The organism is Syntrophales bacterium, assembly GCA_026417625.1.
Classification (GTDB): domain Bacteria; phylum Desulfobacterota; class Syntrophia; order Syntrophales; family UBA8958; genus JAOACW01.
On sequence record JAOACW010000001.1, the window covers coordinates 173015 to 288357 of the forward strand.

111 protein-coding genes, 2 tRNA genes and 2 riboswitches (2 of these 115 running past the window's edge) are annotated in these 115343 nt (G+C 45.0%); of the genes, 68 read left to right on the forward strand and 45 right to left on the reverse strand.

The annotated features are described in order from the left end of the window. Positions 1-1075, reverse strand: the 5' portion of a protein-coding gene (locus N2317_00915) for a hypothetical protein (protein MCX7816057.1). 638 nt of this gene lie to the left of the window's left edge; the window shows 1075 of its 1713 coding nt (coding positions 1-1075); the start codon lies at positions 1073-1075; its stop codon lies off the left edge, out of view. A gap of 133 nt (positions 1076-1208) precedes the next feature. Continuing rightward, positions 1209-1299, forward strand: a riboswitch (TPP riboswitch). An 83-nt stretch (positions 1300-1382) separates the two neighbouring features. On the opposite strand from N2317_00915, the gene thiC reads away from it, so the two are divergent. After that, a complete protein-coding gene (gene thiC, locus N2317_00920) occupies positions 1383-2666 on the forward strand; it encodes a phosphomethylpyrimidine synthase ThiC (protein MCX7816058.1) in 1284 nt (427 codons plus the stop codon). 16 nt (positions 2667-2682) lie between these two features. On the opposite strand, the gene ubiE is transcribed toward thiC, so the two are convergent. The 8 genes from ubiE to N2317_00960 form a co-directional block, all read right to left on the reverse strand. Then, positions 2683-3420, reverse strand: coding sequence for a bifunctional demethylmenaquinone methyltransferase/2-methoxy-6-polyprenyl-1,4-benzoquinol methylase UbiE (ubiE, locus tag N2317_00925; GenBank protein ID MCX7816059.1), 738 nt, complete (start codon positions 3418-3420; stop codon positions 2683-2685). Positions 3421-3432: 12 nt separating this feature from the next. Then, positions 3433-5481 (reverse strand): transketolase, encoded by a 2049-nt coding sequence (gene tkt / locus N2317_00930; protein ID MCX7816060.1) that lies wholly within the window; start codon positions 5479-5481, stop codon positions 3433-3435. A gap of 65 nt (positions 5482-5546) precedes the next feature. Beyond that, positions 5547-5867, reverse strand: a complete 321-nt coding sequence (locus tag N2317_00935) for a divalent-cation tolerance protein CutA (protein ID MCX7816061.1) — start codon at positions 5865-5867, stop codon at positions 5547-5549. After that, complete coding sequence (locus N2317_00940) at positions 5864-6652, reverse strand: RNA methyltransferase (GenBank protein ID MCX7816062.1); 789 nt, start codon at positions 6650-6652, stop codon at positions 5864-5866. The genes N2317_00935 and N2317_00940 overlap by 4 nt, the downstream gene beginning before the upstream one ends. 19 nt (positions 6653-6671) lie before the next feature. Beyond that, positions 6672-7520, reverse strand: coding sequence for a prolipoprotein diacylglyceryl transferase (gene lgt, locus N2317_00945; GenBank protein MCX7816063.1), 849 nt, complete (start codon positions 7518-7520; stop codon positions 6672-6674). Continuing rightward, positions 7517-8470, reverse strand: a complete 954-nt coding sequence (gene trxB / locus N2317_00950) for a thioredoxin-disulfide reductase (protein ID MCX7816064.1) — start codon at positions 8468-8470, stop codon at positions 7517-7519. Before trxB ends, lgt begins: the two co-directional genes overlap by 4 nt. A gap of 38 nt (positions 8471-8508) precedes the next feature. Further along, positions 8509-9462: a glycosidase gene (locus N2317_00955; protein ID MCX7816065.1), complete on the reverse strand. Its 954-nt coding sequence runs from the start codon at positions 9460-9462 to the stop codon at positions 8509-8511. 85 nt (positions 9463-9547) lie between these two features. Continuing rightward, positions 9548-10861 (reverse strand): MFS transporter, encoded by a 1314-nt coding sequence (locus N2317_00960; protein ID MCX7816066.1) that lies wholly within the window; start codon positions 10859-10861, stop codon positions 9548-9550. A gap of 534 nt (positions 10862-11395) precedes the next feature. Here N2317_00960 and carB point away from each other — a divergent pair. Genes carB through ftsH form a run of 3 tightly spaced genes read left to right on the forward strand, consistent with a single transcriptional unit; the run spans position 11396 to position 17837 of the window. Further along, on the forward strand, positions 11396-14596 hold the full coding sequence (gene carB, locus N2317_00965; GenBank protein MCX7816067.1) for a carbamoyl-phosphate synthase large subunit: 3201 nt from the start codon (positions 11396-11398) through the stop codon (positions 14594-14596). After that, complete coding sequence (locus N2317_00970; protein MCX7816068.1) at positions 14589-15986, forward strand: amidophosphoribosyltransferase; 1398 nt, start codon at positions 14589-14591, stop codon at positions 15984-15986. Before carB ends, N2317_00970 begins: the two co-directional genes overlap by 8 nt. Positions 15987-16040: 54 nt before the next feature. Further along, complete coding sequence (gene ftsH / locus N2317_00975) at positions 16041-17837, forward strand: ATP-dependent zinc metalloprotease FtsH (protein ID MCX7816069.1); 1797 nt, start codon at positions 16041-16043, stop codon at positions 17835-17837. 4 nt (positions 17838-17841) lie between these two features. On the opposite strand, the gene N2317_00980 is transcribed toward ftsH, so the two are convergent. From N2317_00980 to tatB, 3 genes are read right to left on the reverse strand one after another with little or no spacing between them, the layout of a single operon-like run. Beyond that, complete coding sequence (locus N2317_00980) at positions 17842-19857, reverse strand: PBP1A family penicillin-binding protein (protein ID MCX7816070.1); 2016 nt, start codon at positions 19855-19857, stop codon at positions 17842-17844. A 2-nt stretch (positions 19858-19859) separates the two neighbouring features. Next, positions 19860-20624, reverse strand: coding sequence for a twin-arginine translocase subunit TatC (gene tatC, locus N2317_00985; GenBank protein ID MCX7816071.1), 765 nt, complete (start codon positions 20622-20624; stop codon positions 19860-19862). A gap of 30 nt (positions 20625-20654) precedes the next feature. Further along, positions 20655-20927 (reverse strand): Sec-independent protein translocase protein TatB, encoded by a 273-nt coding sequence (gene tatB / locus N2317_00990; protein MCX7816072.1) that lies wholly within the window; start codon positions 20925-20927, stop codon positions 20655-20657. Between the two features lie 125 nt (positions 20928-21052). Here tatB and N2317_00995 point away from each other — a divergent pair, with 125 nt between their 5' ends. Genes N2317_00995 through N2317_01030 form a run of 8 tightly spaced genes read left to right on the forward strand, consistent with a single transcriptional unit; the run spans position 21053 to position 27777 of the window. After that, positions 21053-22111 carry a histone deacetylase gene (locus N2317_00995; GenBank protein ID MCX7816073.1) on the forward strand — a complete coding sequence of 353 codons (1059 nt, stop codon included), beginning with the start codon at positions 21053-21055 and terminating at the stop codon, positions 22109-22111. 9 nt (positions 22112-22120) lie between these two features. After that, positions 22121-22408 carry an Asp-tRNA(Asn)/Glu-tRNA(Gln) amidotransferase subunit GatC gene (gene gatC / locus N2317_01000; protein MCX7816074.1) on the forward strand — a complete coding sequence of 96 codons (288 nt, stop codon included), beginning with the start codon at positions 22121-22123 and terminating at the stop codon, positions 22406-22408. Between the two features lie 5 nt (positions 22409-22413). Then, complete coding sequence (gene gatA / locus N2317_01005) at positions 22414-23871, forward strand: Asp-tRNA(Asn)/Glu-tRNA(Gln) amidotransferase subunit GatA (protein MCX7816075.1); 1458 nt, start codon at positions 22414-22416, stop codon at positions 23869-23871. Further along, entirely contained in the window at positions 23871-25301 is a 1431-nt protein-coding gene (gene gatB, locus N2317_01010) for an Asp-tRNA(Asn)/Glu-tRNA(Gln) amidotransferase subunit GatB (GenBank protein MCX7816076.1), read from the forward strand. Before gatA ends, gatB begins: the two co-directional genes overlap by 1 nt. A 1-nt stretch (position 25302) precedes the next feature. Next, complete coding sequence (gene mtnA, locus N2317_01015) at positions 25303-26361, forward strand: S-methyl-5-thioribose-1-phosphate isomerase (protein MCX7816077.1); 1059 nt, start codon at positions 25303-25305, stop codon at positions 26359-26361. Continuing rightward, the gene (locus N2317_01020; protein MCX7816078.1) at positions 26355-27017 is read left to right on the forward strand and encodes an HAD family hydrolase; all 663 of its coding nucleotides are present in this window, start codon (positions 26355-26357) and stop codon (positions 27015-27017) included. The genes mtnA and N2317_01020 overlap by 7 nt, the downstream gene beginning before the upstream one ends. Positions 27018-27058: 41 nt before the next feature. Then, positions 27059-27505 (forward strand): hypothetical protein, encoded by a 447-nt coding sequence (locus tag N2317_01025; GenBank protein ID MCX7816079.1) that lies wholly within the window; start codon positions 27059-27061, stop codon positions 27503-27505. A 59-nt stretch (positions 27506-27564) separates the two neighbouring features. Beyond that, positions 27565-27777, forward strand: coding sequence for a hypothetical protein (locus N2317_01030; GenBank protein MCX7816080.1), 213 nt, complete (start codon positions 27565-27567; stop codon positions 27775-27777). Here N2317_01030 and N2317_01035 read toward each other — a convergent pair. The 5 genes from N2317_01035 to N2317_01055 form a co-directional block, all read right to left on the reverse strand. Next, positions 27767-28804: a s-methyl-5-thioribose-1-phosphate isomerase gene (locus tag N2317_01035; protein ID MCX7816081.1), complete on the reverse strand. Its 1038-nt coding sequence runs from the start codon at positions 28802-28804 to the stop codon at positions 27767-27769. The genes N2317_01030 and N2317_01035 overlap by 11 nt on opposite strands. A 62-nt stretch (positions 28805-28866) precedes the next feature. Continuing rightward, complete coding sequence (locus N2317_01040) at positions 28867-30315, reverse strand: aromatic ring hydroxylase (GenBank protein MCX7816082.1); 1449 nt, start codon at positions 30313-30315, stop codon at positions 28867-28869. 29 nt (positions 30316-30344) lie between these two features. Then, positions 30345-30638, reverse strand: coding sequence for a hypothetical protein (locus tag N2317_01045; GenBank protein MCX7816083.1), 294 nt, complete (start codon positions 30636-30638; stop codon positions 30345-30347). 15 nt (positions 30639-30653) lie between these two features. Next, the gene (locus N2317_01050; protein MCX7816084.1) at positions 30654-31988 is read right to left on the reverse strand and encodes an FAD-dependent oxidoreductase; all 1335 of its coding nucleotides are present in this window, start codon (positions 31986-31988) and stop codon (positions 30654-30656) included. A gap of 15 nt (positions 31989-32003) precedes the next feature. Continuing rightward, on the reverse strand, positions 32004-32546 hold the full coding sequence (locus N2317_01055) for a C-GCAxxG-C-C family protein (GenBank protein ID MCX7816085.1): 543 nt from the start codon (positions 32544-32546) through the stop codon (positions 32004-32006). A 327-nt stretch (positions 32547-32873) separates the two neighbouring features. Here N2317_01055 and N2317_01060 point away from each other — a divergent pair, with 327 nt between their 5' ends. The 6 genes from N2317_01060 to N2317_01085 all read left to right on the forward strand — a co-directional run bounded on the left by N2317_01060 (position 32874) and on the right by N2317_01085 (position 37416). Continuing rightward, entirely contained in the window at positions 32874-34562 is a 1689-nt protein-coding gene (locus N2317_01060; protein ID MCX7816086.1) for a methylmalonyl-CoA mutase family protein, read from the forward strand. Between the two features lie 32 nt (positions 34563-34594). Continuing rightward, positions 34595-34999, forward strand: coding sequence for a cobalamin B12-binding domain-containing protein (locus tag N2317_01065; GenBank protein MCX7816087.1), 405 nt, complete (start codon positions 34595-34597; stop codon positions 34997-34999). Positions 35000-35009: 10 nt separating this feature from the next. Beyond that, positions 35010-35981: a methylmalonyl Co-A mutase-associated GTPase MeaB gene (gene meaB / locus N2317_01070; GenBank protein MCX7816088.1), complete on the forward strand. Its 972-nt coding sequence runs from the start codon at positions 35010-35012 to the stop codon at positions 35979-35981. Between the two features lie 84 nt (positions 35982-36065). Then, on the forward strand, positions 36066-36623 hold the full coding sequence (cobO, locus tag N2317_01075; protein ID MCX7816089.1) for a cob(I)yrinic acid a,c-diamide adenosyltransferase: 558 nt from the start codon (positions 36066-36068) through the stop codon (positions 36621-36623). Between the two features lie 74 nt (positions 36624-36697). Beyond that, positions 36698-37201, forward strand: coding sequence for a DUF2284 domain-containing protein (locus N2317_01080; GenBank protein ID MCX7816090.1), 504 nt, complete (start codon positions 36698-36700; stop codon positions 37199-37201). A 20-nt stretch (positions 37202-37221) separates the two neighbouring features. After that, positions 37222-37416, forward strand: coding sequence for a hypothetical protein (locus N2317_01085; GenBank protein MCX7816091.1), 195 nt, complete (start codon positions 37222-37224; stop codon positions 37414-37416). A 30-nt stretch (positions 37417-37446) separates the two neighbouring features. Here N2317_01085 and N2317_01090 read toward each other — a convergent pair whose 3' ends face one another. Continuing rightward, positions 37447-38280 (reverse strand): hypothetical protein, encoded by an 834-nt coding sequence (locus tag N2317_01090; GenBank protein ID MCX7816092.1) that lies wholly within the window; start codon positions 38278-38280, stop codon positions 37447-37449. A 190-nt stretch (positions 38281-38470) separates the two neighbouring features. Between N2317_01090 and N2317_01095 the strand changes: the two genes are divergently transcribed. Together N2317_01095 and N2317_01100 are read left to right on the forward strand one after the other, a co-directional pair. Next, positions 38471-39394 (forward strand): 3-keto-5-aminohexanoate cleavage protein, encoded by a 924-nt coding sequence (locus tag N2317_01095; GenBank protein ID MCX7816093.1) that lies wholly within the window; start codon positions 38471-38473, stop codon positions 39392-39394. Positions 39395-39551: 157 nt separating this feature from the next. Beyond that, positions 39552-40907 (forward strand): TIGR00366 family protein, encoded by a 1356-nt coding sequence (locus tag N2317_01100; protein ID MCX7816094.1) that lies wholly within the window; start codon positions 39552-39554, stop codon positions 40905-40907. A gap of 47 nt (positions 40908-40954) precedes the next feature. On the opposite strand, the gene N2317_01105 is transcribed toward N2317_01100, so the two are convergent. Continuing rightward, positions 40955-42403: a TrkH family potassium uptake protein gene (locus N2317_01105; protein MCX7816095.1), complete on the reverse strand. Its 1449-nt coding sequence runs from the start codon at positions 42401-42403 to the stop codon at positions 40955-40957. Next, a complete protein-coding gene (trkA, locus tag N2317_01110; protein ID MCX7816096.1) occupies positions 42403-43761 on the reverse strand; it encodes a Trk system potassium transporter TrkA in 1359 nt (452 codons plus the stop codon). Before trkA ends, N2317_01105 begins: the two co-directional genes overlap by 1 nt. 136 nt (positions 43762-43897) lie before the next feature. On the opposite strand from trkA, the gene N2317_01115 reads away from it, so the two are divergent. After that, positions 43898-45334 carry a sodium:proton antiporter gene (locus N2317_01115; GenBank protein MCX7816097.1) on the forward strand — a complete coding sequence of 479 codons (1437 nt, stop codon included), beginning with the start codon at positions 43898-43900 and terminating at the stop codon, positions 45332-45334. A 14-nt stretch (positions 45335-45348) separates the two neighbouring features. After that, a complete protein-coding gene (locus N2317_01120) occupies positions 45349-45936 on the forward strand; it encodes a hypothetical protein (protein MCX7816098.1) in 588 nt (195 codons plus the stop codon). On the opposite strand, the gene N2317_01125 is transcribed toward N2317_01120, so the two are convergent. Both N2317_01125 and N2317_01130 read right to left on the reverse strand, forming a co-directional pair. Further along, positions 45914-46654: an RNA methyltransferase gene (locus N2317_01125; protein MCX7816099.1), complete on the reverse strand. Its 741-nt coding sequence runs from the start codon at positions 46652-46654 to the stop codon at positions 45914-45916. The two genes, N2317_01120 and N2317_01125, sit on opposite strands and share 23 nt — an antisense overlap. A gap of 2 nt (positions 46655-46656) precedes the next feature. Next, complete coding sequence (locus N2317_01130; GenBank protein MCX7816100.1) at positions 46657-47493, reverse strand: hypothetical protein; 837 nt, start codon at positions 47491-47493, stop codon at positions 46657-46659. Positions 47494-47757: 264 nt separating this feature from the next. Between N2317_01130 and N2317_01135 the strand changes: the two genes are divergently transcribed. Next, positions 47758-48480: a DnaJ domain-containing protein gene (locus N2317_01135; GenBank protein MCX7816101.1), complete on the forward strand. Its 723-nt coding sequence runs from the start codon at positions 47758-47760 to the stop codon at positions 48478-48480. A gap of 92 nt (positions 48481-48572) precedes the next feature. After that, a complete protein-coding gene (locus N2317_01140) occupies positions 48573-50564 on the forward strand; it encodes a cation:proton antiporter (protein ID MCX7816102.1) in 1992 nt (663 codons plus the stop codon). Positions 50565-50566: 2 nt separating this feature from the next. Here the strand turns inward: N2317_01140 and radA are convergent, their stop codons facing one another. The 3 genes from radA to N2317_01155 are packed head-to-tail and all read right to left on the reverse strand — an operon-like array spanning position 50567 to position 53986. Next, on the reverse strand, positions 50567-51955 hold the full coding sequence (gene radA / locus N2317_01145) for a DNA repair protein RadA (protein MCX7816103.1): 1389 nt from the start codon (positions 51953-51955) through the stop codon (positions 50567-50569). Positions 51956-51961: 6 nt separating this feature from the next. Then, positions 51962-52612 carry a TrkA family potassium uptake protein gene (locus N2317_01150; GenBank protein ID MCX7816104.1) on the reverse strand — a complete coding sequence of 217 codons (651 nt, stop codon included), beginning with the start codon at positions 52610-52612 and terminating at the stop codon, positions 51962-51964. Between the two features lie 12 nt (positions 52613-52624). Next, a complete protein-coding gene (locus N2317_01155; GenBank protein ID MCX7816105.1) occupies positions 52625-53986 on the reverse strand; it encodes a TrkH family potassium uptake protein in 1362 nt (453 codons plus the stop codon). 164 nt (positions 53987-54150) lie between these two features. Here N2317_01155 and N2317_01160 point away from each other — a divergent pair, with 164 nt between their 5' ends. The 9 genes from N2317_01160 (at position 54151) to N2317_01200 (ending at position 62804) form a co-directional block, all read left to right on the forward strand. Beyond that, positions 54151-55281, forward strand: coding sequence for a phosphoserine transaminase (locus tag N2317_01160; GenBank protein ID MCX7816106.1), 1131 nt, complete (start codon positions 54151-54153; stop codon positions 55279-55281). Between the two features lie 17 nt (positions 55282-55298). After that, a complete protein-coding gene (serA, locus tag N2317_01165; protein ID MCX7816107.1) occupies positions 55299-56882 on the forward strand; it encodes a phosphoglycerate dehydrogenase in 1584 nt (527 codons plus the stop codon). A gap of 13 nt (positions 56883-56895) precedes the next feature. After that, positions 56896-58197 carry an adenylosuccinate synthase gene (locus tag N2317_01170; protein MCX7816108.1) on the forward strand — a complete coding sequence of 434 codons (1302 nt, stop codon included), beginning with the start codon at positions 56896-56898 and terminating at the stop codon, positions 58195-58197. Between the two features lie 86 nt (positions 58198-58283). Continuing rightward, a tRNA-Lys gene (locus N2317_01175) sits at positions 58284-58356 on the forward strand. A 30-nt stretch (positions 58357-58386) separates the two neighbouring features. Next, positions 58387-59604 carry an MFS transporter gene (locus N2317_01180; GenBank protein ID MCX7816109.1) on the forward strand — a complete coding sequence of 406 codons (1218 nt, stop codon included), beginning with the start codon at positions 58387-58389 and terminating at the stop codon, positions 59602-59604. Between the two features lie 92 nt (positions 59605-59696). Further along, the gene (locus N2317_01185) at positions 59697-59831 is read left to right on the forward strand and encodes an OadG family protein (protein ID MCX7816110.1); all 135 of its coding nucleotides are present in this window, start codon (positions 59697-59699) and stop codon (positions 59829-59831) included. A gap of 21 nt (positions 59832-59852) precedes the next feature. Continuing rightward, positions 59853-60992 carry a sodium ion-translocating decarboxylase subunit beta gene (locus tag N2317_01190; protein ID MCX7816111.1) on the forward strand — a complete coding sequence of 380 codons (1140 nt, stop codon included), beginning with the start codon at positions 59853-59855 and terminating at the stop codon, positions 60990-60992. 61 nt (positions 60993-61053) lie between these two features. Next, positions 61054-62361 carry a phenylacetate--CoA ligase gene (locus tag N2317_01195; protein ID MCX7816112.1) on the forward strand — a complete coding sequence of 436 codons (1308 nt, stop codon included), beginning with the start codon at positions 61054-61056 and terminating at the stop codon, positions 62359-62361. Next, on the forward strand, positions 62358-62804 hold the full coding sequence (locus N2317_01200) for an ACT domain-containing protein (protein MCX7816113.1): 447 nt from the start codon (positions 62358-62360) through the stop codon (positions 62802-62804). Before N2317_01195 ends, N2317_01200 begins: the two co-directional genes overlap by 4 nt. A gap of 33 nt (positions 62805-62837) precedes the next feature. Here the strand turns inward: N2317_01200 and thyX are convergent, their stop codons facing one another. Continuing rightward, on the reverse strand, positions 62838-64307 hold the full coding sequence (gene thyX / locus N2317_01205; protein MCX7816114.1) for an FAD-dependent thymidylate synthase: 1470 nt from the start codon (positions 64305-64307) through the stop codon (positions 62838-62840). Between the two features lie 10 nt (positions 64308-64317). Beyond that, entirely contained in the window at positions 64318-65130 is an 813-nt protein-coding gene (murI, locus tag N2317_01210) for a glutamate racemase (GenBank protein MCX7816115.1), read from the reverse strand. A gap of 81 nt (positions 65131-65211) precedes the next feature. Further along, positions 65212-65278, forward strand: a riboswitch (Fluoride riboswitch). Between the two features lie 18 nt (positions 65279-65296). Between murI and N2317_01215 the strand changes: the two genes are divergently transcribed. The 4 genes from N2317_01215 (at position 65297) to N2317_01230 (ending at position 69460) form a co-directional block, all read left to right on the forward strand. Next, on the forward strand, positions 65297-66958 hold the full coding sequence (locus tag N2317_01215; protein ID MCX7816116.1) for a dynamin family protein: 1662 nt from the start codon (positions 65297-65299) through the stop codon (positions 66956-66958). Positions 66959-67004: 46 nt separating this feature from the next. Continuing rightward, positions 67005-67856, forward strand: coding sequence for a hypothetical protein (locus N2317_01220; GenBank protein ID MCX7816117.1), 852 nt, complete (start codon positions 67005-67007; stop codon positions 67854-67856). A gap of 97 nt (positions 67857-67953) precedes the next feature. Further along, on the forward strand, positions 67954-68394 hold the full coding sequence (locus N2317_01225) for an HIT family protein (GenBank protein MCX7816118.1): 441 nt from the start codon (positions 67954-67956) through the stop codon (positions 68392-68394). Between the two features lie 10 nt (positions 68395-68404). Continuing rightward, positions 68405-69460: an AI-2E family transporter gene (locus N2317_01230; GenBank protein ID MCX7816119.1), complete on the forward strand. Its 1056-nt coding sequence runs from the start codon at positions 68405-68407 to the stop codon at positions 69458-69460. Between the two features lie 10 nt (positions 69461-69470). On the opposite strand, the gene metG is transcribed toward N2317_01230, so the two are convergent. The 13 genes from metG to xseA are packed head-to-tail and all read right to left on the reverse strand — an operon-like array spanning position 69471 to position 81832. Continuing rightward, a complete protein-coding gene (gene metG, locus N2317_01235) occupies positions 69471-71369 on the reverse strand; it encodes a methionine--tRNA ligase (GenBank protein ID MCX7816120.1) in 1899 nt (632 codons plus the stop codon). A 3-nt stretch (positions 71370-71372) separates the two neighbouring features. Beyond that, positions 71373-72173 carry a stage 0 sporulation protein gene (locus N2317_01240; protein MCX7816121.1) on the reverse strand — a complete coding sequence of 267 codons (801 nt, stop codon included), beginning with the start codon at positions 72171-72173 and terminating at the stop codon, positions 71373-71375. A gap of 31 nt (positions 72174-72204) precedes the next feature. After that, positions 72205-73185 carry a DNA polymerase III subunit delta' gene (gene holB, locus N2317_01245; GenBank protein MCX7816122.1) on the reverse strand — a complete coding sequence of 327 codons (981 nt, stop codon included), beginning with the start codon at positions 73183-73185 and terminating at the stop codon, positions 72205-72207. Further along, a complete protein-coding gene (gene tmk, locus N2317_01250) occupies positions 73175-73825 on the reverse strand; it encodes a dTMP kinase (GenBank protein ID MCX7816123.1) in 651 nt (216 codons plus the stop codon). Before tmk ends, holB begins: the two co-directional genes overlap by 11 nt. A 59-nt stretch (positions 73826-73884) precedes the next feature. After that, positions 73885-74064 (reverse strand): 4Fe-4S binding protein, encoded by a 180-nt coding sequence (locus N2317_01255; GenBank protein ID MCX7816124.1) that lies wholly within the window; start codon positions 74062-74064, stop codon positions 73885-73887. A 46-nt stretch (positions 74065-74110) separates the two neighbouring features. Next, positions 74111-74332 carry a NifU family protein gene (locus N2317_01260; protein ID MCX7816125.1) on the reverse strand — a complete coding sequence of 74 codons (222 nt, stop codon included), beginning with the start codon at positions 74330-74332 and terminating at the stop codon, positions 74111-74113. Between the two features lie 13 nt (positions 74333-74345). Next, complete coding sequence (locus tag N2317_01265; GenBank protein MCX7816126.1) at positions 74346-74930, reverse strand: hypothetical protein; 585 nt, start codon at positions 74928-74930, stop codon at positions 74346-74348. Positions 74931-74935: 5 nt separating this feature from the next. Beyond that, the gene (ispH, locus tag N2317_01270; protein ID MCX7816127.1) at positions 74936-76690 is read right to left on the reverse strand and encodes a 4-hydroxy-3-methylbut-2-enyl diphosphate reductase; all 1755 of its coding nucleotides are present in this window, start codon (positions 76688-76690) and stop codon (positions 74936-74938) included. Then, positions 76680-77432 carry a TlyA family RNA methyltransferase gene (locus N2317_01275; GenBank protein MCX7816128.1) on the reverse strand — a complete coding sequence of 251 codons (753 nt, stop codon included), beginning with the start codon at positions 77430-77432 and terminating at the stop codon, positions 76680-76682. The genes ispH and N2317_01275 overlap by 11 nt, the downstream gene beginning before the upstream one ends. Continuing rightward, entirely contained in the window at positions 77432-79315 is a 1884-nt protein-coding gene (gene dxs / locus N2317_01280; protein MCX7816129.1) for a 1-deoxy-D-xylulose-5-phosphate synthase, read from the reverse strand. Before dxs ends, N2317_01275 begins: the two co-directional genes overlap by 1 nt. 2 nt (positions 79316-79317) lie before the next feature. After that, positions 79318-80220, reverse strand: coding sequence for a polyprenyl synthetase family protein (locus N2317_01285; protein MCX7816130.1), 903 nt, complete (start codon positions 80218-80220; stop codon positions 79318-79320). Then, positions 80204-80452: an exodeoxyribonuclease VII small subunit gene (locus tag N2317_01290; protein MCX7816131.1), complete on the reverse strand. Its 249-nt coding sequence runs from the start codon at positions 80450-80452 to the stop codon at positions 80204-80206. Before N2317_01290 ends, N2317_01285 begins: the two co-directional genes overlap by 17 nt. Positions 80453-80464: 12 nt before the next feature. Continuing rightward, positions 80465-81832 carry an exodeoxyribonuclease VII large subunit gene (xseA, locus tag N2317_01295; GenBank protein ID MCX7816132.1) on the reverse strand — a complete coding sequence of 456 codons (1368 nt, stop codon included), beginning with the start codon at positions 81830-81832 and terminating at the stop codon, positions 80465-80467. Between the two features lie 97 nt (positions 81833-81929). Between xseA and N2317_01300 the strand changes: the two genes are divergently transcribed. Next, complete coding sequence (locus N2317_01300) at positions 81930-82949, forward strand: deoxyhypusine synthase (protein ID MCX7816133.1); 1020 nt, start codon at positions 81930-81932, stop codon at positions 82947-82949. Between the two features lie 35 nt (positions 82950-82984). Here N2317_01300 and N2317_01305 read toward each other — a convergent pair. Further along, positions 82985-83060: transfer RNA gene (locus N2317_01305), tRNA-Ala, on the reverse strand. 132 nt (positions 83061-83192) lie between these two features. Between N2317_01305 and N2317_01310 the strand changes: the two genes are divergently transcribed. From N2317_01310 to N2317_01415, 22 genes are all read left to right on the forward strand, one after another. Beyond that, a complete protein-coding gene (locus tag N2317_01310) occupies positions 83193-84275 on the forward strand; it encodes a type IV pilus twitching motility protein PilT (protein ID MCX7816134.1) in 1083 nt (360 codons plus the stop codon). Positions 84276-84287: 12 nt separating this feature from the next. Beyond that, on the forward strand, positions 84288-85475 hold the full coding sequence (locus tag N2317_01315) for a PilT/PilU family type 4a pilus ATPase (protein ID MCX7816135.1): 1188 nt from the start codon (positions 84288-84290) through the stop codon (positions 85473-85475). A 6-nt stretch (positions 85476-85481) separates the two neighbouring features. Then, positions 85482-85997 carry a hypothetical protein gene (locus N2317_01320; protein MCX7816136.1) on the forward strand — a complete coding sequence of 172 codons (516 nt, stop codon included), beginning with the start codon at positions 85482-85484 and terminating at the stop codon, positions 85995-85997. A gap of 20 nt (positions 85998-86017) precedes the next feature. Further along, positions 86018-87298, forward strand: coding sequence for a phosphopyruvate hydratase (gene eno, locus N2317_01325; GenBank protein MCX7816137.1), 1281 nt, complete (start codon positions 86018-86020; stop codon positions 87296-87298). 22 nt (positions 87299-87320) lie between these two features. Continuing rightward, positions 87321-87632 (forward strand): hypothetical protein, encoded by a 312-nt coding sequence (locus tag N2317_01330; GenBank protein MCX7816138.1) that lies wholly within the window; start codon positions 87321-87323, stop codon positions 87630-87632. An 11-nt stretch (positions 87633-87643) separates the two neighbouring features. Then, the gene (locus N2317_01335; GenBank protein ID MCX7816139.1) at positions 87644-88429 is read left to right on the forward strand and encodes a sugar phosphate isomerase/epimerase; all 786 of its coding nucleotides are present in this window, start codon (positions 87644-87646) and stop codon (positions 88427-88429) included. Continuing rightward, a complete protein-coding gene (gene cobU / locus N2317_01340) occupies positions 88417-88953 on the forward strand; it encodes a bifunctional adenosylcobinamide kinase/adenosylcobinamide-phosphate guanylyltransferase (GenBank protein MCX7816140.1) in 537 nt (178 codons plus the stop codon). The genes N2317_01335 and cobU overlap by 13 nt, the downstream gene beginning before the upstream one ends. A 19-nt stretch (positions 88954-88972) precedes the next feature. After that, complete coding sequence (gene cobT, locus N2317_01345) at positions 88973-90031, forward strand: nicotinate-nucleotide--dimethylbenzimidazole phosphoribosyltransferase (GenBank protein ID MCX7816141.1); 1059 nt, start codon at positions 88973-88975, stop codon at positions 90029-90031. Then, entirely contained in the window at positions 90028-90849 is an 822-nt protein-coding gene (cobS, locus tag N2317_01350) for an adenosylcobinamide-GDP ribazoletransferase (GenBank protein MCX7816142.1), read from the forward strand. Before cobT ends, cobS begins: the two co-directional genes overlap by 4 nt. 22 nt (positions 90850-90871) lie before the next feature. Beyond that, positions 90872-92029, forward strand: a complete 1158-nt coding sequence (locus tag N2317_01355; GenBank protein MCX7816143.1) for an iron-containing alcohol dehydrogenase — start codon at positions 90872-90874, stop codon at positions 92027-92029. Between the two features lie 53 nt (positions 92030-92082). Continuing rightward, positions 92083-93285: a DegT/DnrJ/EryC1/StrS family aminotransferase gene (locus tag N2317_01360; protein ID MCX7816144.1), complete on the forward strand. Its 1203-nt coding sequence runs from the start codon at positions 92083-92085 to the stop codon at positions 93283-93285. 5 nt (positions 93286-93290) lie between these two features. Further along, the gene (gene rfaD / locus N2317_01365; GenBank protein MCX7816145.1) at positions 93291-94262 is read left to right on the forward strand and encodes an ADP-glyceromanno-heptose 6-epimerase; all 972 of its coding nucleotides are present in this window, start codon (positions 93291-93293) and stop codon (positions 94260-94262) included. A gap of 6 nt (positions 94263-94268) precedes the next feature. Continuing rightward, entirely contained in the window at positions 94269-95006 is a 738-nt protein-coding gene (kdsB, locus tag N2317_01370) for a 3-deoxy-manno-octulosonate cytidylyltransferase (GenBank protein ID MCX7816146.1), read from the forward strand. Next, complete coding sequence (gene rsmG / locus N2317_01375) at positions 95003-95695, forward strand: 16S rRNA (guanine(527)-N(7))-methyltransferase RsmG (GenBank protein MCX7816147.1); 693 nt, start codon at positions 95003-95005, stop codon at positions 95693-95695. Before kdsB ends, rsmG begins: the two co-directional genes overlap by 4 nt. A 108-nt stretch (positions 95696-95803) precedes the next feature. Then, positions 95804-96580 (forward strand): AAA family ATPase, encoded by a 777-nt coding sequence (locus N2317_01380; GenBank protein MCX7816148.1) that lies wholly within the window; start codon positions 95804-95806, stop codon positions 96578-96580. Further along, positions 96577-97437, forward strand: coding sequence for a ParB/RepB/Spo0J family partition protein (locus N2317_01385; protein ID MCX7816149.1), 861 nt, complete (start codon positions 96577-96579; stop codon positions 97435-97437). Before N2317_01380 ends, N2317_01385 begins: the two co-directional genes overlap by 4 nt. A gap of 36 nt (positions 97438-97473) precedes the next feature. Next, positions 97474-98838: a chromosomal replication initiator protein DnaA gene (dnaA, locus tag N2317_01390; protein MCX7816150.1), complete on the forward strand. Its 1365-nt coding sequence runs from the start codon at positions 97474-97476 to the stop codon at positions 98836-98838. Between the two features lie 136 nt (positions 98839-98974). Further along, on the forward strand, positions 98975-100096 hold the full coding sequence (dnaN, locus tag N2317_01395) for a DNA polymerase III subunit beta (protein MCX7816151.1): 1122 nt from the start codon (positions 98975-98977) through the stop codon (positions 100094-100096). A gap of 38 nt (positions 100097-100134) precedes the next feature. Next, entirely contained in the window at positions 100135-102534 is a 2400-nt protein-coding gene (gene gyrB / locus N2317_01400; GenBank protein ID MCX7816152.1) for a DNA topoisomerase (ATP-hydrolyzing) subunit B, read from the forward strand. A 51-nt stretch (positions 102535-102585) separates the two neighbouring features. After that, complete coding sequence (gene gyrA / locus N2317_01405; GenBank protein MCX7816153.1) at positions 102586-105048, forward strand: DNA gyrase subunit A; 2463 nt, start codon at positions 102586-102588, stop codon at positions 105046-105048. Next, the gene (locus N2317_01410; protein MCX7816154.1) at positions 105029-105463 is read left to right on the forward strand and encodes an archease; all 435 of its coding nucleotides are present in this window, start codon (positions 105029-105031) and stop codon (positions 105461-105463) included. The genes gyrA and N2317_01410 overlap by 20 nt, the downstream gene beginning before the upstream one ends. Before the next feature lie 88 nt (positions 105464-105551). Continuing rightward, positions 105552-106931 carry an RtcB family protein gene (locus tag N2317_01415; protein MCX7816155.1) on the forward strand — a complete coding sequence of 460 codons (1380 nt, stop codon included), beginning with the start codon at positions 105552-105554 and terminating at the stop codon, positions 106929-106931. Here N2317_01415 and N2317_01420 read toward each other — a convergent pair whose 3' ends face one another. Further along, entirely contained in the window at positions 106932-107618 is a 687-nt protein-coding gene (locus tag N2317_01420) for a cytidylate kinase-like family protein (protein MCX7816156.1), read from the reverse strand. It lies immediately after the preceding gene. 184 nt (positions 107619-107802) lie between these two features. Here N2317_01420 and N2317_01425 point away from each other — a divergent pair, with 184 nt between their 5' ends. The 4 genes from N2317_01425 to N2317_01440 all read left to right on the forward strand — a co-directional run bounded on the left by N2317_01425 (position 107803) and on the right by N2317_01440 (position 112110). Beyond that, positions 107803-109053, forward strand: a complete 1251-nt coding sequence (locus N2317_01425) for a thiolase family protein (GenBank protein MCX7816157.1) — start codon at positions 107803-107805, stop codon at positions 109051-109053. A 12-nt stretch (positions 109054-109065) separates the two neighbouring features. After that, entirely contained in the window at positions 109066-109863 is a 798-nt protein-coding gene (locus N2317_01430; protein ID MCX7816158.1) for a gamma-glutamyl-gamma-aminobutyrate hydrolase family protein, read from the forward strand. Positions 109864-109922: 59 nt separating this feature from the next. Then, positions 109923-111134 carry an MFS transporter gene (locus N2317_01435; GenBank protein MCX7816159.1) on the forward strand — a complete coding sequence of 404 codons (1212 nt, stop codon included), beginning with the start codon at positions 109923-109925 and terminating at the stop codon, positions 111132-111134. Positions 111135-111207: 73 nt separating this feature from the next. Continuing rightward, positions 111208-112110, forward strand: a complete 903-nt coding sequence (locus N2317_01440) for an MBL fold metallo-hydrolase (protein MCX7816160.1) — start codon at positions 111208-111210, stop codon at positions 112108-112110. Positions 112111-112125: 15 nt separating this feature from the next. On the opposite strand, the gene N2317_01445 is transcribed toward N2317_01440, so the two are convergent. Further along, positions 112126-112602, reverse strand: coding sequence for a PaaI family thioesterase (locus N2317_01445; protein MCX7816161.1), 477 nt, complete (start codon positions 112600-112602; stop codon positions 112126-112128). Between the two features lie 150 nt (positions 112603-112752). On the opposite strand from N2317_01445, the gene N2317_01450 reads away from it, so the two are divergent. The 3 genes from N2317_01450 (at position 112753) to N2317_01460 (ending at position 113795) form a co-directional block, all read left to right on the forward strand. Further along, a complete protein-coding gene (locus N2317_01450; protein MCX7816162.1) occupies positions 112753-112971 on the forward strand; it encodes a hypothetical protein in 219 nt (72 codons plus the stop codon). A gap of 2 nt (positions 112972-112973) precedes the next feature. Then, positions 112974-113183, forward strand: coding sequence for a hypothetical protein (locus tag N2317_01455; GenBank protein MCX7816163.1), 210 nt, complete (start codon positions 112974-112976; stop codon positions 113181-113183). A 270-nt stretch (positions 113184-113453) separates the two neighbouring features. After that, entirely contained in the window at positions 113454-113795 is a 342-nt protein-coding gene (locus N2317_01460) for a hypothetical protein (GenBank protein ID MCX7816164.1), read from the forward strand. A 28-nt stretch (positions 113796-113823) separates the two neighbouring features. Here the strand turns inward: N2317_01460 and N2317_01465 are convergent, their stop codons facing one another. Continuing rightward, complete coding sequence (locus N2317_01465; protein ID MCX7816165.1) at positions 113824-114279, reverse strand: hypothetical protein; 456 nt, start codon at positions 114277-114279, stop codon at positions 113824-113826. An 84-nt stretch (positions 114280-114363) separates the two neighbouring features. On the opposite strand from N2317_01465, the gene N2317_01470 reads away from it, so the two are divergent. Beyond that, positions 114364-114819, forward strand: a complete 456-nt coding sequence (locus N2317_01470) for an NAD(P)H-dependent oxidoreductase (protein MCX7816166.1) — start codon at positions 114364-114366, stop codon at positions 114817-114819. Here N2317_01470 and N2317_01475 read toward each other — a convergent pair. Next, positions 114816-115343, reverse strand: the 3' portion of a protein-coding gene (locus tag N2317_01475; GenBank protein MCX7816167.1) for a class II aldolase/adducin family protein. Its footprint extends 669 nt past the window's final position; only the last 528 of its 1197 coding nucleotides appear in the window; its start codon lies beyond the right edge, outside the window; the stop codon is at positions 114816-114818. The two genes, N2317_01470 and N2317_01475, sit on opposite strands and share 4 nt — an antisense overlap.

The window sequence follows — 115343 nt, forward strand, 5'->3', positions numbered from 1 at the left end:
ATATTTGGCAGAAGGCACCAACCGCATCTGGACCTCTAAGTTCAATATCTAGAGCAGGGAAACCCGCATTTACAAGTCTTTGCAACTTAAAATCGTCCACTACTTCATCACGGAATCGGAGTCTTATAAAAAAACGATCCGGACCATAAACAGAAGGATCACCGAGAGTTTCATCAAACACAGGCAAAATGCCTTTTCCACATTTACCCGTGCTCTCAGCAATTAACTGTTCCAACCACGACCCAAAACCCTTTGTTTTTTCGGTCAAAATAAATGTAGCTTTGTCCCGACTTCCAAGAGCCATTCCACCAAGGAAAGATCCTATCTGGGTTGCACATCCCTCAGGCACGTCGTTTAATTCACAATTTAAAGTCTGCACTGCTTGTCTAAGCAGTACGGACGGTTCAAAACCCATGAGTGCCACAGGCACAATACCAAAAAATGACAGTGCTGAAAACCTACCACCTACACAGGGATCGTTCAGAAAAACTTTCCGAAAAGAGAATTTCCGGGCTATTTTTTCAAGATTACTACCGGGATCCGTAATGGCTACGAAATGTTTGCCCGCTCTCTCCCTCCCCACCGCCGCCACCACTTTTCCATAGAAAAAGCTAAACAGGGACAGGGTCTCCACTGTATCACCTGATTTCGAAGCCACGATGTAGAGGTTTTCCGCCGCGGGATACTTAGACGCTATCGAACGGATAACATCAGGGTCTGTAGTATCTACAACATGAATATCCAGATAACCTGGCTTAACACCCAACACACATCGAAACATTTTTGCCGCCAAAGATGCCCCCCCCATTCCTATCAACAACACCTTTCGGTAACCATCCCGTAGAATCTCGTCACAAAATTGCACTAATTCACCCACGTAGGCTCCCATGACACAAGGAGAGTCAACCCAGCCAAGGCGATTTTCTACTTGAGATGCGTAAGCACCCCACAGGGATGTGTCTTTTTCTATCAGCCGGCTAATCACCCCTTCTTCTCGGAGGGCAATTTTAGTTCGGGCAATAAACTCCTTCCACTCACCTAGGAAACGATAACAATGTACTAAGCGATCAACCATACGTTCCCCACAGAGTTTATGTAAGCACTTTACGCGTTTCTTTAACCATTTAGGGCAAAATTTATCAAGGAGTAAGGTACAGTGGTATAATTACAAAAATCTTGATTTTACAGTTACGCATGTTTACAGTATAAAGTTAATATAGGGGTGCTGAAAAGGCTGAAAATACACCCTTGGAACCTGATCTGGATAATTCCAGCGTAGGGAACATCTTAAATCTGGGCTAGTCTAAGAGCGCACCTCAAAAAAGGTGCGTCTGCTTTTTCCAGATAGCAATAGATTGTAAAGGAAAGGCAGGAGGCTAAAAATGACACAGATAGAAATGGCAAAAAACGGTCAAATATCTGAGGAAATGAAAATTTGTGCGGAAAAAGAAGGGGTCTCACCAGAGTATATAAGAGAAGGTGTGGCGAGTGGCACTATAGTCATAGTGCGCAATAGCAGACATAAATCTGTAACTCCTTTAGCCATAGGGAAGGGACTCCGGACTAAGATCAACGCCAATATTGGCACATCAAAGGATAGGGTGGACTTGGAACTGGAGCTTCAGAAAATAAAGGTGTGTGAAGAGGCAGGGGCTGACGCAATTATGGACCTTTCCACAGGCGGTGATCTTAGAAAGATACGTAGAACGATAATAAAGTCTTCATCAGTGGTAATCGGCACAGTTCCCATATATCAGGCGGCGGTGGAAACACTTGAAGCTAAAAAACCCCTACCTGAAATGACCGGGGATGATATCTTCAGAGTCATTGAGGAACACGGAGAGGATGGTGTGGACTTTATCACTGTACACGTAGGTGTAACGAAGAGCAGCCTAGAGCGCTTGGAAAAGCAGGGGCGAATCCTGGGCATAGTGAGCAGAGGCGGATCTATTCTCGCCAATTGGATGGCCTGTACTGGGAAAGAAAACCCCCTTTATGAATTCTATGATCGCCTCCTTGAGATCGCCCATCGGTTTGATATAGTTCTAAGTCTAGGGGATGGACTACGCCCAGGCTGTCTGGCCGACGCAACCGATAGGGGACAGATAGAAGAACTAATTGAACTAGGGGAATTGGCACGACGTGCCAGGGACGCAGGAGTACAAGTGATGATCGAAGGTCCGGGACATGTACCCCTTCCAGAAATTGAGTCCAACGTGCTTCTACAGAAAAAATTGTGTGATGGCGCACCATTTTATGTACTTGGACCCCTGCCAACCGACATTGCTGTTGGTTACGATCATATAGCTTCGGCCATAGGGGGTGCCATTGCGGGGGCTGCAGGTGCGGACTTCCTCTGTTACGTGACACCAGGAGAACACCTAAGATTACCCAACCTGAATGACGTCAGGGAAGGTGTTATCGCTGCAAAAATAGCGGCCCACGTAGCGGATATCGCTAAGGGAATCCGAGGTGCAGTGGAGAAAGACAGAAAAATGGCTATCCACAGGCGTAATCTCAACTGGAGGGGCCAGATAGAAACATCTATCGACCCTGAGGCGGCAATAAAAGGTTTGGAAAAAAGCACGGTTGCCCAAGAGGAAGGGTGCACGATGTGTGGTGATTTATGCGCTATTCGCCTGGGACGGATAAGGTTTTCGGGATAAAAACCATCCCGTATTGCTAAAACTTCCTGCCAACGTAGAGATGAGCAAACCCGAATGTAAGGGAGTAATGAACAATGTCACCTAAACCCCCCTCCTTCATCATGGAACTAAGTTCCTCCGGGGTATGAAATTTCCCAATCGATTCAATCAGATACTCATAAGCATCTGGCTGCGGTGAAAAGAGATTTGCCATAACAGGTACAACCGATTTGGAGTACAACCGGAAAAACAAGCGAAAAATAGAATGGCTCGGAACATGCATCTCCAGCACGAGCACTTGGCCTCCCGGCACAACTACCCGGGCCATTTCTTCCAGAACTCTTTTGCGGTTCAAAATATTTCTAATTCCAAAGGCAATAATAGCTACATCAAAAGAGTCGTTGGCAAAAGGTAGATTCAGAGCATCACCCTTAATAAAAAAAATTCGGTAATCCAATTTTTCTCGTCTTACTTTTTCAAATCCCACCTCTATCATTTCACCAACCGTATCCACAGAAAAAACATAAATCTCAGGGAAACGTTTCGCCGCGATTATTGCTACGTCAGCCGTACCTGAAGCCACATCGAGAACACGTAGCGTCCGTGAAAAGCGCATATGTGACACGGAAAAACGACGCCAAAAGACGTCTATACCCAAACTCAAAACTCTATTCATAAGATCGTAACGACTGGCGATCCTCGAAAAAATCCTTTGAACGTAAGATGCGTGTTTATCCGATGCAAAAAGTGATGAATGAAATCCGTTTCTTCCCATTGATTCGAGTTATTAAGAAATGAGCGAACGGGCCACTTTCACAATGTGTTCAACAGTAAAGCCAAACTTCCCCATAAGAACTTTTTGGGGGGCACTGGCGCCAAAGCTGTTCACCCCTATTATCCTCCCCTCCAGTCCCACGTAGTGTTCCCACCCTAAGGGCACCCCTGCCTCCACAGCAATTCTAGCCTTGACCATTGGTGGTAGTACACTATATTTATACGATTCTGGTTGTTCATCAAAAAGTTCCCAACACGGAAGAGAAACCAGACGGACCCTTACGCCTTCCCGAGCGAGTTTACGGGCCGCATCCAATGCCAACGCAACTTCTGAACCCGTGGCTATAAAAAGGAGATCTGGCATTTGAGAGGAAGATTCCCAGAGAACATAGCCACCTTTTCGTAAACCATCCGCTGGTGCTAACTCCGTCCGATCCAGCACTGGCACATCCTGGCGAGTTAAAACAATTGCCGTTGGACCTCTCCTATGCATTACGGCCATCTTCCACGCTTCCACCGTTTCCGCCGCATCACACGGCCTTATCACCCGCAGATTTGGGATAGCCCGGAGGTTCATCAGTTGCTCAACTGGTTGGTGAGTTGGTCCATCTTCTCCCACAGCTATACTGTCATGGGTAAAGACATAAATTACAGGTAACCCCATTATAGCCGCCAAGCGCATCGGAGGACGCATGTAATCACTAAAAACCAGAAAAGTAGCAGCGTAAGGCCTAATACCCCCATGTACCGCCAACCCACCGGCTATAGCACCCATGGCATGTTCTCTAACACCAAAATGGACATTCCTGCCGCTGTAATTCCAACCACCCCCCACCTCACCATCCAACGGTTCACGGTGCTCACCAGGTCTCTGAAAATCGCCCTTGTTCTTGAGCCATGTGAGGCAAGAAGGATTAAGATCAGCAGATCCCCCCATGAGTTCCGGTATCTTTTCAGCGAGAATTTGCAACACAGACTCTGAAGCTTTTCTAGTAGATAAATCTCTTTGGGGGAAACTGAGCTTATTCAGACTTTCTTCCCATCCTCCCGGAAGATCACCCCGCATAACCCGCAAAAACTCTTGCCCCCGTTCCGGAAAAATTGCACAGTATCTGTTAAACTCCCTTTCCCATTCGCTCTGTTTCTTTGCCCCCTCATCCTTAACACTGCGGCAGTACGAAAGAACATCCTCTGGCACATAGAAAAATGCATCTACTGGCCAGCCGAGCTGCTCTTTCGCAGACACAAGTTCCTCCAAACCAAGTGGAGCACCGTGGCACTTTGAAGTACCACCCTTTTTGGGTGCACCGTAGCCAATCTTCGTAAAAACCCTGATTAGTGAAGGACGGTTTTTTTCATTTTTAGCCTCTTCTATAGCTCTGCTGATCTCACGACAATCAGTCCCATCGAATACCCTGAGTACCTGCCAGCCCAGGGCGCGGAAGCGTGCTTCTATATCCTCGGTGAATGTTAATGCCGTTGATCCTGCAAGGGAAATACCGTTATCATCGTACAAAACAATCAGTTTCCCCAAACCCAAATGCCCAGCCAGAGCACAAGACTCAAAAGTAACCCCTTCCATCATGTCACCATCGCTAGCCAGTACATATGTGTAGTGATCCACTATAGTGATTTCAGGTGTATTGAACTTTGAAGCAAGGTGAACCTCCGCCATTGCCATGCCCACTGCATGACTTATCCCCTGCCCCAAAGGACCAGTGGTCAGCTCTACTCCAGATGGATGACACCGCTCAGGATGCCCAGGGGTTTTGCTTCCCCACTGTCTAAATTGCTTTATATCCTCAAGTGTCACATCATAACCTGTGAGATACAAAAGTGCGTAGAGCAACATCGAAGCATGTCCAGCCGAAAGTACAAATCGGTCTCGATCTGGCCAAAGAGGATCAGCAGGGTTATGCTTAAGATGATACACCCAAAGTGTAAAGGCGAGGGGTGCTGCTCCCATAGGCATACCGGGATGACCTGAACCTGCCTTTTCTATGGCATCAGCAGCGAGAAAACGTATTGCATTAATACAACTGTTTTCAATTTCTGTATTCACCTCTCATCACCTTGTCGCTCAATTGAGGTTAACCATATAGGTTTGGTTTCTCTGCTTAGTGCTCTTTACCGCTTTAAACAACCATTCACCCACTGGAGGTACGGCTCATAACCGATTAATACCGGAAAAGCAAGGATCTCTGGCACCTCATAAGGATGGTTAGAACGGATAGCATTCTCCAATTCCTGATACAGTTCACGGCGGCTCTTAATAAAACACATCCATTCCGTTGCTTCTTCCAGCTTTCCCTGCCAGTGATAAACACTCTTCACCGGACCACTCACCTGCACACATGCCGCCAACTTCTGCTCCACAAGTAAACTTGCAATACTCTCTGCCCTTTCCTTTGTGTCTACAGTAACGACGAGTTGAATATATTCCGTCACTTTGTACCTCCTATACCCGATATTACATAAAGGATAATGGCCACAGCTTGAGGCAAACTCAGTGATTCTGCTCTCCCCTCGCCAGGAATACACCAGCACTCATCGGCGAGTGTTTTAATTTCCGCTGGCAAACCCCTGCTTTCACTACCAAAAACGAGTAGTGTAGGTTTCTCCTCCACGTGGGGTGGTAGACCGGATGTAACGTCAGTAACTATAACTGTCCCATTTTTCTTAAATTCCCTAATAACATAAAAGGGATCTACTTCATCCACTATACGGAGATGAAACAGACTCCCCATGGAGGTCCGAACCACTTTGGGTGATGTAAAATCCACAGATTCCTTGCTGATAAAAAGATTCCTGATGCCAAACCAATCCATAGATCGCATGATAGCCCCGAGGTTGTTTGGATCTCTTATTTGATACAACATAACGGCGTGCTCACCCCTTTTCCAAAGAGGTTTCTCTGGAACTTCCACGCTGCGTCGTACAACGGCCATTATACCTTCAGGACTCTTGTCCTGACTAAGTAACTTCCATTCTTTCTCACCCACGGTATACTTGGGTACACTTACTTCCTTTAAGAAATTTACCTTATCTTCAAAATTGATTTTCCCCGAAAGAAAAAGCAAGGATTCCACCTGCCAGTTACTTTTGCACAGCTCTTCAACCACTTTAATCCCCTCGGCAATAAACAGGCCTTCTTTTCTTCTGTACTTTACCTTACTCAACTTCTTCCATAGAGAAATCTGCTTCGCCGTGGGTCTTTCGCGCAAAAAATCCATTGTCTGTTGCAAGACAAATTTAGCTCTTAAAACTTTTGAAGAACCGTGAACGGTACACCAACATATATCCACCACACAAAACCATAAACAGGCAGAGAATCTGTCCCATGGTAAGACCAGGACCTAAGAACCCCAGATGGGGATCAGGTTCTCTAAAGAACTCCACAAAAAACCGAACCAAACCGTAACCGATGATGTAAAGAGATAACAATAATCCCTCGAATGGACTTCTCGTCCTGATAAACCACAAAATCAAAAAGAGAAAGATACCCTCAGAAAGTGCCTCGTACAATTGAGAGGGATGGCGGAGCAAACCATTAGTATCAGCAGGAAAATACATACCCCACGGCATCTCCGTAGGTCGTCCGTAGAGCTCCCCATTGATAAAATTACCGAATCGACCGAATGTGTATCCTAGGGGAACGGCAGGTGCGAAAAGATCCGCAATGAACCAGAAATCCCACCCTCTTCGCTTACACAGATACCAGCTGCACAGTATAACCCCTATTGCACCGCCGTGAAAGGACATGCCACTGATACCTACAAAACGCACACCCGAGGAAGAAATCTCAAAAGGCAGGAATATCTCCAGAGGATGGGCTAAGTAATACAAAGGGTTGTAAAAAAGTACATACCCTAAACGACCTCCCAGCAACACACCGATTATACACCAAAGCAACACATCCTGGACATCCGCAACCGTAAGACAGGCGTATTTTTGTTCCCTTTTTGTACGATACAAAACAAGCACATAGGTTAGTAAAAAAGCAACCACATACATCAAACTGTAATAGCGAACCTGAAAAGATCCAAAGGTAAATAAATAGGGCGATATCCTTTCGGGAAGGTGCTGCCAGAACTCGATCATCCGTATGTTACCCCTCTGTAATCCTCGACGTACAGCCTTGCTGAATGGGCAGCCACAGCTCCATCTCCACATGCCGTCACTACCTGCCTCAGCGATTTCTCAATACAATCCCCACACGCAAATATTCCGGTAGCAGATGTCCTCATCTCACGATCAACCTTAATGGCACCATTTTCGGAAAGTTCAACAAGATCTTTGACGACGTCCACATTGGGTACAAGCCCAACAAAAACAAAAACACCTTGTGCTTCGAGCTCATCCAGCTGTTGCAATTCTGTGTTTTTAACAATAACAGCCTCCACCGACTGCCGTCCTTTTATCTCAATGACCTGGCTGTTCCACATGAAACTTATCTTTGGATTGGAAAATGCCCTTTCCTGAAGGACCTTTGACGCTCGCAAGCGATCTCTTCTGTGCACCACCGTCACATGGGAAGCAAATCTGGCAAGAAAAATCGCTTCCTGGATGGCGGAATCACCGCCACCAACAACAACAACCCGCTGATCACGGTATAGGGGACCGTCACAGGTAGCACAATAAGAGACCCCGCGACCGGTAAACTCCTCCTCTCCAGGGATGTTCAGCTTTCTCCACGAAGCTCCTGTAGCCACAATAACAGCAATGGCCCTGTACGCTGAATCCCTGGTTATCACTTCCCACAAAAGAGATGGAGAGTAGGGCAATTTTCGAATGGAAACTACATCCTTCTTCACCGTTTCTAACCCAAAGGACAAGGCCTGTCTACGAAACAACTCCACAAGATCAAAACCACTTATACCGCCTACAATACCGGGATAGTTTTCGATAAAATCCGAAAGAGCAGCCTGACTAGCATTGGTCTCACCTTCCACAAGGAGAACTTTGAGACCATCCCGGGCCACGTATAAACCAGCTGTAAACCCCGCAGGCCCACCACCCACTACTATAACGTCATACAGTTCTTGCACCATCTCTCCATCTCCTCCAATCATTCACAAACATAAGAAAATTAAGCTGTAGACGCAATCAATTCTCGAATACGAGAGAATTCCGCTGTTGCTACTCCGATGTACTTATCCGCTATACCGTAGTACATAATCAAGTGCTGAGTCTTTTCATTGTAAATCAAACCTGTTGGAAATGTAACCCCTGGAACATCACCCAAAAAGTCTTGTTGCTCTTCAGGCCCAAAAATCCACCTGTTGCTACGGTAAATTATCTTCGTTGGATCCTCAAGATCCAACAGTGCTATTCCCACTCGATAAAGACTACCAGAAGCGGTGATCCTCACACCGTGGTATATTAACAACCAACCCTCAGGGGTTTCGATAGGTGGTGGCCCAATTCCCACGCGATGATGGTCCCACCAACCAGGCCTGGCCGGGATCAAAATCCGATGATCCCCCCAGTATTTGAGATCGGGAGAAAAGGAAATCCATATGTGAGCTTCTCCGCGAATAATTGGTCTATGTATCAGGGCGAACTTTCCCTTGATCATCCTAGGAAATAAAGCTGCGTCCTTGTCCTCAGGCGGTAAAACTGAACCCAAACGTTCATACGTTTGAAAGTCCTCGGTCAGAGCAATGGATACAACAGGTCCTCCACCTGAGAAGGAAACATAGGTAACAGCATAACGATTGAGATCCTTAACAAAAACTATACGCGGATCTTCCAGTCCAAACTGTTCCTCCTGTATGTTTGGATCCGGTAACAATGTTGGACAATTGTCGATAATCCAGTTCTCATATCCATCATTACTTACCGCCTTTGTGAGATGAGAAAAACCACATAAATCTTCAACTCTCATGAGCAGTAAGACCTTACTGTTATAAACAACCGCTCCTGGATTAAACACAGCATTTGCTGGATAGGGAAGACTATCCGGGGTTATAACTGGATTGTTCTTATATCGTTGGAATATGTGTCTATTCTTAGCAAAGCAAGTATACTGCCACCTGTTCATCCCCAATCCCTCAGATAAAAAAGTGGATCTGCTATACCAATTAACCTATATCTTCCGCCATAGATATTTAACGAGTGACTAAACACTAATGGAATTCATGAGTCCTAAGCCAAACCAACGTGAAAACCCCAACGATCATGAAAAACGCTGCAAAGGTAAAACCAATCACCGGCGAAAAAAAAGTCCACAAAATACCTACCAACGAACTAGATATTAGTTTAGTTACTCCATTTACCGTCCCCAGAACACCGTAGCTAAGCGTTAGAGTCTCGGAACGAACCATCTCGGCCGTCACCGTGGACTCCAGTGTTTCCTGCATAGCCATATACGACCCAGCAATAAAAAAAAGAAGTACAAACAAAGGAACACTTCCCACATCAAACCAAAACGCCAGTGCTGCCAGAATCGCCGTCAACGCACCCAGCATGTAGCCAGCAATAAGCATAGTCAGATGACCAACTCTATCTGCGAAGAAACCCACGGGGTATGACATAGTAACCTGTACCACATTCCGCCACGTATATAGAAGTCCAGCAACCTGGACGGCCTTCACTATACCTAAGGTTTTTCCCAACAATACAGTTGCCGTAAGGATTAGCAAACTGTGTGAAAAATCGCCAATACCGAAAAGCACCACTGCAATAAGGTATCGTTTAAATCTCCCCGGCAACTCACGAAGAGACCCGAAGAATTTCATTGCAGGATTCGGGGAAAGTTGCGGGTCTTTTACCAGTATCAAAAAGGTCAATGGTGCAAGTAGACCAGGTACGAGAGAAAACAAAAAAACCAATCGAAAAGGCACAGAACTGTCGTGCCAATGCCAGTCCTGAAATAAACCAATTAGCGTTACTCCCAGCAATGGGCCCACAACAGCACCTATTGTGTCAGTAGCCCTATGAAAACCGAACGCTCTGCCCCGTGTTTCCGAAGTGACAGATTGAGCTACAATGGCGTCGCGTAATGGACCCCGTAATCCTTTACCAAACCAGGAAACTACACGTCCCAAAAGAACAAGTGGCCAACCTGCTGCCAATGCAATAAACACCTGTCCAATAGGTGTCAATGCGTAACCAACAATCACAATGAGCTTCCTATAGCCAAGTTTGTCAGCTAAGTATCCCGCGATCAATTTAGTGAAACTCGCTACCGCGTCAGCGATACCTTCAATAACACCTAGCAACGCTGCGGGGATGCCAAGGACGGCGAAAAAACCAGGAAGGATGACCGTGGCGGTTTCGTAACAAAAATCGCCCAAGGCGCTGGTAATACCCGCTCCTATAACATTGCGATTAAACCAAGTTGAACAATCACGTCCAAAAGGGGAAACATTCTGTTTCTTGGTCGATTCATCTGTCTTTGACGTCTCTCCAGCCAAACCTGAACCCTCAAAAAAATTCATGCCTTTCCAGCGGTATAAACACCTAGTATTATTATGCTTACACCGCCGAATCTCATCAACGAATACGCTAAAACAAATGACAGACTGCCACGGCTAAAGTAAAAGGTAAAACCTAAAAAACCCCAGGAATTTCCCACGTTTGTATTAACAAAATCCAGATTCAACGACAGATAACTCGACACAGTGTGAAAATTTTTTCAGGTAACGTTTGAATTTCGAACGTCGCTATTGAATAGGAACATAAGATATTCTTAACTTTTCCCCACATTTTCTGCAATAAATAGCCGGTTTTTCGGTTATCTTTTCGCCACAGTACGGGCATCTCCGAATAAGTTCAGTGTTGCAGTATTCACAGAAACGACGACTAGAATCTGATGTAGTGTAAGCACATTCAGGACAGATCAACAAACACATGTTTGTACAACCCTAAAACACTAAATACTCCAGAAAGTCAAACACAGGAAATGCTCTTGACATTTAATGTCAATTTCTATAGCAAACGTTGCGCCAAATAACAATGGAGAGATGTGAGAGATGCCCAAAAGAAACGACATAAAAAAGGTAATGATCATTGGATCAGGTCCTATAGTCATAGGCCAGGCTTGTGAGTTCGACTATTCAGGTACCCAGGCATGCAAAGCGTTACGATCACTAGGTTACGAAATTGTGCTTGTCAACTCCAATCCGGCAACGATTATGACAGATCCCGGAATGGCTGATGTAACTTACATTGAACCCCTCAATTTTCAAACTATGATAGAGATAATAGAAAACGAAAGACCAGATGCCATCCTACCAAATTTAGGGGGACAGACGGGTCTCAACCTTACGGCAGAACTGTGGAAAAAGGGGATCTTGGAAAAATACGGTGTAAAGATTATCGGTGTCCAGGCAGAGGCAATAGAACGTGGTGAGGACAGGATAATATTCAAAGAAACCATGAAAAAACTGGGTCTTGAAATGCCAAGGAGCGAACCTGCATTCACAGTGGAGGAAGCAGAGAGAATAGCTTGTCGTCTGGGCTTTCCCGTGGTCATACGTCCAGCTTACACGCTGGGTGGTACGGGAGGTGGCCTTGTTTACAACGTAGAAGAGCTGCGTACCGTGGCAAGCCGAGGGATAGCCGCCAGTATGGTAGGACAGATACTCGTCGAAGAATCCGTTCTTGGCTGGGAGGAGCTGGAATTGGAAGTGGTGCGCGACTCGAAAAACCAGATTATTACTGTGTGTTTCATAGAAAATGTGGATGCCATGGGCATCCATACAGGTGACTCCTTCTGCGTAGCTCCCATGCTCACGATACCACAGGATGTTCAACGTACACTCCAAGAATACGCCTATCGCATTGTGGAATCCATAGGTGTTATAGGTGGAACCAATATTCAGTTTGCACGCCACCCAGAAACAGGCAAAATAGTTGTTATTGAGATTAATCCTCGAACATCCCGTTCCTCTGCCCTTGCTTCCAAAGCTACAGGATTCCCCATTGCATACATATCCTCCCTACTTGCTGGTGGCCTTACCCTGGATGAGATACCCTACTGGAGAGAAGGAACCTTAGACAAGTACACCCCAAGTGGTGACTATGTGGTCGTAAAATTTGCCCGCTGGGATTTCGAAAAGTTCCGGGGGGCGGAAGATAGATTGGGCACCCAAATGCGGGCCGTTGGGGAGGTTATGAGCATAGGAAAAACGTACAAAGAAGCCCTGCAGAAAGCCATCCGTTCATTGGAAAAGGGTAGATATGGACTTGGTTTGGTTAAGGATTTCCATGAAAAAAAACTGGAAGACCTCCTCGACTTGTTAAAGGAACCGTCGAGCGAGCGGCAATTTATAATGTATGAGGCCTTACGCAAAGGTGCTGATGTAGAGACCCTCTACAAACTCACTCACATCAAACCTTGGTTTATTGAACAGATGAAAGAACTGGTGCAACTGGAAGAGAAAATAATCACCTTTAGGGGGGAAAAACTACCTGATGAAATACTGATACAGGCCAAGAAGGATGGTTTTGCTGACCGATATCTTGCTCAACTACTCAACACGAATGAAGAAAATATACGTGGGCAACGAACAGCCCTGGGAATAGTGGAAACCTGGGATTACATTCCAGTCAGTGGAGTGGAAAATGCCGCTTATTATTACTCCACTTACAACGCTCCCGACAGAACCACCGTCAGCCCCCGCAAAAAGGTTATGGTGCTTGGGGGAGGTCCCAACAGAATAGGGCAGGGTATCGAGTTTGACTACTGTTGTGTGCATGCTGCCTTTACCCTCAGGGACGAAGGTTATGAGTCCATAATGGTCAACTGCAATCCGGAAACTGTATCCACTGATTATGATACCTCTGATAAACTGTACTTTGAGCCGTTAACAGTGGAAGACGTATTATCCATTTACGAAAAGGAAAAACCAGAGGGTATTATATGCCAGTTTGGTGGGCAGACGCCCCTAAACATCGCTAATGACCTAGCAAAAGCGGGGGTTAAAATTTTGGGTACGTCTCCAGAAACCATCGACCTCGCTGAGGACAGAGACCGTTTCAGAAAAATGATGCAGAAGCTGGGTATCCCTATGCCACCTTCTGGCATAGCCAGTAATTTGGAAGAAGCTATACGGGTAGCAAACAGTATAGGTTATCCCCTAATGGTCAGACCCTCCTATGTTCTTGGTGGACGGGGCATGGAAGTAGTTCATGATGAGGAAATGTTAAAAGAATACGTCGCAGCTGCCCGCGGTGTGACACCCGATAGGCCTATTCTTATAGATAAGTTCCTGGAGAATGCCATAGAAGTGGAAACAGACGCCGTATCCGATGGGGAAGACGTCCTCGTTCCTGCAATAATGGAACATATCGAACTCGCAGGGGTTCATTCAGGTGATTCCGCTTGTGTGATACCACCCATCTCCGTACCACCAAAGCACCTGGAAACTATAGTGGAGTACACAAAGAGGATTGCCCTAGAATTCAAAGTGGTGGGATTAATGAACATCCAGTATGCTATTGCCAACGATACGGTGTATATCTTGGAAGCCAATCCTCGTGCGTCACGAACAGTACCTCTCGTCTCAAAAGTGTGCAATATACCCATGGCTCGCATTGCCACACAGCTCATATTAGGGAAAAAACTCGCCGATCTTAACATAAAACCCAAAAGGGTACCCCATTTCGGGGTAAAAGAAGCGGTATTTCCTTTCAATATGTTCCCAGAGGTGGATCCTGTTCTGGGTCCTGAAATGCGTTCCACGGGAGAGGTCCTGGGATTGGCTGACTCCTTTGGTCTCGCCTTTTACAAAGCTCAGGAAGCAGCCCAACAGACCCTACCTGATAGGGGAAGCGTTTTGATCACCGTTGAGGATAGGGACAAGGGCTCTATCTTGCCCGTCGCCCGGCAATTCAAAGAACTAGGTTTCCGAATATTGGCCACAAGTGGCACACGAAAATATCTGGCAGATCACGGTATCGAGGCCGACCTTGCGCTAAAGATGCATGAGGGTAGACCTCATATCGTTGATCTTGTGAAAAATGGAGAAATTCAGTTGATAATAAATACACCTAGTGGTAGAAAAAGTGTACACGATGATTCTTACATAAGAAAGTCAGCAATTAAATACAAAGTGCCCTATATAACCACAACGGCGGCAGCGGCGGCGGCGGTGAAGGGAATAGAAGCATTTAGAAAGGGACACGGAAGAGCAAAGTCTCTGCAGAGTTATCACAAAGATATTGGCTAACAACGAGATGATAAAAGCAAGGGATAATTGCGGGGTCTTCGGTATATATTCTCAGGAACCCTGTGTATATGACATCTTCAATGGACTCGATTTCCTCCAGCACAGGGGACAGGAATACTGTGGGATAGCCACGTACGACGGCCGCATCCGTCAGGTAATCCATCATGGAAAAGCGGGGAACAGTTTCACTCCCCAGGACTTTGAATACCTTAAAGGCAACTGGGGCATCGGACACGTAAGTTTATGGGAACGTCAGCCCATGAGTTGGCAATCCAAATTGGGTGACATTGCTGTGGCCTTCAGTGGAAATATCCTTAATGCGGAAGAGCTTATCAAAGAGATGATGACTCAGGGTCACGCCTTCCAGGGGAGTTACCACACGGAAATACTGGCAAAGATCATAATGGAATCCGATGACATACTTTCCGGCATAACAGCTATCGCAAAGAAAGTAAGAGGAGCTTACTCCATGGTTATTCTAACCCGGGAAGGTGTTTATGGCGTCCGTGATGTATTTGGGTTTCGACCGTTCATCCTCGGCAAAGACAAAAAACGCGTGGTGGTCTGTTCCGAATCACGGGCTATACAGAACATGGATATGGAGGTCGTGAGAGACGTGGCTCCAGGGGAAGTGGTCCTCCTGAATGAGAATGGTATAAACTCCCTGATGGTCTTGCCTACTCCTCGCAGAGCCCATTGCGCCTTTGAATGGGCATACACGGCGAGTATAGACTCCGTGATAGAGGGACTTTACGTTCAGAAAGCTCGAAACAACTTGGGTGGTGCTTTGGCATTAAGAGACAAAGTAGAGAACGAGACAAACTTCGATCTCGTAGCACCGATTCCCATGTCCGGGATAGGACATGCCTTAGGATATCACCAAGTATCGGGAATTCCCTATCAAGAGGTTTTTCTGTACAACCGCTATGCCGATCGCAGCTATACACTATCGAGTCAAGAAGCACGAGAAAAAATGGCCAGAAGAAAACTTTCCGTCCTGCGTTACGCAGTAGCAGGGAAAAGGATCGTACTATGCGATGATTCCATAGTCAGAGGTACCCAAATACTAAGTAAAATAAGAGACCTCAAAAACTCTGGCGCAAAAGAGGTCCATGTCCGTATTTCCTGCCCACCTCTCATGTATCCCTGTGACTTTGGGGTTTCCACCCGCACATATGACGAACTGATAGCTCGTAAATTCATCCCAAAGGGTAATATAAACTCCATCGAACAGCTCCACGAAGTTGAAGGATGTATAGCTCGGGAAATAGAGGCTGATTCTGTAAAGTACAACAGTATAGATTCCTTCGTAAATGCCCTGGGCATACCCAGGGAAAACCTCTGCCTCAAATGCTGGGATGGCATTTATCCCACTGACGCGCTTGAATAAACTGACTATCAATTGGCCCTTGCAATACGTATGAGGATCTGTTAGACAAAATCAATGGAGAAAAAACACCGCTTCTCCATTTGGTACGTCCTTATAGGTATCTGGATCGTCTTCATCCTCCAGAGCTACATTGCTTCCCTATTGGCCATCAAAACTATCCCTTACAGTCAGTTCCTCAAACTACTAAAAGAAGGAAAAGTAATTGAAATAGCTGTCTCTGCTAACCAGATACAGGGGAAAATGAGAGGCGAAAAGGCTGATGAAATAATATTGTTCAAAACAATCAGGGTAGATCCAGAGCTATCCTCCATGCTGGAACGCTACCCCGTAACCTTCAAAGGGGAAATCGAATCCACATTTTTGAGAGACCTCTTATCGTGGTTCTTCCCTCTCTTTCTCTTCTTTGCGGTCTGGTATCTGCTTATGAAACGCATGGGAAGCCAACAGGCAGGCTTTATGACCCTGGGTAAAAAGGCGAAAATATATATGGAGGATGAGCTTCACGTGACTTTTGACGATGTAGCAGGGGTAGATGAAGCTAAACAGGAACTGAAAGAGATTATAGATTTCCTCAAAAATCCCGTTAAATTCGCGGAGATAGGTGCCCGCATACCAAAGGGTGTACTTCTCGTTGGTCCTCCAGGAACGGGGAAAACTCTTTTGGCCAAAGCAGTTGCTGGAGAAAGTGGTGTCCCTTTTTTCAGTATCAGTGGTTCAGAATTCGTGGAGATTTTCGTCGGTATGGGTGCAGCTCGTGTCAGGGACCTCTTTGTGCAAGCAAAACAAAAGGCCCCTTGCATCATATTTATAGATGAACTGGATGCCCTTGGGAAGGCCAGAGGGTACAGTGCTATTGGTGGCCACGACGAGAGGGAACAAACGTTGAACCAACTCCTCGTCGAGATGGATGGTTTCGATCCCAAAGTGGGGGTTATACTTTTAGCCGCTACCAATCGTCCCGAAATCCTCGATCCAGCTCTACTTCGTCCGGGAAGGTTTGATAGACACATCCTGGTCGATCGCCCAGACAAAAAGGGCAGAGAGGAAATACTAAAGGTGCATCTAAAAAAGGTCCGTGTAGGTCCTGATGTAGACATAGAAAGGCTTGCCAATATGACCCCCGGTATGGTTGGTGCAGACTTAGCTAATATAGTGAATGAAGCAGCTCTTCTGGCTGTAAGAAACGGTCGAAGTTATGTTAGCATGACCGACCTGGAAGAAGCTGTAGAACGTATAATCGCAGGATTGGAAAAGAAAAACCGCTTTATAAACCCACAGGAAAGAGAGATTATAGCATACCACGAGATGGGACACGCAATTGTAGCTCTATCATTACCAGGTACCGATCCTGTTCAGAAAATATCCATTATACCTCGGGGCATTGCCGCCTTAGGATACACTCTTCAAGTTCCCACAGAGGATCGGTTTCTCATGAAAAAGACGGAACTGCTAAACAAAATTGCCACTTTGCTTGGAGGTAGAGCGGCAGAAGAACTAATATTCGGAGACATTTCCACCGGAGCTCACAACGATCTGGCTAGGGCAACGGATATCGCACGTAGCATGGTAATGGAATACGGTATGAGTGACACTCTAGGTCAGGTTTATCTCGCCGGGGAGAAGACGCATAGGTTCCTTGAAACAGGGTATATTAGAGGCGGAGAGTACAGCAACGCAACGGCGGAAGCCATAGATAACGAGGTAAAAAAGATAATTGAGGAGCAGTACGAAAAAGCAAAAAGTATCTTGGTTAGCAAGAGATCAGCCTTAGAAAAAGGAGCCCGTCTGCTCATTGATAAAGAAAAACTGGAAGGCGAAGAAATAAAAAGACTTCTAGAAGAAAAAAAGTAGTCATTTATTCATCTTTGGCTTTATCCTCTCTAAGTGGACCACAGTACCCTGTATACTCATCGAGATGGGGTGGTACAGTACCTTCAATCAAGCAAACACAGGATTTTACCTTACTTTCTCCCGATTCTGACGGGTATTCAGTCATTACAAACACAACCCCTTCAGGAACCGGAAAGGAATCTGGGGCTATTCCTTTAAGTGCCTTCTCCATAAAATACAACCATATCGGAGCCGCCGCTCTACCACCAACCTCTTGTGAACCGAGACTCCGCTCCTGATCAAAACCAACCCAAACCCCCGCAACTACGTTCGGTGTGTAACCGATAAACCACGCATCCCGCATATCGTTTGTCGTTCCCGTCTTCCCGGCAACCGGTCTTGCAATAGCTCTCACCCTCCAACCGGTACCACTCCTTATTACATCCTGAAGAATACAGGTGGTTATATAGGCTATACGGGCATCAATAACCTGTTCCTGAACCACCTGATGCTCCTCCAACACGTTGCCGGTTCGGTCCATAACCTTTGCTATCCCATAAGGTACCACTCTTCTTCCCTGATTGGCCAGTACACCATACGCCCGGACCAATTCCAACAGCGTGACTTCCGAGGACCCCAGAGCTAAAGATAGATTACGAACAAGGGGGGATGTTATACCCATATTCGCCGCATAGGCAGCCGCATAGTCCAAACCAATCGCCTGAAGAACCTTGATTGTTATGATGTTGCGCGAATGAACAAGGGCCGAATGTAGCGTCGTTGGCCCGAGAAATTTTCCATCAAAATTACGGGGTTGCCATACTCCTCCAGGCCGTGAGGGATCAGGGAACTGAAGAGGTTCATCCATAAAAGTAGTTAAAGGTGTCAATCCTTTATCGAATGCTGCCGTGTATATTAGGGGTTTAAATGCTGACCCCGGTTGCCGTCTCGCCTGAACTGCCCGGTTAAATTCACTCTTGGAGAAATCTCTTCCCCCCACCATCGCTTTTATTGCCCCGGTTTTTACATCCATCGCCACCAGGGCTCCTTGAACCACTCCTCGTTCATACTTCTGCCGATCCTCAAGCTCCCTCAGACCTCTTTCAACCGCCTCCTGAGCAATTTTTTGCATTTGAATGTTGAGCGTTGTATAGACCTCAAGACCATCCCTGTAAACGGCATCAGCACCATACCTCTCCAGCAAATACTGACGAACGTACTCTATAAAGTACGGGGCGATTTTCTCCTTCGGCCTTAAAGAACGAAACCGAAGAGGGGTCGCAAGTGCCCGATCCTTCTCTTCCTTCGTTATGTATCCGTCTTCAAACATTCTCTCCAAAACGTATGCCTGTCTCTGTTTTGCCTTTTCAAAGTTAGTGTATGGAGAATAAGCACTGGGAGCTTTAGGTAACCCAGCAAGGAGAGCTGCTTCGGGAAGCGTAAGATCACGGGCGCTTTTACCGAAATAACCCTGGGCGGCTGCCTCCACACCGTATGTCCCATGACCAAGGTAGATTTGGTTTAGGTAGAGATTCAGTATCTCCTCTTTTGTTAAATACCGGTCAATCTTGTAAGCCAAGATCACCTCTTTGAGTTTTCTGAAATAACTCCGTTCAGGTGTTAGAAATAACGATCTTGCCACTTGCTGTGTAATTGTACTACCCCCCTGAACAATCCTACCGGCACTTAGATTTTTTACGAACGCGCGTAAAATACTCAGCAGATCCACGCCTCTGTGTTCGAAAAATCGGTTATCCTCCGCAGCTACAAAAGCGTAAATCACCACCTTAGGGATCTGGCTGATATGGATAACTTTGCGATTCTCTAAGTAAAACTCATGGATAAGTTCATTGTTATCCGCATATACCCTTGTGGCAACACTGGGACGGTAATCCTTCAATGTAGCCACTGTCGGCAAATCAGAAAAGATCAGGTATATAAACACACCCCCCCCTACAATCACAAGAGAGAGGAGAAATACTGTGATCAGAATGGTTACCACCGTAAAACCCCTGACTTTTCCACTAAATAACCTTTTCACGACTACTTTAATCCTTCGACCGAGTTATCTTTACTCTCTTTTCTTCCTGCTATCTTGGAAAGATAAATGCTCAGCTCATAGAGAATAACAAGGGGCAATGCAAGGAGAATCTGACTGAAGGCATCGGGAGATGGTGTAAGAATTGCGGCCACTATGAAGATTATCAAAATGGCATAGCGTCTCTGACGGGCTAGCATTTTATTATTGACCACACCGACTTTAGTTAGAAAAAAAACAAAAACGGGAAGTTCAAAACAGATTCCAAAGGCAAGGAGCATCTTAAGAGAGAAGGAAATGTACTCTTTGAAAGATATCATCGGTCTAAGAAAATCTGAGGAAAACTCCACAAAGAAAGCAAACGCAGGCGGCAGGGCCAAAAAATAGCAAAACAGTACCCCAGCAACGAAAAGAAGAGTTGACGAAATCACAAAGGGGACAATGTAACGTTTTTCTGATGGGTATAGACCCGGAGAAATGAATCCCCATATCTGATAAAGAGTGTAGGGGCTCGTGAGGAACAGTGAACTGAAAAAGGCTATTTTCAAGTAGATAAAAAAAGCCTCAGGTAGACCAGTGTATATCATATGGCTATTCTTGGGTAATGCATTTGCCAGAGGTTTGGTGATGATCTCAAAGATTCGGTCTTTGAATATGTAACACACCACAAACCCAAAACCTATAGCAATAAGGATCCTTATTAACCTCGTTCTCAGCTCCCTCAAATGATATGTCAGAGGTTGCTTATGTTCCTCCTGTCTTTCACTCATAGGATTTTTATTAGATTAGATACAATGAGATTAAATAGATTTATTATTTCGCTCCTCTCCAGCTTTATCTTCCACATACGGAGTTCCTTCATTGATCGCATCTTTAAGGGATTTTAACTCCTTATCGATACCCTCCCTCCTCACCACCTCGGTAACAGATTCCGTCAATTCCTCCGCTACCCTCTTAAACTCCCCAATTGCCTTCCCTAGAGATCTGGCAAGTTCGGGTAGTTTCTCCGGGCCAACAACAAGAAGGGCAACTATAGCAATAACTATAAGTTCTTGAAAACCGATGCCAAACATTTTTCTCCCTAAGTTTTTATCTTTATAAAAAAGCAATTGTCAATCTTTTAGATTTCCATTTTTTTTGCATTACCCATCACATTTGTGATAAAGAGAATCACCTCAAAGAGAGAAAGGACAGACCTATGGCAAGGAAAACAGGGATAGTTAGGGATGAAAGATACTTGAGGCACAGTGCAGGCTTTTATCACCCAGAATCCCCTGAAAGGCTGAAGGCCATATATGCCATGCTGGATGCACCAGACATGAGAGGTAATTTCGTGGACATACCGCCACGCTACGCAACTCACGAGGAAATAGGTCTAGTCCACAAAAAATCCTATATCGATCTCATAGCCAAAACGGCAAATATGTCATTCTACTCCCTTGACCCAGACACACAAACATCACCAGAATCCTACGACACCGCAAAGTTGGCTGTGGGAGGTCTCCTAAACGCAGTCGATGCTGTTTTGGATAAAAGGGTTGATAACGCAATGGCTCTTGTGCGACCACCAGGACATCATGCATCTGAACAAAGAGCAGCCGGTTTTTGCCTTTTCAACAACGTGGCAATTGCCGCGCGATATCTTATAAGCAAATATAGACTTCAGAGAATACTCATCGTAGACTGGGATCTCCATCACGGAGATGGTACACAGGCAATCTTCTACAACGACAACAAAGTCCTTTATTTCTCCACTCACCAGTACCCTGCATATCCCGGCACAGGCAGGATCACTGAAATCGGAAGCGGTCCTGGACTCGGTTACACAATAAACGTCCCCATGAGGGCAAGAAGCGATGATCCCCTCTTTGTAAAGGCGTTTTTAGACATTCTCAAACCTGTATCTTTGAAATACAAACCGGAGTTTGTTTTTATCTCAGCAGGTTTTGATCCATACATCCACGATCCCCTCGGGGATCTAAGGGTTACACCAGAAGGTTTTGCTGCTCTTACAAGAATCATTATGACTATTTCTGATACATGCTGTGAAGGGCGACTAGTAGCCGTTCTTGAAGGGGGTTACCACATAGAAGGGGTAACCACCTCCGTGAAAGCTGTTCTGAAAGAATTGAGTGATATAGAGTGCTTCCCTGAGGATAAGATAAAAGAATGGGAGCGGGAAGCCGAAAAGAACCGGGATACATCCGTCATCAGTCGTGTAAAAGAACAAATCGAACCCATATGGCACGTTTTTTAGGAGCGAGGTATGAAAATAAGTCGTGAAGAAGTGCTGCACATAGCCCACCTGGCGAGGTTAGAATTTGAGGAAGAGGAAATAGAACTGTTTACAGTGCAGCTAAACGAGATTCTTTCATATATAGACAAACTGAATGCTGTTGCCACAAAAGGCGTTGAACCGATGACGCATGCCACGGCACTTTACAATGTATTCCGAGAAGACAGAGTAGAAAATTCTCTCAAAGCAGAGGAAGCTGTAGCAAATGCCCCGGATTCTATTGGTACGCTATTCAGAGTGCCAAGGATAATTGACTGAACACCATGGAACTGTGTGAACTAACTATCCACGAACTACAAAAGAAGTTTCAACGCCGAGAAGTAACGGCAACAGAAGTCTTGGAATCCACTTTCAAACGAATAGAAAAAGTGGAAGATAAGCTACATGCCTACATTTTCCTCATGAAGGAATGGGCATATAACGAAGCTCAAAAAGCTGACAGAGCTATTCAGAGAGGTGAGCTTAAACCTCTCACGGGGATTCCCATTGCCCTGAAGGACATATGTTGCACAAAGGGTTTTCCCACAACCTGCGCATCCCGGATACTTCAAAACTACATACCTCCATACGACGCTACGGTGGTAAAGAAACTCCGCGAACAAGGGGCTATTTTCACGGGAAAAACCAATATGGATGAATTTGCCATGGGGTCATCAACGGAAAACTCAGGGTTTTGGATTACAAGGAACCCGTGGGATCTAACCAAAACCCCAGGGGGGTCAAGTGGTGGTTCTGCTGCTGCTGTGGCTGCCCATTTGTGCGTTGCTGCTATAGGATCCGATACAGGAGGATCTATAAGACAACCCGCTGCATTTTGTGGTGTTGTAGGCATGAAACCTACCTACGGTCGCGTATCCCGCTTCGGTCTCATTGCCTTCGCCTCCTCACTCGACCAGATTGGACCCTTCACGAAGGATGTGGAAGATTGTGCTATAATGATGAACGCCATAGCAGGTCACGATCCACTTGAATCAACCTCCGTTCCCATTGAGGTACCTGACTATACCCATTTTATCGGAAAAGATATCAAAGGATGGACAGTGGGTATTCCTCGGGAATACATACTGGAAGGAATAGACCCTGAAGTGCTACAGACTTTAGAGAAGGCACGTAAAGCTCTTGAAGATGGTGGTGCCCGCGTAAAAGAAATATCTCTTCCGCACACAGAATTCTGCGTGGCAACCTATTATATCATCGCCCCAGCGGAGGCGAGTTCCAACCTCGCCCGATATGACGGCGTTAAGTACGGGTACAGATCCTCTGAAGGAAAAGACCTGATCGATATGTACAAAAAAACAAGATCATCAGGTTTTGGTAAAGAAGTTAAACGTCGTATCATCATAGGAACGTACGTTCTCTCTTCTGGTTACTACGATGCCTATTATAGAAAAGCCTCCCAGGTGAGAACCCTCATAAGGAAAGACTTCGATGAAGCGTTCAAAGAATGTGATATAATACTTACGCCTACTACACCTACACCTGCCTTCGGTATAGGAGAAAAAACAGAGGATCCCATTCAAATGTACCTGTCCGATATATTCACTATTTCTGCAAATTTGGCTGGTATTCCGGGAATCTCCATACCGGCTGGATATTCTTCTTCAGGACTGCCTATCGGTGTACAACTTATGGCCAATCATTTTGAGGAGGGGAAATTACTCCAGGCAGGTTCAGCTCTGGAAAAGCTTATAAATCTCGAAAAGAGGAGTCCGCTACTCTAATGGAATATGAAGCTGTAATTGGATTAGAGGTTCACGCCCAGCTACTAACTGAATCCAAGATATTCTGCGGTTGCCCCACAAAATTCGGGGCTGCCCCGAATAGTCATACATGTCCTGTGTGTCTAGGATTACCCGGAGCATTACCTGTACTGAACAAAAAGGCAGTAGAATTTGCCATAAAGATGGCTCTCGCAACGAACTGTAAAATAAACCGCGAGTGTAAATTTGCAAGAAAAAACTACTTCTATCCTGATCTACCCAAAGGATACCAAATTTCTCAATATGAAAATCCCCTCGCTGAAAAAGGCTACGTACTTGTGGACACAAGTGAAGGCAGAAAAAAAATTGGTATAACGAGGATACACTTGGAGGAAGATGCGGGCAAACTCCTGCATGACGAACACAACCCGTGGAGTTATGTAGATTTTAACCGCACAGGAGTCCCACTTATCGAGATAGTTAGCGAACCAACGATAAAAACAGCTGAAGAGGCGACCGCGTACCTGAGAAGACTCCATGAGATACTTGTATATCTGGAAATTTGTGATGGTAACATGGAGGAAGGGAGTTTCCGCTGCGATGCCAACGTTTCACTGAAACCGAAAGGTGCAGAGGGCTTCGGTACCAGAACCGAACTCAAAAACATGAATTCATTCCGTCACGTCCAACGTGCCTTAGAATACGAGATAAAACGCCAGCAGTACATCCTTGAGAGTGGCGGTGAAGTGGTTCAAGAAACACGTCTTTGGAACGAAAGTCAGGGAGTTACCAACCCCATGAGAGGCAAGGAAGAAGCCCATGATTACCGATATTTTCCTGACCCTGACTTAGTAACGCTTCGCATTGATGAAGAATGGGTAGAGGAGATCCGACGATCTTTACCAGAACTCCCTCTGGAGAAAAGGGATCGTTTCATGAAACAATACGACCTTACAGCATACGATACAAACGTTCTCACATCAAGCCGATATATTGCCGACTACTTCGAGGAAACAGCAGCTCTCTGCGGAGAACCCAAAATGGCGGCTAATTGGATCATGGGGGACCTTTTGCGACTACTAAACGAAGAGAATAAAACCATAAAAGAATGCCCCATTTCGCCTGTGAATTTAGCCTCTATGATTAAACTTATAATGAACGGAACCATAAGTGGAAAGATCGCTAAGGAAATTCTCACAGACATGTATAGATCTCCCAGATCCCCAGAGGATGTTATCAGGGAGAAAGGACTTATACAGATAACAGACGAAACTGTTCTAATTCCCATAATAGAGAGAGTCATAGAGGCGAATCCTGAACAGGTGAAGCAGTACAGGGCAGGTAAAGAGAAGGTATTCGGCTTCTTCGTGGGTCAAGTGATGAAAATCACTCAGGGAAAAGCCAATCCACAGCTGGTTAATCGTCTTTTAAAGGAAAAACTCCAAGATTAGCATGGAGATCCACCCGATTACTTGGCGGAAGAACAAAATAATAATTCTGGACCAGAGATCTCTACCCACAAGAATCCGCTATAAAAGATGTAGCGATCACAGAGAAGTATGTACAGCTATTAAGGAGATGACCATCAGAGGTGCACCGGCTATTGGCGTGGCAGCTGCGCTAGGAGTAGCTCTAGGAGCAATGCATATCAAGGTTTATAGCCATGAGGAATTTCTTAAAAAAGTCGAAAGTATAATTGACGAGTTCGCCAACACCAGACCTACAGCCAGAAATCTCTTCTGGGCGCTCGACCGGATGCGTCATACCCTTCGGGAAAAGTTACTTACAGCGGGTATTCCAGAATTAAAAAAAATTCTCATAAAAGAGGCCCTCCACATCCTGGAGGAGGACATAGCTGTAAACATAAAGATTGGTAGTTACGGCCGTTCTCTCATTAAGAATGGTGATCGTATACTGACCCACTGCAACGCCGGAGCCTTAGCTACAGCCGGTTACGGAACGGCCCTCGGTATTATAAGAGCAGCACATGAAGAAGGTAAAAAAATACATGTTTATGTTGATGAAACAAGACCGGTACTCCAGGGAGCAAGGCTAACCGCATGGGAATTATCAAAAGAGGGCATTCCCCATACATTGATCACGGACAGTATGGCGGGTTTTATAATGAAGCAAGGTAAGGTACATATGGTTATCACAGGGGCCGACCGCATCGCCGCCAATGGTGACACAGCTAACAAAATCGGAACGTATTCATTGGCTGTACTTGCTCGCCATCACAGTATACCACTGTACATCGCTGCCCCAACATCAACGATCGACTTAACTATCCCAGACGGCTCCTCAATACCCATTGAGGAGAGAGATCCAAAAGAAGTCACATCTTTCTACGGTCGCCGCTGTGCTCCTAAAAAGACTAAGGCGTACAATCCCGCATTTGATATAACCCCAGCAGAACTCATTAGCGCGATCATCACTGAAAAAGGGATTATAACCCCACCTTACAGCGAAAAGCTCCTGGAGATCCACGAAAAAAAAACAGGATTATGTTAGCCGTTAAACCTAGAAACTCCCCGAAACTATTACTTTTCGATTTTGATGGTGTTATTGTCGACTCACTTCATGTTTACAGCAAAGCCGTTAAGTGGTGCCTGGAACGCATTGGCAAACCCCTAATAAGCAGCACGGAAGATTACTTGAACCTATTCGAAGAGAACTTTTACGAAGCCCTAGAAAGAAGAGGAGTCGATCTTACTGCATTCCTCACCGCCTTGAAGGAATACTCAACTCTAGTGAATTACTATGAAAATGTAAACGTTATTCCGGGCATATTACCGGTACTCGAGGAGCTATCGCACAACAACATCCTTGCCATTATTTCCTCTAACTCCCGCGGAGCCATTGAGCGCATCTTCTCACGTTTCTCCGTTGGTAAATTCTTCAAATCCATCATGGGTTCCGACGATTCATACAGCAAAAAAAACAAAATGGAAAAGCTCATGGCTGTTTATGGTATTAGTAAAAATGACACCTTATACATCGGTGATACCGCGGGAGATATAAGAGAAGGAAAACTGGCAGGTGTAATCACCGTGGGGGTCGCATGGGGATGGCACCCAAAAGATAGACTGGAGAATGTGAAACCTGACTATATTGTAAACTCACCGGAAGAACTCCTGAAACTTCCCGTATTCGATCAGATAAAATAAAAGTGGCGCCCTAAGAAGTAACGTGTTATAAGGTTTCTAAAATGGCCAGGGCGGTTGTCCATACTTTTCTCTTCGAGGAATGGCAATGGGTAGCTTCAGGTATTTACGTGGATGCAAATACACGCATCTATCCCGTTGAGGGCAGAATAAGAGTGACTCATGATCCGGATCTCTGGATCGTGGAGTCCACCATATGGATCGTTGCAGATGATTCCATTCGCTTTAGCAACCGATACGAAGTTCAACCCGTTAGAGGAGACGGAGACATAACCACCTGGGAAGCTAAAAATCCCCATCTCGGTACAATGAGCGGGAATTTCATAATAGTAGACGATTCTATTCTGTCACTTTACGAAACAGAAGGGGGGGCAATGCGGGGCGTGGAGTACTGGAGATTAATAGATGAAGATCTTTACTGGTGTAGAGGAGGTCTCACCAAAGGGGGAAGTAAAATCTCCTCATGGGCCATAGAATTGAGAAGATTATAGTTGAAACAGACGCAGGAAAAAATCGCTCTTTCCTGCTGTCCTAAAAAGGAGGTTAAAATATGGAATTAGGAGACATCGTTATCGTTGATCAACCGCGCCACCCCTTTTACGGAAAAGTGGGGAAGATCATAGGAAAACGTGGTTTTTATGCAAAGGATGATCCGTGGATACTTATTTACGTCCCCGACAACATGCGGAGTTTCCTCGTTCCCCAGTCAATGTTGTGCCCATACGAAAGTGGTGCAAAAAAGATAGATGTTTTCAACTCGTAAGACGTGGAAAATAATCAACAATTCTTTCAGGCCTGAAAATACCTCTCGTAGTGACAATACCCGTTATCAAATCGGGTGGAGTTACGTCAAATGCGGGATATTCAGCCTTTACTCTCTCTCCAGTGATTGGTTCCCCGCGGAAAGTGGTCACTTCAGTAGGATTTCTCTTCTCTATAGGGATGTCCTTTCCCGTCGGTGTTAAAGGATCAGGCCCACCATAGCCCAGAACGTAAAAAGGTATTCCGTAATGGCGGGCACATATGGCAAGCTGCAAAGTCCCCACTTTGTTCGCCACACTGCCATCCATAGCAATGCGATCCGCAGCAGTAACAACCGTACTTATTTTTCCCTGGGCCATAAACCACGCTGCCATGTTATCAGTTATCAGAGTTGTGTCTACTCCCATCTCCGAAAGAGACCAAGCCGTAAGTCTCGCGCCCTGAAGGTAAGGTCTGGTTTCCGTACAAACTGCCTTAAGTTTCTTCCCTTTTTCTAAGGCGTATTGAAACATGTATAGCAAACCAGCCCCTGCAAAACAGTGGGTAAGCACAATAGCCCCGTCTTCAAGAAGTCTCTCACCTTGAGCACCAGTTTGTTGCGACATTTCCCTCTGACGCTTCAATGCACGCCAGATAAATTCTATGATTACTTCCGATGCAGGACGGTCCACTTCCCTACGCACCTGAACCATGATCCTATCCAGCAGGGTTCTAAGATGATGACCCGTAGGTCTGGTGGATCGTAAACGTGCAGCAGCAGCTTCAAGTTCCTCTAAATCCCTCCAGAAGCCCCTGTTCTCCAACTCCCGCGCTGTGAGATACAATCCATAAGCTGCGGTAATGGCTATATCCCCCGCACCCTGTACCACCATATCTTCAATGGCTCTTGCAACTTCTTCATGGTGAGTGCAGTAGATCTCTATGAACTCTCGAGGTAGACGGCGCCTATCGACAATGATCAGCGCATCTTTGCCCTCTAAATATACTGTATTGCTGAGATCCATAAGAAGAACTTTACTGTGAGACATGTCTCCCCTAAATCCAAAAGGACACCCATGGATTTTATCAAACCCATGGGTGTCCTTCACCTTCACTCCTCAAGACCCATAAGCTTCTTCGCAAGCCTCTTCTTCTTTTCGAAGTCCGTTAGCACTGTAAACATGTAACGTTGAGTTTGTGGGGCACCAGCACCATGCCATGTACCAGGCCCATGCAGGCCAGCAGTCCAGTGCTGGAGGAATTTAGCTACTTTGAGTCTCTTCTCAGCAGGCGCAACAGCAGAAAAAGCCTTTTTAAGAGCAGCTCCGACAACAGGATCATCCAAATCCTTTATTCTGGGCATCGTCACTACCAACCCCCCAGCAATATCTCCCGCCAGTTTTATGATCTCCCAGAACCCATCCGCTATATTCAATTTGGCTGCGTTGCCAAAGAGGTCATCTGGGAGATAAACACCCGAGCCCTCCGGTTCCTCTCGACCACGCATCGCCGCAGCTATAGCACAAGCGTGAGATGTCTCACTATAGCGCACCATGTCTATAATCTTCTCCTGAATATGCGGTACTTTATCAACACCAATGCACTCTGCAGCCAACAATGCGCCACCGATGATCAAATCGGCAAAACCCACTTTACAAGCCCCACCACAGTTCATCCTATGGGCTTTGGCGAACCTCGCCACCATCCTTCCACAGTACTTAGTCTCACCGCAGAGGAACACCCTCTCCCAGGGGACAAATACCCTGTCAAAGATCATCGTGCTCGTTTCCCTTTGGCCGTAGAGGGGATTTCCAAGTTCCCATACATCCTCACACATCTCCCTTTCGGCGGAATAGGCGTTGTACTGACAGACATACGTTAACCCCGGAGCGCTGTTGGGGACAGCAAATGCCACCGCAAATGCCTCTTCTCCTTCCCTCAAAGCCCCACCCGGTAAAACCAGAGTCTCATGGGAACCTATGGCACCACTTTGGCTAACCTTTATCCCACTTACGACAATCCCATCGTCACGCTTTTCTACTACATGCACATATGTGTCTATCTCCGCCTGCTGGGAAGGTCTCTTTTTTCTATCACCCTTGGCGTCTGTAATAGCACCTGAAACGGCCAAATCATTGGCCTGGGCATAGGCGAGCCACTTGTTAAAACGCTCACTGTAGTTCGTTCCTAGATCCCGATCCATTTCCCATGTAGTGGACGCAAGACTATTCAGAGCATCACAGCCCACACAACGATAATTACATGTTCCAACTGTTTGACTGGTGAGAAGTGCCATCTCTTGACGCATATCTAGATCATGAATGCTCCGCGCTACATGGAGATTCCTATTAATCGGCTCACCTGTTAGATGAGAAGTCGCCACCATTATGTCCCTATACTGCTCTTCATGTGCCAACCCATAAACAGCAGCATTTGCCATAACCATAGAACGGGTTACAGGGTGATCCAAGAGATTGGTTACCCACTTGCCTCCGATATACACCCTGGGTTTCATCTTCCTTATAGTATCCAGATACTCTTCCGCAGTTTTTACAGCCATGCCCTCCTCCTTTTAATTAAAACGATAAGTTAAAGAACCTCCACCAAAAAATCGTATTCATTCCCCACTGCAGGATACGCTCCTAGGTTATGCATCGCAATGTCCAGCATTTCTGAGAGACTATCTTTATGCTCTTTCGTTTCGACGATTCCCAGAACAAGAACGTTACCTTTTTGTGTTGCCTCGGTGATAAGCGTCTCTTCAACAAAACCTGGGAGTACCCCCCTGCGGGTACAGCTATCAACCAAACTCAGAAACGTACCCCCCAAACTCGTGTACACACAGCACACATCACCACCGATCTTTACACCAATTCTTTCCACCCCCTAACAACCCTCTCATAGTTTTCTCATCAGCGCATGGGCAGCCACATGGATAGCATCCCATGCCCCGCCGAAGGGTGGTGCATAGGCAAAATCAAGATAACCTATCTCCTGTACAGTCAGTCCCTGCCAAAGGGCCACTGACAGACAGTTAATTCGCCATACCGCTCCTTTGTCCCCTACTGCCTGTGCACCTAAAAGTTTCCCCGTCTTTCTGTCAGCGACAAGCTTTATGCCCAACCTCTCGCCCCGAGACATAGGTCGCGCAACCGGGTTACCCCATACTAGGTTACTCACCGGATCATAACCTGCCTGCCTAGCCTCATCCTCCATGATACCCGTGGTCCCGACCTCAAGTGAGAAAAGCTTAAAAGATTGGGCACCAACTATACCAGCAAATTCTGCATTCCCACCACCAATATTAATACCTGCTGTTCTTCCCTGTTTGTTGGCGATATCACCCAGGGGACGATAGACCCATTTTTTGGCAATTCGGTGGTAGACCTCACAGCAATCACCAACCGCATAAATTTCCTCTCTGGAGGTACGCTGACGGGAATCCACGCTTATCGCCCCAGTATCACCCAACCTCAATCCAATAGCTTCAGCCAATGAAGTTTCAGGACGTACCCCTAATCCCAAAATTATAAGATCAGTTTCGATTGTCCCCTTATCTGTGTGAAGGCAAAGCTTGGCGTCTGTCACCCTTTCAATGGCTTTCAGCTTTGCTTCCGGCAGAAAATTCACCTGATTTTTTTCCAGTTCTTTCAATATGACGTCTGTAAACTCTGGATCCCAGTGGGGAACCGGACGGTCCCTTCTGATAACCATCGTTGTCTCTATACCTATACTCCTGAGGGCTTCACTCATCTCCAGGGCAATGAACCCTCCCCCTAGTAAAACAGCACGCCGGCACCTATTTTCCACTATAAACGACTTTACCTGCAACGCATCGCCAAGATTCCGCAGTACAAAAACCCCTTCGCTGTCTATACCAGGTATATCTGGGCGAACCGCCTTAGCCCCTGTCGCTAAAACCAAATTATCATAAGGTAAAACAGATCCGTCCGATACATACACCAACCCTTTATCAACATCGATCGCCTCCACGTTGGCTCTAAGCTTCACATCGACACCAGTCCTAATAAACTCCTCAGGGGTACGGATGACCAATCTCCTGTAGTCCTTGATATAATCACCGATGTAATACGGTATGGGACAGGCGGCATAGGAAACATAATCCCCCCGCTCAATCATAGTAATCTTGAGTTCAGAATCCCTGCGTCTCGCTTCAGCAGCCACAGAAGGACCAGCTGCTCCTCCTCCTATGATAACCAGTTGCTTACCCATCGAAACATCTCCTTTTTAATCTTTCAGATTTTCCACATTTTCACCGAAAGGCAGGGAGGCTAAGGAATCCTTATCTGATAGAATAAGATCCGCGGCAATCCCAGCCGCTTCTGTGATTATTTCCCTGCAAAAGAGCGCATGATCACGACATAACCACTGGTTATGCCACTGTTTAGTAAGTTCACGACAAAGGGTGTGGTTGAATTTCGCCTTAAACCGATTGGGAATCTGGTTAAAAATCCTATAAAGTCCAGGCTTACCGTAAAGTTCTTGAGCAGCTTTTTTCACCGCTTGTTTTGGATCGGGATCTTCCGGTAAACTTACGCGCCCGTGCACAGCACTCACAGCCATTACAGCACCTGTTAACGCACCACATGTATCACCGAAAAGCCCCACACCACCACCAAATCCGGTAGCCATTTTTCTTGCCTCTATTGGAAGCCCCGTATTGATCAATGAAAATACAGCTTCCGTCACGCACTCAGCACAGTTGTACCCCAAAGAGAAATTCTTTCTAGCCCGTTGTTTCACCGCCTCAATTTTTTCCTCTCTTGTCATAACACCCTCCCCCCAGAGTTTTTACTCTCATGGTTTAAAACGTGTTTGTTTTATATATTAATATCGTACCTCATTCAACATAAAACCTGTCTTACTAATCGATGTAAATTGTTTTTTCTCCTTGACAAAAGATATTAACAGTACTAACAATCATGATTAAAGTGAATCAATGGCGCATGAACCATCAACCGCTGCTAAAATCTCGTCTTCCATTGAAGATAATTGGCCCTATGTATTTAACCGGGGGGTTACCCTCTATGGGTTATATAACATTTAGTGCATTTTTGAACTTTTCTAATTTTAAATATAAGAGAAGGAGGGTTGGATATGTATTTTGCAGCGGAAGTACTGGAACAATCCAGTAGGCTAAGGCAGAAATGGGAAGACGAGGTAAGGAGGACCATCGAGAAAAACCCAGACCAGAAACCAGATCATCTTTGGTCCACTGTTTCTGACCTAAAAATCAAAAGACTTTACACTCCGGAAGATATCAAAGACATGGACTTTGAAAGGGACATAGGTTATCCAGGACAATTCCCATTTCTCAGGGGTAACCAGGTAACGGGTTACAGGGGTAAGTATTGGACCTTCCGAATGTTTTCCGGAATGGGGGATGCGAAAACAACCAACAAACGATGGCACATGCTTTTAAAGGAGGGACAAACTGGACTGAGCACAGCTTTCGATTTCCCAACGCTTATGGGTTACGACACAGATTCCCCGAAGGCAAGAGGTGAATGTGGTAAATGTGGCGTGGCCATAGATACATTGGAGGATTTTCTCGTTCTCGTTGATGGAATCCCCCTTGATAAAGTAACGACCTCAATGACGATTAATCCTCCGGCCACGGTACTCTGGGCTATGTACTGTGCTGCCGCTGAGCTAAAAGGTGTACCCCTTGATAAGATAGGTGGCACAATACAGAACGACATGTTGAAAGAATTCATAGCCCAGAAAACGCTTATGTGTCCCCCTGAACCCTCTGTAAAACTGATAAGTGATACTGTGGAGTTTGGTACCAAGTATGTACCAAAGTGGAACACCATTTCCATAAGCGGTTATCACATCCGTGAGGCCGGTTCAACGGCGGTGCAAGAACTAGCCTTCACACTTCGTGACGGAATTGAGTATGTTGAGGACGTAATCCGTCGCAAAGGTCTTGATGTGGATGACTTCGCTCCCCGCCTTTCCTTCTTCTTCAACTCCCACATTGACTTCTTTGAAGAGATAGCCAAAATGAGAGCAGCGAGGAGAATGTGGGCAAAGATCATGAAATACCGCTTCAAGGCCAAGAATCCTCGCTCAATGTGGATGAGGTTCCACACACAGACGGCGGGATGTTCACTGACAGCCCAGCAACCGTTCAACAACGTGGTGCGAACAGCTGTTGAAGCCCTGGCTGCAGTCCTGGGTGGTACACAATCCCTACATACAAATTCACTGGACGAGGTGCTCTGTCTACCGTCTGACTTCGCAGTGCAGATCGCCCTCAGAACACAGCAGATCCTTGCAGAGGAGACAGGGGTTGCCAACACAATAGACCCATTGGCAGGTTCCTACTTCGTAGAAGCTTTAACGAACGAAATGGAAGAAAAGGCTTGGGAATATATCCACAAGATAGACGAAATGGGTGGGATGATCGCAGCTATAGAGAAAGGATTCCCGCAGATGGAGATCGCTGATGCTGCGTACAGGTTCCAGCGTCAGATCGACGCGGGCGAAAAGATAATGGTTGGTGTGAATAAGTACGTAAGTGAAGTACAGGAACCCATTCCTCTTGTGGAAATCGATGATAAGCTAGAAGAGGAACAAATTGCACGGCTCCGGGAAGTTAAGCGTAAAAGAGACAATAAGGCTGTTAAAAAATGTCTGGACGATCTCAGAGAAGCGTGCAGGAAAGGTGAAAACGTAATGCCGTATTGCATCGAAGCGGTCAAGAACCTGTGCACTCTCCAGGAGATCTGTGACGTGTACCGGGAAGTGTACGGAGAGTACAGAGATCCGGCACTCTACTAACATAGAAATTTCCTAAAGGAGGGGTTACAACCATGGCAGAGAGAAAACTTCGTGTGATGGTGGCTAAACCCGGTTTGGACGGTCACGATCGAGGCGCCAGAGTATTGGCCCGTTGTTTCCGAGATGCAGGATTTGAGGTCATCTACACCGGTTGTCATCAGACGCCTGAACAAATAGCGAATGCAGCCATTCAGGAGGACGTCGACCTCGTAGGGTTGAGCTGTCTGTCCGGAGCTCATCGTTACCTGTTCCCCGAGGTAAGGCGATTACTAGACGAGAAAGGTGCGAGCGACATCGTTGTAATAGGAGGGGGAATTATCCCGGACGTTGATCTACAATACCTTTATGACAAAGGTATAAAAGCCATTTTTACGCCAGGTGCGCGACTCGACGATATTGTGGATTGGATCAAAAAGAATGTACAACCAAGAGGCTGAGAGAGCGAAAATGGATAAAGTAAATAAGATCAAGGCGGGAGATGTGAGAACAGCCTCCCGCCTCATTAGAAATTTGGAAGACGGTATTCAAGAAGCACGGGAAACCATAAAACACATATTCCCACTTACGGGGAAAGCTCAAGTTATAGGGGTCACAGGCTCTCCGGGAGCAGGAAAGAGCACACTGGTAGACGGTTTAGTAGGGTGTTTCCGAAAGAGAGACAAAAAAGTTGGTGTTCTTGCTGTGGATCCCAGCAGTCCTTTCTCCGGAGGAGCTTTGCTGGGGGACAGGGTGCGGATGCAAAGACATGCAAATGATCCAGGCGTGTTTGTTCGCTCCTTAGCTACGAGGGGTGCTCTTGGAGGACTGGCAAAAGCGGTGGGAGACGCCATCCATATCATGGATGCTATGGGAATGGATGTGATCCTCGTGGAAACTGTAGGAACTGGCCAACAGGAAGTGGACATCATCAATCATTCCCATACAGTGATTGTGGTTCTCGTGCCGGGTATGGGCGACGACATACAGGCTATTAAAGCAGGGATTATGGAAATTGCTGACATTTTCGTCATCAATAAGGCCGACCGAGAGGGTTCTTCTAAACTCAGAAGAGAGATTATGGCCATGTTGGACATGGCACCACCTGAATCTTTTGCGGCGGGCTGGAAACCTCCGATTTTACGTGTGGAAAACGCCTTTGAACCTGAGGGTTTTGGAAAGAGTATAGAAGAACTTACAGAAACGGTTATAAAGCATTACGAGCATCTCGTGGCTCACGATCTCCTTGGTTCAAGAATAAGACGCAAAGCTGCGGTGGAACTCAACGAAGCTATACGGACATGCATTCTCGAACCTGTTCTGAACCGTCTCGTCGCAGCGGGAGAGATAGAAAACATGATACAGCAGCTCGTTGAGAGAAAAACGGATCCCTATACCCTTGCGGAAGACGTAGCAAGACGTTACCTTAAAGAGTGTTTTTAATAACCTATATGGTTTAACGCACAGAAAAAACAATGGCCCGGGAATCTCCTTCCCGGGCCTTTCCACAAAAAAGGGTGGTATCGTATGTCCCAAAACATAATCGAGGAAACTGTTGCAAAGTACAACCGCGGCATTGTCTACGTGTTAACCGGCAACGGCAAAGGTAAAACGACAGCCGCTATTGGCCAAGCGTTACGATCAATAGGTCATGGCAAGAAAGTAATGATGATTCAGTTCATGAAAGGGAAAAAATACGGTGAAGTACTCGCGGCAGAAAGGCATCTTCCAGAATTCACCATTCTTCAGAGTGGCCTTGATAGTTTTGTAATGAGAGGAAACCCGGCTCCCGTGGATGTGGAACTTGCACGTCGGGGGTTGGAACTAGCACGAAATGCCACATTATCGGGAGAATACGATCTAGTAATTTTAGACGAAATTAATGTAGCTCTAGATTTTCAGCTTATACCCGTGGAAGATGTGATTAAACTTATAAAAAACAAACCCCCCCATGTTGATCTGATTCTCACAGGACGTTACGCACCAAAGGAAATCCTAGACATAGCAGATACGGTAAGCGAAATATTGGAAATAAAGCATCATTATAACCAGGGCATCAAAGAACGGGCTGGTATGGAGTTTTAGGTTTGAGGGATCTCGGGAGAAACAAAGTTACTGATAAAATCATGGAAAAGCTAAAATCAGAAGGGGTGTCCCAGGTGAAACTAATTCCCGCGACATCCGTGATAGTGGATGAAAGGGTTCGCTTAAAATGCCAAGTACCCCTCTGCGATAGTTTCCATAAAAACCTCATGTGTCCCCCTTTCGTAATATCCGTTGACGAATTCCGTCGTGTCCTTAAAGCATACAAAAGGGGACTCTTATTACAGGTCACAGCTAGAATCGGAGAAAAAGGTAATAACCGGGAAGAAGTGTATACTCATGCCAGGCGCCTTCACGAAATCGTAAACATAGGAGAGAGAGAGGCATTCCATCTGGGCTTCCGCTTCGCTGCTGGTTTCATAGGAGGTTGCTGCCACTTGTGTGAGCAATGCGTGGCTGTCGAGGGAAGTAGAATGTGCCGCCACCCCTTCCGTGCTCGTCCATCCATGGAAGCGGTAGGTATTGACGTTCAGGCCACTTTAGAAGCTGTGGGACTTTCCCCTTCAGTTTTCCCAATTAACAATTATGTTACCTGGACAGGTCTTATTCTTTTAGATTAGTATCTGATAAGGAGGTCACTATGAGCGTTTTAAAGGAGGCAGGTATTCCCATAGGACGTATGCTCTTCATCCCAAAGGAGGAAGGATTAACAAAAGAAAACCTTGAAATCGAAGCAAATGGCCAATATCAGCTCATTGAAAGACCAGACTGCTTCATCATAAAAAACGCAGAGTGTTGCCGTAGCATTCTGGTAAAAGTTAGCAAAAAGGACTGAAAACTACATAAAAATCTTCTGAGATACAAGCTACCCTCTCAAGTAGGGGGGTAGTTCACTTTCTACTTTACCACGGAAGTTACATACCATACGACAGGATTGGCAGGGACTCTTCAATGCCGTAAGCGGTGGCTCACCTTTTATCTTCTCCTCTATAAAACGGATACACTTTTTTACATCACTTTCTTGACCTTCCACAATCAATGTTACTGCCCCCTCCGCACCGCCCCACCCTCCGGAGGCCACATGCACAGCATTTAGTCCAAAAAGAACATCAATTGCTTCCAGTTCCGTAAATGCCCGCCCATCAGAAATACACGCAATTCCCACAGATGCCCCTATCGTCATACTCAGATTTGCGATACCCCCGTAAAGTGCCGCCAAGGGAACAGATGGTATCAGTTTCTCCAACCCAACGGGAAAGATTATCTGTAACCCTCTGGCCTTCATTGCCATGTAGAACTGGCCCATTGTTCCACCTGTGGGACTCGCCATAAGCACACCGATATTACCCTGGGCATCGATGGCATTCCCACCTTTAAGTAGTACGTCCCCTGGTCCCAGTTTATCCAGAACCTCGCCAGGTTCCACCTCAAGCACCTGCCCCCGGTAAAAAACTACAGGCTTTGTCCTCTCACTCTGTCCCAAAGCACAGAGCACACCCCGTATCACTTGACCAGCTACGTAACCCTCCTTTCTAAATTCTGAACCTAAAAGCTCCTCCAGTATGTAACCATTTGTTGACCCTCTAGCAACGAGAAGATATCCCTCTTCTTTAGCCTGTTTCACTTCCGGCAGTCTTACCAAACCTTTAGCAATCAACCTTTTCGACTCTGCAGGAGTCAACGTAAATAGTGCCTGCACGATTTATCCCCCTATACTTAACTACTATCTACTTGCGGTGTATCCTAAAGTCAAGTGAATCACAACGAAAAAGGTTGATTTTTTATACACCTTAAAGTAAGGTGAACCTTGTCCTTAAGATGTCTGAATACCCTTCGATAATAGATTCAGAACGCAATTGTACAAAAAACACAATTACCGGCGAGGTTCCATGAAGGAAAAGGCGATTATTACTGCGGCCATCACGGGAAGCATCCACACTCCGGGAATGACACCTTATCTCCCCATTACACCAAAGGAAATAGCAGATGAGGCCGTAAGGTCATACGAAGCTGGGGCAGCAATATGTCATATACATGCTCGCGACCCACATACGGGACGACCGTCTCCCGATATAAACATTATGCGTGAAATTATCACATCCATCAAAAGCCGATGTGATATAGTAATCTGCGTCACCACCGGAGGTGGTCTGGGTATGACAGTCGAAGAAAGGGTACGCCCCGTGTCTGTCTTTAAACCCGAACTTGCTTCCTTTAACGCCGGATCCATAAATTTTGCTCTTTTTCATACCTTACAGAAATACAAAAACTTCAAATTTGACTGGGAAAAACAGTACCTTGCAATAACGGAAGACTTCATCTTCCCCAATACTTTCAAATCCATGCGCGAGTTCGCCCGAATCTTTGCTGAAAGTGATACAAAAGCAGAATTCGAAATATACGATGCAGCAATGGTAAACAATGTCGCCTTCATGATCGAAAACGGTCAGACAAAAAAACCTGTCTACATACAGTTCGTGATGGGTGTACTAGGCGGCATTACTCCCAGTCCAGAAAACCTCAGATTTTTGGTTGAATACTCAAAAAAATTGATTGGAGAATTCGAATTCTCGGTTTGTGTGGCCGGTCGTGCCCAATTTGCCATGTGCACGCAGGCCCTTCTCCTCGGCGGACACTGCAGGGTGGGACTTGAAGACAACCTCTACCTAGACAAGGGGAGATTAGCAAAGAGCAATGCCGAGCAGGTGGAAAAAATCATCCGCATTGCCAGAGAGTTGGGCATTGAACCAGCAACACCAGAAGAAGCCAGAAAAATACTGGGGTTAAAAGGAAAAGACAAAGTTAATTTCTGAATTAATCGGTTGATTTTCCATTCTTTTACTTGTATATAAATAATGTTCTACCTGTGACTGCGTGAGGTTAGCCCATGAAAATAATGCGTAAAAGCCCGCCTCGTTTTGGGGTGGGCTTTTTTACGCCAAATATTTTTCAAGGAGGAGGTGTAGTGTTATGATAAGGAGACTTGCGCAGTTTTTTACGTACATCATGAGGCATTTCCTGCCTGATGCTTACCTTTTCGCCATTTTATTAACCTTTCTATCCGCCATCCTGGCCCTTCTGTTCACCGAAGCGAGTTTCATGAAGGTGATAACAGATTGGGGTAAGGGGGTCTATGGCATTGTGGCGTTTGCCATGCAGATGGTTCTCGTTCTTGTTACAGGTTACTGCCTCGCACTTACGGTTCCTGCGAGAAGGTTTCTCGATTGGGTAGCCTCCCTAGCCACCACTCCAGTTAAAGGCGCCATGATCACGGCTTTTGTTGCAAGCGTCGCCGGATTTATAAACTGGGGTTTTGGTCTTATCCTCGGCGGATTTTGTGCATTGGAAATCGCCCGGAGAACTAAAAAATCCGATTTTCCAATTCTAATTGCCGCCGCATACACTGGTCTAGGCATATGGCACATGGGATTTTCCGGTTCCATTCCTCTGCTTATTGCCACGCCCAAGCACACCATGAACCTGATAGAGAAAGCAAGTGGGGTTGTAACGCCAATCAGCAATTCAATCCTAGCGCCGTGGAATATTATTCCAGCCATCTTTCTCCTGTTAACCATTCCGCTTCTTTTCTACTTCATGTACCCCCGGGAGGAAGATCGCCATTACCTTACCTCGGAGAAAGCCGAAGCACTTCTCGGTGAAACAGTACATGTAGAAAGACCAGCAGAGCCCACACTCGCAGAAAGAATAGACCACAGCTACATTATCAATGGAATATTTGCTCTTATGGGTGTAATTTACCTATACAACCACTTTAGCACTAAAGGACTAGATTTGAATCTTGATATAGTTATCTTCCTCTTCTTCATGGCCGGTGTTATACTCCACGGAAAACCCATAAACTACGTCCAGGCCATGAACATCGCAATAAGGTCCTGTGGTGGTATTGCCCTGCAATTCCCTCTCTACGGCGGTATCATGGGAATCATGATAAACACGGGATTAGCCAAGGTTATAGCCAACTGGTTCGTGACCATATCCACCAAAGAGACATTTTACATGTTCCAGTACTGGGCAGCTGGATTGATAAATATGTTTGTTCCATCAGGTGGAGGACAGTGGGCCGTTCAGGGTCCCATCACCGTCGAGGCCGCAAAGATGATGAATATTGATATGGTAAAATCATCAATGATGGTGGCTTGGGGTGACCAGTGGACAAACATGATACAACCTTTCTGGGCTCTACCGCTTTTAGGATTGTCTGGTCTCTCTGCACGGGATATCATGGGTTACACCACCATGGTACTTATATGGATGGGTATAGTGCTCAGCATAGTTGCTCTCGCGATGGGATTTGGATACTTCTAAACCTAAAATTAAAAGAGGCCGCTTCTCTTCACGGAAGCGGCCTCTTCTCATCTACGCCAGAAAGCAGGAACTATAAGTACAATCACCGTATAGATCTCCAACCGCCCAAGAAGCATACAGAATATCAATATCCACTTGCCCGTCTGTGGAATAAGCGCGAAGTTGTCCATTGGTCCCACAACCCCCAGACCAGGACCAACGTTACCTAAACAGGTCGCTACAGCCGCTATAGATGAAATCATGTCTAGGCCAAGAACGGCAAGAAGTAGTGATGCCATAACAAAAATAATAAGGTACAAAAGAAAAAAGCCCCATACGCTTCTGAGAATGTGCTGAGGTACGGGAAGGTTTCCGAACTTAACCACAGTAGTAGCATGGGGATGAATGATCCTCACTATCTCTAAATAGGCGTGGCGAACGAGCAGAATAAAACGCATAATTTTTATCCCTCCCCCTGTAGAACCTGCCATACAACCTAAAAACATACAGATTAGAAGGATATACTGAGAAAAGACAGGCCACTTCTCAAAATCAACTGTTACATACCCTGTGGTTGTAATAATGGATACAACTTGAAAAATAGCTTCCCGAAAAGATTCAAAAAAACCTTTCTCCATTTCCAAAAAAAGATCGATTGTCACTGCCCCCACAAAAAAAAGAACCATGCATAAGTACGTTTTGAACTCTGGATCCTTCAGATATACACGTCGGTTACCCGATATAAACCTGTAATGGAGGGTAAAGCTCATTCCCGAAATGAACATGAAGAAAACAAAAACACATTCGGTGTAATAACTTCCGAAAGCACCAATACTGGCATTTCTCGTGGAGAAACCTCCCGTGGGCAGTGTGGTAAAGGCATGGCAAACCGCCTCAAAAAAAGTAAGACCACCGAGGAGCAGAAAAAAAATCTCAAAGAGAGTAAAAACAACGTAGATCTTCCACAGTGCTGCAGCTGTCTCAGCAATTCTGGGAGTCAGTTTATCAACAACAGGGCTTGGAGTCTCGGCCTTGTAAAGCTGCATTCCCCCAACACCAAGAAATGGCAAAACAGCAATGGTTAGAACAATAATGCCCATCCCCCCAAGCCACTGTGTCTGAGATCTCCACAGTAGTATCCCTTTGGGGAGAACCTCCAAGTTGGTTAGAATGCTTGAACCTGTGGTTGTGAAACCAGAAACACTTTCAAAAAGGGCATCAGTGAATGATGGTATCGAACCGGAGAGGATATAAGGTAGCGTTGCAACAAGACCTGAAACAATCCAGCCTCCAGCTACTACCAGTACACCGTCACGATGGCTGAGATAATCATCCTCTTGTCCCCGGCTTAAAAAATACAGCAAACTACCAATTGAGATTGTTAAGAGGAATGAAAAAAACAGAGACGTCACACAACTTTCCTCGTAAAAAAAAGATACACAGAGAGGGAGAAGCATAAAAACACCCAGAAAAATAACAAGCATGGCAATAAGACGAGAAATGAGTCGGAAATTCATTAAAAGTATTCCAGTTTCACAGTTAAAAGTTTTTCCAGCTGAGGAATGGCCTTCTGCACTGCAAAAAGAATGAGATGATCGTGAGGCTCCACAACCGTTGAACCGCTAGGTATGATTATCTCATCTCCACGAATAACAGCTCCCAACATAGCTCCTGGGGGGAACTTTATGCTGTGAAGTGGAACATTAACAATATCTGAGGTTTCCATTGCTTCTGCCTCAATGGCCTCAGCCTGCTCCTCCCTCAAAGGTGCTACAGAAATAATCTTCCCCCGACGGATATACTGAAGTATCTCCCTTACCGCGGTCATACGAGGATTTATAACAGTATCCAAACCCAGAACAGAGACAACGGGAATGTAACTGAGCTTGCTCACCCTGGTAATTGTCATAGCAGCTCCGAGATCCTTCGCAAGAAGAGAGATTAGCACGTTGCTCTCTTCATCACCGGTCACCGCTATTAGCAAATCCATCTGACTTGCATTTTCCTCTCTGAGAAGATCTCTATCGGTACCATCACCACGGATGACTATAACCTTTTTCAACTGAGTAACTACCTCTTTGCAACGTGCTCCATTCTGCTCAATTATCTTCACATTTAGATTTCTATCGTCAAGAGCCCTGGCAATAGCCATACCTGTTTCACCGGCACCAACGATCATAATGTTGCGCACGGGTTTGATCTTTCCCTGAACACACCTCAATATTTGGGGAACTTCCTCAGCACGCATCACAAAATAAACAAGATCGAGAGGCTGAATAACATCCTTCCCGCTGGGAATAAGTATTCTATGCCCCCTCACAATGGATCCCACAAGAATATTGGCGCCCATTTCCTTAAGGTCACTGAGCTTTTTTCCAACCAAAGGTGAATTCGGGGCGATTAGAAAACTTATAAGCTTTACTTTCCCCCCCACAAAATCAATAACCTCAGAAGCCCCAGGTACTTCAAGTAGTTTCAACACTGTATCCACAACCATACGACGAGTATTAATAACGAGATCAATACCCAATACGTCCTTACCGAATAAATAACTTTCCTCCAGAAATTCCTGATTTCTCACCCGTGCTACCTTTATCACATGCTTGTTCAAATTTCGGGCCAGCAAGCAGGCAATGAGATTTGCCTCATCGGAGTCCGTGGCAGCAACCAAAAGTTCCGCCTCCCTGATGCCAGCTTCCCTAAGCATCCGCGGGCTTGTTCCAGAACCAAGCAAGGCCTGAACATCTAAGTTCTCACTTACCCTTCTGATCTTCGCCGGATCTTTATCAATAATAACTACATCGTGCTCCTCTTCAGATAGCTTCTTAGCTATGTGGTATCCTACCTCTCCAGCACCAATGATGATTATACGCAAGCAAAAACCCCCTTACTAGCATTAAATGCAGCTCTTGCAACAAGGATATTTCAATGTCAAGCCTCTTTAGTAATCAAAAATTACGCCTTTTTCTCCTTGACATACAAATCCCATTTAACATACAAGGAGCGGCCGTATGGGAAAAATTATCCACACTATATTTCTCCTTTTGTTGATTACACCCAGCCCATTAGGCGCTGCGGCAAACCCAGAGAGTATCGGGAAGGCTCTCCCTTTATGGTCCGTTCTTCCATTCGTGGGTATCCTTCTCTCCATCGCCCTTTTCCCCCTATTGAAACCAGAATTCTGGCATCACCATTACGGAAAAGTAGCAGCTTTCTGGGCTCTAATATTCGCCTTACCTTTTCTTTACTTTTTCAGAGAAACAGCATTTCATGAAATTATACACATACTTCTCATAGATTACATACCGTTTATCATACTTCTGTGGGGACTATTTACCATTGCGGGCGGCATCGTATTATCAGGCACTATAAGAGGAACTCCTACAATCAACACCATACTACTTCTCATAGGCACCTTTCTGGCCTCATGGGTAGGCACAACCGGAGCCTCAATGGTCATGATCAGACCTGTTCTCAGGGCTAATCGCTACCGTGTAAAAAAAGCCCATATTGTATGTTTCTTTATCATTCTCGTTTCCAATATAGGTGGTTCCCTCACTCCACTGGGTGATCCCCCTCTTTTCCTGGGTTTCTTACATAACGTGCCATTCTTCTGGGTAACAACTAACATACTCCCCCATTTTGCCTTTACCTCTCTAATAATTCTTACCATCTTCCATCTTCTGGATATGTGGATGTACAGAAAGGAACACACTGCAAGAATGGAAATGCAAACCAAAGGTGAACCCTTGCGCATCCAAGGAACTTACAATTTCCTGTTCCTCGGTGGTGTTGTGGGAGTAATACTTCTTAGTGGGTACTGGAAAGCAGGCCATATTAACGTACTGGGTGTGGAAATGGAAATTCAGAACATCGTTCGCGATGTGGTAATTATCATATTGGGATTACTATCTCTCCTTTTGACCCCAAAAGAACTACGTGCGGCAAACGATTTTTCATGGGGACCTATACTGGAGGTGGCCAAGTTATTCGCTGGCATCTTCATCACTATAGTTCCCGCACTGGCTATACTACGGGCAGGCACTGAAGGAGCTCTGAGAGACCTGATAACGCTTATACAAAATCCGGCGCATTACTTTTGGGCAACAGGTATTCTTTCATCCTTCTTGGATAATGCTCCTACATATCTTACCTTCTTCAACATGGCTCTGGGCAAACTACAACTAACGGAAGCCATGGTTCCCGCTGCCTTAAAGGTTGGGGTAGAAACAACAAATCTCCAGTTCATTCATTATCTTGAGGCCATATCCGCAGGTGCTGTATTCATGGGTGCAAACACGTACATAGGAAACGCTCCAAATTTCATGGTAAAAGCCATAGCTGAAGAGGCGGGTGTAAATATGCCTTCTTTTTTCGGTTACATGTTTAAATACTCAATCCCCATACTGATACCCACATTCGTGGCGGTATCTTTGATCTTTTTCTGAATGGAGTAGCAAAGATGTACAAAACTTACACTAAGGTTCTAATTTCTGGGAATAAAGATTACGTAAGAGGCTTCTTAGAAGGGTTCTTAGCGGGGAGAAACTTAAAAAGCGATATATTTTTCGGGGAAGATTTAAACCTGTCCGTTCAAGAAACAAAAAGCATAATAGCTCACTTAGTAGATCTTGAAGAAGAACGTTCCTTCGTAGTTATGGAGGCTCTTGCTTTTGGGATTGTGGAAGAGGAGATCGACAAAGGTCACATCAAGCCCGCCTTTGAAATAATAAAAACGGAACCATTTAAGGAAGCGCAATTTGATTTTTCCATTCACACCTTTTCACAGGACACGGGACAAGAGATAAAGGATCTCATAAATCAATACTCTTCCAAAATAGACATCACTCCCACCTCGCCCATAATAGAAAAAGTTCTTCCGGAAGGAAAAGGCATAGAAGCATATGCCCCTCTCCATGACTATGAATTATTGTACAGAGGTCATGCTAAAGGTCTTCCCGGAGAGATTCTTAATTTTGCACTGAAGTTGAACCGCTATGAAGTTGTTACCTTAGAAAACTGGAAATTTACGAACCACGATCAGGATTAAGCGCCCACGTTATCTGCCTTAAAATACCCCTTATGACCTTCACATCCCGCGCATAAAGATGAGTTCTTGAGAAAAATCTTCGGAGATGTCGCATGCCATGCTCAGGATTCTGAGGGTTTAGAAAACCGATGTTGCAAAGAACTTCTTTCAATTGAGTGTACATACCTTCTACTTCCTGAACCGTCGCTAACTTTGGTGTGAAACCTCCCTTCTCTGGTAGTGAAGCTACAAATATCTCATAACACACTATCATAACCGCGTGGGAAAGATTTATAGATCGAAACTCATCGGAAACTGGGATAGTCACAACCGCATGACACAATTTCAGTTCTTCATTGCTCAAACCCTTATCTTCAGAACCAAAAACAATGGCTACTCTGTTATTCTGAGAGATATCCGCGATCTTTTTGGCAGCCTCCCTGGGAGTAATGGCCGGTCCCCGTGCTGCTCCCAAACGCGCTGTTGTGCCTAACACGTAGTTAAAATCTGAAAGGGCATTCTCGAGGTTATCTGCATACTTTATACTATCCACGATATCGGCAGCAAAACGTGTAGCCATTATAACCATCTCTTCCCTCGAAAAGGGACCAGCTTGCGAAACGATAAGACGATGGATACCCATGTTTTTCCCACATCTTGCTACAGAACCCACATTACCTGCGTAACGAGGCCTCTGCAAAACAATGGCAACGTTATCTAAATTTGCTCTCCTCTCCATACTCACCATCCATCATCCAATGGGGCACCAGCGAGCCGGAAAACATCCTGCATCCATGTCGAAGGTTGAAGTTCATTCTTCATCTGGATCGTAAGCTCTGGCACAACCATCCACTGACCTGTGGCAAAAGCCACAGGTTCAAGAATCCTACCGTTCTTAAATGCCAATACACCCCCAGATGACCAGAAAAACATTCTCTCGGGGTTCTTCCCTCTAACCCTTTCACCTTGTCCCCACACAACGAATTCATCTCCCACAGTTAGTGGCCTGAAAAAGTCTACCTGAAGTCTAACTGTCACCGCTCCCTGGGCAACACACAAAAAACCACCCCATGCCATCGTCTCATCTACAGCAGCAAGGAGAGCCAGCGGATGCACCTCACCTTCACCAGACCGAAACAGGAAAAAATTCTCCATATCTTTCTCATTGAATCCCACAGGACAATAAACCTGCTTTCTCCCCTCGGGAGAAACAAAACAGTAAAAACGCCTGTGCAACCCTGGGGCTTTTCTCTTCTCACCGCATACGAAACAGTTTGCATAGTATGGCAAGGGCAGTAAACTACTTTCCAGATCGCCAAAAGTGAATCCGTTGAAATAAATTCCGGTTTCAGATGATGGAATATCCTTTAAAAAATGAATACTTCCCGTCAGGTAAGGATCGTCGTTTCCTTCAGCGTAAATATGCCCTTCAAATACTCTGTCCCCGGGACTGATTTCCACTCGAGCCCAATCTCCCGTTGTAAGCCGGGCTCCACCCCAGCGGAATTCCCCTCTCCACGGGTAAATCCACTTCTTACAACTCAAAAAAATAGAGACAAGCTCCACAATAATACCCATGGACACCCCTCCATGGGGGATTCCCTTCCACCCCTCAAAACGATCATCCATACAAAGATGAACGGTGAGGGGCGATGAAACCACTGGCTTCAAAAAAACATCACCGAATAGGAAATGTTCAACAAACGAAGACATACTAGAGCAGAGACCTTTATTTAAAAGTTATACTATCTCAAAACGTATGTCAAAGGAAGGCATATTGGTTATTCACCCCAACTTTAATCTTTTCAGACCGGGCTTTTTCTGCTATGAAACACAATGCCTATGATTGAACAACAAATAGTACGTAAAACGAAGGAAAAAAAAGTATACCGTTGTCTTTCCTGTGGGACAACCGAGAACATGGGGCGCCGTAAATACTGTTCTCCTGAGTGTCGCCAGAAGCTTCGTTTCAAACTGCAAGCCCGCGTTGGTCTCGTGCAAGCTCTGAATACACGTTATGCGACTTTCTACTTCTCAGACGAGATGATAATCATGGACATCCTTCCCTACGGATCCAATGAGATATTTAGTTTTCTTTACCCGCGATCACAGGGAAAAAAACCGGCAGAAGATTTCAGCAAACTAGCCAATATACTGGGAAACCTGTGGTGGGAAGAGAAGAAGAAGACAAATAAGCGCTACATGGCGTCAAAAAAAGTGCTTTCCTGTGCACAGAAGAAACCAGGAGCAATTGAAGAGGTAAGACCTCAGTTTTATAGTATACTAACCTTAAAAAAACAAGCACTTGCCGAACTTAAAATCGAAAAACATCAAATCAAATTCCCGGAACTTAAGAACATTATAAAAAACGCATACAGAAAACAGGTAAAAGCCCACCACCCTGATATGGGTGGCGATGCAGAAAGGTTCAGAAAAATCCAACAGGCATACGAAAACCTCATGAGGTGGGTGGAGAATCCAAAAATCAAACTAAGAAGAGGGTTCCCTGACAAATGGTTCTATGATGGAGAGAAAAACCGTTGGATTCAACCTTTATCTTTGTAACACCCCCAATTAGACTTGCTAACCCCGAAAGTACAACGTACAGAAACGTGAATACCACGGTTTTCACCCAAATTCGTTTATAGCACCTGAGTATGTATCCAAGTATATTAACAGATATAATAACCATATTCGGGTTATCCGTTGCCGTAATCATAATTTTCCACAAAATCCGCATACCACCCGTCGTTGGTTTTATAGTTACCGGCATACTTGCCGGTCCTTTCGGGTTGCAATTGATCGAATCATCCGAAAGAGTAAACGCACTTGCAGAGGTGGGAATAATCGCTCTTCTTTTTACCATAGGTTTGGAATTTTCCTTGAGAAATCTCTCCCAAATTGGTCGGAGCATAGCGATCGGTGGAACCACCCAGGTTACGGCAACTATTCTCGCGGGAATGCTCATTTGCATTATTCAAGGTTACCCCTGGGGTCAGTCACTCTTTTTTGGATTCCTCCTCTCTCTCTCCAGTACTGCCATAGTTATGAAGGTAGCCCAGGATCGGGGAGAAATAGAAAGCCCACACGGTCGAAGTGCTCTGGGTATACTGATATTTCAGGATCTCATAGTAATACTGATGATCCTTATTTCTCCCCTGATTGCAGGATCCCCTGGAGATCCATCAATTTCCCCTCTGGAAAAAATACTAAAAGGCATAGTTGCTGTTCTAATAATTGCCGCCTCAGCAAAGTGGTTTGTCCCTTATCTGTTACTTCTCGCCGCAAAAACTAAAAACCGAGAGGTATTTATACTCACGGTCATCATAATCGGCTTAAGCATTGCCTGGTTAACCCATATGGCTGGTTTATCTCTTGCCCTGGGTTCGTTTCTTGCAGGACTAATAATATCTGAATCAGAGTACAGCCATCAAGCTGCCGGTAATATTCTGCCCTTTAGGGATGTGTTAATGAGCTTCTTTTTTGTCTCCGTAGGTATGCTCATCAACATGGAATTCCTTTTGAGGCATGCCGCTCTTATAGGTCTCTTGATAATGTGCGTGGTAGTAATGAAGTCTTTAACGGGAACCATTGCCGTTCTTTTTCAGGGACTACCGCCGAGAACTGCAATAATAGCGGGGATGTATCTGAGCCAAATCGGAGAATTTTCCTTTATCTTAGCTAAAACAGGCGTTGAACAAGGTATACTCACAGAAACCTCTAACGCCATATTTATCTCCGTTTCCGCCCTCACCATGGCCCTTACACCTCTGACAATGGAGCTGGCCCCAAAGGTTGCAATACAATTCCTCAAACTACCACTGCCCAAATCCCTGAAAAACAAAACCTATACTTTGACTGATCACATTCCACCCAGCATGAAGGATCACATGATAATAGTGGGGTTTGGCTTAAATGGCCGCAATGTCGCTCGGGCAGCAAGGATAGCGAAAATCCCATATATTATCGTAGAGATGAATCCAGAAACGGTTCGGCGGGAAAGAAAAACGGGAGAACAGATAATCTTTGGGGATGCTACAAGTGAAGAAGTTCTGAAATACGCGGGTATCAAAAAGGCGCGCACAATGGTAGTAGTTATCAATGACGCCGCTGCAACCCGCCGCATAACAGAACTCGCCCGCCGTCTCAATCCGAAACTCCACATCATCGTACGTACGAGGTTCATAGGGGAAATGGACTCACTTTACAAGCTAGGTGCTGATGAAGTAATTCCTGAAGAATTTGAAACTTCTGTGGAAATCTTCTCCCGGGTCCTTCGCCGGTATCTGATCCCCAAACCTGAAATTGAACGCCTCATCTCAGAGATAAGGGCCGACGGTTACGAGATGTTTCGCACCATCTCCAAGGAAGCGGCAACCTGCATGGATATTAGAGTGTGTCTTCCAGATACAGAAATAGCCACTGTCCGGCTTGAGAAAAAAGCTTACGCCTCTGGAAAAAACATCAACGACCTGGCACTTCGCAAGAGATTTGGTGTAACAATCTTGGCTATTCGTCGTAATGGTTCTATGATACACAATCCCGATGCGAATACTGTGCTCATGGAAGGTGATGTACTTGTTCTTTTTGGAGAACCCTTTCAGATAAGCTCCGTTTTACACCTATTCACGGAACCCATGGATAGATAAGCTCAGAAGAGACATTCCACTAACTTGCTGAGCGTGTCAATTTCAAAAATACGGTCGATATGGGATTCACACTCCTTCCTCACCTCTCCACTATCCATAGTGGGCATGACACATACGGTGAACCCCAGACGGCCCGCCTCCCGAACTCGGGCACCAACATGACCAACCCTTCGCACCTCTCCCGTTAATCCCACCTCACCGAATACCACAGTGCCAGGCAAAATAGGTTTGTCGAGAAAACCGGAAACAAGGGAAGAGACAATACCCAAATCCACAGCCGGTTCTGTTACCCTCACGCCACCGGCCACATTGAGGTAGATATCGCAGCCCCCAATACGCATACCCAGTACCCTCTCCATAACAGCCACCAGTAGTGATACTCGGTTCGTATCAACACCAATGGCAGTTCTCCTTGGGATGCCCAAAGTAGATGGGACAACCAACGATTGAATCTCCACTAAGAGGGGACGTGTACCCTCCCCACTCGCTACCACCACAGATCCGGGAACTGAACTACGTCTTCCCGCAAGGAAATACGCTGAAGGGTTAGTCACCTCTTCAAGACCCCTTTCTCTCATCTCAAAAACTCCTATTTCATTAGCGGGACCGTATCTATTCTTTACACTGCGTATAATCCTGTAGGCATGCGCGCCATCACCCTCGAAATATAGAACGGCATCCACCATATGTTCCAGCACTTTTGGACCCGCTATGGATCCTTCTTTTGTAACATGCCCTACGAGGAACATTGGTATAGCCGTTCGCTTTGCGAGAAGAATCAGTCTCTCTGCTGATTCCCTAACCTGACTCACACTCCCCGGTACGGATGCAAGGGAAGGTGTGTACATGGTCTGGATGGAATCAACAACCACTACAGCCGGATGTACGTTTTCAATATGCTTTGCAATCTCATCGAGATTGATCTCCACCAGTACAAGAAGATTTTCTGACAGGGCACCGATCCTTGATGCCCGCAGCTTTATCTGCTTTGCAGACTCTTCTCCAGAGATATAAATCACCCGTTTCCCCGATAGGGCAATCCTGTGAAGTAGCTGGAGGAGTAAGGTGGATTTCCCAATCCCCGGTTCCCCTCCCACCAATACCGAGGATCCTGGAACGATGCCTCCCCCAAGGACACGATCCAATTCACTTATTCCGGAAACGAGCCGCTCTCCCTCAGATGCTTCAATTCTATCAATGGGCTGAGGTGATTCATGCAGCGAAACAGAATCAGCTTTTACACCCGCACCTACAATAACCTCTTCCTCTACGAACGTGTGCCACATCTCGCATCCAGGACACCTACCCAGCCATTTGGGAGAGGTATAGCCACAGTTATGGCAAATATATACCAACTTCTTAGAAGAACCTTTTATTTTCAAGGAATCCACACCTTATCACTGAAGTTTCTTAATGTCCTTCTCCCTGGCTATCACAACCATTATTTCTCCGTCTTTTATAACATGACTCGCCGGAGGTACCATTCTGATCTCATCAGTAAGGACATCCCGCAGTGCGATTACCTCTACATTATATTTGCTCCTCAACTGCAACTCCCCAATAGACTTCCCCAGGAAACTCGTTGGAGGGGCTAGTTCAAAGATCATGTAACCTTCTGATAAAGGCAAACAATCCAACACACCGGGGTAAATTATACTCCGTACAACTTTACTGGCAACCTCTCTCTCGGGAATGATGACTTCCGTGGCACCTACCTTTTCCAAAATAGCCTTGTACTCATCATTCGGTGCTTTCACAATAATATTTTTCACTTTCATCCTCTTCAAATGTAAAGTTATCAAGGTGCTCGCCGCAAGATCATCACCGAAGGAAATGATAACAACATCGTTCTCTTGAAGACCTAACTGCTCCATCAACTCCTGATCTTTCCCATCAGCAACAATAGCCTTCGTTGCGAAATCTTTAACCTGTTGGACAGCTTCCTTATCCTTGTCTATGGCGATAACTTCAAACCCATTTTCATACAACTCCTTCACAATATTGAATCCAAAAATGCCCAAACCTATAACAACAACAATCCGCTTCACCTTAGGTCCTCCTCAACCAACCATGATATTCTCTTCCGCATACATTATACCCCGCTTCGGTTTGTGCCATGAAAAGGCCAATGTCAATGGACCCACTCTCCCTGCAAACATCATGAATATTATGGTAATCTTTTGTACATTGCTCAGCTTCGGGGTAATACCCATGGAAAGACCAACAGTACCAAAAGCTGATACTGTCTCGAAGAAGTATTCCACAAAGAGTTTTCGACTCTCCGGAGATGGTGCATCCACAATACCACTACTTAGCAACAACACAGATGTAACAATAATCACTGACAAGGCAGATGCGAATATTATGGCTATAGTGCGCGTTAAAATCTCTCCCGGAATTGTTCTATTAAATACGTTTACAAGATCCATACCCCTTAATCTGTTCCAAACCATAAGCACAAGTATGGCAAAACTCGTCGTTTTTATTCCACCACCTGTAGACCCAGGGGACGCCCCTATGAACATCAACATGACAATCAAAAGAATAGCGCCATTGGTCAGACCACCAATGTCAACTGTGTTAAACCCACATGTTCTAGGTGTGACAGACTGAAACAAAGAAACGAGTATCTTGGTTGTCACCGGTGTATCCTTAAGTGTATTGTTCATTTCAAAAATGTAGAAAGAAATCCCTCCCAAAAAAACCAAACATCCTGTCGTAAGAAGGACAACCTTGGAATGGACAGACAACTTTCTCCTAAATCCTCTCATCCATGACCAAATCTCATACATTACAACAAAGCCCAGTCCACCCGAAATAATAAGTAAAACAACTGTGAGATTTACAATTACATCCCCACTATAATCCATCAAACTGTTACTAAAAAGGGAGAAGCCACAGTTGTTAAATGCAGATACCGCATGATACAGTGCATAGTAGAAAGCCAAAAAAATTGGGAAATCCTGGGAAAACCGGAGAAATAACAAAAAGGTACCTAAAATTTCTAAAAAGAATGTTACCTTAAATATCCATTTCACCAGAGAAAAAATGTCTCTTCGAGGTATAGGGAGAAACACCGATTGAACGACTTCCCTTTCCCTAAGCGATATACCCCACCCCATGAGACCGAAAAACACCACAGAAAAAGTTATAATACCGAGACCACCAATCTGGAACAGGCACAATGTGACTATCTGACCGGTAAGGGAAAGATCTTTACCTATATCAAGAACTGTCAAACCGGTAACACAAACCGCCGAAGCGGATGTAAAAAGGGCATCTATGAAACTGATATGGCGACCCGCTGTAGAAATAGGAAGCCAAAGCAGAAAAGCTCCCAATAGAATAACCACAGCAAAGCTTAATATAAAAATTTTTTGGGGAGTGAGAAACTTCGATGTGTGTTTTTCTAGCAAAATCATGGCTAGCTTTTTAGCACAAAGCTACAATAGTCTACAACGGAAACTTGGTAAAATACCTGATTTAGTATCTCTTGCTTAAAACCAAAAAACAAAATTCCTTGAACTTTCTCTTCAATATTGATATCGAAGATCGCTTGCGACTCTCAGTGAGGAGAAAGTTAAATATGCATAACCCTAATTTTAGCTCCGGTCCCTGCAGCAAGAGACCCGGATGGCAACCTAATGTCTTAAAGGACGCGCTGGTCGGTAGATCTCACCGCTCTGAAGAGGCACGGGCGAAACTCAAAAAGGCCATCATGGAGACAAAACGCATCCTTGGTATACCCGATACATTCCACGTAGGGATCATGCCAGGCTCTGACACCGGTGCGTTCGAAGCTGCTATGTGGAATCTCCTTGGGCCACTACCAGTAACTGTTCTCGTCTGGGAAAGCTTCTCTGAAGAGTGGGCAAGGGACTGCGAAGAACAGTTGAAACTGAATCCACGGATACTGAAGGCTGAATACGGAAAAATACCCGATCTTTGGGCAGTGGATTGGACAAACGATGTTGTCTTCGTAGCGAACGGCACCACAAGTGGTGTAAAGATCCCCCATTGGGAATGGATACCAGCCGACAGGAAAGGTCTAGCAATCTGCGATGCTACAAGTGCCGTTTTTGCAATGCCCGTCGATTGGTCTAAGGTCGACGCGCTAACATTTTCATGGCAGAAATGTCTGGGTGGTGAGGCAGCACACGGTATATTGGTATTGAGCCCCCGAGCGGTGGAACGTATCAACACGTACGATCCCCCATGGCCCATTCCCAAGGTATTTAGAATCAAAAAGAACGAGAAACTGGACGTAAGCATATTCGAGGGAAATACCATTAACACCCCTTCAATGCTATGTGTGGAAGACTATCTCGACGCCCTCGCGTGGGGGTCAACTTTGGGACTAGAAGGGCTGATTGCGAGAAGCGAGGCCAATCTCAGAGTCGTGGAAGAGTGGGTAGCAAGAAACCATTGGATCACTTTCTTGGCTGAATCAAGTGAGATCCGTTCCAACACGTCAGTCTGCCTAACCATAAGGGACGAAAAGATCGCCAGACTATCTGATAAGGAGAAAATGAGGTTTCTCCAGGAAATTGCAGATGAACTTGGCAAAAAGAAAATTGCCTATGATATAATGTCATACAGAGATGCTCCTCCTGGTTTCCGTTTCTGGTGTGGGCCGACCGTTGAACCGGATGATATACGCAGAGCCCTCGAAAATCTTGAATCTATTTATTTAGAAAAGATATCTCAACAAAAGTAAATGCTAGGAGATCCAAAATGAAACGCGTCCTTGTAAGCGACTCCATCGCTAAAGAAGGTGTGGAAATACTCAAAAATACCGAAGGTATTTTTGTTGATGTAATGACCAATCTAACTCCCCACGAATTGAAGGCGGTTATCAGAGAGTACGATGGTTTGATAATCCGGAGTGCCACAAAGGTTACAAGTGAGATCATAGAAGCAGCGGAAAATCTCAAGGTAATTGGGCGAGCAGGTAGCGGCTTGGACAATGTGGACATAAACGCAGCAAGCAAGAGAGGCATCGTCGTAATGAACACCCCCGGGGGAAATACAATTACCACCGCGGAACACACAATAGCAATGATGCTAGCCTTAGCGAGAAAGATACCTCAGGCAACGGCTTCCATGAAGGCGGGCAAGTGGGAAAAAGGTAAATTCACCGGCAACGAGCTATACAACAAAGTTCTAGGTATTATTGGAATCGGTCGTGTAGGTAGCGTAGTTGCCGACCGCGCCCTAGGACTAAAAATGAAAGTGATAGCGTACGACCCCTTTATATCTCATGAGGTAGCAGAAAAAATGGGGGTCCCTTTAGTTTCATTCGACGAACTACTTGCCACATCAGACTTCATTACTGTTCATACACCCATGACAAAAGAAACCCGAGGTATGATTAACGCCTCGGCCTTTGCTAAAATGAAAACAGGTGTATACATAATAAATTGTGCACGGGGAGGAATAATAAGCGAAAAAGATCTCTATGAAGCCTTAAAGTCAGGAAAAGTCGCAGGTGCTGCTCTGGATGTATTTGAAGAGGAACCGACAAAAAATATGGAACTCATAGGTTTACCAAATGTGATCTGTACACCCCACTTAGGGGCCTCCACAGACGAAGCGCAGATAAATGTGGCTGTTGCCATTGCCCGACAGGTTGCGGCCTTTTTAACCAAAGGAGAGATAACGAACGCCGTTAATTTCCCCTCCATCAGTGCAGAGTTGCTGAACGTTATCGAACCATACCTCGATCTCGCAGAGAAATTGGCTCGTTTCCATGTACAGCTAGTTCGTGGAGGAATTAAAGAGGTATTAATAGAGTACAGTGGTAAAATCCTTGACTATAACGTTGCTCCTTTAACAGTAGCGGTGCTCAAAGGTCTTCTGTATCCTATACTCAAGGAAAATGTAAACTACATAAACGCACCGGTAGTGGCGAAAGAGCGGGGCATTCGTGTGGTAGAATCCAAAAGCACAGAGATGAAGGACTATACGAGTCTCATAACGCTAAAGATAAAAACTACCGTCGAAGAATCGTGTACAGCAGGGGCTCTGTTTGGATTGAAAGATCCACGGATTGTAAGACTAAACCAGTTCGTGATGGATGTAATTCCTGAGGGAAACATGCTCGTGCTTTACAACTACGATCGACCAGGGGTGATTGGAAATATAGGCACCACCTTAGGAAACAACAACATAAACATCGCGAGATTACATCTAAGCAGGGAACAGGTGGATCAGAAAGCATTAATTATTCTAAGTACCGATACACCTGTTCCACCGGATGTCATAGAAAAATTGCGTTCCCTGCCGAATGTAATCTCTGTAACGGATCTAGAGATGTAAGAGGGGATCAAAAATGGCAAACGTGGCAGTCATTGGAACCCAGTGGGGAGATGAGGGGAAAGGCAAAGTAGTGGATCTTTTTGCAGAAACCGCTGATGTGATTGTCCGTTTCCAGGGAGGAAACAACGCGGGACATACCCTTGTAGTACAGGGACAGGAAACCATTCTTCACCTTGTTCCTTCGGGCATCTTACACGATAACAAGCTCTGCATAATCGGTAACGGTGTTGTAATAGATCCCGAAGTCTTGCTTTCAGAGATTAAACAGCTCCAGGAGCGGAATCTCTTTCCGAAAAATACGCGCCTAATAATCAGCGAGAAGGCTCACATCATTATGCCCTACCATAAAAGAATCGATATAGCACGAGAAGCAAAAAGGGGCGGGAAACGAATCGGGACAACAGGAAGGGGTATTGGACCGGCTTATGAAGACAAAGTTGCCCGCATGGGCATCCGCGTTATTGATCTTCTCGACGAAGATGTACTGAGGGATAAAATTCTACAGAATTTAGAAGAGAAAAACTTTCTTCTAGCCTATTACTTTAGAGAAGAACCGATAGATCCCGATGAAGTCTTCGAGCAGTACCGGAATTACGGAAAATTGCTTAAACCATACGTCGCCGATGTCTCTCTCATCATAAGCCGGGAGATAAAACAGGGTAAAAAAATTCTTTTTGAAGGCGCTCAGGGAAGTCATCTTGACATAGATCATGGAACGTATCCCTATGTCACTTCTTCCAATACTGTTGCCGGCAATGCAGCATGTGGAGCGGGTATTGGCCCCTCCTCGATACACAATGTCATAGGTGTTGTTAAAGCATACACCACTCGCGTTGGAGGTGGCCCTTTCATCACAGAACTCGCTGACGAAGTAGGTGACTACATACAACGGGTGGGCAGAGAGTTCGGTGCCACAACAGGAAGGCGAAGACGTTGCGGGTGGCTCGACATGGTACTGGTCCGCCAGGCTATCAGACTATCAGGGATTACAGGTCTTGCGGTGACAAAACTAGATGTACTGACTGGAATAGATGTTCTCAAGATATGCACAGCTTACGAGGATCCCAATGGAGTGAGGTACGAATTTTCGGTACCTTCGTCCCAGAAGGTGCTCGAATCCTGTCAACCCATTTACGAAGAGTTCGAAGGGTGGACCGAAGATATCTCGGAAGCAAGAACGATGGAAGACCTTCCCAAAAATTGCCGACGTTTTCTCGAACGACTTGAAGTTTTGACAAATGTAAGCTTAGTGCTTGTCTCTGTGGGAGCTAACCGGAATGAAACTATAATCAACAAAAATCCTTTTCTAATGTAATGAAAATTCGCATACTATATGTGACTTTCATCTTGACAGAAAGAAGGTTCTTCTGCTTTATAACATATTCTTTTTTGCATATGTACGGGACGTTAGCTCAGGCGGTAGAGCAGCGGACTTTTAATCCGTTGGCCGCGGGTTCGACTCCCGCACGTCCCATCAAAGTCAGTCAAGAATCGGGCGACGGTCATGAGAGGTAATGAAACGAAGATCGTCGCCTTTTCTTCACTTGGACACTTTTTTTTTCACTTTCATGAACTTGCCTTTCCGGCTCTCGCAATACCTCTTTCATCTTATTTAAAACTCGAACTGCAGGAAACACTTAAACTAGGATTTCCTATGTATTTATCATTCGGGATCTTTGCTCTCCCCTGGGGCTATGTGGCTGACAAGTTCGGTAACAAGAAAGCATTGACAATCGGTTTTTTAGGGATTGGGTTAGCTTCTCTTCTTCTATTCATATCAAATTCACCCATCGCTATTCTCATCTGTCTCAGCGCAGTAGGGTTCTTCTCTGGAATCTTCCATCCAGCGGGTATGGGACTTATATCAATAGGCGCTACAAACATCGGATCTGCCCTTGGTAGTTATAGTATTGCTGGTACTTTAGGGCTTATTATAGCTCCTTTTTTCGCAGGTTTTGTAAACTGGTTAGCAGGATGGCAGTTGGTTTATCTACTGGCCGGCATATTGGCCATTAGCTGTGGTGTAGTACTTAGTTTTACAACTATAGATGAAAGAAGAACTCCAAGAGAGAAAAAAACAAACGAAACCTACACATTAAATACGGAAGTGGCAGTGCTTATACTTTTCTTCAGCATTGTAGCCCTAGGAGGATTCACCTACAGGATCAACATTGTGGTGTTACCTGCCTATTTAGAACTTCAAACCAGCTTCTTATCAAATTTTTTGAAAACACTCGGGCTGAGCAATCCCCATGCTTTACCAACAACCGCGGCGGGAATACTCACATCCATTATTTACATAGTTGGTATATCAGGTCAGTTCATGGGAGGGTATCTGGCAGATAAAAAAGATCTACGTTACATGTATTTACTTTACTACGCGGGCAGCATCCCTTTCATATTTGCAATGGCATTTATAAGCGAATTACCCTTAGTTATCTCAGCTGCACTTTATGTATTTTTTGCCATTGGGGTACAACCTATCGAAAATAGTCTTGTTGCCTACTTTACACCGCTTAAATGGAGAAGCACCGCATATGGTTTCTCTTCCGTTCTCACATTTGGCGTTGGATCGCTGGCAATCTACCTCGTAGGATGGGTCAAAGTCAACTGGAACCTGGAAATAGTCTACCTTTACTCAGGAGCACTCACAATAATCATCCTTCTGTTTATTTCCTTACTTATTTTGATCACAAAGGGTAAAAGCATTGTAAATACGTAAACAGAGACTTAAAAAGACTTGCTTCTACAAAATAAATCAGTGTATATGCCACCGTCACACGAACAAGACAATCCTTTAAAGGAGGAGGAAAGATGCTAGAACATAACTGGATGGGTGCCCTTACAATTTTCGTAGTCGGTTTTGGAGGGGTTTACATTGGTCTGATACTCCTCATGCTGGCGGTACAACTCATGAGCCATATAACCCGTAAATTAGAGAAAAAGTGAATTACCACAGGAGGAAAAATCATGTACACCGTATTTCAAGAAGTACTCCTTAAAACAGGTTTTATCTATCTTGAATTAGGTCACGTTGTAATGTGGCTAATTGCCTTTTTCTTCATATTTCTCGCAATAAAAAAAGAATACGAGCCTCTTTTACTTTTGCCCATAGGTTTTGGAATTCTCCTAGTAAATCTGCCTTTGGCCCCGATTATGGGCATTTCAGAGGGTCCCGGGGGTGTTCATAGGGACCTTATCCGCTGGTTCTACGACTTTGGTATCGCCAACGAAGTCATACCTTGTCTGATATTTTTGGGTATAGGCGCCCTTACAGATTTTGGACCCATGATTGCTAACCCTAAAACCTTGATATTGGGAGCAGCAGCCCAATTTGGTGTCTACGTCACTTTTTTCTGCTCCCTTCTGTTCGGATTCAACTTTAAAGAAGCAGCCTCGATAGGCATAATTGGTGGCGCTGATGGCCCAACATGCATCTATTTAACGGCCAAACTTGCTCCTCACCTTCTTGGGGCCAACGCATTAGCTGCATATTCATATATGGCGATGGTGCCTCTTATACAGCCACCCATCATGCGCCTCCTAACAACGGAAGCGGAAAGAAAGATTCGCATGAAGCAGCTCCGTCCAGTTTCCAAAACGGAAAAGATCGTTTTTCCCTTAATAGGGACGATAATTGTTTGTCTACTTGTGCCTCCTGCCGCACCATTGATGGGTATGCTGTTCCTTGGGAACCTCTTCAGAGAATGCGGTGTTGTTGAAAGGTTAAACAAAGCAGCCCAGAACGAGCTTCTTAACATCGTCACCATCTTCCTAGGGACATCAGTAGGCGCAACGATGAGTGCTGAAAAATTCCTCCAACCGCAACCGATTTTCATTTTCATCCTCGGTTGTATTGCCTTTGCGTTCAGCACAGCAGGTGGCGTACTCATGGCAAAATTTATGAATCTTTTCCTCAAAGAGAAAATCAACCCCTTAATTGGATCTGCGGGAGTTTCCGCTGTTCCCATGGCCGCTCGTGTTTCCCAGGTAGAAGGACAAAAAGCAGATAAACACAATTTCTTGTTAATGCATGCAATGGGACCTAATGTAGCAGGGGTTATAGGTACAGCTATAGCGGCTGGTCTTTTCCTAACTATGCTGGGATAATAGGTTTTTGCATTGTGAAATGAATTCTGTTAATAATCTCTAAAAAACGGAGAGACTCATTATGATCTACAACGAGGATTTCGAAACGCTACCACGGGAGGCTTTAGAGGCTTTACAACTCAAAAGGCTTCGTCAAGTTGTGGAAAAAGTATACCACACCGTGGGTTTTTACCGTAAATCATTCGAGAAAGCAGGTGTTTCACCAGAAGACATCCGATCCTTGGATGACCTCCGGAAATTCCCATTTACAACGAAGGAAGACCTTCAAGAAAATTATCCCTTTGGACTATTCGCTACCCCTATGAGCAATGTAGTGCGGTTGCACGCCTCTTCTGGGACATCAGGAAAACCAACGGTCGTTGGCTATACCCGTCGCGATATCGACGCATGGTCGGAACTCATGGCCCGTTGCCTCGTGGCAGCCGGTGTTACCAAAAATGACATCATCCACAACGCGTACAGTTATGGTCTCTTCACGGGAGGACTGGGTTTTCACTACGGAGCTGAACGAATAGGTGCCAGTGTTATTCCCATTTCAGGGGGCAACACAAAAAGACAGCTTCTTATCCTTCAGGATTTTGGACCTACGGTGCTGTGTTGCACCCCTTCATATGCCTTGTATCTCGCAGAACAGGGGACATCAATGGGATTAGATATGAGATCTCTCAAGCTGCGCGTGGGGCTTTTCGGTGCGGAACCCTGGAGTGAAGAGATGAGAAACCAAATCGAGGATAGACTTAACATAATCGCTCTGAATATCTATGGTCTTTCGGAAATAATGGGACCAGGGGTATCTATGGAGTGTATTGAGGGTCGAAACGGCATGCACATATTTGAAGACCATTTTCTCGTTGAAACCATAGATCCTGAAACTGGAGAAATTTTGCCTCCGGAAGAAAAGGGAGAACTGGTGTTCACCACACTGACGAAGGAAGCCTTCCCCCTTATAAGGTATCGAACCGGAGATATTTCACGCATCATTACAGCACCATGTCGTTGTGGTCGTACTCATCACCGTATGGACCGGATCATGGGTCGCAGCGATGATATGCTCATTATTAGAGGTGTAAATGTATTCCCCTCTCAAATCGAATCTATCCTTCTCAACGTTGAAGGACTGGAACCTCACTACCTGATAATAGTAGATAGAAAACACAACATGGATACCGTTGAGGTTCAGATAGAAGTGTCTGAAAAATTATTTACCAACGCAGATGAGGTAAAAGTTCTTGAAAAACTAAGCAGACGCATTGCGAGAGACTTGAGGGATTATCTGGGCATCTCAGTAAATGTTAAACTTGTGGAACCAAAAACAATTGAGAGATCAGAAGGCAAGACCAAAAGAGTCATTGATAGAAGACAAATATGAAGGAGCAAATAATGAAGGTAGAACAGATATCCGTTTTCTTGGAAAATAAACCGGGTAGTCTGGAAGAAGTTACGCGAATCCTCAAGGACGCGGAAATAAACATCCGTACCCTTTCACTAGCAGACTCCACAGATTTTGGGATACTGCGCTTAATCGTAAACGATGTGGACAAAACAAGCCGTGTTCTCAGAGACAGTGGTTACAGAGTGAGCAGAACCACGGTGGTTGCTGTGGAAGTTCCTGACAGGCCAGGAGGTTTACACAGCATTCTGGAAGTACTAGCTAGGGAAAATGTCAACGTCGAATACTTATACGCTTTTGTAGAAAAGAGTGGAGAAAACGCAGTAATCATTTTCCGTTTTGACGACACTGATGCAGCCATCGACGTATTAAAGCGCCATTCCTTTACCATCCTCCCCGGGGAAAAACTCTATTCACTGTAAGGTTGAGCTAAAGTTAGCAACTCAGCTTCCTTTCTAGATGTCCTGAATCTTTTCCCATTGGGTGGAGAAACGATCCTTACCACACGCAAGTAACAACGTTAAGGGCATGATCTTTTGAGCTTCTTCGACCATCTGGGCAACAACTCTTCTTATATCCCACTGGGCTGTAGAATCCATTCGCAAACGTGCAATATGGTAAAGCTCACGGGCATTAACCTTAAAGAGCACTCGACGGCGGTGGGAGTTTGTTAAACAGTAATCAGCTGCCTGAGAAATTTTTCCTTTGATTTTGTAGTATAGCTCATTGGTCTCATATATTATCTCAGAAAACCGCCTATCCAAACCAACTTCATATACCCTTTCAGGAATGGTAACACCAAGAGAGGGATCGTAAGGTTGGGTAGTAAGCGTAGCCATTCGATGACGCTTCAACTGAGCATAACAAGATGCACTTATTATTAACTCAAAGAGGAGATCCACATGCTCGAATTCCCTGAGAACAGCATCATAAGATTGCAAATAACGAAAAGCAGTTAAAAAAAATCTTTTTCGTTCTTCAGGTTTTAGATTGTACGCCACTCTTAGGCATGTGTCCCAGTTTCTATCAGAAGAACTGTGTAAAAGCGCAGCCGTAAGATGCACATCTGCACCTGGTGTGTGATGAACTAGACGGACAGAGGGACTTTCCGCGTTAGATCCTTCCTGCAGATCCAACGTTTCACTTTCAGCCAATAATTGAAAAGTTACATCGCTCATTTCACACCGAGTACGGGTATCATAGTCCTTTGCCTCCGTGTACCGGATGAGCGATGGAGCTACAGGTACTGTAACCTCGTAAAGGGCCCGGCTGAATGCTCGTGCTTCCTCTAACGGGTGTGCCCCAAGTCTCCGGAGCATCAGCTCCAAATTCCGAGCATTGATAGTCATTCCCAGCTGGGTTTCGGTAGCCAAAGAAAGGATATAACGGGCATCCTCTTTGGCTAAACCTTCGAATTTATGTCCATTTTTTGCAAAAAGAGAACGGTCTCGCTGTAGATGCTGCATAAACTTTTCGAATAGCTCCCTGTAAAAAGCGTTCTGTTTTTCGACAACTGACTGAAATTCCTCAGCAAATCCTCCAATCCGGATTTCTTCAGGTATTACGTAATCCCCTTTCAATAAAACATACCGCTGCGATTTTTCTGTAAAGGAGCACAGGCGGAATTTCTCGATTTCCTCCACGAGGAGACGGGATACACCTAACACATCCACGTTAAAAACGGCGTGTTCGGCTATCGAACTATGACCCATCGAAAAAACTATGTTTCTATTAGATGCCCTGGCTTTCTCGACCTCCTTTCGCGCTTCTTCCCTAAGTTCAGTCACTGTTTTAGGACTGCGGCTTATACGGGCATATGCTGCGGCTATTGTTTCTGGCGTCAGCACACAATCTTCAACTTGTGCTGCTTTTAACGCTGATATTGTTTCATTATCGATATTAAAACCAGCTAGCAAAACCTTCACACTTGTAGCCTCAAACTGGTAATTTAACAACCTCAATGCGCCCAATGGACCGTCCCAAAAAACGTTCACCTATGGTCTGGAAACGGTACGGTATATCAGAAACGAAAAAACGATACTCCGGAGCTATTCTCAAAGGATTGGCCAGTCGTTTCTCATTCAACACTTTTGCCGCGAGATCTGCCATTGCCTCCGCAGAATCAATAATACGGACCTCCTTCCCCGCCACCTCTTCTATAACGGGTTTAAGGAGTGGATAATGGGTGCAACCGAGAACTAGAGTATCCACATGTTCAGCGAGTATGGGTTTAAGGTACTCCTGAACTGTCAACTTAGTAACAGGATGGTCCAACCACCCTTCTTCTACAAGGGGAACGAGCAGTGGACAAGCTTGGGAGAATACCCTTACAGTTGGATCCAAGGCATGTATCTTCTGAGCATAGGCATTACTATTAATCGTTGCTGGCGTACCAATAACAGCAATCTGTTTATTTTGCGACTCGGAAACGGCTTGACGTGCCCCCGCAGAAATCACATCGAGAACTGGAACAGGTGATCTATCTTGAATTGCCTCATATGCTATAGAAGACATTGTGTTACAGGCGATGATGAGCATTTTTACATTCTGGGTTGAGAGAAAATCTGTTATTTCAAGGGCGTACTGAAGTATAGTCTCAGGAGATTTGATTCCATAGGGGACGCGGGCCGTATCACCGAAGTAAACGATGTTTTCGAAGGGAAGACGTTCCATAAGGGCACGCACTACAGTCAAACCGCCCACACCGGAATCAAAAACACCTATAGGATGAACGAGATGAAGATCCATGTTTGTTCAATAACACATTTGCCGGGAGAAATCATTCGGAAGTTTAAGGGTATTGACTTTTCTTGAGAAATATGTTTTTGCTGCATCATCGGTGATGGAGTTCGCCGCCAAAACTGCCCTCATCTGGGCTGATAACTCCTACCAGACATTAAAGTGAGAGGTTAATATGGACGGTACGGAAAAAATCAGCCTGGAAGTTTTGGTGGACTTGGCTAAATCCCTGGAAAAGATAATTACTCAATTCCAGATAACCACATTAAAAAGATCTCTTGAAGCGTACAGTTCCCTTTTCAAAACAGAACAAATTATCGACGTAGCCATACTTGGCCAATTCAAAGCAGGAAAAAGCTCGTTCCTCAACAGTATCATAGGAAAACAGGTACTACCTGTTGGTGTCATTCCTGTGACAACTGCCATCACGAGACTTCAGTATGGAGCATCAGAAAGGGCCGTAGTTACCCACTATGATGGGAAAAAAACTCACATTTCCATCGAAGAAGTAGGCGAGTACAACTCAGAATCCAAAAATCCAAGCAATGAAAAAAACGTGGAAGTCATCGACATATACCTTCCCACTTTGAAAGAATACACAGGCTTACGTCTCGTAGATACTCCCGGTTTGGGTAGCGTCTTTCAATACCACAAGGCTACAGCAGAGAATTGGTTACCAGAAGTAGGCGCAGCTATTTTGGCGATAAGCGCTGATCGACCTCTCTCTGAACATGACCTCCAGCTAATAAGAGAGCTTGCGTCTTACACACCTCGTATAGTTCTTTTGCTTACCAAAGTTGACCTGCTGACCCCAGAACAGAGGGCAGAAGTTGTCTCATTCTTCAAGAATATTCTCCTTCGCGAACTCAACCAGGAATTTCCCATATACCTTTATTCTACAAAAATTGATACTGAGAAGCTAAAATCCCAGCTCGATGACGAACTCTTCAGAAAAATGGTTGCCAACAAAGGGCGAGAGTTCGCAGCGATTGCCCGTCACAAAGGGAAATCTATCGCCCTAAGTTGCCGCAAATACTTAGAAATAGCCCTTCAAACATCACAAAAGGCCGATGAAGAACGGGAACATTTAAAGAAGCTCATCTTTGACGAAAAGGTAAATTATGATCTCGTTCGAGAAGAGATGTTCATAATTACAAGGGAAGCACAGTCACAAACAAGGACACTAATAGCCAACTACCTTGCCCATTTTGAAGCACCCCTAGTAAAAAAAATCACACAGCAGATGAAAGAAGAAATGCCCAAATGGAGAGGAAATCTTTGGAGACTTACACGTACATACGAACAGTGGATTACTGATGTTATGAATAATGAGATCCAGCAGATCTCTCGTAAGGAACACAAACACTTCTTCGGAACACTTAAAAAGGCCCATGCAAGCCTTACCCGTTCCATTGAATCCTTTCGCCGCCTTCTAAACGACAACATCCAGAGGGTTTTGGGGGTCTCCCTCGGAGAGGTGGATTGGCAGCTGGAGATACCAGAGCCAGAACATCCAGATGTTCGTTTGCCCAGAACTTTCGCCTACCATCTTGATTTGCTTTGGTTTCTCATACCAATGTTCATATTTCGAGGTATTTTTGAGAAAAACTTCCTCAAGAAAATCCCCTGGGAGGTGGAAGTCAACCTATCCCGTCTTGCAGCCCAGTGGGAAACAAGAATAAACAAAGCTATTGAGACCATGCGGAATCAAGCACTCAGATACGTAGAAGAGGAACTTCATACTATTGAAACCTTGCTCGCTCAGGCCAGTGGACGAACACCAGAAATTCAAAAATATATCAGCGAACTTGATGAAAGTCTAACCCTACTAAATTGACGAATTTTCAACGCCGATGAGTACGTTCTTTTGCGGCAGTCAGGTGATGAAAATCGATCTGTTACCCCATATACTATGGGGAGCCCGCTTATACATCATGAATCGCCTCTGCCAATGTGGCGGATTTTGCTTCTACCGCCTGGAGGAACCAAACGGTTCAGATACTTACTATGCCATTGCCTCTCTCAAATTGTTAGGTATGGAATTTAGAGACCAAAACACTGTCATTTTTCTCAAAAACATGCAACATGATGATGGCTCATATGACAGCATTCAGTCCGCATTTTACTCCCTTGTGAGCCTTGACCTTCTACAGGAAAGACCGAAGAAATCGCCCGAAAATTACATAGACCAATGTCTGGAAAATTACACACTGAAAGTGGACAAACTGCCAGCTGATGTATCCTCTATATTTTATCAACTGAGACTACTCGTGGATCTTTACTGTCAATTTTTACAGAAAAAGAATAAGACAAAAGAAAAAGAGTTGTGTGAGTTGATCGCTAAGTTCCGTAATTCCGATGGAGGATTTGGATATCCTTACTCATCTATAACTGACACCGCCTATGCCCTCTATATACTAAAAACCCTCTCATGTATTGATGCATATAGAGACGTCGAACATTTTATCAGAACATGTGAAGATCCACTTTTCGGGTTTACCGAAGTTCCCGGATCCTCCCTTTCTTTCATTGAATACATCCATGCGGGACTCTGGGCTGAACAGCTGCTCGACATTCAGCCACGATTTGCATATGCCTGTATGGATTTCATCATCCACTGTCGCAGAAAGAACGGTGGTTTTTCCAGAGCGGGCGAAAGTGGCATTGCTACCCTGGAAAACACGTATCATGCGCTATCAGCATTACTTAAATTGAAAAGCCTATGCTCAAAATGAGCTTATGTTCNTCCCAAAATTTCTCTTTCATAAACGGTTGCAAAATAAGGTCAATATGACTATGGTCAACAAAAAGAGGTGATCTGATTTGGAAACAGTGGAATCCCAAAAAAAGTGCGTATTCTGCGAAATAGTAGCTGGAAAAGCACCTGCATATTTAGTTGCAGAAAGTGAACGTGCGATATGCATCCTAGACATACACCCATACACACAGGGGCACTGTCTTGTGGTTACCAAACGACATGTCCAGTGGTGGCACGAAATGACAGAAGAAGAAACAAACGATCTCTTTAACTTAGCCCGCATCGTGGCCAGAAAAATGATGAAAAAGTTAGACCCGGATTTCGTTTTTCTTTACGCCCGGGGAAGGAGAATACCCCATACCCACATTTTCTTAATCCCAACCTTCAGCGGTGATGTGCTTGACCGTTTCTTCAATGCTCTGGAAAATTTTCAAGAATCCCCGCAAAAACTGGCAGCATTAAAGAAACCCGAAGCCATGCAGGCCGCAATGGAGCTTCTGCGAGAAGATACCTAGTGAAGCCAGAATGAATACAGATAAAAAGAACATAACGGCATTCCTTATCATCTTGGGAATAATAACGGTCATCTTTATACTTTTGCTTCGTCCCTTCATCCTCCCAATGATCTGGGCCACTATAATTGTATCCATACTACAACCCTTCTATAGACACCTTTTAAAAAGAGATCTCACCCCGAATCAGGCGGCAATTATTATGGTAATCACAACCATAACGATTATAATCATTCCATTAGCAACACTGGGAAGTCTACTTCTGGCGGAATCCCTCAACCTCTACAACTCCCTGGAGATGGATGTAGGTGAGCTCCTAAACAGGATCAACGAAACTCTCTCAAAGGGGAAGACATACTTCCCCTTTTCCAGCCTCAAGGGTGACTTAACCTTCTTAAAGGTTCACCTTACGGAAATTTTGAAACACATCTCTAATTTCCTCTGGCAAAATTTGAAGAGTATTACACAAAATACCGTCATCTTTGTGGTTCAGTTCGCGATTATGATTTACACTCTGTTTTTTCTCTTCCGCGATGGCCAAAACATAAGGGAATGGATAATGCATCGCCTTCCCCTTAGTGAGCCTCAGGTAAAAATCCTTCACGATAGGTTCCGGGCGACTGCCCTCGCAACAATAAAGGTCACGTTAATTATCGGAGGAGTTCAGGGATTAATTGGATCCTTGTTATTCTTCGCTTTGAATATAAAGGGAGCTTTAACTTGGGGAGTACTCATGATGGGTACGTCTATCATTCCCGGAGTGGGAAGCTCCATAGTCTGGATACCCGCAGGAATCATCATGATCATTATGGGTCATCTGTGGAAAGGGCTTGCGATCCTAATCGTGGGATTTATGATTATCAGTATGATTGATAATATGCTCCGTCCTACACTCCTAGGCCAAGATGTTCAAATGCATCCTCTTCTGATCTTTCTTTCTACCCTCGGCGGTATAAACCTTTTCGGCCTGTCGGGATTCGTTTTAGGTCCCATTATTGCCTCTCTGTTCGTTACCTTCTGGAACATGTACACGGAAGTGTTCACTAGTGAAACCCTGCCACTTGGATAACCTCAACGGATTAGCGCACGCGTGCACCTATTTTGGGGGGGCGATCATACGTTACCAACGACAATCCCTCCACTGAATCAGTGGCAAGGAGCATACCCTGGGATTCAATTCCCATAAGCTTTGTGGGTTTCAGATTGGCCACCACCACTACAGTCTTTCCAATTAGCTCCTCGGGCGTGTAATCTTTGGCGATTCCGGCCACAATCTGCCTCTCTTCCCCGATATCAACCCTAAGTTTCACTAGTTTACTTGACTTTGGAATAGCCTCTGCCGCCACGATCCTTCCCACTCGAAGATCTATTTTCTCGAAATCCTCCATCGTGATCTCCCGGCTAGACGAAACATCCTGGGAAATTTCCTTATCTTGCGTTTCCCTTACAAACTCGACTCTTGGAAATAGCATTTCGATCTTCTGAACGGGTTTACCCGGCATGAGCCCACCCCAGTGATCCAACGTGGAGAATTGGGGAGGAACATTGACATCATCACCTATAGCCCCTCTGATCTTATCTGAAGCACCGGGCATAAAGGGCGATATCATAACCGCAATGACACGGAGGGATTCCAGAAGGTTGTATATCACCGTATTCAATCGTACCCTCTTTTCAGGATCTCTAGCTAAAACCCAGGGTTCACATTCCACAATATACTTATTGACCTGATTTATGAAATCCCATATGGCCATAAGGGCCTTGTGAAGGGTCAGATGTTCGAAGTTCTCCTCTATCTCTCCCTTCGTTCTCTTTACTCCTTCAATAAGAACCAAGTCTTCCTCTGTGGAAGCTGAGTGTTGCGGCACAACCCCCTCCCCAAATTTAACTGCCATTGTCAAAATGCGATTCACAAGATTTCCCAAATCATTTGCAAGATCAGAGTTGATTCGCTGAACAAAGGCCTCTTCACTGAAATTTGCATCTAGACCAAACACCATCTCCCGGAGAAGAAAATACCGAAAAGCATCCAAACCGTACTTATCTTTAAGATCGAGGGGTTTTACTACATTACCCAAACTCTTTGACATCTTACTCTGGTCTACATTCCAATACCCATGCACGTTAAGATGAGCAAAAGGCTGAATGCCTGCTGCTTTCAGCATCGTGGGCCAATAGATGCCATGGGGTTTCAGTATATCCTTCGCTATTAAATGTTGAGCTACTGGCCAAAAAGTATGGAATTTTTCACTATCGGGATATCCAATGCCGGACAGGTAGTTGATAAGTGCATCGAACCACACGTAAGTTACATAATTCTCATCAAAGGGGAGAGTAATTCCCCAGGTAAGACGGGATTTGGGACGTGAAATGCACAGATCTTCCAGTGGCTCTCTTAAAAAAGCTAGTACTTCGTTTCTGTACCTCTCCGGTCGGATGAAATCGGGATGTTTTTCAATATAATCGATGAGCCAGTCCTGATACTTGCTCATCTTAAAGAAATAATTGCTTTCCTTCCTGTACTCAGGGACCGTTTGATGATCGGGACATTTACCATCTATAAGTTCTTTCTCCTTATAGAACCTCTCACAACCAACACAGTAATGACCCTCGTAGTGACCAAAGTATATATCTCCCTTGTCGTATACTCTTTGCAGGATGTATTGCACTACTCTAACGTGATTTTCGTCTGTGGTTCGAATAAAATAATCATTAGTTACCTTAAGTTCCGGCCAAAGTGCCCTGAACTGAGCACTGATCATATCCGCATACTCTTTGGGGGACATCCCGGCCTTCGCCGCCGCCTCCGCAATTTTATCACCGTGCTCATCCGTTCCTGTAAGGAAAAAAGTCTTATAACCCGCAGAACGGTGATACCGCGCGAGAACATCCGCCACAATAGTGGTGTACGCATGCCCTATGTGAGGTGGCGCATTTACGTAATAAATAGGCGTTGTTATGTAATATGCCTTTTCCATATTTCACTCCTGATCTATTATCTCTGAAAAGGGTATAGCAACTTCTTTTCCGCTTTCTAAAGCCACAATGACCTCTTGAGTTAACACATTGTGCCTTGTAACTTTACCCTTACCGTGAAGAGTATTGATAACTTTACCACACTTGGGCAAAACACTCTTCAACTCTCTGTACACGTCATACTCATATCCTATACAACACATTAGTCTGCCACACAATCCCGATATCTTCTCCGGATTCAGCGAGAGACCTTGCTCCTTTGCCATTTTTACGGACACTCTATCAAGATTATTGAGGAACTGGGAACAACACACTTCCCTACCACAGTTACCTATACCCCTTAATATCCTTGCCTCTTGTCGGGTCCCAATCTGACGGAGTTCTATACGCATTTTAAATCTCTGGACCAGATCCTTAAGTAACTCCCTGAAATCCACCCTATTTTCTGCAGTAAAGTAAAAAATTATCCTCTGGCGATCGAAAAGGCATTCCACATCTACCACTTTCATTGGTAAAGAGTGGGCCCTAACCCTCTCCACAAAAAATTCCTTCGCTTCTTTTTCAAGTCTCTTATTTTCCTCAAGTCTTTGCAAATCTTCCTCCAGTGCTTTCCTCACCTTTACGCCATCCATGAAAGGCACTTCACCATTACAGGGAACATACTGAAAAGTAACCTCGCCCAGCGAAATACCTTCTTCAGTTTCCACCACTACTAAATCCCGGGATTTCAAATTCCCCTTTGGCACAGCAATCAGGTTATTCTTTCCATCCCGCCAGTATCGGATAGCCACAACTTCTTCTGCCATATATAACCATTTGCAAAAAACTTTTTAGACCTCACTGAGAAAGTAGTCTAAATACAGTATATTCCAAAGTCAACGTTTTGTTGGCATTCATTTCTAGTTTGTAAAGAGACTCGTCCAGAATATCAACGCACCGTAAAAGCCCATCTATCCCAAATCTCCGCCCTAGCAAAACTGCTACATCCTCCCTATCGGGGAAACATAACATTTCTCGTTCTCCAAGTTCACAGAAAACCAGCGCATCACGAAAACACATCTTCAGTATATTGAGCGACTCCAAAACATCTACATCCTCTCGGTTTAAATAGGCAACAAAGGGAATTGTCCCTCTTGAATTCCTCTGTATCGCTTCCAACATGGTTTCAAAAAGTTCATCTCTCTTGAGTAAATACTCACTTTTGAGTAGTTTTACAGCTCGAGAGATACTTCCCCCTGAAGCGGCCGCTATAACCAGCGCAATATCCTCTTCGATTTTATACGTGTCTCGCAAATAGGAAGCAACCTCTGCCTTCGACAAAGGGCCAAAACTCACTCGTTGACAGCGAGAAATCACAGTTTGTGGAATTTGACCGAATCTAGATGTAATGAGTACAATCCTGGTGGATGGAGCCGGCTCCTCTAATGTTTTAAGAAGAGCATTCGCTGCGGGTAGATTCATTCGCTCAGCATCGGAAATAATTACTACCCTCTGGTTCCCCTCAACAGGGCGAACACACAATGATTCTGTTAAAGATCTTACTGCCTGAATCCTTATCTGCCCACTTTCGGGACCAATAAAAAGTACATCAGGATGCAACCCCTGCTGGATCCTGCGACAGGAAAGACATATCCCACACCCCTCACCGTCATCCACATCTCTGCACAGTAAAGCTTGTGCAAAGGCTATCGCGCATTTACACTTACCCACACCATCTATGCCGTAGAAGAGATAGGCATGAGATACACGGCCACTTTTAACGGCCATTTTAAGCATCTGGATCTGTCTTCTATGTCCGTAAATGTGACTATAGGACATACCCCCTTGTTTTAAGCAGGGAAATCAGTTCCCTCCACACGATAGATGCCACATCATCAATAGAGCCTCTGGCGTCTATTACCCTAATACGCCGAGGATTTTTTCTAGCCTGGGCAAGATAACCTTCTCTCACTCGGTTATGAAATTCCACACCTTCTCGTTCAAAACTATCTCTCTTTTGCTGACCTTTACCACGCATACTACGAAGAGCAATTCTGGAGAATCCCACTTCCACTTCCACATCCAACAGGAAAGTACAATCAGGCTCAAGTGTGCCCGTAGCTAAATTGTTTATCAACCACACCGTCTCTTCCTGTATACCTCTGCCCCATCCCTGATACGCAAGAGAAGAATCAAAAAAACGATCGCAGAGAACAATCTTTCCTTCTGCCAGTGCAGGCATAATCACATTTTTTACATGTTCCACTCGGGCAGCCCCAAAAAGCATAAGCTCTGTTTCTGGAGCCATAGCAGCACCCCTAAGCAACACTCTCCTCAAAAGCCTACCCAATTGGGTACCGCCCGGCTCTTCTGTGCGAACAACGGGAAGATAGAGAGACCGTAGACGTTTTTCCGCTATGCGTATCTGGGTTGTTTTCCCACATCCCTCAATACCTTCAAATGTAATAAATACACCCATCAAAAGAACAACTCCAATTCCAATTATTTAGAGATGCAGGAAAACTGCTTTACGTGAAGTTAATTGCTGTTCCCAGGAATTATAGCTTCCACGGGGCATTCCTCTGTGCAGGCACCACAGTCAGTACAGAGATCAACACTTATTTCGTATTTTTTATCCCCCTCACTAATTGCCCCTACCGGACAAACTCCTTCACATGTCCCACAAGAAATACAATCATCTGTTATTACATATGCCATCGTGCAACCTCCATAAATTGATCTAATATCCCCGTTAACTCGTGCTTTAGCAGGCAACTACAGTCTTTACCTCTGGGATCTCCTGGCGGAGATACCGTTCGATACCATTTTTAAGAGTCATTCTTGCAAAAGGACATCCATGACACGATCCCAGTAACCGGACAGTGACAATTCCATCTTCGCTCACATCGACAAGTTCCACATCGCCACCATCACGCTGCAACTGGGGCCTTATTTTTTCTAGAACTGCCTCAACCTTACCTTTCATTATTCACACCTCTTCAATGGGGCATTTCTGATAACATCTTATCTATAACCTTCCGCGCTACATCCTTCAAATCTGGTTTAAAAAAAGAATAGCTCTCATCTTCAAAATGTCCGGCACGCCACATAATTTTACCAGTTTCCACCTCTACCAGTTTCATACCTAACCCTACTTTTGCCACCTTCTTATCACCTTCTTTTGTGTAAAGCCAATAGTCAATATTAGCTATAAGAATGGCATCCGCCTTTGTTATCATCCCAATCTTTCTGCTAAGTTCAGGATCAGAGTAATTAACGGTTTTGAGTTTCACCATGTAATCCATAACGGCTTTCCGAAGTTCATCATTAGCAGAAAGCATCGATTTCAATGTATCTCCCGCATAAACCTCCCGAAACTGCTTCTTACCCACCACTGCCCCCGCCAGAACCATATCAATCACCCCGCGCGCTTCCTCATACGTCCCCACATCAACGGGCAAAACTGCAAGCCTCTGAGGATGGAAATCCTTTGCTGCCGGATCCACCTGGGAGTACCGTATACCACCACAGGCAAAGACAAAAAGAGCCAAACCCAAAATGACAACCTTATTGATCCTTTTCATTTTTTTTACCCTCCTTTAACATAACCCTCCATGAGAGCCCACAGACCCGTAAAAAAACCCGTTAAAATGTATCCCGTCTCCAAAAGGCCATTGACCGTCAAACTAAAGAAGGTGCGTTTTTTAGCACAAAAAAAGAAACAAATCCATAAATAAAAAAAAACCAAACTGGCCACACCAAGCATCATGACTTTTGCCAACCCAGAACACACCCCTATTGTAAATAAACCCAGCAAAAAAAATGTCAGTCCCTGTATCAGTTTTTTCGCTCTGTAAGATCCTAAAATCACAGGGATCGTTTCTCTACCCATGAATTTATCATTCTGCAAATCTAAGATATCTGTCATTGTGAAACGTATAAAAACAAGTCCCGAAAGGAAAAGAAAAGTGAAAATCATAGAAGCCGTCCATGTGGGACCATTCTGCCACTGCGGTACTACAGTGGTCACAATACCCCAGGCAGTAGCTAAACACACATTTTTTGATCCAGGAATCTCTCTAATACTGCGAAATCGCAAACCTTTTGGAAATAAAGGGATGTTGTAAAGGACACTGAGACAGAGCATTGTAGATATGAGTGCAAGAACCCACAAACCACTCAGATATGCGAACACAAGAGAAAACACCGACGCCAATATTGCCAGAGCCAAATACAATGATTGGTAACGGGCAACGGACTGTTCTCTGAACGAACCTACAACAACTCCTGTTCTATAATTTACAATCCTGTTCAGGGTATGCGTGGCAAAAACGAAAAAAGAAGCCGTTAGTATTGATAAACTATGTATAGGTATACCCTGCATTAAAGCAGCAGCAAAGCTAAGTACCCCTGCTCCTATCGCTGCATATATATCCGTAACAATCGCTCCGGTCCATAGCTTATGAATCCATGGAAATCTCCCTTTCTTTAACCTTTGAACGTTCGTAACTCTTTCAACAACTCTGTCAATAATCCAATTCGGCGTGGACGCACCCGCAGATATTCCAATATTCTCAAAACGACTTATGGCTTCCTCATCTAGTTCCTCAGGCGACTCAACGTGAAATGTAAGTGCCCCGTGAGACGCTGCAAGGGCTGCTAATCTTCTTGTATTGGCACTGTTTTTCCCTCCCACTATCACCATTGCATCCATCTTTTGGGCCAGATCCCTTACCTCACGTTGTCTCTTCTCTGTAGAATCGCATATAGTATTGTAAATAAGTGCATCCGGAAAGCGCCGCTTTACTCTTTCAGCAATCAAACTGAACAGCTCCCCATCCTGAGTGGTTTGAGCAACAACGCAGACCTTGGGTAAATCTCCAAGTATATCTATATTTTTTGGGTCATTCACCACAATGCCCTTACCCTCAGCAAATCCCAAAAGACCATTCACTTCCGGGTGATCCCTGTCCCCGACGATCATGATCCAGTAACCCTTCTCGACGTGTTTTTTTATGATGTTTTGAACCTTACTAACACGTGGGCATGTGGCATCTATAATCCGAAATCCTTTATCCAGTATCCTTTTTCTTTCCTCCGGTGAAATTCCGTGCGCCCTTATTATTACAAGAGCCTTTCCATTTACGCTTTCAAGCTCATCCAGGGATGTTATGGGTATTATGCCCCTTTTCCTTAGGAGATTCACCGTCTGTGGGTTATGTATAAGGGGACCGTAGGTAAATACCCGTTCCCCGCTCTTCTTCAAAGCAACAGCAAGGACAATGTCAACTGCTCTTTTTACACCCATACAGAACCCAGCTGTCTCCGCCAGCTTAACACCCATCCTTCAAGTCCCTTTTCTCGAAAAGAAGAAAAAACTCCTGGTTACCCGCTGGGCCCTTAATCGGTGAAGGGCAACTCCCCAAACACAAAAGACCAAGTTTGCCACAAAAAACAATCATATCGTTCAAAACTTCCTGCAATAGAGCGGGATCTCTAACAACTCCCCCCTTGCCCACCTTTCCCTTTCCAACCTCGAACTGAGGTTTCACAAGGGCAAGGATCTTGGTTCCTCCACCAATAAAACGACATATGGAGGGAATCACAAGCTTTAAAGAGATGAAAGAAACGTCAATTGTCACAAGATCTAGAGGTTCCTCAATATCTCTTCCATCGTAAAACCTAATATTTATCCTGTCCAAAACAACAACACGAGGGTCTATCCTCAAAGACCAGGCAAGCTGACCATAACCCACATCCAAGGCATACACCTTTCTTGCACCCGCCCTGAGTAAACAGTCGGTGAAACCACCTGTAGATGCGCCTACATCAAGTACCACCCACCCATCAATCTCGAGATTGAACGACTCCAAGGCCCCTTTTAATTTCAAACCACCCCTGCTCACGTAAACATTTTCCTTCCCAAAAATACGCACTGGAGCATCCACTGAAACCAGGACACCTGCCTTATCCATACGTTGCTCTCCAACAAACACACAACCGGCAAGAATCAAAGCTCGGGCCTTCTCCCTGCTAGAAACCAACTTCCTCTCTACCAATAACCTGTCAAGACGGATCTTCTCCATTATCGACTTACAATAAGACGAACAGCATTAGCTATGCCATTTTCATCCAAACCGTAGGCGCTCCGCAGTTCCTTCTGCGTAGCATGCTCCACAAAGCAGTCGGGAATGCCGATCCGTAAAACCCTGCAATCGAAAATACCCTTTTCTGCCAGCAGTTCCAAAAGGGCACTTCCAAAACCACCCATCAAGGTATTTTCCTCCACGGTTACAATTTTTTTCGTCTTTTCAGCAATCTGACAGATAAGGTTCTCATCCAGGGGTTTAACAAAACGGGCATTCACTACACAGACAGACAAACCCTCCTTCTCAAGTACCTCAGCGGCAAGTAGAGCTGGTTGTACTGTGCTCCCTATAGCAAGAATAGCAGCATCATTTCCTTCCCGAAGGACTTCTCCTTTACCGATGGGCAAAATATCCAGTTCATCGTCCATGGGTACGCCCACAGCCTTCCCTCTTGGGTACCTCACAGCCACCGGGCCATGGTACTCCACCGCGGTTTTCAGCATGTGCCGAAGTTCATTTTCGTCTTTGGGTGACATAACAACCATATTTGGTATACTCCTTAGGTATGTAAGATCAAACAACCCCTGATGCGTAGCTCCGTCCTCACCAACAAACCCGGCCCTATCTATGACAAAAACCACGTGAAGTTCCTGAAGGCAAACATCATGAATGATAGAATCGTAGGCCCTTTGTAAAAACGTGGAGTATACTGCCACAATGGGAATATAACCACCCGCCGCCAACCCGGCGGCGAAAGTAACACTGTGCTGCTCAGCTATTCCAACGTCAAAAAATCTATCAGGAAACTCGTGTGCAAAGGAATTGAGCCCTGTGCCATCACACATTGCCGCTGTTATGGCAACTATGCGCCTGTTTTCTCTAGCGAGATGCACAATGGTACTTCCGAAAACCTCCGTATAGGTCGGAACGTTAATATCGTTCTCTTGAACAACAGGTTCTCCCGTTTCAACATCGAATGGCCCTGTGCTGTGGTACTTCCTTGGTTGCTCCTCAGCATAACGGTACCCTTTACCCTTTTTTGTAAGAACATGGAGAAGCACAGGACCTGTGAGCTCTTTGATGTTTGACATTGTATCGATCAGATAGTCCAGTCTATGCCCCTGTATGGGTCCCACATAGGTAAATCCCAAATCCTCAAAAAGGGCCCCGGGTAAAATCAACGCTTTCAACGTCTCTTCCAACTGGCGGGAAAATCGAATCATGTACTCACCGATAGAAGGAATATTCCGGAAGAGAGACTTGATCTCCGCCTTCAATTTCCTCATTGCATGACCTGTCATGATCCTGTTTAGATATGCTGAAAGTGCTCCCACATTCTGCGATATGGACATTTCGTTGTCATTTAAGATTATGATGATATCCTCTTTTCTGTACCCCGCCCAATTGAGTCCCTCAAAAGCCAAACCGGCTGTCAAGGAGCCATCCCCAATAATAACTACAATCTTGTGACTATCCCCTGAGAGACGCCTAGCCTCCGCCATACCCGTAGCCACAGAAATGGAATTACCACTGTGTCCCATATCAAACGTGTCATAGATGCTCTCCCTCTTCTTTGGAAAACCACACACTCCTCCTCGCTGCCGCAGAGTGCAAAAACGATCCCTCCGTCCAGTGATTATCTTATGAGCATAACTCTGATGCCCAACATCCCAAAGGACCTTGTCTCTTGGGGTATCAAAAACCTTATGGACAGCCAGCGTAAGCTCCACCACTCCCAAGGATGATGCTAAATGGCCTCCCGTAGCGGAGACAGTCTTTAAGATAAAATGTCTCACTTCTTCCGCGAGCTGATTCAATTCACGAAGATCAAGACCTCTAATATCTGCAGGGTCATTTACCATTTCCAATATCGAGGCCATTTTCAGTAACACCTTTCCATGACAAAAAAAGCAATCGCCCTCAGTATATCCGCTTGAGCGTCCATATTTTCAAGGGATACCAACGCCCTTTCCACACTCACCCGCAGACATTTATTCGCCTCTTCCAGTCCCAAGATTGAAGGATAGGTTGCCTTTCCCAAACGTGCATCGCTTCCTGTTCCTTTACCCATAGTGGAACTATCCCCTGTAACGTTCAGTATATCGTCGGCAATCTGGAAAGCCAAACCTAAATGTTCACCGTAGGATGAGAGACTGTCAATAACCAACTCATCAACATCGTAAAAAAGGGCCCCCGCTAGAAGAGAAGCACGTATAAGAGCACCTGTTTTTCGTTTATGCATATCCTTAAGGGTCGCCTCATCAATACGCTTTCCCGTGGATAAAACATCTATGGTCTGCCCACCAACCATACCCTGATGACCTGCAGCACTAGAGATCTCCTTTATGATACGAAGCATGTTTTCTGGACGTGTTGCCCCAAAACAAGAGGATAGTAAATTGAAAGCCAAGGTTAGAAGGGCATCTCCTGCAAGAATTGCCACTGCCTCACCAAAGACACGATGATTAGTGGGCATTCCCCTCCGGAAATCATCGTTATCCATGGAGGGTAGGTCATCATGAATAAGGGAATAGGTGTGTATGCATTCTAAAGCGCACGCTACAGGTAACACCTCCTCGCCCCTGCCACCCACTACCTCTGCAGAAGCTATGCACAGTATGGGCCTCAACCTCTTCCCCCCTGCAAACATACTGTAGCGCATTGCTCTGGAAAGAACAGTGGGATCCATATCCTCGGGAGGAAGGATCTTATCGAGAGCTTCGTCTATCATCCCCTTCTTTTCGGAGAAATAAGACGAAATATCTATGTTAACCCTCTTTTTCACTCTCTTCCTCTCCACCAGTCAAAGGCACAGTGAATATCTCACCGCTCTCACTGCTTATAAGCATATCAATGCGCTTCTGGGCATCTTCGAGTTTTTTAGCACAGAAGCGAGCCAGTTTTATCCCTTCTTCAAAAGCCTTAAGAGATTCTTCCAAGGTCATTTCTCCCCTCTCCAACCGGTGCACTATCTCTTCCAAACGACTCAATGCATCTTCAAATTTTTCCTTGGCCATATACTACCTCAATCATTGGTCAGGATATACACAAGTCACACCCGCATCAAATTTGCCTCTCGCAACACTTACAGTGATCTCGTCTCCTGCTTGTAACAAGGCCGCATCCTTTACAATCATTCCTTCAGGTAATTTGAACACAACCGCATAGCCTCTATCCAGCACTCCCAGAGGACTCAGGGCATTTAACTTAGCCATTGTTGTACAAAAAATACTCTTTTTTTCCTCAACAAACCTCTGAATTTGCATTTCCAATGCGCTCTTCAATGCCGCAGCCTTGAGTGCCTTCTTTTGAACATAATAAATAGGGTTATTTTTAGCCAGAATACTTTCTGCACTGTGTATAAGTTTACGGTATTCAGACATTCTGTTTAACATCGTTCCCAACAAACGTTCTCTTTTCGCCTCCAGATCCAGACGAAAAGGTATGAGGATCCGTTCCGCTACTGTGAGGCGTCTCTGAACATCCTTCACCCGCTTTTCTGTAGCCTGCATAAACCTCCGCTGACTCTGGAGGAGACGCCAGTAAAGACTCGCTGTGTTCTCCAGCAGTGCTGCGCGATCGGGAAAAACTAGCTCCGCCGCAGCCGAGGGGGTCGGCACTCTTAGATCGGCTACGAAATCCGCGATTGTGAAATCCGTTTCGTGACCAATAGCAGAAACAACCGGTATACTAGAATCAAAAATAGCCCGAGCAACCATCTCTGTATTAAAAGGATAGAGATCTTCAAGGGATCCGCCTCCCCGGGCCATGATTATAACATCAACTAGTTTAGTCCTGTTGAAATCCCTCAGGGCCTTAACTATCTCCAGTGGAGACTCCTCCCCTTGAACCCGCACCGGTGCAATCAATATGGGAATGGAGGGGAAACGTCGGGCAGCAATATTCAATATATCCCTTATAACTGCCCCTGTAGGAGATGTAATAATTCCCACTGCTTCCGGCAGAAACGGGATCTTTTTCTTATGCACTGGATCAAAAAGTCCTTCCTTCCTCAATTTTTCCTTGAGCTGTTCAAAAGCCTTCTGAAGTGCACCTATACCCCTCAGTTCAATCCTATCCACAATCAGTTGATACTCGCCTCGGGGAGCGTAAACAGATAGGCGGCATCTGCACAACACATGCATCCCCTCTTTCAATTCCAAATCTCCTACACCCCTAAACAACAAGCTCTTTAGTGTCCTGTACTGGAAACACACAGCCCTAATCTGACTCTGCTCATCCTTCAGGGTAAAGTAAAGATGTCCCGATGAGGGCAAACGCACATTAGAGATCTCTCCCTCCACCCAAAGGAGATCGAAACAGTCTTCCAGGAGATTTTTGATTCTCTCATTAAGCTCGGTTACAGTCCAGATCTCCATAATAAAGGGGCGTATCAAAATTCCTCTATCATTTCAAGCATGTTTAAAACCTCTAGTTGACAAGATACTACATTATGTACTAAACAGACAACGACTTTACTCGTAAGAGGTATTCGTGAATAAAAGGGATCTGCTTAACAAACCGGTACAACACGTAGATATAACAACGTACGACGCTACACCTATAGTGGAAGCGATGAGACACATGTCTTTCACTGCCCGAGATGTCGCCGAAGCCACCGACATTTACGAACGAATGCTGAATGACCCAGAATGCGTAATCATACTGACACTCGCAGGTAGTACTTCAGCCGCAGGGTGCATGAAGATATATGCGGACATGATCAAATACAAAATGGTAGACGTAGTAGTAGCAACGGGAGCGTCCATTGTAGACATGGATTTCTTTGAAGCTCTCGGGTTTCGCCACTACCAGGGAACACCTCATGCAAACGATAGACTGTTACGATCTCTCTATATAGACCGCATCTACGATACTTACATAGATGAGGAAGAACTCCAGATCTGCGACCACACTGTTTGCAAAATAGCCGACAGCCTTCCACCCGGTGTATATTCCTCCAGAGAATTCATCAGAGAGATGGGGAGATATCTTAAAGATCACGCTCAAAAAAAGGGATCCCTCGTGGAATTGGCGTATGACTATGATGTCCCTATCTTCTGCCCAGCATTATCCGACAGCAGTGCTGGTNTTGGTCTTGTCCTCCACCAGGTTAAAAATCCAAACGCGCATGTGTCTATAGATTCCGTAAAGGATTTCAGAGAGTTAACTCAGATTAAAATCGAAGCGCGCACTACAGGTCTATTTATGATAGGCGGGGGTGTCCCCAAAAACTTCGCCCAGGATACAGTTATATGCGCCGAAATACTCGGAAAGGATGTCCCCATGCATAAGTACGCCATTCAGATAACGGTAGCAGACGTGAGAGACGGAGGCTGTTCTGGATCCACACTGAAGGAGGCAACGTCGTGGGGCAAAGTTGAAGGATCATTTGAGAAGATGGTTTACGCTGAAGCTACATCTGTCCTCCCCCTAATTGTAAGTTATCTGTACCATAGAGGTAGCTGGAAAAAAAGGAAGAGATTGAGACTTGCAAACCTATTCACCACATAAAAAAACACCGCTATCAGCGGTGTAACCTTTAGTCTTGGTGGAGATGAGGGGGATCGAACCCCTAACCTCCGCATTGCGAACGCGGCGCTCTCCCATTTGAGCTACATCCCCGTGACTTTCCATGTAACCTATTTCCTCCTTTCGTGTCAAGATACTTCTTGTCCTTCTCCTTGACATTCCCCTTCAATATGGCCTATAAACTTTCACTAATTTCACAGTCAGTTACACAAACGGAGGTGGGGGATGGCTAAAATAGATGCCTTTTTCCAGTTAATGCACGAAGAGGGAGCATCTGACCTCCACCTGGTCAGCGGTCAACAGCCTGCTATGAGAATCAGGGGAGAGATCGAGAGGATCAAGTACAACGTTCTGGAAAACGATGAACTCAAAGCAATGCTCTATGAAATTACACCGGAGCACAAAATCAAACAATTCGAGGAAACAGGAGATGTGGATTTTGCTTATGAAATACCTGGTTTGGGAAGATACCGCGCAAACTTCTTTATGCAGAAATGGGGGTGTGCTGCTGTATTCCGTGTAATCCCGAGTGAAATACTCACTGTTGAGCAACTCGGCCTACCCCCTGTAGTAGCTCGACTCGCCTCCTTACCCAGGGGACTCGTTCTTGTAACGGGACCTACAGGCAGTGGAAAATCCACCACCCTTGCTGCCATAATTGACGAGGCAAATCGAACACGTAAGGATCACATTATAACCATTGAAGACCCCATTGAATTTGTTCATCATAGTAAATCCTGCATTGTAAATCATAGGGAGGTAGGGCTACATACCAAGAGTTTTTCCGCGGCTTTGAGGGGCGCTTTGAGAGAAGACCCAGATATTATTCTGGTTGGAGAAATGAGAGATTTAGAAACCATAAGACTGGCTGTAGAGGCGGCATCTACTGGACACCTCGTGTTCAGTACGTTACATACCACAAGTGCTGCTAAAACGGTGGACAGAATAATTGAAGTGTTCCCCGCTAATGAACAGGCCCAGATCCGTTCGACTCTGGCTGACGGAATACGTGCTGTAATTTCCCAGGTGCTCTTCCGAAGGATAGACAAAAAGGGGCGCTGTGCAGCGTTGGAAATCTTGATTGCCACCCCCGCAGTTCGTAGTCTTATCCGTGAGGCAAAAACCCATCAGATTCCCTCGATGATTCAGACAGGCAAAAAGTACGGTATGCAGCTTTTGGATGACGCTATATATGATCTTCTGATGAAAGGTTGGATAAGTGCTGACGAGGCATACGCCAAAGCCAATGACAAAAATCGCTTCCGCCAGTTCCTGAAAGCACCGCCCACAGACTTCACAGAAGCATAACGGAGGGATTCCATGAGAATCCAAGAAATAGACTACATTCTTAACAAAATGTTGGATGCGTACGACGATGTGTCTGATTTGAATATTACGGTTGGGAAACCCTTTCAGGTAGAATCGGCAGGGGAGCTCAAAGAGGTAATCATGGATCCACCCTTCGCTAAGTTAACTCCGTTTCAGACAGAGATATTCGCCCTTAATCTCATAAATCAGGATCGCCGATTGATCGAAACACTACTGAGAGAGGGTTCCTGCGATACTTCCTACGAACTGCCAGGAAAAGCGAGGTTTCGGGTCAATATCTTTTCCCAACGTGGCAACTATTCCATAGTGTTGAGGAAATTACCGACAAAAATACCTACGTGTGCCGAGCTTAATCTCCCTGAGGCTTTCTACAGAATGGCCGAAGAAAAAAACGGAATAATTCTTGTCACCGGTGCGACGGGTAGCGGTAAGTCTACCTCATTGGCTGCTATCCTGAACGAAATTAATGAAAAAAAAGCCGTCCATATTATAACTCTTGAGGATCCTGTGGAGTTTTCCCATCCCCACAAAAAAGCCACTTTCAATCAGCGAGAACTGGGAAAAGACTTCGACACGTTCGCCAACGGTTTAAGGGCCGCTCTCCGACAGTCACCTAAGGTAATACTCGTAGGTGAGATGAGGGATAGAGAAACAGTGGAAATAGGCCTTTCCGCCGCGGAAACTGGACATCTCGTCCTGAGCACACTGCATACCGTGGATGCGGGTCAAACGATAAACCGCATACTGGGCATGTTCCCCCCTGAGGAGGAGAAACAGATTCGCGTTCGATTAGCCGACACGATACGCTGGGTAGTTTGTCAGCGTCTCTTACCCAAGGTGGGAGGGGGAAGAGTGGCGGCTTTTGAAATCATGGGAATGAACATCCGCGTAAAGGATACAATACTCAATGGTGAGTCGGAAGGAAAAACCTTCTACGAAATTATGCAGGCCAGTCGTGCATTTGGTATGATGACATTCGACGATTCCATCCTCGAATTGTACGAAAAAGGTCTCATAACTGAAGAGACTGCACGGGCATACGCCTCCAACAAAAGCGTTGTGGGTAGAGGGATCGATGCCATTAAAAGTGCGGCAGGGAAAGCGACAACCGACATTGGCAAGCTCACTATCGACAGAGACTACGGAAAACCAGGGAGAGCCGGATTTGAAAGGAGATGATAACTTATGGAGAATAGCGAAGATATCCTCACTGAAGTGACGAGAAGTGTGTATGACGCAGAGGACATACCCTTTGAATTCCTGGAAGAAGGAGTAGAAACCGCCCTCATATGTGTTTCAGAACCATCCCAAAGGGTACAAATATCGAACGTTCTTAAAGAAATGGGATACAGAGTATATGAAGCACTTAACACTCGAGATGCTTTGAAGAAAACCCGTTTTCACACTTACGACCTCGTTATCATAGATGAAAAATTCGATTCAAAAGACCAAGATACTAATGAACTTCACACATATTTCAGCTTTCTCCCCATGAGCACAAGAAGAAAGATGTTCGTTGTGCTCATATCAGATAGTTTCCGCACCATGGACAACATGGCGGCTTTCAACAGAAGTGTTAATCTCATCGTAAACAGAAAAAATATTCAGGATTTCGCAGCGATCCTAAAAAAAGCAACAGCGGACCACCATGCTTTTTACCATGTATTTAATGATACCCTGAAAAAAATAGGGAAGTTTTGAATATTTAAAGGAGAATTACAATGCAACGAAAGATCAAATCCATCCATGCCATGGAGATACTCGATTCCCGGGGAAACCCCACTATTAAGACAACCGTAGTACTGGACAACGGTATAATGGCTTCAGCGTCAGCGCCTTCCGGAGCCTCCACAGGAGAACATGAAGCTGTGGAGCTCAGAGATGGAGGAAGAACACGCTATTTTGGGAAAGGTGTTCTGAAAGCAGTGGCTCAGGTAAACGAAGTGATTGCGCCTATCCTCATTGACATGGACCCCACAAAGCAAGCTGAGATTGACCGCCTCATGATCCGTCTTGATGGAACTCCCGGAAAGAGTAAATTAGGAGCAAACGCCATCGTTAGTGTTTCTATGGCGGTAGCTCGCGCTGCTGCCCTCGCAGCTGACATACCCCTTTACGCCTATATGGGTGGTTTTGGTGCCTTACGTCTGCCCGTTCCTATGATGAACATCCTAAACGGTGGAATGCATGCGAATAACAATCTGGATTTTCAAGAATTTATGGTCATGCCCATAGGGGCTCCAACATACGCCGAGGCGCTACGCTACGGTGTGGAAACATTTCACACTCTGAAAAAGATTCTAAGCGAAAAGGGATATGTCACTTCCGTTGGTGACGAAGGTGGGTTTGCCCCCAACTTAAAGAGCAACGAGGAGGCATGTGAGCTATTGATTATGGCGATTGAAAAGGCAGGGTACAAACCAGGTGAAGACATAGCCATTGCCTTAGACGTCGCGGCCAGCTCTTTCTACAAAAAGGGCGTTTACCATCTATCCCGTTCAGGTCAGGGTAAGAAAAGTACAGACGAAATGATTGCCCTGTATGAAAAATGGATCCATAAGTATCCCATTGTTTCTATCGAAGACGGTTTGTCTGAGAAGGACTGGAAAGGTTTCAAAAAGATGACATCCATCCTCGGCAAAAAAGTCCAAATAGTAGGAGATGATCTATTCGTAACAAATCCAAAATTCATAGAACGGGGTATTGAGGAAAAAACTGCAAATGCAGTTCTCATAAAATTCAATCAAATAGGAACTGTGACAGAAACAATGGAAGCCATCAACCTATGTCATCGGTCTGGTTGGAACTACATCATATCGCACAGATCCGGGGAAACAGAGGATACATTCCTGGCAGACTTTGCCGTTGCTATGGGAAGCGGTCAGATAAAAGCAGGTTCACCCTGTCGGGGTGAACGGACAGCTAAGTACAACCGTCTTTTAGAGATCGAAACGGAACTAGGGAGGGCAGCAAAATTTTGTAACCCTTTTAAGAAGGAATGATTTAGACAATCGGAGGGGTCCGATGAAAATCAACATGCCCATAAAGTTCCATGGAAATTACGTGGTTATAATCAAAACGGGAGACAAGGAAGACAGGGAGAGGTGTCAAAAACTCACAGTGAGGGAGCTTACAGCTGAAGAAATAGAATTAGCCTATCGCGATGCGCCACAGGGAGAAAGACCAACCCATCAGGTAACATTTTACGACTTCGGCTGCAAACGAATCATCGAAGGTACAATAAAAGACAACACAGAAGATAGATTGTCCTTTGTGGTCAAAGACAAAGAGTATATATTCACACCGTTTGTTCCTCGGTCGCAGAAAACATCGTAGTTTTTTAAATAATGAAACTTCCCCGTCTGAAAGGAAAACTGCCATTTCGCATAGGAACAACCTCTTACATAATACCAGCGGATGTGGCCGCAAATATATGTCTTCTGGGATCCTTTGTAGATGAAATAGAACTGGTTCTATACGAAGGATTTCTCCCCTCAAGGGAGGAAGTACTCCTATGGGGATCTTTGAAAAGAGAATACAATCTTCAAATTAACGTACATCTGCCCATGGCCATTCCCCTTGGCGATCCTGATTTCAAACTGCGTCGGAAAGGTTGCGACAAGATGCTTCAGTTTATGGAACGCCTAAATCCTCTTGAACCCACAACCTATATCCTCCATCTCGAACAAAATGGAAATAGAGACACAGGCAATGAGATTCGAAATGAGTGGATAAACTGTCTCAGAGACTCACTCAACGTATTGAGAGAAAGAGGTATGAACCCTGATAAATGTGCCGTGGAAAATCTGAACTACCCTTTAAGCTGGATTGAAGACCTTATAAACGATTTTCATCTAAAAGTCTGTTTGGACACGGGGCATCTTCTCTTGCAGGGTGCAAATCTCCACTACCACTTTGAAAAATACAGGGATAAAATAATTATGATTCACCTCCACGGGTTGTCCGGTGGCTTGGACCACAGCTCCATAACGGATGTTTCAGAAACAGCATGGAAAGATATATGCGGTTTCTTAGAAAACTATTTTTACGGTGTCTCTTTAGAGGTGTTTTCCCTAGAGGATCTTAGATCATCCTTAGAGAAACTGAAGAGAGCTTTTCCATGGGTAGAATAACGCTAGTTACGGGTGGTAGTAGAAGTGGTAAAAGTTCCTTTGCACAAAAACTGGCAGAAGAAACGTCCGAGGAGAGATTTTATATAGCCACGGCACCAGTTACGGACCATGAAATGGCCAACCGTATAGAACTTCACAAAAAAGAGAGACTGGCTGGCAATTGGCAAACCATTGAAGAAGAACTTCGCCTAAAAGATGCGTTGCAGAGCATACCAGAAAATGCCGTTGTGATAATTGACTGTCTAACACTTTGGGTTAATAATCTCCTCTACGATGCGGGGAAAAGAGGAGTAACCCTTACAGAGGAAGACATAAGCGAAAAATGCCACTCTCTGAGCACGACAGCGAAAAAAAGAACAGGGGATGTTATTTTCGTAACCAACGAGGTGGGAATGGGTATAGTACCTGAAAATGAAATCGCAAGAAGATTCCGCGATCTGACAGGGCGTTGCAATCAGGTAGTAGCGAAGACAGCGGATCATGTGATCCTTATGGTGTGCGGGATTCCCACCACCATAAAATGATGAATGGACTTTTCGGAGAATGTTGTTGTTGGAAGATACTGTAAACCGAATAACCCCACAGGATGGCCAGATTCGGCAACTTGCTACAAAAAAATTGGAGCAACTCACAATGCCGTACTGGGCCTTAGGACGCCTAATGGATCTAGCTGTGGAACTGGCTGGTATCACAGGTCGAATTCCCCCTCCCGTAAAGAGAAAAACCGTGATAGTAATGGCAGCAGATCATGGGGTTGTGTGGCGTGGTGTAAGTAAGTACCCTCAGGCAGTCACACTGCAGATGTTGCACAATTTTGTAAATGGGCGGGCGGCGATAAACGCAATCGCAAAGGTAGTGGGTGCCCGTGTTGTTGTGGTAGATATGGGAGTTGCCGGAGATACAGATGAACTCATTAGATCAGGCAAAATTATAGATGGCAAGATCGCCCCAGGGACAGCAGACATGTGCACAGGACCAGCCATGACAAGGAATGAGGCCGTTCGGAGCATTGAAGCGGGAATCCGAGTAGTCCATGAATTGAACAACACAACTGACGTTTTTGCTACAGGAGAAATGGGTATCGGCAATACCACATCAAGCAGCGCTATCATCGCTGTGTTCACTCGATCACCTGTTGAAACCGTAACAGGCCGAGGAACCGGTCTGGACGATAGAGAATTGGCCTACAAAGTATCCATCATTAAAAAGATCATCGAAATAAACGAACCGGATCCGAAAGATCCCATAAGTGTACTTGCCCGTGTAGGTGGTTTTGAAATAGGTGGGATAGTTGGTCTTATCTTGGGAGCTGCTTCCCTTAAAAAACCTGTTCTAGTTGACGGTTTCATATCAACGGCTGCAGCCATCATTGCCTCCCACTTAGCACCGCTATGCAGATACTACATGATTGCATCACACCGTAGCGAAGAAAAAGGGCATCAGATTGCCCTTGACTATTTAGGTTTGAAACCTCTAATCAATCTGAACATGCGTTTGGGAGAAGGTACAGGGGCAGCTCTCACTATGCCATTTCTCGACGCTGCGTCTGCCCTTTTCACTGATGTAGCAACATTTGAGGAAGCAAAAGTCTCCAAATCGTGACTATTAAATCATTTCTGGCAACCATCCAGTTCCTCACAGTTTTGCCTCTACCCCGATACCTCAGACAAGAGCCCCAAATGCTCGCAGGTTCGCAGGTTCATTTTCCCATGGTGGGAATGATCATAGGAATTATTGTGGCCACTATAGATACCTGCCTACAAAACACCCTCCCCATCCAAACACGCTCAGTAATGGTAGTTATCCTCTTCGCAGTAATTACAGGCGGGCTCCACTTGGATGGACTTGCAGACACAGCTGACGGACTTTTCAGCCTCCGGAATAATAGAGAAAAAGTCCTCGAAATAATGCGGGACAGTCGCCTTGGAGCAATGGGAGCAATTACACTGGTCCTCATCCTGGGTCTTAAGATGGCATCGTTATCGGAAGTACCCGCCAATTTAAGACAAGCAATCATCATCCTTGCACCCACTGCGGGAAGAACAGCCATAACATGTACCCTCACATTTATGCCGTACGCCCGCTCTGAAGAAAGCATAGTGTTAACCTTCCTAAAGAGGCGTTCTCCATGGCACGCACTCTGGGGTATTGGTTTTCTCTTGGCCTTATCAGTTCTACAATTCAAAGCGCATGGTGTTATTATATGTGTAATATCCCTATGTGTTGCCTTGATGTTCGCAATCTGGATTAAAGCAAAATTAGGGGGGTTCACAGGAGACACTCTGGGGGCCCTTTCGGAAGTTTCAGAGACTGCAGTTATCGTTATGGGCACACTGCTATCAGGAAATCCTAGTCTAAACTTACTCCCTTTTTCTTATTTTTGCTTGGACAACCCAGCTTTGATCGTGCTATGGTCGTAAAGATCAAAGGAGAAAGTTTAAAATGATACAGCCTTTTACGTTCACGGGAGCAAAAAAAATTATTTTTGGTGCGGGGAAACTCAATGACTTACCCCTTTGCCTTGAAGAGCTAAACTCTTCCCGTCCCTTCATAGTTATAGACCCTGCCATTTGCGCCATTGGGATAAAAGAAAAGATCCAAGATATTTTTAGTGCCACTGGTAAAAATGTTCTCTTTTTTGAAGACGTAGCTCCTGAACCAACAGTAGCAAAGACTGATGAAGCTGCTAAAATCGCCGCTGAAGCAAATATCGACGCTGTGGTTGGTATTGGCGGAGGTAGTGCCATGGACATGGCAAAGGCTATAGCTGTTCTTTTACCTCATAAAGCTAAATCAGAAGAATTCTTAGGCATGGACAAGGTTCCGGGACCGGGTTTACCCACAGTAATGGTGCCCACCACGGCGGGAACGGGAAGTGAAGTCACATTCACAGCAGTATTTCTTATCCCAGAGCTGAAAAAAAAAGCTGGTATCAATAGCCCCTATCTGTATCCCCACATTGCGTTGTTAGATCCCACATTAACTCTCACCTTACCACCTATAATAACGGCAACCACAGGTATTGACGCCCTATCGCATGCGATAGAATCATACACATCCATAAATGCATCACCCATGAGCGAACTGTTCTCCCTCAAAGCCATCGAATTAATATCACAAAACCTCCGTACAGCAGTCCACAATGGTAGCAATATAGAAGCGCGGTCGCGTATGCTACTCGGAAGTTTGTACGCTGGTTTGGGACTGGCGAATGCAGGAGTAACTGCTGTCCATGCCCTCTCCTATCCTCTAGGAGGTCGCTATGGGATATCTCATGGTTTGGCTAATACCCTCCTTTTGCCCCATGTAATGGCTTTCAATCTACCGGGGGCAATGGAAAAGTTCGCTCAAATTGCAACAGTAATGGGAGAAATCACGGATAACTTACCTATGAGAGAAGCAGCCCAACTTGCCGTAGAATCAATACAAAATCTAATTAAAGACTGCGGCTTAAACCTTACCCTGGAAGATCTTCAAATACCTGAGGAGGATTTTGAAGTCCTCGCAAAAGAAGCACTTACCGTAGCGAGACCACTTAGTAACAACCCACGGAAGGTAGACATAGAAGACGCAATAGATATCTATCGCGCCGCATGGTAAAATTCCAACCCACATAAAACATACATAAAGCTACCCTCAGGAGGTAAGAAAAAATGCCTGGAATGGAACTCATTGGCCAAGAAGAAATCAAAGAAATTATGGAAGTTATGGAAACGGGTGTACTTATGCGCTACGGTTTCGAGAAGGAGCGAAAAGGTATATTCAAGGTCCGACAGTTCGAGGAAGAATTCTGCCGCTATATGGGCTGCAAATATGCTTTAGGAGTCACATCTGGCACAGCAGCCTTAAAAGTTGCCCTCACTGCTCTAGATGTGGGACCCGGTGATGAGGTCATATGCCCTGCTTTTACCTTCGTGGCTACATATGAGGCGGTTCTCGAGGTAGGGGCTATTCCCGTGATGGCCGATATTGATGATACGCTGTGTCTCGACCCCGATGAGATCCTCCGGAAGATAACCCCTTACACAAAAGCCGTTATACCCGTCCACATGTGTGGCGCTTCTGCGGACATAAAGCGCATTGTGGACGTAGCAAAAAGACTGTACCTCTACGTGCTCGAGGACAATGCTCAGGCTGCGGGGGGGAGCTTCGAAGGCAAAAAATTGGGCACTTTTGGGGATATGGGAATTTTCAGTTTTGACTCATTCAAAACCATCACCACTGGTGAAGGGGGCATGGTCATTACAGACGACGAAACACTGTACAAAAGGGCAGACTGGTACCACGACCACGGCCATGACCATGATCCGCGGGTAAGTAGGGCCCAAGAAAAACACCCTATATTGGGATTCAACTTTAGAATGAACGAGCTGCAGGGTGCTCTAGGTCTCGCTCAGCTTAGAAAACTGGATACTATCATAGCTACACAGCGGCGCAACAAAGCCATCTTAAAGGAGATATTTTCAAATATAAAAGGAGTGGGCTTCCGTCGCCTCGCCGATCCTGAGGGAGATACTGCAACACATCTGGCATTCAATCTGCCTGACGCTACATCAGCGGAACGTCTACAAAGTACACTCAAAGAACACGGAGTAGAAACGATAATCTTCAAGAAAAACAACTGGCATTACGTTCCAAACTGGGATCATCTACTTTCGTGGGCAACTGCAAATTCCAAAAAATACCCCTTTACAGATCCTTCCTATCGCGGTCGAGTGGAGTACAGCATAAGGGACATTCCTAAAGCAGAAGATCTTCTCGGTAGAACACTGTTTCTCCCCATTCCTTTAAAACTCACTGAAGAAAGAATCGAACAGATACAAAAAGCAGTAAACAAAGCATCTTTGGAGATCTAACGGATATGATTGTCGTAACAGGGGGGGCAGGTTTTATCGGCAGTGCTTTACTGTGGAAACTGAATAGTGAAGGCATTGAGAACATCATTATAATAGATCGCCTCGGCACTTCAGAAAAGTGGAAAAACATCGTCAAACGTCGCTTCGTTGACTACATTCACAAAGACGATTTCATACGCATGATATACAACGACCAGGTTCCATTCACCGTCAGAGCCATCGTGCATCTGGGAGCCTGCTCATCTACGACAGAAAGAGATGCAGACTACCTCTGGCGGAACAATTATCTGTACTCTTGCCGTATATGCGAGTGGGCGGTCCAAAACGGCATACCATTTATATATGCTAGTTCTGCCGCGACATACGGCGATGGTACCTTTGGATTCTCTGACGATGATAACATAACAATACAACTCAAACCCGTGAACATGTACGGATACTCAAAACAACTCTTCGATCTCTGGATCCTAAAGCGAAGCCTGCAAAATTTCGTAGTTGGACTAAAGTTCTTCAACGTATTTGGCCCCAATGAATACCACAAGGGCGAAATGCGTTCCATGGTCCATAAGGCATTCGAACAAATAACAAAAGAAGGGAAGGTTCGCCTCTTTAAATCCTACAGGGTGGGATACGGCAACGGTGAACAAAAGAGGGATTTTATTTACGTAAAGGACTGCGTGGAGGTCATATGGTGGTTTTTGCAAAACAGGGAGATTAAAGGCATCTTTAACGTTGGAACAGGAAAGGCAAGAACATGGAACGACCTGGCAAAAGCGGTGTTCAGCAGTATGGGTTTGCCTGTGAACATCGAATACATAGATATGCCTCCCGCTTTGGAAAAACAGTATCAGTACTTCACAGAAGCAAATATGAGCAAGCTTATAAATGCCGGATTTCACATAAACTTCCACAGTTTGGAAGACGCCATAAATGACTACGTAAAGGGTTACCTAATGGGCAATGATCCCTATCTGTGAGGGAAAATGAAAAAAGTCGCTGTAATACCTTCCCGTTTGGCATCTACCCGATTTCCCGGTAAACCCCTTGCTCTGTTAAAAGGGAAACCTATAATACAACATGTGTACGAGAGGGCCACAAGTTCACCACTTATAGATTACACAGTGGTAGCCACCGATAGCAAAGAGATCTTTGAAACGGTTAGGAGGTTCGGTGGAGAAGTGGTTATGACAGCAACCGATCATCGCTCCGGTACTGACAGAGTAAATGAAGCTGCCACCATACTTAATCTATCTGATTACGATATCGTAGTGAATATCCAGGGTGATCAACCAACGTTCGAACCAAAACATATAGAAGAAGTTGTGATGCCTCTTATGGAAGACGATAAGTTACTCATGACAACCCTAGTTTACAAGATCACAAACAAAGAAGATGTAGAAAACCCTAATATCGTTAAAGCGGTCCTTACAAACAGAAATTTTGCCCTGTACTTCAGTAGATCCCCTATACCGTACATCCGCGAAAAAAATCTCCCGTACAACTATTACAAACATCATGGAATCTACGCTTACAGGCGCTATTTTCTGAGAATCTTTTCAAATTTACCCACAGGTGTTTTAGAAAGACTAGAATCATTAGAACAGTTGAGAGCCCTTGAATACGGATATCCCATAAAAGTTGTAGAATCAGCGTATGACTCCATCGAGATTGACACTAAAGAAGACCTGGAAAGGCTAAGCTACATCCTAGAAAACTCGTGAACAAATTTAACGTTCCAAATAACTTAATGGAAAATACCCTTAACCGAGCATTCACCCATGCACTGAAAACAATTGACATAGAGATACAAAAAGAAGAACTTTCCCTTTTCGCGAAGTACTACGAGCTGCTCATAAAGTGGAACGAAAAAATGAACCTAATCTCATACAAAACACCCGACGAGATAATCCTTATTCATTTTGTTGATTGCATCATCCCTCTTACATACCTGGATCGCAAACCTCAAAAAATTTTAGACATAGGATCAGGCCAAGGTCTTCCTGCCATCCCAATGAAGATACTGCGTAAGAACTGGTCATTCACCCTACTTGAGTCCTCGAGAAAAAAGGTGTCTTTCCTGACGGAAGTAATAAGAATTTTGGATCTCAATGCCATTGTCGTAATCAGGGAAAGAGCAGAAACAATGTTAAAAGACCCGACCATGAAAGATCATTACGATGGCATTACCTCTCGGGCTACATTTAAACTCCCCCTATACGTTGGGATAGCCGAGTACTTTGTACGTAAAGGCGGGTGGATTTTGGCCATGAAGGGAAACCTAAAGGGTGATGAATTGGAAGAAACAAAAAAAACTCTAGAAAAAACAAATATTTACATAGAAAAAACCCTCACATACAACCACCCTGTGACTGGGTCAAACCGTGCACTGCTTTTATTAAAAAAGCAATAAAATCAACAATTTGTACACGTAAAAACTAGCAGATACATCTTCCAAAAATATACCTTTTATGATAGTGTCCCATAGGGTTAATTTTTAGCTGATAGAACTAAAGCAAGTATGAAGGGAACTATTGCTATAGCCAACCAGAAGGGCGGCGTGGGTAAAACAACAACAGCAATAAACTTGGCGGCTTGTATTGCATCTACTGAGAGGAAAACTCTACTCATAGATTGCGACGCCCAGGGTAATGCCACAACTGGTCTGGGTGTGGAGAAAAGCGTTGTTGAAAAAAAGAATCTTTACCACGCCCTTATAGGCGAGGCGTCACTGGAAGATGTTATTATACCTACATGTGTCCCACACCTCTCCCTCGTGCCGGCTGACAGGAACCTCATAGGAGTGGAAGTGGAATTCGTATCCCTGGAAGATAGAGAGTGTAAATTGAGAAAAATTTTACAAGATGTGATCTCTCTTTACGACTTTATCTTTATCGATTGTCCACCCTCATTGGGTTTTTTAACAGTAAATGCTCTGGTGGCAGCTGATCACTATATTGTACCTTTACAATGTGAGTATTTTGCAATGGAAGGTTTAGTTCATCTTCTGAACACAGTTAGACTGGTACGCACGCGTCTCAACCCTAAATTGAACCTAGCGGGAATTCTACTCACGATGTTCGACTCCCGGAACCTTCTATCGCATAAGGTTAGTACAGAAGTGCGCCGCTACTTTGGTGAGCAAGTATTCAAAACTGTGATACCGAGGAATGTAAGACTGTCGGAGTGCCCAAGTCACGGTTTACCGATCATACTCTACGATATCCGATCCCGGGGTGCTATTGCCTATATGGAACTCGCACAAGAAATACTAAGCAAAAACGGGAGGTTGAAATGAAATCCAGGGCGGCTCTTGGGAGAGGTTTAAGCGCCCTTTTTCCAGATTTAGAGAGAGATACTGTAATAAAAAACACCCCTATAATATGCGGTATCGAAGAACTAACCCCCAATCCCTTCCAATCTAGAAAGACCTTCCGCAAAAACGAGATTAGGGAACTCGCAGATTCAATTAGAAAAAACGGAATCATCCAGCCGATTGTTGTGCGGAAAAGGGAGAAGGGATACGAAATAATAGCAGGGGAAAGGAGATGGAGAGCAGCGCAGGAGGTAGGTTTAAAGGAAGTCCCTGTTATTATAAGAGAAGCTACGGATAGTGAAGTAGCTGTTCTCTCTCTAGTTGAGAATCTACAAAGGGAGGCCCTAAATCCCATTGAAGAAGCGGAGGCCCTACTGCAACTGCACAGGGTTTTTGGTTTATCACACGAGGAGATCGCCCAAATTGTAGGCAAAGATCGCTCAACAGTTGCCAACACGTTACGCCTTGTGAAACTACCTGAGGATGTAAAAAGCATCCTCTTGGAAGGAAAAATAACAAGTGGACATGCCCGAACAATCCTCTCCCTTGAAGATCCCAACGACCAAATTAATCTAGCCCATATGATCGTCGAACGATCCCTGAGTGTTAGGGAATGTGAGCGTCTAATACATGTATGGAAAAAAAAGAGAGAAAAAACTTCTAAAAAGAAAGACCCATATGATGATAATTTGGAAAAGAGACTATCGGAACATTTGAAAACAAGGGTAAAGGTTGTTAGAAAAAAAAGAGGAGGATGTATAGAGATCCTTTATTCATCGGAGGAAGATCTGATGCGTTTGGCAGACATACTCCTATTTCCAGAGACAAAAAAGAAATAGCTCCAAAGTAAAATTTATAAACAGTTGTTGAAAACTATGTTGACAAACAGTGGAGATCTGAATACAGTTTGGAACCAAGCTCTCGAAATTATTAAGGAAAATTTAAACAGTTCCAATTTTGAGACATGGATTAAACCTATACGCTGTATTTTCATAGGTGATGGTATAGCTCGACTTGCAGTACCTAATCGTTTTTTTAAGGATTGGATAGTTGACCACTATCTGTCCCTTATTCAGGATACACTCTGTGAGGTTATGGGGGAGGACATCTCTGTAATTTTGGAGATAGTACAGAGTGAAAATTACAAGAGAAACCTCAATTCCGAAGGTAAAGACAGAGATTTCTCAAGGTCGGAGAGAGTAAAGCGTCCATCCCACAATCTGAACTCTAATTACAGTTTTGAAAGGTTTGTCGTCGGCCCCTCAAACCAGTTTGCTCATGCGGCGGCGCTTGCCGTAGCAGAGAACCCAGCAAAAACGTACAATCCGCTTTTTATATACGGAGGTGTGGGTCTAGGTAAAACGCATCTCCTCAACGCCATTGGTTTGCGTGCACTTTCCCTCTATCCTGACTTCAATGTGGTATACATATCAGCCGAGGCGTTCATGAACGAAATGATTACCTGTATTAGATACGACAAAATGCAGCACTTCAGAGATAAGTACAGAAATATAGAATACTTACTTATCGACGATATTCAATTTATCGCTGGTAAAGAAAGAACGCAGGAAGAGTTCTTCCATACCTTTAACTCCCTTCACGATTCTGGGAAACAGATAGTGGTAACGTGTGATAAATTTCCAAAAGATATACCAAATCTTGAGAGTAGGCTGCGATCTCGCTTCGAGTGGGGTTTAATAGCTGACATTCAACCCCCAGAGACAGAAACGAAAATAGCCATCATCAAAAAAAAGGCCCAGGAAAATAACGTTGATATACCGGATAATGTGGCGTATTACATCGCCTCACACACAGAATCCAATATAAGGGAAATCGAAGGTTTCCTTTTGAGGATAATGGCTTATGCATCTTTAAAAAGGAGAGAAATCGATATTGACCTTGTTAAGGAAGTTCTCAAACACGTAATTCGTCACCACGTTAAAGAGGAAATCACTGTGGAAGAAATAGTACGAATTGTGGCTTCAAAAATGGGTGTGAGGTTAACCGACATCAGGTCACCAAAAAAGAACAAAAACATCGTGCTTTCTCGCCAGATCGCCATGTATCTCAGCCGAAAATTGACCGACGCTTCATTTCCAGATATCGGGGAAAAAATTGGAGGGAGAGACCACTCCACAGTAATTCATGCTTGTAATAAAGTGGAAAAGCTCATGGAAGAGGATATCAAAATAAGAAAAGTGGTTGGAGAACTAGAAGAAATAATAAAGAACAAAAAATAAGAAGTTATCAACATCAATTCTAACAATTGTTTTCCACACATGTGCTGGAATTCATAGTGTTTTTGGAAAATTTCACGAGTTATCCACAATCACTATTACTTTGACTAATACTTTATAACTATGGGAGGCCTTTTGTATGGAAGTATCTGTTAATAAAAACTTGTTTCAGGAAGCGGTGGGAAAAACTCTGGGAGTCGTTGAAAGAAAAACAACAATGCCTATTCTTAACAATATATTACTTCTGACAAATGATAATAATTTGCAGATAATTGCTACTGATAGAGAGATAACTTTGATTTCCACCTTAGAGGCAGAAATTCTAGAAAAGGGAAGTATAGCTGTTTCTGCTAGAAATCTGTACGGGATTTTTAGGGAAACACGGGAGGAGCAGGTAAACTTAAAAAGCGACGCTCAGTATCGATTGCGTGTGGATGCTGGAAAGACGATTTTTCGTTTAAATGGTTTATCCCCTGAAGATTTCCCTTCCGTTATTAGCGAAGGTGATGTCCCTACATATCCCTTTTCTACAGAAACCCTTAAAAAAATGATCAGAAAAACATTGTATGCTGTTGCTACAGAAGAATTCAGACCGGGCCTGAGAGGGGTCTATGTAGAAACAGAAAGTGATAATAATGATGAAATTCGGTTTAAGATGACTGCCACAGATGGACACAGATTGGCAATGGTTTACGCACCGCCGGATGAGGGTAGAGGTTTGGTGATTGAGAAAGGTGTTATCGTACCCCGGAAAGGGGTCTTGGAAATGAGGAAAATACTCGACTCTGCTGGTGATATGGTTTACATTGGAGTAAGTCGTTCAAATTTTGTTGTTCATGCTGGAAATAGTGTTCTAAGGTGTGGACTTCTTGAAGAGGATTTCCCTGATTACAGACGGGTCATTCCAAAAGATGAAGGTTATGTAGCTTTTGTAAATAGACAGGATTTTCAAGGTGCCTTGAGAAAGGTGAAAGTGATTACGGATAATCGGTTCACAGCGGTTACACTAAATTTAAAAAAGGGGAAGTTGTTGTTACATACCAGTAATCCTGATGTGGGTGATGTTACTGATGATGTTGAGGCTGAATATGATGGGGGTGATTTTCAGATTAGTTTTAACGTTGATTATCTTCTTCAGGCTGTGGAAGTTATGGATGGTGATGACCTTGTATTAGACTTCAGGGGTGGAATGAGACCTACTGTTTTAAAATCGAGGGATAGGGATGATTATATTACTGTTATCATGCCACTTAGAATGTAAGGGATGAGATGATGTCGGACAGTTTAGTGGAGAAGGACATGACCACAAATGAATACGGTGCTGATAGCATAAAAATACTAGAAGGACTGGATGCGGTACGTAAGCGACCAGCAATGTATATAGGGAGCACGGGAAAAGAAGGGCTTCATCATCTTGTTTATGAGGTGGTTGATAACAGTATCGATGAGGCTGTTGCTGGTTTTTGCGATAACATTGTGGTTATTATAAGAGCTGATAACAGTGTAACGGTTGATGATAATGGGCGGGGTATACCTGTGGATATCCATCCTACGGAGGGGGTATCAGCGGCAGAGGTGGTTATGACTAAGTTGCATGCGGGTGCTAAGTTTACCAATGAGAGCTATAAAATTTCAGGTGGTCTGCACGGTGTGGGGGTATCCGTTGTTAATGCGTTATCATCGTACCTCGAACTTGAGGTAAGGAGGGATGGTTATGTTTACTATCAGGCTTATCGAAACGGTGTTCCCCAGGCACCTATTGAAAGAATAGGGAGCACAAGAGGAAGAGGGACGAAGATTACCTTTAAACCGAGCGAAGAGATATTCGAGGAAACGGAGTTTAGCTTCGATATACTTTCGAATCGTCTTCGTGAATTGGCTTTTTTAAACCCTGGTGTCCGAATAACTCTGATTGATGAGAGAAATGAGAAGAAGAATGAGTTCTTCTATAAAGGGGGAATAGTTTCTTTCGTAGAGTATCTTAACCGTAATAAAAAGGTTTTACACAAAGATCCCATATACATAAGTGGTACCAAAGATGACTGCATTGTAGAAGTAGCAATCCAGTACAACGATACATATGTGGAAAATGTTTTTGCTTTTGCAAATAACATAAATACCACTGAGGGTGGTACTCATTTAGCAGGCTTCCGTTCTGCTCTGACGAGGGCATTCAATAATTATGCGTTGAGTAACAATATTATCAAAGGGAAAGACTCTCTTAAAGGGGAGGACCTAAGGGAGGGTCTTACCGCTGTTATAAGTGTGAAACTTAAAAACCCTCAATTTGAGGGACAAACGAAGACAAAGCTAGGAAACAGTGAAGTCAAGGGGATAGTTGAGGGAATTGTTTACGAGAAGATTGGGACGTATCTAGAAGAGAATCCTTCAGTGGCAAAGATCCTGATAGGTAAGTGTGTAGAAGCAGCAAGGGCAAGAGAAGCTGCGAGAAGGGCCAGAGAATTGGCAAGGAAGAAGAATGCACTAGAAGTAGGATCTCTACCAGGAAAGTTGGCTGACTGTCAGGAGAAAGATCCAAAAAGAAGTGAGCTGTACCTCGTGGAAGGTGATTCCGCAGGTGGTTCGGCTAAGCAGGGGAGGGATAGACGTTTTCAGGCTGTTTTACCGTTACGGGGAAAGTTACTCAACGTGGAAAAGGCTAGATACGATAAGATGCTTCAGAATGAGGAAATAAAGGTTATCATCACAGCGTTAGGTACGGGGATCGGGAAAGATGACTTGGATATAGATAGAATAAGGTATCACAAAGTTATCATAATGACAGACGCAGATGTGGATGGACTGCATATAAGAACACTATTACTCACCTTTTTCTTTAGGCAGATGAGGGAGATAATTGAAAGAGGCTATCTGTACATTGCCCAGCCACCACTGTTTAGAGTAGCTGAAAGAAAGAAGGAGATTTACTTTACTGATGAGGAAAAACTCAGGGATCACATTCTTGAGAGCGGTGTAAACAGGTGTGTGATCTGTAAAGGGGAGAATGATTTTATCTCTGGAATTCAACTGTTTACGGTATTAAGAAAGGCTATTAGGATGAATTTCATTCTACAAAGGTTTAATCTAGAAGGTAGAGATAGTGCAATTATTCGAAAGTTAGCGGAAGATGGATCGTTTATGGATACGATCTTCAAGTCGAGGGTTGCTTTGAGTGATTTTGCTTCTCGGCTTCGGGAGAGTATGGATAGTAAAGTGAGGAAGTTTTGGGTTGAGCAGGATCAGGATAAAGGGGGGTATAAACTGATATTGGATGTAAATAACGAAGTCTCTAATGTTACCGTCGAAGTTGATAGGGATCTCTGCCGGTCACCGCGTTTTATGGAATTGCGTGAGTTGATGCTGGCAGTTTCCAGTATTGGTGAACCACCCTATGTGGTAATCGATAAGGAGCAAAAGCGGGAGAGAAGGGCAGTAGACATAAATGAACTTCTTGACATAACAATGGAATTGGGAAAGCGAGACATGAATATTCAGCGTTACAAAGGTTTAGGAGAGATGAATCCCGAGCAACTTTGGGAAACGACTATGAATCCTGAGAAAAGGACCCTTCTTCAGGTAAAGGTGGATGACGCAGTGATAGCTGACGAGATTTTCACCACTCTCATGGGCGATCAGGTGGAGCCTCGGAAAGAGTTCATTTACAGAAATGCCATATACGCATCCAACCTAGATTTCTGATTAGCTTAATCGTAGATACTGTATAACTTTTAAAAAAATCGAGGATGGGAGATGGAAGATCTGTATCAGAGGGTAATCCCTATTAACATTGAAGATGAGATGAAAAGGTCCTACATGGATTACGCTATGAGCGTAATCATCGGCAGGGCTATACCTGACGTTAGGGATGGGCTTAAACCCGTTCATCGTCGTGTGCTCTATTCTATGTATGAAATGGGTAACCGGTGGAATAGGCCGTATAAAAAATCTGCCCGTATCGTGGGGGATATAATTGGAAAGTACCATCCACACGGTGATGCGGCTGTCTACGATACTATTGTCCGCATGGCGCAGGATTTCAATATGCGATATCCTCTAATTGATGGTCAGGGAAACTTTGGATCTGTTGATGGTGATCCTCCAGCGGCTATGCGTTACACAGAGATCAGAATGGCTCGCATTTCCGAAGAAGTCCTCGTTGATATAGAGAAAGATACCGTGGACTTTGTACCAAATTACGATGCGTCTCTCATGGAGCCTACTATACTTCCAACAAGGGTTCCACTTTTACTACTTAATGGGTCATCGGGCATTGCAGTTGGTGTGGCGACTAACATACCTCCTCATAATATAAAGGAAATCATAGATGGTACTATAGCTCTCATAAAAAATCCTGATCTCACCGTGAAAGACTTGATGAAATATATACCCGGTCCGGATTTCCCGACCGCAGGGTTCATTAACGGTACCGAGGGAATAGCTTCCGCGTACGAAACGGGAAGAGGGGTTATCAAATTGAGAGCCCGGGCTGTCGTGGAGAGGAATCAGAGAAGCGATAGAGAAAATATCGTTATCACGGAACTTCCATACCAAGTTAACAAGGCTGCTCTTATCGAGCGGATTTCAGAGCTAGTGAAGGAGAGAAAAATAGAGGGTATTGCTGATTTGAGGGATGAATCTGACAGGGATGGTATCAGAGTTGTAATAGATCTAAAAAAAGATGAAGTAGCTTCGGTTGTGCTTAACCAACTCTACAAGCACACCCAGATGGAGACATCATTTGGTGTAATAATGCTAGCTATTGAAGGTAATCAACCACGCTTATTCAATTTAAAGGAAATTCTTACTAGTTTTATAGAGTTTAGAAAGCAGATTGTGTGCAGGAGGACAAGGTTTGAGCTGCAGAAAGCCGAGGAGAGGCTCCACCTGCTGGAAGGTCTCCTCGTGGCCATAAGAAACATCGATGGTATAGTGAGTCTCATAAAGAAGTCTAAAGATCCTCAGGATGCTTTGTCTGTCCTTTGTGATCGTTATAACTTAACCGAGGCTCAATCTAAGGCCATTCTTGATATGCGGCTACAACGTCTGACGAACCTCGAAAGGGACAAGGTCCTAGAGGAACACAACCAATTGATAAAAACGGTGCAGGATCTCCGAAGCGTTCTCGCGGATCCTCAGAGGATTTCTGAAATCGTAGTGAAGGAGTTGGAAAACATAAAGGAGCATTACGGGGATGAGAGAAGGACTGAAATTATTCCTAGTGCTGAAGATATAAACGTGGAGGATCTGATTGCTGAAGAAGAGGTGGTTGTGACTGTGTCCCACTATGGTTATGTGAAGCGCACTCCCCTGAGCCTTTATAGAATACAACGTCGGGGTGGACGTGGCAAGGTGGCGGTGGGAATAAGGGAGGATGATTTTGTGGAAAAGGTCTTCATCACCTCTACTCACGATTACGTACTTGTGTTCACCAATAGTGGCCGTGTTTACTGGTTGAAGGTGTATCAGATACCTGAGGCGGGGAGATCATCACGTGGGAAGGCAATAGTGAACATTCTGAACCTATCTTCGGAAGAACGAGTAGTTTCTATTTTGCCTGTGAAAGAATTCACGTCAGATTGCTACGTTATGATGGCCACTAAAAAAGGTATAGTGAAGAAGACGGTGCTTTCCGCTTTTTCTAATCCGAGGAGTGCCGGAATAATTGCCGTTAATGTGGAGGAGGGTGATGAACTTATTGGTGTTCAGCTGACGACGGGCGGTAATGCTGTTTTTCTAGGTACGCGAGCTGGAATGGCTATAAGATTTAGTGAAGGGGAAGTTCGAGATATGGGAAGAGTTGCCAGGGGTGTTCGGGGTATCACGTTGACCCGTGATGACTCGGTGGTTGCTATTGAGATCCCTGATGAGAGAAATACTATTCTTACTGTAACTGACAAGGGATTTGGGAAGAGGACTCCAGTGGTGGAATACAGACTTCAGGGTCGTGGAGGAAAGGGCATAATCAATTTTAGGACGGGTACAAAAGTTGGCAACGTCTCGGCCATATGTGAAGTGTCGGGCGATGAAGAGGTTATCCTTGTGAGTGACAGGGGTAAGTTGATGCGTGTCCGAGTAGATGAGATACCTGTTATTCATCGCGCTACACGTGGAGTAAAACTTATTGATCTAGAGATAGATGAGAAACTTGTTTCGGTGGCCCGTGTGGAAAAGGATGGTGAGAGGTTAGAAGAGAATGGGGAAGGGAAGTCATAAACAGGACTTCTTTCGGATTTTTAACCATACCGCTGATCTTGGAGTGGAAGTTTGGGGGCAGGACAAAGAAGATTTGCTAGTGAAGGCAGCTACTGCTCTTGTGAATCTTATAACACCATCACCTGTGACGGCGGAGGAGAAGGTTAGCCTTCATGTAGAGGGAATGGATGATCTCGATCTTTTCGTGAATTTTCTCCGAGAGATACTTTATCTATTTAACGGTAAGCGTTTCCTTGCGTCAAGGATAGAAATATTGAGATGTGAGGGTAAAGAAATAGTGGCAGACGTCTGGGGTGAGAGGTTTGATCCGGCGAAGCATGAGATATCAAAGGAAATTAAGGCTGTAACGTATCATCAAACTCTTTTTGCCCCCATTTCGGGGGTTTGGAAGGGTCGTTTTGTTGTAGACGTTTAGAAAGGAGTTATGAAAGGAGGAATACGCTGTGTTACCGGGTTTGGAAAAAATCGACGATTATAGATGGCTGATACCTCGCAGTGGGAAAATGCGAGTTCCAGGAGTTATATATGCAGATGAAAAACTTCTTACTATTATGAAAGGAGATGAAAGTCCAAAGCAGGTGGCCAATGTGGCCCATCTTCCTGGGATAGTTAAATATTCACTGGCTATGCCCGATGTTCACTGGGGCTATGGGTTTCCCATAGGCGGTGTAGCTGCATTTGATGTTGAGGAAGGGATCATTTCTCCTGGCGGTGTTGGTTACGACATAAACTGTGGATGCCGAGTTTTGACGACAAACCTCGAGTTCCGCGAAATAAAAGATAAGATGAAAGAACTTGTGTCTGTGCTCTACGAATATATACCATCAGGGGTTGGTTCTACTGGGGATCTCAAACTTTCGGTGAGAGAAGTAAAACGTGTGCTGGATGAAGGAGCTCTTTGGGCCGTCAGGCAAGGTTATGGAACTTATGAAGATCTGGATGCCACTGAGGATAGCGGACGAATGGAAGGTGCCGATCCGGAAAAAGTAAGTGAAAAGGCTCTGGAACGTGGTCGTGAACAGCTGGGTACTTTAGGTTCAGGAAATCATTTTTTGGAGGTAGAGATAGTAGAGGAGATATTCGATGAAGAAGCGGCGAGAGTATTCGGTTTACGTTTGGGACAAGTAACAGTGTTCATACACAGTGGGTCCCGTGGCCTTGGTTATCAGATATGCGATGATTACCTCTCCTTGATGGTAAAACAGATTCCCAACCTTGATTTTGATTTGCCCGACAGACAGTTGGCTTGTGCGTACATAAACTCCAAAGCAGGTCAGGATTATCTGGCGGCTATGGCGTGTGCGGCAAATTACGCCTGGGCAAACAGACAAATGCTAACTCACTGGACGAGAGAGGCTTTTGAGAAAGCGCTGGGTATTTCCCCCGCTGATCTAAACATGGTGCTCCTTTACGATGTCTGTCATAACATTGCCAAACTAGAAACGTTTATAGTGGATGACAAGGAGAGAAAATTATGTGTCCACAGGAAAGGGGCAACGAGAGCTTTTCCACCTGGACATCCCAATGTTCCCCTCCGTTACCGATCGATTGGGCAACCGGTGTTGATTCCCGGGGATATGGGTACAGGGTCCTACATTCTTGTGGGTACGGATTTAGCGTTCAATGAGACCTTTGGAAGTGCCTGTCATGGGGCGGGTAGGGTTATGAGCAGGTCGCAAGCGCTCAAGGCTAGTAAAGGGAGAGCAATCCATAAAGAACTGCTCGATAGAGGTGTGGTAGTCATGGCGGCAGGTAAAGAGACCCTTCGGGAGGAAATCCCAGAGGCCTATAAACGGGTTGATGATGTGGTGGAAGTTGTACATAAGGCCGGTATCGCCAGAAAAGTTGCCCGCTTGAGAGCTGTAGGCTGTATAAAAGGTTGATCATTTTCCTTCCTGCCAGGACTTGAATGCTGCGACTATGGCATTTACAGCGCCGTCAATAGTAATGTGGCTCATGTTTATTATGATGTCGTAGTGTTGAGGATCGGTAATATCCTGATTGAAGTACTTCCTTACGAAGGCGCGACGGTCTGCTTCGGTTTTCATCAGGTAGCGTTCTGCTTCGTCTCTGGTGGTTCTTAATAGGTTTTTTATCTTTACCTCATGGGATGCTATTATTCTTACTCTGAATGTCTCTTCCTCCGGGAGTATGAAATTTGCGCCTCTTCCCAAAATAATGGCATTTCCATGCCTACCAATGGTGGTGATCACCTTAGTGAGATGGCGCAGATATTTATCGGGCCAGAGATGGCGAGTCTCAAAGAGCGAGTTGATCCAGTCATCCCGTTTACTTATCTCTTTCTCATCTAGGGACCTGACTACTTTTTCACTCATCTCAGCGCTTTCGGCAACCATTTGGATGATTTTTCCTCCAAAAAGGTCCATGCCGAGTATTTCGGCTAGTTTCTGGGCAATTTTAGTACTGCCACAACCAGGTTCTCTGGATATTGTGATGACCGGGCGAGGTTTACTCTCCTCTTTTTTCTCCTTTCTTTCCATTTGGGAAACGTTCCATCGAACCAGTTGTTCTTCTACCAGTTCCCATACTGCACGGGTCTTCTTGACCATGTCTGTTCCTCCTTTTTTGCACCATATTGACAGAGAAAACTCGGTGTGTCAAGAAGGGCAAGCTGCGTTATTTTTGCAATCGACCGTTAAAAGACCAAATTTAGATTGAAAGGCGGGAAATTATCGTTTAGAAGGAAGGGCGAATGTTAAAGCCATTAAAAAAACGGTACGGGAGGAGATTTTTATGAAATATGTCGTAATAGTTTCTGCATGTAGGACCGCGATTGGGGCGTTTGGTGGTGCACTTAGAGATGTGAACCTACCGACTATTGGATCGGTAGTTATGAGGGAAGCTGTTAAAAGAGCAGGTATTGATCCCGCAATGATTGACGATGTTCGTTTTGGTTGTTGCCGTGAACCTTCAGATGCGTTGAATGTTACGCGGGTGGCAGCATTGATGGCAGGTATTCCTGAGACGGTTACAGCAGCGACAGTTAACCGTGTTTGTATATCGGGTATGGAGGCGGTTGTTTCGGGTGCGGCAATGATCAAGGCTGGAATGGCCGACATTGTCCTTGCTGGAGGAATGGAGCACATGTCTGGTATTGCTTATTCAGTGCCTGCAGCCCGTTGGGGGTGTCGCCTCCAGGATCATGTATTTGTAGATGATCTTATTCATGCCCTTCATGCAGGTTCCCATTTTCTTCCGGGATTAGAGAATGGACCTGTTAAAGAAGGACCCATTGTCGAGCTCTATAGAGGCAAACCGTATATTATGGGGGTTACGGCGGAGCTTATCGCTTACAAGTATAACCTGAGCAGGGAAGAAATAGATGAAGTGGCATTGCGGAGTCACAACAATGCTGAAAGGGCTACTAATGAAGGTGATTTCAAGGAAGAAATAGTACCGATTGAAATACCCCAAAAGAAAGGCCAGCCACCGAAGATCTTCGATAAGGATGAACATTTTCGACCAGGTCTGACGATGGAAGCTTTGGCTACATTACCCCCTGCTTTCATACCCAAGATTGGTAAAGTCACCGCTGGTAATTCTTCAGGTATTAATGATGGCGCGGCAGCGATGGTAATTATGTCCGCGGAGAAGGCAGAGGAATTGGGTATCAAACCCATTGCCCGCATTGTGGGTGTAGGCCGGGGGGGTTGTCATCCCTCAATTATGGGTCTTAGCCCTGTTCCTGCTGTACGAAATCTTCTTGAGAGGACTGGGTTGAAGCTCTCTGATTTTGAGCTAATCGAGGTGAATGAGGCCTTTGCCGCGCAATACCTAGGAGTGGAGAGAGAGTTGGGTCTCAATAGGGAAATCACCAACGTAAACGGTTCAGGTTGTGGACTCGGTCACCCGGTTGGAGCTACAGGTTGCCGTATCATGGTTACTCTAATTCATGCAATGAAGAAAAGGGGAAAGACTCTAGGTTTGGCAACACTTTGCGGCGGCGGAGGTGTTTCTCTAGCCACAGCTATCGAAATGTTGTGAAGGTCAACGAATGTGGAAGAAAGGAGACCACTCATTGGGTTAAACATGAATCTTACCCCTTCCGACGATGATGAAGAGGGGGAATTGAGTGTATCTTTCAGCTATGTGAAAGCTGTAGAAGGAGCGGGTGGAATTCCCCTGTGCCTTCCAGTTCTTGAAAGTGTAAGGGCCATCCGGTTGGTAGTTAACCTGCTGGATGGCTTTATGTTCATAGGGGGGAATGATTATGATCCCCGTCACTATGGGGGGAGGGCTCAACCTCCAGAAGAGTTGGTTGATCCCCGTCGGGATCGTTTTGATGTAGCTCTGATGAAGTATGTTCTGGAGGAGACAGAGATGCCCATTTTGGGGATATGTGGAGGTTGTCAATTATTGAGTATTGCCCGTGGAGGTGCTCTGGTTCAGGATGTTTCCCGGGACTGGCAATTGAGAAATGGTCCGCCTTTACCTCACAGTGAGAGACAACGGGAAGAAGAGGGTTCAGATGAATATCGCCATGATGTTCATGTTGCTCCAGAGAGTTTGCTGGCAGAGATTGTGAGGACAAAGGATAAGGGACTGATTTCTGTTAATTCTTTTCACCACCAGGCAATTGATCCAACGCGATCTGGTAGGGATCTCAGAATTTGTGCATGGAGTGAAGATGGTGTTGTCGAAGCGGTGGATGCTCTACCTGGAACATCCCTTGCAAGAAATGGGCGCTTTATTCTTGGGGTGCAATGGCATCCGGAGAGGATGCTAAATGATCCACTCCAGCGTCTTATATTTGCCTCATTTGTGAAGGCTGCGGAAGCCTTTTCCAAAAGGTAATGATGGTCCATTACCTCTGTAAATCCTTTAAAGTTTACGCAAGCCGACGGATGTTTCTCATGGCTGTTCTGGGTTTTTCATCGGGATTACCTCTCTCTTTAACAGGATCAACTCTTTCCGCGTGGCTCGTATCTAAGAATGTTGATGTAAAGACTATTGGTATTTTTGCTCTGGTCGGACTTCCCTACGCCTTTAAATTTTTCTGGTCACCCTTTTTGGATCGCTTTGCTCTACCATTCCTCGGGAGAAGACGGGGATGGATGTTTACCACACAGGTTGGCCTCATGGTTTTCATTGCCTCAATGGGATTGTGGGACCCTTCACACGAGCTGAGAATGATTGCCTTCTTTGCACTGGCTATTTCTTTTCTTAGTGCAAGTCAGGATATAGTGCTGGATGCTTACAGAACAGAAATTTTGGAAAAAGAGGAACGGGGAGCAGGTGCGGGTATTTGGATTCTCGGTTATCGTACGGCCATACTTGTAAGTGGAGCCTTTGCACTTGTGCTTTCTGATTTTGTTAACTGGACTGCCGTTTTTTTTATCTTAGGGCTTTTTATGATGGTGGGTATCTTAGCCACAATTGCGAGTTCTGAACCTGTATTCTTGAATGATGGTTCTAGGGAATGTGTTTCAGCACCGCTTACAGTGAAGGAAGCAGTCATAATGCCGTTTATAGATTTCCTCAGGAGACCAGGGGCTTTCGAGGTGCTTTTGTTTCTCGTGATTTACAAGATAGGCGATGTGGCGGCAGCGCAAATGACAACCCCCTTTATTCTCCATCATATCGGTTTCAGTCGAGCGGAAATGGGGGTAATATTTAAGGGATTGGGGATGGGTGCAACTATCGCGGGAAGTATTACCGGAGGAGCACTTATGACCCGCTGGTCGCTGAAAAAGTCCCTTTTCATCTTTGGAGTTCTCCAGGGGGTTAGTACGCTGGGTTTTCTCATTCTGGAGGTTACAGGCCGGAATGTATGGGCACTAGGTTTGGTTATCGCCCTGGAGAATATCTCTGGAGGAATGGGAACGACGGCTTACATCGCTCTGCTCATGTCGCTTTGCAATGTACGATATACAGCCACGCAGTATGCCCTTTTGAGTAGTGTTATGTCTTTGGGTCGGTATTTAACCGGTGCCCCGACGGGTTACATTGTAGATTATATGGGGTGGGTGGCTTTTTTTGTTGTCTGTACCCTTGCATCCGTACCTGCTCTAATTTTGTTATCCCGTTATGAACGCTGGAATGTGAATGTTTCTAGAAATGTTTGAAATTTCTACAATGCTGATTGACAGTTTGGAAGATTTTCCCTATGTTTTCTAAAATTCGGAAGGAGGGATATTTATGAGGCATCGAGAGCCGGGTCAGATTACGGAACATCTTTGGTATCTCGGACGTGAAGAAGCAGGTGTTTACGTTCTTGAAGGAACAAAAGGGAGTGTTATTATCAACGGCGGTGTGAGTTATATTTTGCCTGACGTGCTGGGGCAGATAGAGAAATTTGGTATCGATATTGACAAGATAAACAAGATGCTTATCCTGCACTCCCATTTTGATCATGTGGGGATTGTTCCGTATTTTAAGCGCACATACCCTCATATAGATATTTACGCTTCTGAACAGGCGTGGAAAGTCTTGAAGATGCCCAAGGCTATAAACATCATTAACGAGTTCGGAATGCTGTTGGCAAGACAGATGGGGAGGGAGGAGGAGTTGAGAGCTTATGATTGGGAGTGGCGTGATGATGTGTCCGGAGCTACTGTGGGAGAGAGGGATAGAATCGAACTGGGTAACTTTACTTTAGAGATTATGCATACACCGGGGCACACTAACTGTTCCGTTACAGCTTATGAACCCAACATTAAAGCGCTCTTCGCCTCCGATGGAGGTGGTATACCGTTTCGTGATACAACTTTTCCTTCGGCGAATACTAATTTCGATGAGTATGCAGCGAGTCTGGAACGCCTTTTACCATTGAGGGTTGACTACCTCTGTGCGGATCACTACGGATATATAACAGGTGAGGAAGCCCAAAATTTCATCGCATTTACGCTAAGTGAAACGAAGAAGCTAAGAACCTATATGGAGGATGTTTTGAAACAAACAGGTGGAGATCTGGAAAGAGCAACGCGATTGGTTGCGGATGATTTCTATGAGAAAATGCCAGGATACTTCATAACGGGTGAGATTCTGGAGGGTGTTTTCAAGCAGATGCTTAAATATCTCTCCAAGAATCTCGCGCAATGAGACAGTAGAGTGGATTCACGCTGTTTCCGGGAGGAATTTTGGGGGAAGTTGTGGGGCCCCCGCAAGACCGTGGCCGGGGAGAACTACCAATGTGGATGTTCCGTGGGAGATGATCTTTCCTCTCTCATCGAATATGGTGGCTTCTGTGAGGCCAATCGTTTTTCCCATTTTTATGCAGCGACCTCTTACGGTTAACATACCAGATTTGAATGGAGCAAGGTAGTTAACTTTTAGGTCGGTAGTTGTAATACCTACATCTTCGTCAAGTTGACAGTAAGCCGACCAGAAGGCGGCCGTATCGATAACCGAAGCGCATAAACCTCCATGAACGAAACCGAATGCTTGCAGGTGTTTTTCCATGACGTTTAACGTAACTACCGAATAGCCTAAACCCATGTCTCGCAGTTCCATTGAGAGAAGCTTGAAGTATGGGCTCGAATTAACGTACTTACAGACTGCCTCCACATGCGCCGGATTTAGTTTTCTCTCCATTTTGTTCCCTCCTTTTCCCCAAAGAAGCTTAATCGTACTTATAACTCAAGTCTGATCCTACTGCAATAATTGAACACCCTTTTTAAATGACCACAAGTGACGAGTTATTTGAACTTGCCATTTCTATGCTGTTCTGTTAATGGAATTGACATGCGAGTTGTAAAAGAAGAAAAAATGGGGTGCGGGTTTTGCAAAGCTCATGAAGCCATCATTTACTGTGATGGTTGTGAAATTCCTCTCTGTGAAAAATGCCGCGATTTTGATCTTTGGGCGTACGGTTGCGGCCATGTAAACACGAAAGTTTTCTGTCCCGTCTGCAAAAACAGTGTACGTGTGAACCCGTACGGTGCCTGGTATAGGGAGGGTTAAAGATGGCAGAGGTATGCAGTGTATGCGGGTCTGTGAATATTTTCGCCCGCTGTGCCGATTGCCGCAAGCCTCTTTGTGAACGATGTGCCCGGTTCGAACTACTAGCAGAAGGTTGTGGAACAGTGGTACCGGTGTATTTCTGTCCCACGTGTGTTGTGGATCCACTCGTTAATCCCAACGCTATTTTCTGGGAAATGAAGGCGCGAAACTAGTCAAAGTGATAACTCCCCTGTCTCGTAGGGCGGCGACTCCTGGATTGCTGGGAAAGTGGAAAAGTCTTTTGCATTATCTCTCATTCTTACAACTCATAGGACAATCATAAAATCGGGGTTTTGTCCGGCTGAATTTTATACGAGTTAATATTGCCTCCTCGTATATTTTTTCCGACTGTTTCTTTGAAGATACATGAAGTTAAGTCCAAAAAAGAGATGCTTTTCCCCTTTCTTTATGGTACTCATAGTTCAAAAAAGAGGAGTTCTCTCATGAGCCAGGAAGAGAAGCCTTTAAACCAGATTAAGATGGATGCTAATAACCTTTACCGGGAGGAAGTGATCACAGATCTAAAGGTAGGTAATATTCGCCAGTTTGTCCCCGTGAAGGCTAATGGTGAGATTGATAAGAAGCGGAAGACGCTATATTTTGGGCAAACACAGGTAATAACTCCTCACGGACCTCTACCCATTCAGTTCCCCATTGATGCGAAGAACCTTCAACAGGCGATCGAAAAGTTTCCTGAAACCATGAGCATATTTATTGAGAGAATGGTGGCTGAGGCAAGAGAGAGACAGAGAGAGGAGCAACATCGGATAATAGTTCCACGATAAAGGGGACCTGCGGATTTTTTGAGGATGGTTATTGCGTCTTAGGCGTCTCGCACACAGCGTTGCGTAATGCCTCCCAGAGACTACCCGGTTTTATAAGTTGCCAGGGAGCGCCGGGATTTCTTTTTTCAAGGAGAACGTTACCCTTTTTGTCAAAGTAAACTATTTTCAGGTGTCGTATCCGATCTCCGCTACAATTGATCTCTTTCTGAAGTTCTATATGGGAAAGATCCTCTACGGATTTTTGAGCCTTTACGAAATCTTTTTTCAGATTTTTACGCAAAAGATTGTTCTTGGCAGGTTTTATACGTGACCAAACGTTTAGAGTTCCACCTCTGATGGGTTTTGTTCTTGTCATGTCTACGTATAGTGCATCTCTAAAGCGGGTAAATCCGATGAACCGCCATTTACCTTCTTCTGCTTTGACTGTGGAGACTATCCAGATTATAAAAAATGTTGTTGTAAAGAGGAAAAATTTTTTTCGCATTTACACTTCGCTTTACAGGGCTCTCTTGCATTTATAGTGCATTTCTAGTAGAAACGCTACTGGAATTGTCAGGGGTATGTTTAAATGACTAAGATTTTGATCGTCTTTTCCTCCCAAACGGGTAATACCGAACTTATGGCGAGAGCTGTTGCGGAGGGGGCTCTGGCGATCGAAGGGACGGAGGTAATTTTGAAAAGAGCCCAGGATGCATCTCTCGAGGATTTGCTGGAGGCAGATGGTTTAGCAATTGGGTCGCCGGAGAATTTCGGTTATATGGCAGGCTTGGTGAAGGATTTTTTTGATCGCACTTTCTATCCAGCCCAGGGAAAGGTATTTCGTAAGCCTTTTGTGGTTTTTATCAGTGCAGGAAATGACGGTACAGGGGCTCTAAAGTCTATTGAGAGAATTGCGCTTGGCTATAAATTCCGGTCCGTTTATGCCCCTGTTATTGCCCGGGGAGCAATTACTGAAGAAATCCTTGAGCGTTGCCGCGAATTGGGCAGCGTATTGGCGGCAGGGTGTCGGGAGGGTATTTTTTAGATACCCACAGAGATGTCTATACCTTTTTTTCTGAGTAACGAGATATAAGCTTCGAGACAGACGTTTTCCACATTTTGAAGTTTGATTATTGCTTCATTGAAATCTATGCGACCTGCGGTGAAAACGCCATGACCCAGAGCAATTGCGGCGCCTGCTCGGGCAACGGCGGGGGGAACGCTTTGATTGAGCCCTAGAGGTCCACCACCGGTATTTCCTGAAACTACGGGAATGTCCCCCAATGACCTGTGTTGCGGGCACTTTATGTGACAATTCTCCCTATAAGCACAGAGGGATTTTTCGGGGCAGTTTAGAGACATGACTACTGCGAAAAGGGGATGGGCGTGACATACAGCTTTATGTGTTGTATTTATCATAATACCCCGATGTGTGGGGTACTCAGTTGAAGCTTCGGGGGGTTGAGTTTCCCATTCCAGAGGAACTTGTGTTATTTGACCGGTTAATTCGCTTAATGGAGCTCCTCTTTTCGAGATATAGAGTGTGTTGCCCAGTCTGTAAGAGATGTT

What these genes read in the sequence shown, in the direction of transcription:
- N2317_01060 (MCX7816086.1), top strand. Translation starts at nt 32,874, where the DNA reads ATGTATTTTGCAGCGGAAGTACTGGAACAATCCAGTAGGCTAAGGCAG.
- N2317_01465 (MCX7816165.1), bottom strand. Translation starts at nt 114,279, where the DNA reads ATGCGAAAAAAATTTTTCCTCTTTACAACAACATTTTTTATAATCTGG.
- N2317_01100 (MCX7816094.1), top strand. Translation starts at nt 39,552, where the DNA reads ATGATAAGGAGACTTGCGCAGTTTTTTACGTACATCATGAGGCATTTC.
- N2317_01360 (MCX7816144.1), top strand. Translation starts at nt 92,083, where the DNA reads ATGCCTGGAATGGAACTCATTGGCCAAGAAGAAATCAAAGAAATTATG.
- N2317_01315 (MCX7816135.1), top strand. Translation starts at nt 84,288, where the DNA reads ATGAGAATCCAAGAAATAGACTACATTCTTAACAAAATGTTGGATGCG.
- N2317_01470 (MCX7816166.1), top strand. Translation starts at nt 114,364, where the DNA reads ATGACTAAGATTTTGATCGTCTTTTCCTCCCAAACGGGTAATACCGAA.
- N2317_01260 (MCX7816125.1), bottom strand. Translation starts at nt 74,332, where the DNA reads ATGAAAGGTAAGGTTGAGGCAGTTCTAGAAAAAATAAGGCCCCAGTTG.
- cobO (MCX7816089.1), top strand. Translation starts at nt 36,066, where the DNA reads ATGTCCCAAAACATAATCGAGGAAACTGTTGCAAAGTACAACCGCGGC.
- N2317_01320 (MCX7816136.1), top strand. Translation starts at nt 85,482, where the DNA reads ATGGAGAATAGCGAAGATATCCTCACTGAAGTGACGAGAAGTGTGTAT.
- N2317_01020 (MCX7816078.1), top strand. Translation starts at nt 26,355, where the DNA reads ATGTTAGCCGTTAAACCTAGAAACTCCCCGAAACTATTACTTTTCGAT.
- N2317_01125 (MCX7816099.1), bottom strand. Translation starts at nt 46,654, where the DNA reads ATGGAGAGGAGAGCAAATTTAGATAACGTTGCCATTGTTTTGCAGAGG.
- lgt (MCX7816063.1), bottom strand. Translation starts at nt 7,520, where the DNA reads ATGATCGAGTTCTGGCAGCACCTTCCCGAAAGGATATCGCCCTATTTA.
- N2317_01265 (MCX7816126.1), bottom strand. Translation starts at nt 74,930, where the DNA reads ATGAAAAGGATCAATAAGGTTGTCATTTTGGGTTTGGCTCTTTTTGTC.
- N2317_01220 (MCX7816117.1), top strand. Translation starts at nt 67,005, where the DNA reads ATGAAAATCGATCTGTTACCCCATATACTATGGGGAGCCCGCTTATAC.
- meaB (MCX7816088.1), top strand. Translation starts at nt 35,010, where the DNA reads ATGGATAAAGTAAATAAGATCAAGGCGGGAGATGTGAGAACAGCCTCC.
- ispH (MCX7816127.1), bottom strand. Translation starts at nt 76,690, where the DNA reads ATGGGTGTTAAGCTGGCGGAGACAGCTGGGTTCTGTATGGGTGTAAAA.
- N2317_01030 (MCX7816080.1), top strand. Translation starts at nt 27,565, where the DNA reads ATGGAATTAGGAGACATCGTTATCGTTGATCAACCGCGCCACCCCTTT.
- dnaA (MCX7816150.1), top strand. Translation starts at nt 97,474, where the DNA reads ATGTTGACAAACAGTGGAGATCTGAATACAGTTTGGAACCAAGCTCTC.
- N2317_01160 (MCX7816106.1), top strand. Translation starts at nt 54,151, where the DNA reads ATGCATAACCCTAATTTTAGCTCCGGTCCCTGCAGCAAGAGACCCGGA.
- N2317_01380 (MCX7816148.1), top strand. Translation starts at nt 95,804, where the DNA reads ATGAAGGGAACTATTGCTATAGCCAACCAGAAGGGCGGCGTGGGTAAA.
- cobU (MCX7816140.1), top strand. Translation starts at nt 88,417, where the DNA reads ATGGGTAGAATAACGCTAGTTACGGGTGGTAGTAGAAGTGGTAAAAGT.
- N2317_01195 (MCX7816112.1), top strand. Translation starts at nt 61,054, where the DNA reads ATGATCTACAACGAGGATTTCGAAACGCTACCACGGGAGGCTTTAGAG.
- gatC (MCX7816074.1), top strand. Translation starts at nt 22,121, where the DNA reads ATGAAAATAAGTCGTGAAGAAGTGCTGCACATAGCCCACCTGGCGAGG.
- N2317_01425 (MCX7816157.1), top strand. Translation starts at nt 107,803, where the DNA reads ATGAAATATGTCGTAATAGTTTCTGCATGTAGGACCGCGATTGGGGCG.
- N2317_01130 (MCX7816100.1), bottom strand. Translation starts at nt 47,493, where the DNA reads ATGGGTATTATTGTGGAGCTTGTCTCTATTTTTTTGAGTTGTAAGAAG.
- murI (MCX7816115.1), bottom strand. Translation starts at nt 65,130, where the DNA reads ATGGATCTTCATCTCGTTCATCCTATAGGTGTTTTTGATTCCGGTGTG.
- thiC (MCX7816058.1), top strand. Translation starts at nt 1,383, where the DNA reads ATGACACAGATAGAAATGGCAAAAAACGGTCAAATATCTGAGGAAATG.
- dxs (MCX7816129.1), bottom strand. Translation starts at nt 79,315, where the DNA reads ATGGCCTCGATATTGGAAATGGTAAATGACCCTGCAGATATTAGAGGT.
- N2317_01330 (MCX7816138.1), top strand. Translation starts at nt 87,321, where the DNA reads ATGAAAATCAACATGCCCATAAAGTTCCATGGAAATTACGTGGTTATA.
- N2317_01120 (MCX7816098.1), top strand. Translation starts at nt 45,349, where the DNA reads ATGTACAAAACTTACACTAAGGTTCTAATTTCTGGGAATAAAGATTAC.
- N2317_00960 (MCX7816066.1), bottom strand. Translation starts at nt 10,861, where the DNA reads ATGAATTTTTTTGAGGGTTCAGGTTTGGCTGGAGAGACGTCAAAGACA.
- N2317_01255 (MCX7816124.1), bottom strand. Translation starts at nt 74,064, where the DNA reads ATGGCATATGTAATAACAGATGATTGTATTTCTTGTGGGACATGTGAA.
- eno (MCX7816137.1), top strand. Translation starts at nt 86,018, where the DNA reads ATGCAACGAAAGATCAAATCCATCCATGCCATGGAGATACTCGATTCC.
- N2317_01135 (MCX7816101.1), top strand. Translation starts at nt 47,758, where the DNA reads ATGATTGAACAACAAATAGTACGTAAAACGAAGGAAAAAAAAGTATAC.
- N2317_01455 (MCX7816163.1), top strand. Translation starts at nt 112,974, where the DNA reads ATGGCAGAGGTATGCAGTGTATGCGGGTCTGTGAATATTTTCGCCCGC.
- N2317_01385 (MCX7816149.1), top strand. Translation starts at nt 96,577, where the DNA reads ATGAAATCCAGGGCGGCTCTTGGGAGAGGTTTAAGCGCCCTTTTTCCA.
- N2317_01335 (MCX7816139.1), top strand. Translation starts at nt 87,644, where the DNA reads ATGAAACTTCCCCGTCTGAAAGGAAAACTGCCATTTCGCATAGGAACA.
- N2317_01040 (MCX7816082.1), bottom strand. Translation starts at nt 30,315, where the DNA reads ATGGCTGTAAAAACTGCGGAAGAGTATCTGGATACTATAAGGAAGATG.
- N2317_01085 (MCX7816091.1), top strand. Translation starts at nt 37,222, where the DNA reads ATGAGCGTTTTAAAGGAGGCAGGTATTCCCATAGGACGTATGCTCTTC.
- N2317_01170 (MCX7816108.1), top strand. Translation starts at nt 56,896, where the DNA reads ATGGCAAACGTGGCAGTCATTGGAACCCAGTGGGGAGATGAGGGGAAA.
- rfaD (MCX7816145.1), top strand. Translation starts at nt 93,291, where the DNA reads ATGATTGTCGTAACAGGGGGGGCAGGTTTTATCGGCAGTGCTTTACTG.
- N2317_01105 (MCX7816095.1), bottom strand. Translation starts at nt 42,403, where the DNA reads ATGAATTTCCGACTCATTTCTCGTCTTATTGCCATGCTTGTTATTTTT.
- N2317_01460 (MCX7816164.1), top strand. Translation starts at nt 113,454, where the DNA reads ATGAGCCAGGAAGAGAAGCCTTTAAACCAGATTAAGATGGATGCTAAT.
- N2317_01140 (MCX7816102.1), top strand. Translation starts at nt 48,573, where the DNA reads ATGTATCCAAGTATATTAACAGATATAATAACCATATTCGGGTTATCC.
- N2317_00940 (MCX7816062.1), bottom strand. Translation starts at nt 6,652, where the DNA reads ATGGATTTTTTGCGCGAAAGACCCACGGCGAAGCAGATTTCTCTATGG.
- serA (MCX7816107.1), top strand. Translation starts at nt 55,299, where the DNA reads ATGAAACGCGTCCTTGTAAGCGACTCCATCGCTAAAGAAGGTGTGGAA.
- tmk (MCX7816123.1), bottom strand. Translation starts at nt 73,825, where the DNA reads ATGGGTGTATTTATTACATTTGAAGGTATTGAGGGATGTGGGAAAACA.
- N2317_01420 (MCX7816156.1), bottom strand. Translation starts at nt 107,618, where the DNA reads ATGGTCAAGAAGACCCGTGCAGTATGGGAACTGGTAGAAGAACAACTG.
- N2317_01355 (MCX7816143.1), top strand. Translation starts at nt 90,872, where the DNA reads ATGATACAGCCTTTTACGTTCACGGGAGCAAAAAAAATTATTTTTGGT.
- tatC (MCX7816071.1), bottom strand. Translation starts at nt 20,624, where the DNA reads ATGAGTGAAAGACAGGAGGAACATAAGCAACCTCTGACATATCATTTG.
- gatB (MCX7816076.1), top strand. Translation starts at nt 23,871, where the DNA reads ATGGAATATGAAGCTGTAATTGGATTAGAGGTTCACGCCCAGCTACTA.
- N2317_01240 (MCX7816121.1), bottom strand. Translation starts at nt 72,173, where the DNA reads ATGGCAGAAGAAGTTGTGGCTATCCGATACTGGCGGGATGGAAAGAAT.
- N2317_01185 (MCX7816110.1), top strand. Translation starts at nt 59,697, where the DNA reads ATGCTAGAACATAACTGGATGGGTGCCCTTACAATTTTCGTAGTCGGT.
- N2317_01065 (MCX7816087.1), top strand. Translation starts at nt 34,595, where the DNA reads ATGGCAGAGAGAAAACTTCGTGTGATGGTGGCTAAACCCGGTTTGGAC.
- N2317_01055 (MCX7816085.1), bottom strand. Translation starts at nt 32,546, where the DNA reads ATGACAAGAGAGGAAAAAATTGAGGCGGTGAAACAACGGGCTAGAAAG.
- dnaN (MCX7816151.1), top strand. Translation starts at nt 98,975, where the DNA reads ATGGAAGTATCTGTTAATAAAAACTTGTTTCAGGAAGCGGTGGGAAAA.
- N2317_01445 (MCX7816161.1), bottom strand. Translation starts at nt 112,602, where the DNA reads ATGGAGAGAAAACTAAATCCGGCGCATGTGGAGGCAGTCTGTAAGTAC.
- N2317_01190 (MCX7816111.1), top strand. Translation starts at nt 59,853, where the DNA reads ATGTACACCGTATTTCAAGAAGTACTCCTTAAAACAGGTTTTATCTAT.
- gyrB (MCX7816152.1), top strand. Translation starts at nt 100,135, where the DNA reads ATGACCACAAATGAATACGGTGCTGATAGCATAAAAATACTAGAAGGA.
- mtnA (MCX7816077.1), top strand. Translation starts at nt 25,303, where the DNA reads ATGGAGATCCACCCGATTACTTGGCGGAAGAACAAAATAATAATTCTG.
- N2317_01095 (MCX7816093.1), top strand. Translation starts at nt 38,471, where the DNA reads ATGAAGGAAAAGGCGATTATTACTGCGGCCATCACGGGAAGCATCCAC.
- N2317_01410 (MCX7816154.1), top strand. Translation starts at nt 105,029, where the DNA reads ATGGGGAAGGGAAGTCATAAACAGGACTTCTTTCGGATTTTTAACCAT.
- N2317_01200 (MCX7816113.1), top strand. Translation starts at nt 62,358, where the DNA reads ATGAAGGAGCAAATAATGAAGGTAGAACAGATATCCGTTTTCTTGGAA.
- N2317_01215 (MCX7816116.1), top strand. Translation starts at nt 65,297, where the DNA reads ATGGACGGTACGGAAAAAATCAGCCTGGAAGTTTTGGTGGACTTGGCT.
- trxB (MCX7816064.1), bottom strand. Translation starts at nt 8,470, where the DNA reads ATGGTGCAAGAACTGTATGACGTTATAGTAGTGGGTGGTGGGCCTGCG.
- N2317_01415 (MCX7816155.1), top strand. Translation starts at nt 105,552, where the DNA reads ATGCGAGTTCCAGGAGTTATATATGCAGATGAAAAACTTCTTACTATT.
- N2317_00995 (MCX7816073.1), top strand. Translation starts at nt 21,053, where the DNA reads ATGGCAAGGAAAACAGGGATAGTTAGGGATGAAAGATACTTGAGGCAC.
- carB (MCX7816067.1), top strand. Translation starts at nt 11,396, where the DNA reads ATGCCCAAAAGAAACGACATAAAAAAGGTAATGATCATTGGATCAGGT.
- N2317_01035 (MCX7816081.1), bottom strand. Translation starts at nt 28,804, where the DNA reads ATGTCTCACAGTAAAGTTCTTCTTATGGATCTCAGCAATACAGTATAT.
- gatA (MCX7816075.1), top strand. Translation starts at nt 22,414, where the DNA reads ATGGAACTGTGTGAACTAACTATCCACGAACTACAAAAGAAGTTTCAA.
- tatB (MCX7816072.1), bottom strand. Translation starts at nt 20,927, where the DNA reads ATGTTTGGCATCGGTTTTCAAGAACTTATAGTTATTGCTATAGTTGCC.
- N2317_01180 (MCX7816109.1), top strand. Translation starts at nt 58,387, where the DNA reads ATGAGAGGTAATGAAACGAAGATCGTCGCCTTTTCTTCACTTGGACAC.
- N2317_01435 (MCX7816159.1), top strand. Translation starts at nt 109,923, where the DNA reads ATGGCTGTTCTGGGTTTTTCATCGGGATTACCTCTCTCTTTAACAGGA.
- ftsH (MCX7816069.1), top strand. Translation starts at nt 16,041, where the DNA reads ATGGAGAAAAAACACCGCTTCTCCATTTGGTACGTCCTTATAGGTATC.
- N2317_01155 (MCX7816105.1), bottom strand. Translation starts at nt 53,986, where the DNA reads ATGATTTTGCTAGAAAAACACACATCGAAGTTTCTCACTCCCCAAAAA.
- metG (MCX7816120.1), bottom strand. Translation starts at nt 71,369, where the DNA reads ATGGAAAAGGCATATTACATAACAACGCCTATTTATTACGTAAATGCG.
- N2317_01310 (MCX7816134.1), top strand. Translation starts at nt 83,193, where the DNA reads ATGGCTAAAATAGATGCCTTTTTCCAGTTAATGCACGAAGAGGGAGCA.
- N2317_01050 (MCX7816084.1), bottom strand. Translation starts at nt 31,988, where the DNA reads ATGGGTAAGCAACTGGTTATCATAGGAGGAGGAGCAGCTGGTCCTTCT.
- gyrA (MCX7816153.1), top strand. Translation starts at nt 102,586, where the DNA reads ATGGAAGATCTGTATCAGAGGGTAATCCCTATTAACATTGAAGATGAG.
- N2317_01230 (MCX7816119.1), top strand. Translation starts at nt 68,405, where the DNA reads ATGAATACAGATAAAAAGAACATAACGGCATTCCTTATCATCTTGGGA.
- N2317_01450 (MCX7816162.1), top strand. Translation starts at nt 112,753, where the DNA reads ATGCGAGTTGTAAAAGAAGAAAAAATGGGGTGCGGGTTTTGCAAAGCT.
- N2317_01275 (MCX7816128.1), bottom strand. Translation starts at nt 77,432, where the DNA reads ATGGAGAAGATCCGTCTTGACAGGTTATTGGTAGAGAGGAAGTTGGTT.
- N2317_01115 (MCX7816097.1), top strand. Translation starts at nt 43,898, where the DNA reads ATGGGAAAAATTATCCACACTATATTTCTCCTTTTGTTGATTACACCC.
- N2317_00955 (MCX7816065.1), bottom strand. Translation starts at nt 9,462, where the DNA reads ATGAACAGGTGGCAGTATACTTGCTTTGCTAAGAATAGACACATATTC.
- cobT (MCX7816141.1), top strand. Translation starts at nt 88,973, where the DNA reads ATGTTGTTGTTGGAAGATACTGTAAACCGAATAACCCCACAGGATGGC.
- holB (MCX7816122.1), bottom strand. Translation starts at nt 73,185, where the DNA reads ATGTCCTATAGTCACATTTACGGACATAGAAGACAGATCCAGATGCTT.
- kdsB (MCX7816146.1), top strand. Translation starts at nt 94,269, where the DNA reads ATGAAAAAAGTCGCTGTAATACCTTCCCGTTTGGCATCTACCCGATTT.
- N2317_01025 (MCX7816079.1), top strand. Translation starts at nt 27,059, where the DNA reads ATGGCCAGGGCGGTTGTCCATACTTTTCTCTTCGAGGAATGGCAATGG.
- ubiE (MCX7816059.1), bottom strand. Translation starts at nt 3,420, where the DNA reads ATGGGAAGAAACGGATTTCATTCATCACTTTTTGCATCGGATAAACAC.
- N2317_01290 (MCX7816131.1), bottom strand. Translation starts at nt 80,452, where the DNA reads ATGGCCAAGGAAAAATTTGAAGATGCATTGAGTCGTTTGGAAGAGATA.
- N2317_01440 (MCX7816160.1), top strand. Translation starts at nt 111,208, where the DNA reads ATGAGGCATCGAGAGCCGGGTCAGATTACGGAACATCTTTGGTATCTC.